Below are 112,753 nucleotides of genomic sequence, written 5' to 3' on the forward strand. Positions count from 1 at the left end.
CAGCGCCGCGCCACGCGGGCCGCCCGGGGTGTACTGCGGTTGCCGGTCCGGGCTGGTGGCTGCGTTCGGCCGGGGCCACGCGGTGGTATCGACGGCATACACCCGCGGCAGACCGGACCGAGCGGCGATCCGGCACGCCGCCCGCAACGCCCGGCCGGTATCGATCTCGCCGTCGCGTAACGCCCGGTACGCCGCGGCGTGCCCGGTGACCGTGCCCAGCGACAGATGCGCCGGGCAGCCACACCGTCCCTGGTCCGCGGCCAGCTCATCGACCAGCGAGAACAACGTCCTCGACCGCGACACGAGGACACCCTCGTACAACTCCCGCCGCCACGAATCCAACAAGATCCGGCCCAGCTCGCTGTCACCGGCACCGGTAGCCGCTACGCTCCTCATCGAGAACCCTGCCCATTGATGATCTTTGTGTGAGAACTCAGATCATGGACAGGGTTCTCCCTGTTCCGCTAGACCTCGACCACCACAAATCCCCACGATGGTCAAAACACGAGACCGCGCCGCCCGGCTCCGGCCGGGCGGCGCGTGCCGCCGGTCGGATCGGGTCACTCGCCGTGGCGGCCGGGGTCGGGTGACTCGCCGTGGCGGCCGGGGTCGGGTGACTCGCCGTGGCGGCCGGCGCCGGCGGCGAACCGGGCCGCGCCGGCCGGCGCGTCGGACGCGAGCGAGTCCATCCCGTAGGCGAGTTCGGTGGCGAGCGCCTCCGGCTCGGGCCGGTCGGCCCCGGCCAGCACCGACGCCCGGTCGTTGCGCAGGCAGATCTGCGGGTGCCGGGCGATCTCGGCGGCCAGCCGCTCGGCCGCCGCCCGCGCCTCACCCGGCGCGACCACCCGGTTGACCAACCCCATCGCGTACGCCTCGTCGGCGGGCACCGGACGCCCGGTGAGGATCAGGTCCATCGCCCGGCTCTGGCCGATCAGCCGGGGCAGCCGTACGGTGCCACCGTCGATCAGCGGCACCCCCCAGCGTCGGCAGAACACCCCGAGCACCGCGTCCGACTCGGCGACCCGCAGATCGCACCAGAGCGCCAACTCCAGGCCGCCCGCCACCGCGTACCCGGAGATCGCCGCGATGACCGGCTTGGACAGTGCCATCCGGGTCGGACCCATCGGGCCGTCGCCGTCGGGCTCGACCCGGTTGCCGCTGGGCGTGCCGATGGCCTTGAGGTCGGCACCCGAGCAGAACGTGCCGCCCGCACCCCAGAGCACCGCGACCCGGGCGTCCGGGTCGGCCTCGAAGGCGCGGAACGCGTCGGCGAGCGCCCGCGCGGTCGGCCCGTCGACGGCGTTGCGGGACGCCGCCCGGTCGAGGATCACCGTGGTCACCGCCCCGTCCCGGACAACATGCACCGCCATCCCCCCAGCATCCCGCACGCGCCGCGCCCGTGGGTCGTGGCGCTGGTGGGGCGATGGTGCGGTGTCCCGGGGCGCTGATGCCGCTGTCGGGACTCCGTTGAGTGGATCTTCGTGGCCGAAACGACGCATGCGCGACGCCGGTGGCGGGATGTTGCGGGGTCGATGGTGTCGCCTGGGCGCTGTCGGGTCGATCGGGGCGGGAACCCGGATTGGTGCCGGTCGCCCGGTTTGCGACCCGGTCAGGCGGGAAGTCGGACGGGGTGCGAGCGTTGATGACGAAACTCGAACAGGCCACCGCGCTGGACCGTACCGGCGACCGGTTGCAGCGTGCCGTCCAGGCGACCCTGCGCCCGCAGCGGGTACGCGACCTGCTGCACGGCGTCTTCCTGGGCCATCCGCTGCACCCGGCGATGGTGCAGGTGCCGGTGGGGGCCTGGATCAGCGCCGCGGTGGTCGACCTGCTCCCCGGGCAGCGTCGGGCGGCCACCACCCTGGTCGCGCTGGGCACCGTGAGCGCGGTTCCCGCCGCCGTGGCCGGGCTCAACGACTGGGCGGAACTCTCCCGGGACCAGCGTCGGGTGGGGCTGGTGCACGCCGCCGCCAACACCGTCGGCCTGACCCTCTACGCCGGCTCCCTCGTGGCCCGGTTGACCGGCCGGCACGGCGTCGGGCGGGCCCTGGCCTACCTGGGGCTGGGCGCGGCGAGCGCCGGGGCGTACCTCGGTGGGCACCTGGCGTACAAGCAGGGGGCGCAGGTCAGCCAGAGCGTCTCCGAGCTGCACCGGATGGGCGACGGGTGGCGGCCGGTGGCCGACCTGGCCGGGCTGCCGCAGCGCACGTTGGTGACCCGTGAGGTGGACGACGTCTCGGTGATCCTCTACCGGCACGGCGACGAGGTCACCGTCATGCTGGAGCGCTGCCCGCACCAGAGCGGCCCGCTCGGCGAGGGCGAGGTGCAGGAGATCGACGGGCACGCCTGTGTGGTCTGCCCCTGGCACGGCTCGGCGTTCCGGCTCAACGGCGGCGAGGTCGTCCACGGCCCGTCCGCCACCGACCAGCAGATCCTCCCCACCCGCGTGGTCGACGGCACCCTCCAAACCCGCCTCCCCTGATCCCCCAAACCCCACCCCGCTCCCGCCTCCACACTCCCGCTCTCGCTTTTGCAGGTCGATCAAGAGGTTTGCGTCAATGTCGATCTCCAACTTGACGCAAACCTCTTGATCACCGGGGCGACCCCGCTGGGGCGGGCTAGCCGGGGCGGGCGGACAGCGGCGGGGCGGAGCGGGTGGGGGGGTGGGCAGGGGTCAGTCGCGGCGGTGGCGGCCGGTCACCAGGTCCCGGGCGGCGGAGGCGCGGCTGCCCATCGAGCGGCCCGGGGTGCGACCGGTGGTGGACGTCCGGGCCGCGGCGATCCGGGCGGCCGAGGTACGGCCGGCGGTCACCCGGACGGGGCGGCGACGCAGGCCGAGCACCGCACCGATCTGCGCGCCGACGATGCTCGCCACGGCCAGTACCGCCGACACGGCCAGCGGCCTGTTGATCGGATCGTCCGGGGTGCCCCGGGACGCCCCGGCGGCCATCGCCGGTGGTACGCCGACCGGCCGCTCGGCGGGCGGTTGGGCGGTCTGCGGGGTGGCCGTCTGCGGGGTGGCCGGCCCGATCTTCCCCGGCTTCGGGGTGGCCGGACCGGTCGGCTTCGCGGCGGCGGGTCCGGTCGGCTTGCCCGGCGTGGAAGGCGCACCCTGGTGCTGCGGGTCGGCCTGGCCGCCGGGGGTGGTGGCGGGCGGGCGCGGCGACGGCTTGCGGGGCGTACCCGGGACGAGGTGGCCGCTGGCGTGCCGCCGGGCACCGGTGTCGTCGGCCTCGGCGGGGAGCCGGATGAGCTGGCCCGGCCTGATCCGGTCGGCGTCGCGCAGGTCGTTGAGCCGGGCCACCTCGGGGTAGCGGTCGAAGTCGTCCAGGTAGCGTTCGGCCACCTCGCCCAGGTAGTCGCCCCGGGCCACCCGGTAGACCGGCTTCGCGGCCGGCTTCTCGGCACCGGGGACGGGACCGAGACCGGTACCGGGGGCGGCACCGAGGGCGGCACCACCGATGCCGGCGCTGGGGGCGGCCCCCAGGCCGGTACGCGAGGCGTCCAGCGTCGTCGCCACCCCGGTGCCGGCGGCGGCCGGCATCGGCTGGGTCAGCGTCACCGCCGCGCTCGCCGCCGGACTGGCCGCGATGATCAGCGCGACCGAACCCAGCAGGGCCGCCGCCGCCCGCTGCTGCCGGCGCATACCGGGCAGCCGGGGTGTCTGCCGGCGGGTCACCTGGGCGCCGATCTCCACCAGCACCGAGAAGGCGAACGTCGCCCAGCCGAACCAGCCCACCAGCGCGAGCGCCCGGATGAAGAGCTGACCGTCGTCCCGGCTGGTCAGCACGGTGCCGACCTCGCTGAGGGTGGGCAGGTGGTCGGGCAGCGGGTTGCCGGCGAAGGCGAGCAGCGCCACCGGTGCGCCGACCAGCAACGCCACCAGGACCACCAGCGACCCGAAGCCGGTGAGCAACTGGCCGGTTCGTCGGGCGGTGGAACCACGCGGTGTGGTCATGCTGCCCTCCTTCCTACGGTCTGCCGGTGCCGGGGCACCGGGTGCGTGGGCCGACGGGTCCGTCGGGCCAGCGGGTTCATGGTCGGTCGGTGAGGGTGCGGGCGGTCGCCTCGCCGGCCACGGTGACGGTGCGGTCCATGCCGATCAGGCCGAGCAGGTGCCGGCGGTAGACGACGGTGACGCGTACCCGGATCTGCTTCTCGCCGGCCACCACCGGGAAGCTGACCTGCTGGCCGGTCACGTCGGAGTTGCCCCGCAGGTACTGCGTGACGGCAGCGCGGGCACCCGGCTCGTCGATCACCTTGGGTCGGCCCTCGATCGCGGCGGCCCGGTCGATCACCTGGCCGCCACTGCGGGCCGCCTCGGCGGCCAGGTCGTCGGCGCGTTGCAGGGTACGCAGCTGACCCGCGCCGTCGTACGCGACGCCGATGACCGCCAGCACGCCGATCATGGCGACGGCCAGGAACAGGCTGATCCGGCCCTCGTCACCGGTGGGGCGGGCGGTCACTGCCGGCTCCGGTAACGGTCCAGCGGGGAGCCGAACGTCGCCTCGACCCGCTTGTCGCCCATCGGCAGCCCGGGGAAGCGCATTCCGGCGAAGGAGACCGTGCAGCTCACCCGTACCCAGACGCTCGCCGGCTCGCCGAGCTGGGTGCGGAACGCCGCGCCCAGCGACGTGTGGTCGGAGTTGCGGGTGGAACCCCAGACCGTGACCTGGGGTGCGCTGGCGCAGTTGAGGCCCCGCCAGTCGAGCTGCCGCCGGGCGGCCGACCGCGCGGCGCTCTCCGCCGCGCCGGCGTCGCGGGCGATCGAGGCGGCCCGCGCGGCGTCGTGGGCCGCCGCCTCCACCGCCTCGTCGGCGACCGCGACCCGCCCGGCCACCCCGGCCAGCATCAGCAGCGCCAGGAACGCCGGGGCCAGCACCGCCACCTCCACCGACACCGACCCCCGGGTACGCCCCGCAGCACGGTCCACCGGCACGTCGCCCGGGGTGCGCCCGGTGTCCTGCACGACCGTCTCGGCGGGGCAGCCGGACCACGGGGCGTGGGCCACGGCCCGCTTCCCCCGGACGGGCCGGGTCAGCAGGTCACGCCAGGGTCGCCCGGTGCGCGGGGGCGGGTGGCCGGTCACGGGTTCGTCCACCGTTCGACGGTGCCGTGGGCGGTCTGCCGGACGTCGAACCGGACGGCCGGGATGACGCTCAGGGACTTCCCGGTGACCGTGCAGGTCACCTCGGTCGCGGTGGTGGCGCAGGTGGTCTTCGCGCCGACCAGCCAGTCCCCGGCGGCACCGAGGAAGTGCTTGGCGCGGGCCTCACCCGCCCCGGCCGGCGCCTCCAGGACCCGTTGCGCGTTCACCCCGCTCTGGGCGGCGTGCATCGCCGTCGACCGGGCCACGAACCAGGCGGCGATCTGGATGGAGCCGAAGAGCAGCACCAGCACCGCCGGCATCACCACGGCAAGTTCCACGGGGTTGGCCCCCCGGTCCGTACCCCCGGCGGTGAGCCGGCGACGGGCGGCCCGGCCGGCGGCACGGAGCCGGCCCGGCACGGCATGTCCGAGGTCGGGTGCGCGCAGGGGTGCGCACCAGGACCGGGCGGTGAGGGCCGTCCGATCCCGGCACGAGAGGGCCGGGGGGATGCGGGTCACTTGCTCGGGATGCCGTTGATCCAGTCCTCGGCCTTCGCCTTCACCAGAAGGGTGACGGCGATCCCGGCGGTGACCAGGCCGGCGATGATCACGGCGGTCGGGACGGGGCTGTCGCCCCGCTCCGCCTCGCGGCGTAGCTCGGCCAGGCGGGCCACGGTGGCCACGTAGAGGAAGGTGACGAGGTGCATGGCGGGACTCCTTGGGGAGGGTGTGTTCAGAGGCGGGCGATGAACGGATAGAGGACGAAGGCCAGCAACACGAAGACCAGCAGCGAGCCGGGAATGTCCAGCCGGCTGGTGACGCCCTCGGCGCGGGCCAGGTTGTCGGTGCGGATCTGGTCCCGGAGCGACTCGGCGCGGCTGCGCAGCGTCTCGTGCACCTGGGCGCCCTCGCTGCCGGAGGACCGCATGATCGCCCCGACGTCGCCCAGCTCCGGTATGCCGATCTTCTCGGCCAGCTCCTGCAACTCGTCCCAGGGCGAGTGCATCTGCATCTGGGCGATCCGCAGCGACTCCCGGATGCGGGCGAAGACCCAGCCGTCGCAGACCGCCGCCGCGCGTTCCAGCGACTGCACCGGGCCGTGCGCCGCCGACAACTGCAACGCCACCAGGTCCAGGTAGGTGCAGACCGCCGCGCGGAACTCCTCCCGGGCGGTGTCCGCCTTGGCCAGCACCGACCGGTGCGCGAGCAGCGCGCAGAACAGCGCCAACCCCAGACTGCCCAGCACCGGTACGACCACCGGCATGCTCACCCCGGCCAGGAAGAGCAGCGCCCCCGCCACCGTCGGGGTGGCCAACCCGACCAGGGCGGAGAGCAGGATCGACATCGTGTACTGCTCGGGGGTCTGGTCGAGCAGGGCGAGCTGGCGGTGCGGCGGGCGCAGCCAGCGGGCGAAGCCCCCCACCCAGTCCGGCCCGCGGCCGGCGGCGACGGCGGTGCCCGCCGGTTGGTGCAGCCGGCGTAGCGCTGGGCCGAGCGCCGGGGAGGCCGGCAACGCCTCCCGGACCAGCAGGAACAGGCCGAGCCCGATGGCCGCCCCGCCCAGCACCGCGATGGTGAGCTGCCAGTTGAGCGTCACGCGATCACCTCCGCCGGGTCGGGCCTGGGCAGGAACCGGGGCGGCGGCGGGGGTTGGCTCATCGCGCGTACCCAGGCCAGCAGGGCGATGAACGCCGTGGCGAGCACCGCCATCAGCACCTGGCCGAAGAACGTCCCGTATGGCCTGACGTACTCGGTGTTGACCAGCCCGTACGCCAGCACGGCCAGGGTCATCCCGGTGAGGAAGCGGACCGCGAACCGGGGCTGGGTGCGCTTGGCCTCCACCTCGCGCCGGGTGGCCACCTCGGCGGAGGCGGCCGACGCGATGGAGCCGAGCACGTCGCCGAGGCGTTCACCCCGGTCGGTCAGGTGCAGGATCAGCGCGGCGACCACCTGGTCGCAGACCGGGTCACCGATCTCGTCGGCGAACGCCAGCAGGGCGGACCGGGCCGTCCAGCCGGCCTGGAGGCGGGCGGCGAGCAGCCGTACCTCCTCCTGGATCTCCTCCGGGACGGTGGCGATGGTGGTGACGATCGCCTGCTGGAGGCCCTGCCCGGTGTTGGAGACGTCCTTGAGCCGACGGGTCCACTCGCCGACGGCCTCGATCCGGGTGATCGCCCGCTGTTCGGCCCGGCCCACCGCGAACAGCCAGGGCACCCCCGGCACCGCCACCGCCACGATCAGACCCACCACCGGCAACCCGGTCAGCAGGAACGCCAGCGCGCCCGCCACCGCCGCCGCGCCCAACGTCATCTGGTGCGCCCGCTGGTCCCGTCGGTTGGTGCCGGAGCCGAGCCAGAGCCGGCGCAGCCCGGTGGTCGAACTGCGCGCCGGCCGGGTCGGTTTGGTGGTGCCGAACAGCGCCACCACGGCCAGCACGATCCCGCCGACGCAGGCCGCGCCGGAAACCACCGCGAGCAGTTCGATGGTGCTCATCGGCGCACCGCCGGGGCGAGGTGGCTGTGCCGGGGACGACGCCACGCGCCCGCGCCGGCCTCGATGAAACGGGACAGCAGCCGGGCGTCGTAGCCGACCCGCAGCAGTTGACCACGGACCCGTTCCGGCAGGTGGCGGGGGATGGCCCTACCGTCGGGGCCGGGCCCGAAGACGGTGGTGGTGGTGATCCGGTTGGCGTCGCCTACCCCGATCACCTCCTCCACGTGCGAGACGAACCGGTGCTTGCGTCCGCCGATCGCGGTCTCGTCCTCGACGGTGACGTACACGATCAGGTCGAGGGCGTTGCCGGCCATCCGGCGGGCCTGGTCGACGGTCATCTCCCGGCCGTGCGCCAGGGCCAGCTCGATGATCCGCTCGCTCACCCCGGCGGGGGTACGGGCGTGGATGGTGCACATCGACCCGCGGCTGGTGGTCATCGCCTGGAGCATCGGCACGATCTCCCGGGACCGGACCTCGCCGACGATGATCCGCAGTACGCCCATCCGCAGCGACACCGGGATCAGGTCGGCGATGCTCACCTCACCGGCGGGTCGACCGTCCAGGCCGCGTTCGCCGTGCCCCTCCCGGGACTCGAAGCTCATCACCGCCCGGTGCTTGTCCCCGCGCCGGGCCGGCAGCAGCTCCCGGCTCTCCTCCAGCAGCACGTACGGCTCGTCGGGCGGGATCTCGTCCATCAACGCCCGGATGACCGTGGTCTTGCCCGCCCCGGCCAGCCCGGCGACCATGATGTTCAACCCGGCCCGCATGGACGCCCGGAGGAAGTCGCGCAGCAGCGGGTCGATCATCTCGTCCAGGTCGGGGCGGCTGCCGGCCAGGTCGTCGAGGCTGACGTCGAGCGTGTTGTGCTTACGGATCACCGCGTAGGGGCGGTGGCTGACCAGGAACACCGCCGCCAACCGGCTGCCGTCGGGCAGTTGCAGGTCCAGCGTCGGCTTCGAGGTGGACAGTGACCGCTCGGTGGCCCCGGCCCGCCGGGCCGCCGCCTGGAGGATCTCCACCAGTTCGTCGTCGCTGTCGGCGATCGGTTCACCCCAGTCGACGCCGCCGCCGTGCCGGGTGATGCGCACCTGGTCGCAGCCGAGGATGTGCACCTCCTCGATGGTGTCGTCGACCAGCAGGGTCTGTAGCCGGCCCAGCCCGACCAGCTCGGCGGTCACCTGGTCGAGCAGGGTCCGTTCCTCGTCGGCGCTGAGCGGGGTACCGGCCCGGCGTACCGCGTCGGCGTAGCCGGAGACCACGGCGACGGCGAGCCGGGCCCGCTCGACCTCCTCGGCGTCGGCGTCGAACTCCCGGCCGCGCTGCCACTGGGTGAGTCGTTCGCTCAGCTCCCGGCGCAGCTCGCGGACCACCGCGAAGTCCACCTTCGGCCGGGGTGGCGCGGTCGGCGTGGGCGTCGGTGGTGCGGCGGCCGGCGGCGTCGCCGGGACGGCGTAGTGCCGGCCGTTCACCGGGGCCAGCGGCGGCATCGTCGAGGTGACCCCCGGCGGCGGGGTGCGCGGGTCGTGGGAGACCGGTTCAAACCGCATCCGGCACCCCCTGCGCCGGGGCCGGCCAGGCCAACCGGGCCCGCCGTTGCTCCAGGATCTCCCGCACCGGGGCCTCCAACCCGGCCGCCGCGCGCATCAGCGGCCGTCCGGCGCGGACCGTGCCGCCGAAGCTGAGCGCCTGCGCGGTACGCGGGTCCTCCGGCAACCGGGCGATCACCGGCACCCCCAACGCCTTGCCGATCTCGGCCTTGCCGTGCCCGTCGCCGACCACCACCAGCCGCAGCGTGCCCGGGGGCACCCGGTGGTGGGTGAAGTCCCGTTCGATGGCCCGGATCATCGACCGGGTGCCGGAGAGCCCGGGGAGCTGCGCCCGGGTCACCAGCAGCACCACGTCGGCGGCGCGCAACAGCGGCCAGGGCGGCCCGAAGACCTGGAGGCGTCCACAGTCGACGATCGCGTCGTAGCCGGGACGGCCCTTCTCCAGGGTGCGGAAGAAGTCGGCGAACCGTTGCCACAGCGGGGCGACGCTGCCGGCCTGCGCCGGGTCCACCACGCCGGGCAGCAGCAGCCGCTCCCGCCTCGGCGCGTCCAGGTCGACAAGTTGCGACCAGAACGTCGACTCCAGGCTGCCGTCGCGCAGCTCGCCCACGGCCAGCTCGCCGATGCCGCGTGGCCCGTCGAGCTGGCCGCCCAGGTAACCGGCGAGCACCGAGCCGCCGGCCGGGTCGCACTCGGCGAGCACCAGCCGCCGGTGCCAGCTCAGGGTGCAGGCCAGCGCCGTGGTGGTGACGCCGGGTGATCCCTTCGCCGAGACCAGCGCGATGATGGCCATGGTCAGGCCGCCTCGGTCAGCACGACGGCGATCCGCTCCTGCGCGGCCAGCACCACCACCGCCGGGACGTCCCGGACGGCGAGCGCCAGGTAGATCACCACGTCGTCGTTCTCCGGGGTGAGGGTGTCGATCACCGTGGCGGTGAACCGGGTCGACGACGGCGAGTTGTCGGAGTCCTCGTCCGGGGTGCTGACCAGCAGCACCTTGTCACCGGGGTGCAGCTTGCGGGCCGGCACCCTGCTCGGCTCCAGGCCCAGCGCGATCTGCTGCTGCCCCTGGCCGAGCAGCGGGGCGTCGGTGAGCTGCGCCATGGTGAGCAGCGACCCGGGGACCAGCGACACGGCGGCCCGCTTGCCGACCACCTCGTCGCGCTTCTTCGCCGGCACCGGGGACAGCCCGGCGCCCCCGGAGACCTGCACGCTGACCAGGTCGTCGGCGGTCAGGATGCGCCCCACCTCGACCGGGCGGGCGATGGCCAGGTAGCTGCCGGTGGCCCGCACCGAGGTGACCGCGAAGGCCGCCCCGAGGCCACCCAACGCGATCAGCAGCACGGCGAGCCCGAGCAGGCCGGGCCGGGTACGGCGCTGCCGGACCACCCTGGGCGGGGCGATCGGCGCATCCACCGGAACTCCATCGCGGGTGGCCAGACTCACTGGTGCATCTCCGTTCGCGACTGCGGGTCTCGCAAGATCAGTTCGGCACGGGCGCTCATCGGGTCACCACCTGGAGTTCCTTGATCTGGATGTCGACGACGCCACTGGTGCGGGTCTGCGCGATGTCGCCGCTGCGGCCGCCGCCGACCCAGTGCACGTTCCAGAACGTGGTGGCGCTGACCCGGTAGTTGCCGACCCTGGGGTAGCCGTCGTAGCCGCAGGTCGGCGACTTCTTGCCGGCGTTCGGACCGGTCGCCTTGTAGGGCGTACCGGGACCCTTGCAGGTGATTTTCTTACCGTTGCCCATGTCCCACACGATCCGCTGGACCTGCGCGGTGATCCGTACGGTGAGACCCCGGTCGCTGGCCGAGGCGCGGAGCGGGCCGAAGTAGTTCCGGCCGCTGCTGGCCCACATCCAGACCGGCAGACCGACCAGGCCGGGGCCGAGGCTACGCCGGGGGGCGACCGACGCCCGGGGCGGCAGCAGGCTGATCGAGGCGAGCGCCCGGCGGGCCAGTTCCTCCGGGTCGGGCGGGGTGCCGAACCCGGGCGGCGGCCCGTCGAGCAGCACCATCGACTGCGCGCCCAGGTCACCGCCGTTGCAGGTCTGGACGTACCACACCTGGCCCTCGGGGGCCTCCTCCTGCGGCTCGGCGACCTTGTAGTAGCAGCCGCTGGAGTTGTCGAACCAGCCGAGGTTCGGGTTGTAGCAGGGCAGCGGCTTGCCGTTCCACTGGCACTTCGGGGCCGCGCCGGGGCTGTTCGGGCTGCCCGGCCCGGTGCCACCGCCCGGGTCGCCGGGGGTGCCCGGGTCGTCGTCCCAGACGCTGCAGTCGTTCTGGCCCGGCGGGCACTCCACCCCCGGGCCGGCGGCCTGCACCGGGGCGGGTGGCGCGGCCACGGCCACCAGCACGGCCAGCAGCAGACCGGCGAGCACCCGACGGGGCACGCCGCCGACGGATCGGAGCAGACGGGGGGCGGCGGGCTCGGGGCCGGCCGGGGGCAGGGTGGCGGAGTGGGTCGGCACGGGCGTTCCTTCCCGGGTCAACATGGCTGGTCCTCGTGGGCGGCACCGGAGTTGATCAGCCAGCGGCCGTCCGGGTAGCGGGTCGCGGTGGCGGTCGCCAGGTGCCGGGTGCCGGCCGAGCCGGGCACCACCCGGTTGTCCTTGCGGTAGACCAGCCGGTAACCCGTGGCGTCCAGGCAGTCCTGGATCTCCACGGTCGGGGGGTCGCCGTCGAGGCTGACCGAGGTGACGGAGGGCTGCGAGGTCAGGGTCCCGGTGCGGACCGCGCCGTGTCGGCGGGCGTCGTCGATCGCCACCCGGACCCGGGTGAGCAGCGGGTCGCCCAGGAACCGGGTCAGCTTCGGATGGCGGGGGTCGCTGTCGCGGCTCGCCTCCCGGGAGGCTTCCAGATATCCGGCGTACGCGGCCAGCGCGGCCCGCTCGGCGGCCTGCTCCGCTTCGGTGGGCGGGCGGTCGTCGCTGGCCGGTCGGGTGGCGGGGGCGGAGGTCGTCTCCGGGGGGTCGGCGCAGCCGGCGAGGGCAGCCACCACGACGACGACCAGGCAGCTGGTCCAGTGGCGGGATCGCCCTGTACGCATTGCCGTGCCCTCCTCGGTGGCGCCCGGTGGCGACGGTCGTGGCGGCCTCCGGGCATGCGGCGGTACTCCGGGATGATGTCGATCGGACAATTCCGGGTGCTGCGGCATTTACCTGTGTGGATCTTGTGCGAATGGGTGGTTGTGGCGTCCGACGCGGCTGCTCGGGGTTGCGTCGTACTCAAGGGGCGAGCATAGGCTGACGTGCGCCGATGCAACAGAGGCAATTCATCCGAGCACTCACCGTGATGGGCAGGAGTGACCGAAGGTGGGCGATGTCCAGGGTGTCCGACCGGTGTCACCGGTGCCCGCCGATCGCGGGCCGGTGCCCGCCGAAGGGATCGGCCCGATCGGCGAACCGCCTGCGTCGCCGGAGGATGGGGGGCGGGTCGAACGGGCTGCTCCGATCCGCTCCCCGAAGGCAGCCGTCGATGCCCCGGAAACGCCCGACGGGGTGGCAGGCGGTCAGGTCTCCACTGGGGACGCCGAGCTGATATCGGACCGTTACGTCGACCCCGCCCGGACGTCACGCTCCGTGTCTGTCGTTCGGCGGCTGGCCGGGATGCTGGCGGTCGTACCGGTGCTGCGGCTCGCGGTCGCCCGGTACGCCGTACCCCCGGGGGTGGCCGACCGGGCCGGGTGCGACGGCTGCGGCGCGCCGGTCGGGCTGGACCGGCCGCTGCCGGCGCTCGGGCCGACGGCCCGCTGTCCGGTCTGCGCGGGCCGGGTCGGTGCCGCGCCGTTCGCGGTCGAGGCGCTGCTGGTGGTGGCCGTGGCGGTGCTGGCGCTGGTCGACGGCGCGGTAGCCGAACGGGCCGCGTTGGCCTGGTGGCTCGGCTGCGCGGTCCCACTCGTGCTGGTGGACCTGGCGGTGCACCGGCTGCCGGACCGGCTCACCTGGCCCGCCGCCCTCGGCACCTGGGCGTTGCTCGGGGTGGCGGCGGCGACCGGGGCGGGTGCCGGGGCGTGGCTGCGGGCAGTGATCACCGGGGTGGCGCTCGGCCTGGCCTTCGCCACCACCACACTGCTGCTCGGCCGGCGGGGCTTCGGCCTCGGCGACGCCAAACTGGCGCTCGGGGTGGGGGCGTTGCTCGGCTGGCAGGGGTGGGGGGCGGTGGTGACCGGGCTGGTGCTGACCTTCCTGCTGTCGGCGCTGGTCGGGGTGGTGCTGCTGGCCAGCCGCCGGGTCGGGTGGTCGAGCCACCTGCCGTTCGGGCCGTTCCTGGTCGCCGGCACCTGCGCGACGCTCCTGCTGACCGGCTGAGCGGGCTCAGCCGACCCGCTGACCCTGGTCGACCTCCCGGGTGGCCGGGCCGGAGTGCCGGCGCAGCAGTTCGGCGAGGAACCGGGCCGCCGGGAGGCTCACCAGCAGGGTCACCGCCAGGCCGAGCAGCAGGCCGGCGAGGACGTCGTGCGGGTAGTGCACGCCCACGAAGACCCGGGAGAACGCGGCGAGCAGCGCCAGCGGGGCGGCCAGCAGACCCCACCGGGGGGACAGCAGCAGCACGGCGGTGGCCAGCGCCCCGGCGATCGTGGCGTGGTTGCTCGGGAAGGACCAGTCGCCGGTCGGCGGGCAGGGTGTGGCCAGGATGGTGACCGCGCCCCGGCAGGGCCGCTCCTCGTCGATCAGCGACTTGAGCAGCTCGCTGCACCCGTACGCCAGGACGACGGTGGCCGGCGCGACCAGGGCGAGGGCCCGGCCCCACGGGTCGGCACGACGCAGCCGGGGCACGGCGACGGCCACCACCATCAGGCCGAGCAGCAGGATCACCGCCTCGGTGAAGTGCACCGCGAACCACTGCACCGGGGCCGGGGCGGCATCGGCCACGTCGACGACGTCGCGGTACCACTCCTCGCTGATATCGGGAATGTCTGTGGTAATCATCTGGATCATTGCTCACCTCACCAAAGTGTCATACCTCTTTTAGGCCCATCGAGGTGCAGGAACCGGGTGGACCGGTCGCATGGTGCGCGATGTCGGGGCGGATCCCCACCCCCGTCACAGCGAGTTCACAGCGGTCCCCGCGATTGGCCGCCCACCACCACCGGGTACCTCCCCGCCGTGCAGACGGACGAGACCTGGCAGATCCGGCGGACCGCCACCGACCTGGACCGGCTCGGCGAGACCGAGTCGGTGTTCGCCCTGTCCAACGGCTGGGTGGGCTGGCGGGGAACCCTCGACGAGGGCCAGCCCTACGGCATGCCGGGCAGCTACCTCAACGGGTTCCACGAACGGCGGCGACAGAGCTACCCCGAGGACGGGTACGCCTTCCCGCAGGAGAGCGACACCGTGATCAGCGCGCCCAACGCCGCCCTGATCCGGCTCTGGGTGGCCGGCGAACCGCTGGACCTGCGCACCGGGACCGTCCGCGTACACGAGCGCACCCTCGACCTGCGGGCCGGCGTGGTACGCCGGTGCACCGAGTGGATCTCACCGGCCGGGCACGGGGTGCGGGTCCGCAGCACCCGGCTGGTCTCCCTGCCCCGGCACGCCGTCGCCGCCGTCCGATACGAGGTCGAACCGCTCGACGACCGGCCGGTCGAGATCCGGGTCTGCTCGGACGTGCTCGCCAACGAGCGGGTACCCGAACGCGCCGACGACCCCCGGGCCGCCTCGGTCGTGCACGACCCGCTCGACGCCGAACTGCACCGCCCCGACGGCCACCGGGGCGTGCTGGTGCACCGCACCGACCGCAGCGCCCAACGGGTCGCCGTCGCGGTGACCCACGCGACGGACCTGCCGGCGGGGTTCACCGACGGCGACGACCACACCCCGGACCGGCTGCGCACGACCCTCGAAGGGCGGCTCGCCCCCGGGCAGCGGCTCCGACTGACCAAGTACGCCGCGTACGAGTGCGCCCCGGTCGACGGCGGCACCCCCGACGAGCTGGCCGACCTGGTCACCGCCGAGGCCGACGCCGCCCACCGGTACGGGTTCGACGCGCTGCTGGCCGACCAGCGGGCCACCCTCGACGAGCGGTGGCGCACCGCCGACGTGGAGATCGACGGCGACCCGGAACTCCAGCAGGCCGTCCGGTTCTCGGTGTTCCACCTGCTCCAGGCGGGCCGGGTCGACGGCGACCGGACCATCGCGGCGAAGGGACTCACCGGCAACGGCTACGACGGGCACGTGCTGTGGGACACCGAGAGCTACGTGCTGCCGGTGCTGACGTACCTGCTGCCCGGGGTGGCCCGGGGCGCGCTGCGCTGGCGGCACGCCCACCTGCCGCAGGCCCGGGAGCGGGCCGCCGAGCTGCGGCTCACCGGGGCGACCTTCCCCTGGCGGACCATCGGCGGCCGGGAGTGCTCCGGCTACTGGCCGGCCGGCACCGCCGCCCTGCACGTCAACGCCGACATCGCCGACGCGGTGCTGCGCTACGTCACGGCCACCGGGGACCAGGAGTTCCTCGCCGACACCGGGCTGGAACTGCTGGTGGAGACGGCCCGGCTGTGGGCCGGCTACGGCCACTGGTCCGACGACGGCGCGTTCCACGTCACCGGGATCACCGGCCCCGACGAGTACGCCGCCCTGGTCGACGACAATGTCTTCACCAACCTGATGGTCCGGCGCAACCTGCGGGGCGCCGCCGACGTCGCCGAAGGGCACCCGGAGCGGGCCGCCGCGCTCGGCGTCGACCCGGCGGAGATCTCCGGCTGGCGGGCCGCCGCCGACGCGGTGCACCTGCCCTACGACCGCAAGCGCGGCGTGCACCAGCAGGCGGCCGGTTTCACCGAGCAACCCGAGTGGGACTTCGCGGCGATGACCGACGACGACTACCCGCTGCTGCTGCACTACCCCTACCTGGAGCTGTACCGGCGGCAGGTGGTTAAGCAGGCCGACCTGGTGCTGGCCATGCAACGCTGCCCGGGGGAGTTCACCGCCGAGGAAAAGGCCCGCAACTTCGCCTACTACCAGGCCCGCACCGTCCGCGACTCGTCGCTGTCCGCCGGCTCCCAGGCGGTGCTCGCCGCCGAACTGGGCCACCTCGACCTGGCGTACGACCTGTTCGCCGAGGCGGCGCTGCACGACCTCGCCGACCTCGGCGACAAGACCAGCGACGGGCTGCACCTGGCGGCCCTGGCCGGGGCGTGGACGGCGGCGGTGGAGGGCTTCGGCGGGCTGCGCGACGACACCGGGGTGCTCTCGTTCGACCCCCGGCTGCCGGCCCGGATCGACCGGCTCGCCTTCCACCTGCGCTGGCACGGGCAGCGGCTACGGGTCACGCTGACCCGCGACGGGGCCCGCTACGAGCTGCCCGACGCCGACCCGGAGACGACGGTCGACCTGCGGCACGCCGGGGAGCCGGTCACGGTCACCGGCGCGGCGGCGGTCACCCGGCCCCTGCCGCAGGTGCCCGACCCGGGGCCGGAACCGCCGTCACCGCACGGTCGGCGGCCCGCCCGCCGGGCCTGACCCGCCCCGCATCCGCTCCCGCACCACCGCCAGCTCCTCGAAGGCGTACGCCCAGTTGTGGCACTTGAAGCTGCGCAGGCCGGTGACCGGGGTGTGGCAGTCGAGGCAGTGCACCCCGACGATCGCGTCCGGGATCTCGGTGTTGACGTACCGGCGGTCGCCGAGGATCACGGTGGCGATCATCAGTGGGTCGTGCACCCCCTTGAGGGCCGAGGCGACTATGTCCAGCCAGGTGGCCCGGCGTCCGCACTTGGGGCAGTCCGGTTCGTCGCCGCTGACCCACAGGGGCGCGCCGATGCTGTGCGCCGGCATCCCGAGCAGCTTCTCCAGCCGGCGTACGTCGTGTTCCGGGGTGGTCCAGCGGTGCCGCCCCGGCAGCGAGGCGGGTGAGTCGTACACGGCCCGGAACAGGGCCGGGTCCACCTCCACGGTCTCCCGGGCAGTGTTCATCGGATGCCTCCTCGCCGACAGTCGGTGTCACCGTCATACCGGCAGGTGACGGTCGTGTGCTGCCGGCTCGCCGACACGGGGGGTCAACATGTCGTCGCCCCGGGTGCTAGACATCAGGGCGCGGGGTGCCCGCCGCCCGGCGGTGGGTCGTCCCGCAGCGACGACGCGAGTGGAGGGAGAGGGCCGGTGACCGCGCCGACCGACGCCGAGCTGGGACCGAACGTGGCCCGGATGTACGACTACTACCTCGGCGGGTGCCACAACTTCGCCGCCGACCGGGCCGCCGCCGAGCAGATCCTGCGGATCTTCCCGGACACCGGGATCGCCGCCCAGGCCAACCGGCACTTCCTGCGCCGGGCCGTCCGGCACGCCGCCGAGCTGGGCGTACGCCAGTTCCTCGACATCGGCGCCGGGCTGCCCACCCAGGGCAACGTGCACGAGATCGTCCGTCAGGTCGCCCCCGACTCGACGGTGGTCTACGTCGACTACGACGAGGTCGCCGTCACGCACGCCCGGCGTCTGCTGCCGGCCGACGGGCGGACCACAGTCGTCCACGGTGACCTGCGCCGGCCGGACGAGCTGCTGGCCCACCCCGACGTGCGGACGGCGATCGACCTCGACCGGCCAGTGGCCGTGCTGCTGGTGGCGGTGCTGCACTTCGTCACCGACGCCGAGCAGCCGTGGGCCGCCGTCGCCCGGCTGCGGGACGCGACCGTTCCCGGTAGCCCGCTGGTCGTGTCCCACCTCACCACCGACGGTGCCCCACCGCTGCCCACCCGGCAGGGGCAGGCGGTCTACCGACGCAGCAGCGCCCCGCTGGTCCCCCGCCCGCACGCCGACGTGCTGCGCTTCTTCGACGGGTACGACCTGGTCGATCCGGGGCTGGTCCGGGTGGCCGAGTGGCGGCCCGACGGGGAACCCCGGGAGCGGATCTCCCACGGCTACGCCGGGATGGGCCTGCGCCGCTGACCGCGCGGGCGGGCCGGCGTCGCCGACCGCTGTCCCGGCCGGGCCGCACGACGGCCCCGCCGACCCGGGCCGGCCGACCCGATCCGCCCGCCCGGCCGGTCCGGCGACGGTCAGGGTGGGGTGGGCAGCAGGAGGGTGCGTACCCCGTGCAGGCCGTCCTCGGCGCGGCGGTGCGCCTCGGCGGCGGCGGCCAGCGGGAGCGTTTCGACGGTGCGGGCCCGCAGCCGGCCGTCGGCCAGCAACGCGTTGATCGCCCGCGCCGCGTCGGCCAGTTCGGCGACGGTGGCGTGCGAGATCACGAAGCCCAGCACCGCGCCGTCACGCAGGTACAGCTCACCGGCGGGCAGCGTCGGGGTGGTGCCCAGGCCGGCCAGCACCAGCACCCGGCCCCGGGGGGCGAGCAGGCCGACGGTGCTGGTCAGGTCGTTGACCCCGGCGGCGTCGAGCACCACGTCCACCCCGGACGGGCAGGCCCGGCGGACCTGCGCGGCCCAGTCGGCGTCCCGGTAGTCGAACACCGGCTCCGCACCGAGGCCGGCGCAGTGGTCGGCGTCGCGGGGGTGCGCGGTGGCCACGACCCGGGCCCCGGCGGCGCGGGCCAGGGTGACCGCGGCGCTGCCCACGTTGCCGCCCGCGCCGATCACCAGCACCACCTCACCCGGCCGGACCCGGGCGTGGGTGACCAGGGCGAGGTAGGCGGTGGCCGCCGGATGCGCCACCGCCACCGCGGCCACCGGGTCCACCCCGGCCGGCACCGGGTAGAGCCGGTCGGCGGGCACCGCCACCCGCCCGGCGGCGGCACCGGGCCGGCCGGCGTGACCCATGCTGTTGCACCACACCCGGTCCCCCGGCGCGAAACCGGTGACGGCCGCACCGACCCGCAGCACCGTGCCGGCCAGGTCCCGTCCGATGACGAACGGGAAGGTCAGCGGGGTGCGGAACGCGCCGGACCGGACGAAGGTGTCCACCCGGTTCACCGGGCTCGCCTCGACCCTGACCAGCACCTCGGTCGGCATCGGTTCGGGCGCGGGCAGCGGGCCGACCCGGATCGTCTCGGCGGGCCCGGTGCGGTCCACGTACGCGGCGGTCGTGGTGTCCGTCGCGCCGGACCGGGGTGCCGGCGGGGCCGACCAACCCGCACCCGGCGTCGGTCGGGCGGCGGGGACCCGGCCGGTCACGACGTCACCGCCGGGGTACGCCCGGTGATCCGCTGTCCGAGGTGGAGCACCAGTAGGGCCAGCACCGCCCCGGCCGCGCCGAGGGCGTACATGGTGGGCACGCCGGAGGTGAGGGTCGCCCCGCCGACGGTGGTGCCGAGGCCGATGCCGAGGTAGATGGCCGACGAGTTCAGCGACACCACCAGTGGGGCCTGCTGCGGCGCGGCGGCGATCAGGCGGTGCTGCTGCGCCGGGGTCTGACACCAGCTCGCCGCACCCCACGCGCCGACGAGCAGTCCGACCAGGAGGACCGGCGCGGACCCGGCGGTGCTGAGCGCGCCGAGCACGCCCAGTGCGACGACCATCGCGGCGTACCCGACCACCAGCACCGGCACCGCGCCCCACCGGTCGGTGGCGTAGCCGGAGGCGACGTTGCCGGCGACCGCACCCGCCCCGTAGACCAGCAGCATCAGGTTGACCTGGTACGCGCCGACGCCGAGCGCGCCGAGGGTGGGCACCGCGAAGGCGTACACCGTGTAGGCGGCGGCCATGCCGATCACGGTGAGCGGCAGCACGGCGAGCACGCCCGGCCGGCGCAGCGCGGTCAACCGGTCGCGCAGCGGCACCGCCGCCGCGCCGGGCAGCGCGGGCATCACCAGCCGGACGGCCACCGCCACGGCCAGCGCGAGCAGGGCCACCGCGACGAGCGCCGCCCGCCAGCCGAGCCACTGGCCGGTCAGCCCACCCAGCGGGACGCCCAGCGCGGTGGCGACGGTGAGCCCGCCGATCACCACCGCGAGGGCCCGCCCGCGCAGCGCCGGTGACACCAGGGAGGCGCCGGCCGCACCCGCGTTCGGGGTGTACGCGGCGGCACCGGCGGCGGCGACGATCCGGCCGACGATCAGCACCGGCAGCGTGTCGGCGGCGGCCGAGACCAGGTTGCCGGCGGCGAGCACCAGCAACGCGGTGACGAGCAGGGTACGGCGCGGCAGCCGGGCGGTCAGCGTGGACAGCACCGGGGCCAGGACCGCGTACGAGATGGAGAAGACCGTCACCGACTGCCCGGCGGCGGCGGTGGAGACGCGCAGCGCGGCGGCCATGTCGGGGAGCAGCCCGGCGACCACGAACGCGTCGGTGCCGACGGCGAAGGTGCCGGCCGCGAGGATCAGGGTGAAGCGCAGGCCCCGACCGGGCCCGGCGGTGGTGGCCGGCTCCGGGCCGGTGCGGGTGTGCAGGTGGGACATGGGGTCTCCGGATGCGGGACGGCATGCGGCGGCGCGGCGGAGCGCGCCGGGCACGGGATTCGGGTGTGGACGACCACCGGGCCGGCGGCGGGGTCCGTCCGGCCCGGCGACCGGTGTTGCGGTCGCGGATGGCCCCGGCCGGTCGCGGGTGGACCGGTGGTCGGCGGGTGCGTGGGCCGACGGTCGGTCGGCGGTCGCGGCGGTGACGGGCGGGGCGTCAGCCGCGCAGCAGGGCGTAGCGGCTACGGGTGCGTTCGGCCGCCTCCGGCGGTGCCGAGGCGAGCAGGTCGGCCAGGGTGTGGCCGGCCAGCTCGCGTCGCCAGGCCAGGTCGGCGCGGTGCATGACGGTGCTGATGGCGCAGGGGGTGCGGAACTCCGGCGCGGAGGGGTCGACCCCCGCGCCGCGCTGGCGGATCTCGGTGCACCGGAACGGGTTGTCGGCCCCCTCGATCGCCACCGTCACGTCCATCACCGTCACGTCCGCCGGTTGGCGGGCGAGCCGGAACCCGCCGCGCGCGCCGGGCACCGACTGGAGGATGCCGGCCCTGGTCAGGGCTTGGAGGCACTTGGTGAGGTAGGCCGGAGGCAGCTCGAACCACTCGGCGAGCCGGACGGCGGGCATCGGGTGTTCGCCGCCGATCCAGGCGAGGGTGAGGCAGCAGTGCAACCCCCACTCGACCTGCTCGCTCATCCGCATAACCTGGATAATACACGTCCTGGTTAGCTTCGGGAGTCGACGCCGACGGCCGAGAGCACCCGCGCCGTGCCCGGCTGCGGCAGGACCCGCAGCAGTTCCCGCAGGATGCCCACCCCGTCCTCGGTCAGGATCGACTCCGGATGGAACTGCACCGACGCGAACCCGGCCGCCCGCAACGCGTACACGTCGCCGGTTGCCGGATCCCGGCTCACCTGGACCGTTCCGGGGTGCCGCCCCGGCGGCAGCAGCGAGGTGGGGCAGCGCCCGGTGAAGGTGTTGTAGAAGGCGACCCGGCGCGGCACGCCGAACAACCGGATCTCCTTCTGCACCCCCTGGTTGGGCACCGGCAGCCGGTGCAGCGGGACACCCAGCAGGTCGCACAGCACCTGATGGCTCAGGCACACGGCGAGGAACGGGCGGCGACCGGCCAGCAACGTGCCGATCGTCTCCCGCAGCAGCCGCACCCTCGGGTCGGCGTCGTCGCGCGGGTCACCCGGACCGGGCCCCAGCACCACCAGGTCGTACCCGTCGACGGTGAACGACTCGTCGTGCCGGCGTACCGTCACGTCCAGCCCCAGCGAGCGCAGTTGCTGGCCGAGCATGACGGCGAAGGTGTCCTCGGCGTCGACCACCAGCACCCGCCGGCCGTCGAGCACCGGATCGGCGTCACCGGCCCGGTGCGGGCCCCCGGTGCCGGGCTGGTCGGACGCCAACCAGAACCGGCCGACCCGCTCGTTGCGCTGCCCCAGCGCCCGCCGTACCCGCGGATGGCCGGCCAGCCCGCCGGCCGGCCGGGCGTGCAGGGCGGCCAACAGGCCGGCGGCCTTCGCCCGGGTCTCCGCCGCCTCCGCCACCGGGTCCGAGTCGCGCACCAGCGTCGCACCGACCGACAGACGCAGCCGCCCACCGGAGTCGATGTCGGCGGTACGGATCACGATCGTCGAGTCCAACGTCCGGCGGCCGTCCCGGTCGTGGCCGATCAGGGCCAGCGCGCCGCTGTAGTAGGCGCGGCCCGTCGGCTCGTACCGGCCGATCACCCGGGTGGCGTTCTGCAACGGGCTACCGACCACCGTCGGGGCGAACATCGTCTCCCGCAGCACGTCCCGCACGTCCGCGTCGGTGCCCCCCTCGACCAGGTACTCGGTGTGTGCGAGCCGGGCCATCTCCCGCAGGTACGGGCCCCGGACCCGGGCGCCGTCCGGGCAGATCCGGGCCATCATCTTCAGTTCCTCGTCGACGACCATGAACAACTCGGCCGTCTCCTTGGAGGTGGCGAGGAAGTCGAGCACGCCGGGCAGGGTCGGCCCGGACTCCGGGTACCGGTAGGTGCCGCTGATCGGGTTCATCACCGCCCGCCCGCCGGTCAGGCTGACGTGCCGTTCCGGGCTCGCCCCGACCAGCGTCCGGTCACCGGTGTGCACCAGGAACGTCCAGTACGCGCCGTTCTCCGCCGCGAGCAGCCGACGGAACAACCGCAGCGCGGCGGTCAACGGGTCCCCGCTCAGGTTGGCGATCCAGGTGCGCTTGAGGACGAAGTTGGCCCCCTGGCCGCTGCCGATCTCGGCGTCGAGCACCGCGCGCACCAGCCCGGCGTACGTGGCGTCGGACAGGTCGTAGTCGCCGGGGCCGACCGGGATCTCACCGTCGGGGATGCGCCGCAGCACCTCGGCCAGCGGCAGCACCTCCTGCTGCTCGACCCGCATCGCCAGCAGCGGGGTGCCGTCGTCGGGGGCGTCGAACCCCCGCTCGGCGAGCTGCCGGTAGGGGATCAGCACCAGCAGGTCCTCGCCGGCCGGGGAACCGGCGGGGTCGGGCAGGGGCAGGTCGGCCAGCCGGTCGACCGGGGCGACCGGCCCGGCGAGCACGTCGACCCAGCCGTAGTCGTGCGCGTACGGCCGGTGCAGCAGGGCGAACGGTCCATGGCACCCGGCCCGGTCGGCGGGTGGCAGCGGGACCGGGTCGGACGACGGTGGTCGGTGCTGCGTGGACATCGGCCGCCTCCTCTCGTGGTGGTGGGTGCCCGACCGGCCGGTACAGGTTCCGGCCGGTCGGGGATACGACGGTGGGCGCGGCCCGGCCCGTGCTCAGGCGTGGGCGGCGGTGGTGACGGACAGCGCGGCGAGCAGGGTGTCGGTGTCGGCGACCACGGCGCACCGGTTCGCCGCGTAGGTCAGGGCCATCCGGTGGTCCTCGGCGGTGAAGTCGGCCACCGCATCGGCGGCGACGAACGTCTCGATGTCGTGCGAGAACGCGTCGCAGGCGGTGGCCAGCACGCCGACGTGCGCGTACACGCCGCAGACGACGAGCTGGTCACGGCCGGCAGCGCGGATGCGGTCCAGCAGGTCGGTGCGGTGGAACGCGCTGTAGCGCCACTTGGTGAGCACCCAGTCCCCGACGGCGGGGGCCAGCGCCGGGTCGACCCGACGCTGCTGCGGCTCGGCGGTCATTCCCGGCCCCCAGAAGTCGGCGAGCAGGCCCCGTTGCAGCGGGGTCATCGAGCCCGGCTGCGCGGTGTACGCCACCGGCACCCCCAGCTCGGCGCAGCGGGCCCGCAGCCGGGCCGCGTTGTGCCGCAGGGCCCGGCCCGGCTGCGCGTCGGGCGGGAACGGACGCAGGAAGTAGCCCTGCATGTCGTGGACGAGCAGCACCGCGCGGGCCGGGTCGGGCACCCAGCCGACGGTGTTGCCGGGCAGGTCGGGAAGGTCGTACCGGATGGTGTCCGGGATGCCCACGGTTGCCTCCTCGGTCGGGCTCAGACGCCGAGCGTGGCGCCGCCGTCGACGGTCAGGTGCTGCATGGTGATGTGCCGGGCGTCGTCGGAGATGAGGAACAGCACGGCGGCGGCGATGTCGGCCGGGTCGGCGATCCGGCCGAGCGGAATGCCCACCCGGTACGCCTCCGGCACCCCGCCGATGGTGGAGCGCCGGGCGGCGTCGTCGGGCAGCAGCGCGGCCAGCATCGGGGTGTCGGTGGAGCCGGGGGCCACCACGTTGCACCGGATGCCGTACCTGGCGAGTTCCAGCCCGAGCGCCTTGGTGAACGCGGTGGCCGCCGCCTTGGACGCCCCGTACGCCGACATGCCGGCGCGGGCGGTGCCGGCGGCGTTGGAGGCGACGGTGACGATGGTGCCACGTCGTCGGGGCACCATCCGGTCGGCCACCGCCCGGCAGGTGTGGAACACCCCTGTCGCGTTGACCGCGAAGGTGTGCTGCCAGTCCTCCTCGGTCAGCGTGCGGGCCTCGCCCGAGCGCAGCACCCCGGCGGCGTTGACCAGCGCGTCGATCGGTCCGAGCGTCCGTTCGACGGTGTCCACCAGGTCGCGTACCGCCGCGCCCGAGCGGACGTCGGCCGGGTACGCGGTCAGCGGCAGCCCGGCGGAACGGGCCTCGTCCACGGTGGCCCGCAGCCGGTCGGCGTCGCTGTCGACGGCGGCGACCGGGGTGCCGCGCCGGGCCAGTGCCCGCGCCACCTCGGCGCCGATCCCGCCGGCCGCGCCGGTGACCAGGGCCGTGCCGTCGGTGCTCACCGACCGACACCTTCGGCGACGAGCGCCCGGGCCAGCTCCAGCCGCTTGATCTTGGTGGTGGCGGTGTGCGGCAGGTCGGCCAGCCGGCGGTGCACCGGGTCGGCCATCGGCGGCAACCCCTGGGCCGCCGCCTGCCAGGCGTCGAGGTCGAGGGGCTTGTCGTCGCGCGTGCACACCACCGGCACCGGCCGGCCCTCGGTGCCCACGATGATCACCTCGGTGAGGTCGCTCATCCGGGCCAGCAGGTGGTCCTCGGCGACCAGGGTGCTGCCGAAGCCGGGCACCACGTCGACCTCGCGGTCGAGCAGGTGCAGGCAGCCCCACCGGGTGCGGTAGCCGACGTCGCCCATCTTCCACCAGCCGCCGTCGACCTGGGCCGCGTAGCGTTCCGGCTCGCCGAGGAAGGTGACCGCCCGTCCGTCGCTGCGGGCCTCGATCCGACCCGGCGACTCCCGGGTCGGGGGTCGGCCGTCGATCGACACGACCCGGATGTCGGTCATGCCGGGGAACGGCACGCCGACGCAGCGCCCGTCGTGCTCCGGCTCCCACCGCCTGCTGTACGTCCGACCGACCACCGGGCCGGTCTCGCTCTGGCCGTAGAGCTGGGCGAACTTCGGGTTGCGGTGCTCGGAGGCGGCGAGCATCCGGCGGATGGTGCGCGGGTGGATCGCGTCGAACGTGCTGCTGAAGTAGCGGACGCTGGCCAGCGGCCGGCGCGGGTCCTCGGCCAGTTCCTCCCAGCGCAGGAACGAGTTGGGGTGCGCCTCGATCACGCCGGGCCGGAACCGGGTGAGCAGTTCGGCGGCGCGCGCCGGGTCGTCGTCGGCGAGCACGATCAGCGGTACGCCGCGCGACAGCGCCAGCGTCATCGCGCTGATCGCCCGGGAGTGCACGAACGACACGTGCAGCAGCAGCGGTTCCCGGCGGCGGACCAGCGCGGCGATGGTGGCCTGCGGCCGGTACCGGGCCTGGAGCGACCGGCCGGTGTGCACCGCCATCTTGGGGATGCCGGTGGTGCCGGAGGTGTGGGTGACCAGCGACGGATGGTCGGCGGGCATGGTCACCGGCGCGACCCGGGGTACGCCGGCCAGTTCGGCCAGCGCGGTACCCGCCGGGTGGGTGCCGGCGGCGAGCAGCACCCCGTCGGCCAGTTCGCCGATGCCCTCGGGCAGGGTGCCGGTCAGCTTCGTCCCGTCGGTGAGCAGGTACGCCGGGGCCGCCCGGCGCAACAGCTCGGCGACCGTCGCACCGTCCAGCTTGGGGGAGAGCAGCACCGGTACCGCGCCGATGCGGGCGACGGCGACGGCGAGCAGCGGGATGTCGAACCCGTCCGACTTGTAGACGACCACCCGGTCGCCGGGGCGGATGCGTGCCGCCCAGAGCCGGGAGGCGAGGTCGTCGACGAGGTCCGCGAGTTCGGCCATCGCGATCCGGCGGCCGAGCTCCGGGGCGACGTCCAGGTCGTGGTCGAGGATGAGCAGGTTGGCGGGGTGCCGGGCGAGTGCCCGGTCGAACACCGTGCCGAGTCGGATTCCCTGGTTGGCGACGCGTTGCAGCAGCATGGCTACCGTCCTCCGGAGGGCTGTTCGAGGTAGGTCTTCAGCCGCGCGAGGGTCAGCCCGATGTCGCCGCGCAGCTTCTCGGTCCACTGGGTGAAGAACCGCTCGGTGGCCTCGGCGTCGAGGTCGGCGGTGATGCCCCGGATGCCCTCGGTCGCCGCGCCCATCCGGAACCGGTGGATGAGCAGGCTGCCGCCCGGGGCGGCGTCGATCTCGTACGACCAGACGCTCTCCTGTCGTTCGCCGGCGCTGTTGCGCATCGCCCAGGCGAACACCCGGCCGGGTTCGGCGCGGACCACCTCGGCGGAGGTCTGCCACTCGCCGCGGACCACCGGGGCCCAGGGCACCACGTCGTCGCTGCGCACGTTGTCGCCCCGGAACACCGCACCGACCGTGCCGGGAGTGCCGGAGATCCATTTTCCGCCCCGGCATTCCGGGCTCCACCGACCGCTGCCCGCCAGGTCGCTGACCACCTCGTAGATGTGCTGACGGGTGGCGTTCACCTCGATTTCACCGTGCACCGCGAACAATTCGCGATGGCCTTTCGCACTCACCACGGAAACCTCCTCCCGAGGGCGTGCCGGGTCACCGCACAATGGCGGCGACGGCACGGGGACGGTCGACGACGACCGGATGTTCGTCGGCTGCGCGCGGTGCGGGGGACCCCCGTGACGCGGCGGCGCCGGTGACTATGAGTGCCGCACTGATCACTGTCGATCAGGCGTGCGGGTAGACCATAGGTCGGTTGCGGGGGCCGTGCAATGCATCTCTTCGCCCCGGGTCGACCCGTCACCGTGTGTGGCAGGCCATCGTGCCTTATCTATCCCCAGGCCATCGGTGGGACGTCGTCCGTGACCCGCAGTCATCAATTGACCTGTTCAAGTGTCCCGCGATGCGGGAAGGGTGATCGGTGGCGGCGGTTTCCCGGTTCGGTCGGGTGCCTCCGGGTGAGCCGAACACGTGTCGGATCGACGATCCGGGATCCCTGGGTGAGCGGCGGGGGAGCGATCGATGGCGGGAATGATCTGGGTCACTCCGCAGCGGGTGGTCGTCGGGTGTCGAGGGCCGCACAGTCGCCTATCTCCCATGATGTGGGATGTCGGGATAGATTGCTTCGATCACCCTGCGCCACTGCGGGTGGCGGCCTGCCCGGCGGGCGGTGCTGGTGGGGAGTGGCCCGCAGGTGGCGCGGGTGGGCCGTGCGCGGAGCACCGGTGGCGATTTGACTACCGTCCGTATCCACCGACGGCGACCCGCCGGAAGTCAACCGGGACATTGCTTGTCAGGGTTCTGGTCGCGTCCTAGACTCGGCCACCGACAGATGTGTGAGACACCCACTTACGGGGAGTTGCGGTGTTCAATGCAATGGCGGGCCTGCGCTAGCCAGATCATCTTTCTCTGACCATGGAACGGCTTTCGCCGAGCTTCCGCCCGGAGGCTGCGGCGGACCAGTCGTGCCCATTTTCCGTGACGATTATCCGCTAGCGAAGTGTCCTGGAGTTCGGCATGCGCCTCTCAACGGCCAACGCACCGGTCGCTGTCCTGTCCACCATTCCCTCCGACTCGCACACCTGGAACCTGGTCTACCTCCACCTGCTGCTGGAGGAGCACGGCTTCCGGGTGGTCAACCTCGGCGCCTGCACGCCGATCGACGACCTCGTCGCCGCCCACCTGCGGCACACGCCCGACCTGGTCGTGGTCAGCACCGTCAACGGCCACGGCGCGGTCGAGGGCGAGCAACTGGTCCGCCGGCTGCGCCGGCACGACCACACCACCCCCGTCGTGATCGGCGGCAACCTCGGGGTGGCCGGGTCCGCCGACGAACGGCACGTGCCCGCCCTGCTCGACGCCGGGTACACCGGCGTCTTCGTCGGCGACCGGGCCGTCGACGACTTCCGCGCCCACCTGCACACCCTGCACGCCCGCCCGCACCTGGCCGCGAGCCCGGTGTGACCCGGGGACGGTTCGCGTCGTACGTGGCCGACAACCAGGCCGCCGGTCGGTTGGTGGTGCAGCCCCGGATGGGCTTCGCCACCACCGAACAGATGCGCGGCGGCCTGCTCGCCGTCCGTGCCGCCCGGGCCACCACCGCCGGCACCCTCACCCTGGACAGCTTCACCCGGGTCGGCGACCACGCCAGCGCCGCCCGTGCCCTGGTGCACGGCCACGACCTCAACGGCTATCCACTGGTCGCGCACGGGGCGGTGATGACCCGGGCGATGCTGGAGGACATCGCCGCCGACGACTTCCCGGTCCAGGTACGACACGGCTCGGCGCTGCCGCTGGGCATCTTCCACGCCCTGCTCGACGCCGGCCTCGACGCCACCGAGGGCGGGCCCGTCTCGTACTGCCTGCCCTACAGCCGGGTGCCGTTGCGGGCGGCGATCGACGAGTGGGCGGCCTGCTGCGAACTGCTCGCCACCGTGGGCGACGGGCGGGGCGCCCACCTGGAGAGCTTCGCCGGCTGCATGCTCGGCCAGCTCTGCCCGCCGTCCCTGCTCGTCGCGCTGGGCATCCTGGAGGGCCTGTTCTTCCGGCGGCACGGGGTACGCAGCCTGTCGCTCAGCTTCGCCCAGCAGACCAACCCCGGGCAGGACCTGGACGCGCTGCTGGCCCTGCGACACCTGGCCGCCGAGTTCCTGCCCGACTGCGACGTGCACCTGGTGGTCTACACGTTCATGGGGCTGTTCCCCCGCACGCCGGCCGGTGCCGCCGAGATCCTGGCGGAGAGCGTCCGGCTCGCCGTGGCCGGTGGGGCCGCCCGGCTGATCGTCAAGACCTCGGCCGAGGCGTTCCGCATCCCCACCGTCGCGGAGAACGTCGCCGCCCTGGAGTTCGCCGCCACCCAGGCGGCCCGCTGCGCCGCACCGACCCGGCGGTCCTTCGACCCGGCCGCCTCCCCGGCGTACGCGGAGGCGCGGCTGCTCGTCGAGGCCGTGCTCGACCTGCACCCCGAGCCCGGTGCCGCCCTCGCCGCGGCGTTCGGCACCGGCCTGCTCGACGTGCCGTTCTGCCTGCACCCGGAGAACGCGAACCAGGCCCGCAGCCGGGTCGAACCCGACGGGACGCTGCGCTGGACCCGCACCGGGCGGATGCCGCTGCGGCCCGCCACCGGCCACGCCGCCGACCTCGGCTCGGCCGAACTGATCGACATGCTCGCCTTCAACCAGCGCCGCTTCGACGCCCCGACCACCGAGCCGACCACGCCGGCCCTGAGCCCGGCCCGTTGACAGGGAGACCCGATGACCTCGGTCCTGACCAGCACGACCGCCCGCCTCGACCGGGTCCGCCGCCACGGCGCGGTGCGCGCCGGGGTGAGCACCGGCATCCGTGGCCTGTCCGCCCCCGACACCGACGGCCGGTGGCAGGGCCTGGACGTGGACACGGCCCGTGCGGTGGCCGCCGCCGTGCTCGGTGACGCCAACGCGGTCGAGTTCGTGCCGCTGACCCCGGACCAGCGGATGCCCGCCCTCGCCGGCGACGACATCGACCTGCTCACCTGCAACGCCACCTGGACGGTGAGCCGGGAGGCCGGCTTCGGGGCCACCTTCGTCGCCACCACCTGCTATGACGGCGGGGCGTTCCTGGTGCCCCGGGCGGCCGGTGTCACCGCCGCCGCGCAGCTCGCCGGACGCCGGATCGGGGTGCTCGGCGGCACCAGCAGCGCCGCCAGCCTCGCCCGCTACTACACGCCGCTGGGCGCCGAGGTCGAGGTGGTGCCGTACCCGGACGCGGCGGACGCGCTCGTCGGCTACCGCGACGGCGCGGTCGACGCGTACGTCTGCGACGGGGTGGTGCTGGCGGCCGAGAAGACCCGGCTGCCGGACCCCGACGCCCACGTCGTCCTGCCCGAGCTGATCTCCCGCGAGCCGATGGGCCCGGCGGTCGCCGACGGTGACTCGCACTGGCTCAAGACGGTCCGGTGGATCATCTTCGCGCTGATCGCCGCCGAGGAGGAGGGCCTGACCTCGGCCACCGTCGGCCAGGGTGCCGCGTCGGCGCTGCTGGACGCGCAGGCCCGCCTCGGCGACACGCTCGGCCTGCCGCAGACCTGGATCGGCGACGCCGTCGGTCAGGTCGGCAACTACGGCGAGGTGTACGACCGCAGCTTCGGCGCGGCCAGCGGTCTCGACGTGCCCCGCGGCCTCAACGACCTGTGGACGCGCGGCGGCCTGATGTACGCCCCGCCGTTCGCCTGAGCACGGCCGCAGCCGAGGGGGCGGCGACCGCAACCGGAAGGGACACCATGGAGAACCACCGCAGCAGCAGGACACCGATGGTCCAGATCATCGTCGCGATGGCGGGCTGGGGCACGATCGGGGTGTTCGTCCTCGAATCCGGGCAGCCGGCGTTCAACGTGGTCTTCGCCAGGTGCGTGCTGGGCGCGGTCGCCCTCGCCGTGGCCTGCCTGGTCGGCGGCTACTTCCGCAACACCGGGCTGACCCGGCGCAACCTGCTGCTCGCCGCCGGTGGCGGGGTCTGCCTGGTGTTCAACTGGGTGTTCCTGTTCTCTTCGTTCGAGCAGACGTCGATCACCATCACCACAGTCGTCTACCACACCCAGCCGTTCTACGTGCTGTTCCTCGGCGCGCTGCTGTTCAAGGAACGGCTCACCCGGGCCAACGTCGGCTGGGTGGTGCTGGCCTTCGTCGGGCTGGTGCTGACCACCGAACTGTGGACGGCGCTGCGCGGCGGGGGACTGGACTCCCGGCAGCTCCTGGGCATCCTCAACGCGCTGGCCGCCGCCGTCCTCTACGCCCTGGCCACCATCGCCGCGAAGCAGCTCAAGGGGGTACGGCCGCAGATCACCGCACTGATCCAGGTGCTGATCGGCATTCCGCTGCTGCTGCCGTTCGTCCGCTTCGCGGCACTGCCGGCACCGGGTGCGAGCAGTTGGATCTGGCTGGCGGTGCTCGGGGTGTTCCACACCGGCGTGCTCTACCACCTGCTCTACTCCGCCGTCCCGCACCTGCCCAGCTCCACCATCGCCGTGGTGGCGTTCGTGAACCCGGCGGTGGCGATCGTCTGCGACGTCGTCGTCTACGCCCACCGGCCCACCCTCGCCGAGATCGTCGGCATCGTGCTGATCGTGCTGTCCAGTCTCGGGGTGACGTTGCGCTGGCAACCGCTGGCCGTCCGCCGCCCGAACCCCGCGCCCGGCGACGCGTCGACCGGGCCCGCGGTGCCCGTGCCGGCCGAGGTGCCGGTGGCGACCGGGGCACCCACTCCTCTGGTGACCGTCGACGAGGCCGGGTCACCCCACTCCGTCCTTCGAAAGCAGGGCTGACGTGACATCCTCCACCGACACCCCCGCTCTCCCCGCGACCGACCTGCGGGCCGCCACCGGCGTCGCGGTGCCGATCGCCGTCGTCGGGGCCACCGGCGCGGTGGGTCGTACCCTGATCGACCTGCTCGTCCAGCGGGGTTTCCCGGTCGGCGAGTGCGTGCCGGTGGCGTCGGCGCGCTCCGCCGGGCAGCGCATCGACGTGCCGGGCGGCACCGCCACCGTCCACGACCTCGACCGGTACGACTTCTCCGCCGTACGGCTGGCGTTCTTCTCCGCCGGCACCGGGGTCAGCGAACGGCACGCCCGTCGCGCCGCCGCCCAGGGTGCCCTGGTCATCGACAACACCAACGCGTTCCGGATGGCGGCGGACGTGCCGCTGGTGGTGCCGCAGGTCAACCCGGACGTGCTGCACCGGCGGCCGGACAGCGGCATCATCGCCAACCCGAACTGCTCCACCATTCCCCTGGTGCGCCTGCTCGCTCCGCTGCGTCAGCGGTACGGCCTGCGCCGGGTCACCGTCAGCACCTACCAGGCGGCCTCCGGCCGGGGTAACCGGGGAATGGCGGAACTGCGTGCCCAGGCCGCCGCCGCGACCGACGACCCGACCCGGACGGGCCCGGTCGAGGCGTTCGGGGTGCCGCTTGCCTACAACGTGATCCCGCTGATCGACACCCTGCTCGCCGACGGCTTCACGCTGGAGGAGCAGAAGATGCGGCAGGAGAGTCGCAAGATCCTCCGCGATCCGACGCTGGACGTGACCGCCACCTGCGTCCGGGTGCCGGTGCTCAACGGGCACAGCGAGACCGTGGTGGTGGACTGCGACGCGCCGGTCGACGCGGGTGAGCTGGCCGCGCTGCTGGCCGGCGAGCCCGAGGTCCGGGTGTGGACCGACCGGCCGCCGACCCCGCGCACCCTCGACGACGCCGACCTGGTGCACGTCGGGCGGATCCGGGTCGACCCGGAGCACCCGAACCGGGTGGCGTTCTGGCTGGTGGCGGACAACCTGCGGATCGGCGCCGCGCTGAACGCGGTGCAGATCGCCGAGGTGCTGGTGGCGAGGGGGGTCCGGTGAGCCGGGTACGGGTGGTCAAGTTCGGCGGTTCCAGCTTCGCCGGTCCGGAGCACTTCCACACCGTCGCCGCCCACCTCGCCGGGCGGGTCCGCGACGGCGAGAAACTGGTGGTCGTCACCAGCGGGATGCCCGGGGCCACCGAGGAACTGCGTCGCCTCGCCACCGAACTGCATCCCGAGGTCAGCAGCCCGGCCCTGCTCGGCCTGCTGCCGTTGGCCGACACGGTCGGCGCGGCCCTGCTGCGGATCGCGCTGGAACGCGCCGGTCTGCGCGCCGAACTGCTGCCGCCGCACCACATCGGTCTGGCCAGCAGCCCGGCGGGTGGGCAGGCCGCCGCGCTCACCGGTGTCGACCCGGTCTACCTGCACGGGCACCTCGCCGCCGCCGACGCGCTGGTGCTGCCCGGCGGTCAGGCGGCCGACGCCCACCAGCGCCCCACCTGGCTGGGCAAGAACAGCTCCGACCTGTCCGCCGTCGCGGTCGCCGCCGCGCTGCGGCTGCCGGGCTGCGACATCCACTCCGACGTCGAGGGCGTGTACGACGCCGACCCCCGGCAGGTCCCGGCGGCGCGACTGCTGCCGACCCTGGCGTACGCCGACGTGGTGACCATGGCGCGGGCCGGCGCGAAGGTGCTGCACTCCGGGGCCGTCGAGTTGGCCGCCCGGCACGGTGTGACGGTCACCTGCCGACTGAACACCGGTGACTTCCGGGTCGGTTCGGTGATCGGCCCGACCGGTGACCCGGCGTACGCGGTGGTGGCCGACGCCCGTTCGGTGGTGCTCACCGGCGACGACCCGGACGCCGTCGAGGCGGTGCTCGCCGCCGAGGGCCTGGCCACCCTGCGGGTGGCCGGCGCGGTGGTGGCGACCGGCTCGTTCGCGGACGTGCCGGCGCTGCTCGCGGCGCGGGGCAGGACCTGCACCGTGACCGGGCAGAAGCTGCTCACCGTGCTGCGCGCCGGGGTGCCCGAGTACGAGCTGGTGCCGGCCACCGAGCTTGCGGTGGTCGCCCGGTCGCGGCACGCGGCCCTCACCACGGTCGCGGCCGTGGCCTGACCCGCCTCCGGCGGTCGTCGTCCCCCCGGGCCCGCCTCGGGCCGTGGGGTGCCCGTATCCGCAGCGCATAATGGGTACGGCCTCCGCGTGGACCGGCGGAGGCGGGGAGCAGCGACGGCCGCCGGCGGGGCCGGGGCGACGAGCGGAGACGGCGGTACGGTGACCCAGGCGATGCCGAACGTGACCCGGAACACGCGTCAGCGCGGTGAGGTGCTGGCGCTGCTGCGCGAGGTCGACGGTTTCCACACCGCGCAGCAGCTGCACCAGATGCTGCTGGCCCGCAAGGCCCGGGTCGGGTTGACCACGGTCTACCGCACCCTGCAACTGCTCGTCGACGCCCAGGAGATCGACTCCACCCGGCTGCCCGGCGGCGAGCAGCTGTTCCGCCGGTGCAGCCAGAGCCGGCACCACCACCACCTGGTCTGCCGCCGGTGCGGCAGCACCGTCGAGGTGGCCGGGCCGGCGGTCGAGCGGTGGGCCGACCAGGTCGCCGCCCAGCACGGCTTCACCGAGGTCGGGCACACCTTCGAGATCTTCGGCACCTGCGCGGAGTGCGCCCGCTGACGATCCGGTGGCAGTTCTGGAAGGCCAGCTTCACCCCGAAGTGGCGTTCCAGGCTGGCCCGGATGGCGTCGCTGGCCATCGCGCTCAGCAATTGTCCCCGTTCCGCGTCACCGGGCGGCGGTACGACGTTGTCCGCCCGGGCCTGCTCACGCTCCGCCCGTGGTGGGTGCCCGAGGACCGGCCGCAGTCGACCGGGTGCCCCTCGGCCCGGTCGGCCCGAGCGCCGAGTGTGACGTACGCCCACGATGGACATCGGGCCGTGATTCCCCCATTCGGGCCCGAACGCTCTTCGCGTCACCCCACGGTGCGTCCGGCGGTCGGCACGGCGGGATGCGGCGCGTTCTTCCGGGCCGGAACGCTCACCGGGGCGTGCTCCGCTCTTCTTGCCGGCGGAACTCGCGGCGTCATCGACGGATCGCGACGTTTCTCGGGAAAGCAAGTGGTAGGGCGGGGATCCGGTCCGCTCCTACGGGTCTCGGCAAGTGGGTCGACTACGGGGGTGACGTCGATGATCCGTTGGCCATAATGGTGATGTTCGTCGTCTCCCCCGCGTGGGGGAGAACGAGACTGGCCTCTTTCCGGCCACCTTCGATGAGCGGGGACACGGCGACCACCCGCGCCTCACCCATGGCACCCCCGGTCGCCAGCACCAACTTTCCCGCGTCGTCGGATCTTCCGGAGGCGATGACCTGTCCATCGACATCCACCAGCGAGATCTCGGCTTCGGACAGCCCCAGCGCGAGGCAACTCGCCTTCCGGGTGTCACACGAATTGAGGCGGATCTCCACGTCGACCTCGGTGCGGGCAGGACCTCCGCAGGCGGACAGGGCCAAGGCTGACACAACGATCCAGGCTGCTGACCTCACGTGCGGGGAACCAGCCTTCACGGCGTCCTCCGGATCGGTGGATGTCACTTCTGACGTTACCGTGTCGCCGCACTGTCCGGCCGCATTCGCGCTGTTCCACGCCAGGTGTACTCGGTGAGGCGTGGTGAACGGTGGGTGGTCGAGGTCGACGTCCAGGATCCGCGCCGTGAATCCGTTCGCGTCGGCGACATACGAGCACCCGTGGAGCACCCGACGATCTGGTGTCGTCAGCCCTGGCCGGATCGAGCAGCGGCAGTTGGGCATCGGGTGCCGGAAGCCATGTTCGGGCAGGTCGTCGCCGGCCTCGGGGGACCCGGGCCAGTTGCGGTCCGGATCGCCCCTCACGCCTGGAGTTACTTGCGGTCCCCACCGTAGTAGCTCGGTGGCGCCAGCGGACAAGGTGCTGCGGGTGCGCGGGGTATTGGGGTGGTCGGAGCGAGGAACCCGCAACCAGTCGGCCAGCAGTTCCTCAATACAGGGCCTCGCGCCAGAATTCAAGGCTGTCGCGGACGAGTGGGATGTTCGGGTGGTCGGCTTTAAAGACCCGGAGGAGATCGGGGAGTAGATCCTCGAAGGCGGTGACGGCACCTGCCAGATCCCCGGTTTCACCACGCCAGGACGCGAGATTGCAGCGGGCGATGAGGGTATCCGGGTGGTCGCTTCCGAGGACCCGCAGAAGGTCTGGAAGCAGTGCCTCGTAGGCGGCGACGGCGCCTGCCGGGTCGTCGGCCTGACCGCGCCAGTGGGCGAGGTCGTTGCGGGTGGTCAGGACCGCTTGGTGATCGGCTCCGAGGATCCGTTTCCGAACGCCGAGCAGGTCTTCGTGGGCAGCGAGCGCGCCCGCCGGATCCCCGGCCTCACCACGCCAGGAGGCGAGGTCGAGGCGGACGGTCAGGGTATCCGGGTAATCGTGTCCGAGGACCCGGATGAAGTCGGGAAGCAGTGCTTCGCAGGCAACGACGGCACCCGCCGGGTCGCCGGCCTGACCACGCCAGTAGGCGAGGTTGCGGCGGGCGGTCAGGGTATGCAGATTGTCGGAACCGAGGACCCGGATGAAGTCGGGAAGCAGTGCTTCGCAGGCAACGACGGCACCCGCCGGGTCGCCGGCCTGACCACGCCAGTAGGCCAGGTCGAGGTGAGTGAGCAGGGTATGCGGGTGGTCGGCCTTGAGGACCCGTATCCGGTCGGAGAGTAGTTCCGCAAAACCGACTACGGCACCCGCCGGATCGCCAGCCCGACCGCGCCAGTAGGCGAGGGCGTGACGGGTGATCAGAGTGCCCGGGTCGTCGGGGCCGCGCACCCGTAGTCGATCGGCGAGAAGCTCCTGGCAGGTCGCAACGGCAGTGGCCGGATCTCCAGCCTCACCGCGCCAGGAGGCAAGGTCGTTACGGCTGGTCAGGGTAGTCGGGTGGTCAGGGCCGAGGTGTCCGCTGGCGGTGTTGTGCAGGGTGTGGAAGTACGCCGCCGCTGCGGCGGCTTGGCCGGTGACACCAAGGCTGCGGCCAAGGTCAAACAGGACCTGGTAAGCGCCGTGAGTCCACAGTAGGTGCCTCGTGTAGGTAACCAAGGCGGCGGTATTGGCGCGCAGGGTTTGAGAGTGCTCCCAGTCGCGTTCGATCTGCGGCCAGATCTCGTGTAGGGCGTTGGCTGCGGTCACAGCCAGAACGTCGATGTGATCGCCGCAGGCTTCCCGGACGACCCGTTGTAGAAGTCCATGAACCCGGACGGTGCCGGCACCCGGGGCGATCGTTGCAAGACTGAATTGGACAAGGTTTTCTAGTGCGTCGGTGACGTCACCGTCCTCGACCGGTTCACCGGTACGTATCTTCAGGTAGGTCCGGACGGCACGAGAAGTGAACACGGTGACGGGAATCCCGTTCTCGTCCAGCAGGGCGGCGAGTTCCAGTACCGGTCGCGCCAGGCCGGTTGGGGGCAAGGTATCGGCCCGATCGATGGATAGCGACCAGGTAGCGGCAACGGTGTGGGGATAGTCGTCCGGCAAAGCCCGGGGAGCCAGTTCGGCCATACATCGACGGCGGTCGACGAGACGTCGACGGTAGCCGGCGCAGGTCATGCTCGTGCGGTCCATGATATACGCGCCGGCCTGCGCCAACGCCAGGGGTAGATGCCCGAGGTCGTCGGCGAGGCCGACGGCCTCATCGAGCCTGAACGGATGACACCCGAGCTTCGCGGCCAGGTAGGCGGCGGACTCGTCGGAGGTGAAGACGTTCACGTCGATACGGCGTCGGCCGGCGATCAGGGCGCTGTCGGTGCTGCGAGTGGTCACCACGGTGCGTCCCGACCTGGTGTTCGGTGGCCATAGACCGCGCAGGTCGTTGGGGTCGGTGACGTCGTCTAGGACGATCAACCATCGGCGTTGGCTGGTGGCCAGCCAGGCCAGGAACCGACCGGCAGCATGGTCCGAGCTGGGGCCATCAACGCCGGTGGTGTCAGCGAAGGCCTGAGCGTAGCTGGTGACCACCGCCGAGCGCGATGTCGCGGACACCCACACCAGCAGGTCCAGGCTGCCGCTTCCGAACAGGCGATGGGCCAAGCCAGCGGCGAGCTGAGTCTTGCCGACCCCGCCGAGTCCAGCCACCACCTGACACACCACCGCACCGTGGCTGGCCACCGCCGTCTCGAGAATGCGGTCGGCCGCGCGTTCCTGCCTGCAGTGTGCCTCTGCCGGCACCACTCCAACCTGATGCGGCCACTTCACCGGGGCGCGGCCGTTGATTGTCACCGGCGCATGGAACACCCCGGCGGCACCAGAGTTGGCCGTGACCGCAACCCATGGGGCGTCGGCACCGGGAACGGAAGGCCCTACACCGTCCCCGGTGAGACTGGGGGGACCGACGCCCCCTGCTGAAACGTCACCGGTGCGTAGAACTGCCCCACCGCTCCGTAGTTCGCGGCCACGTTGTAGACGCCGGCTCGGGCTCCTGTGGGGTCCGCCTGTGCCAGCACCGCCCGCGCTGCTGTGAGAATCCGTTCATCGGTGTCTGCGCCGACAGCCTGTAGGTCCTCACCGAGGCGGGCCCGCCGCACCCCCGGGTCGGTGGCTCGCCCGTCCAGCCGCCGCACCGCCTGCTCACGACCGTGCAATCTCCTGGCCAGCAGGTCCTTCAGCCCACCGTAAGCGTCCTGCACCGCGCTGGTGGCACCCGCAGTCGCTGCAGCCGCCAAAGCTGCCAGGATCAACTCCACCCCGGTCATCGCACCCTCCATATGAGACTCTGATTGTCGCAGCACATTGCCAGCCGCAATACCCCGCTGCATATTCGCTATCGATGGGCGTTCTGGCGGTCGCGGTGGCGTCCCGGTAGTTTCGCGTCGAATGCGGTCTCTGTCTTCGATCGGAGAGTCGGCTTCGTACCGCATATCGAGAAAATCACCGGTCAGTCGCGGGCGCTCTCGGCGGATGTCGAGCGTGCGCCGGGTCTGGCGGCCGCTTGCCCGCGATCAGGCGCAGGAGGTGGCGGTGCGGGGCTGTGGGGGCGGGCTTCGTTGCGGTGACGGCGGGGCTGACGTGAGTCGGCAGTGCCATCGCGGAGATCCAGGGCGGCCTGGCCGGCGCCCCCGGTTGATCGGGGAGCGACGAAGGCCGCTACGGCCGTGCCACGCGGGGTCACATCGCAGGAGACGATCACCGGGCTGGCCGCCGTCCAGGTGGCTGTTGTTACCGACCGGACGGTGTACGCGGATCCCGCCGCAGGAGGACGAGGGCGTGCGGCGATCGCTGGAGTTGGAGAACGCGTGCACCGACACGGTCGCGGAGCGAGGCTACCGGGTTCACCAGAACCCGACGAAGCGGGAGATCGCCGAGGCGCGGCTGAACACCGGCGACGTCGAAAGGCCAGACAAGGACCCCGACTATCTGACCGAAGGCTACGTCTTCGACTGCTACGCGCCGAATCCGGCGAAGACCGTGCGCGGCATACACAAAATACGTGAATCAGACGACGTTTGAGTTGTGCCCTGGCCGTGCCCGACGATCTTCATCTGGCGCGTTCCCAGCTCAGAGGCGGTGAAGAGTGGGCCGCCAGGGACTCGAACCCTGAACCTAAGGATTAAAAGTCCTCAGCTCTGCCATTGAGCTAGCGGCCCGTTCGCCCACAGGTTACCCGACCACGCCCTCCCGGTCGGGTACGCCTGCGGGCGGCCCCGGAGACCGGGCCGCCGTCGCCCACCTCATCCGGCGGCCGGTTCCCGGGTGTCGGCCGGTACGACCATGGGCGCCCCGGTGACCGGGTCGGGGACCACCTGGTTCGGCATCCCGAACACCTCGGCGACGAGCCCCGCACCGACGGTCGACGCCGGGTGCCCCTCGGCCACGATCCGGCCGTTGCGCATCGCCACCAGGTGGGTGGCGTACCGGGCGGCGTGGTTGAGGTCGTGCAGCACGGCCACCACGGTGCGTCCCCGGGTGACCAGGCGGTGCAGCACGTTGAGCACGTCGATCTGGTGTGCCACGTCCAGGTAGGTGGTGGGCTCGTCGAGCAGGACGAGGGGCGTCTCCTGGGCGAGCACCATGGCGATCCAGGCCCGTTGGCGTTGCCCGCCGGAGAGTTCGTCGACCCGCCGGTCGGCCAGGTCGGTGGTGCCGGTGGAGTCGAGCGCCGACTCGACGGCCTCCTCGTCGGCGTGGGAGAAGCGGCGCAGCACCCGTTGGTGGGCGTAGCGGCCCCGGCCGACCAGCTCGCGGACGGTGATCCCCTCGGGCGCGGTCATGGTCTGCGGCAGCAGCGCGATCCGCCGGGCGCGTTCCTTCGCCGGCAGGGTGACCAGGTCCGCTCCGTCGAGCGTGACCCGACCCTCGGCGGGGCGGAGCAGCCCGGAGAGGGCGCGCAGGAGCGTCGACTTGCCGCACGCGTTGGGCCCGATGAGCACGGTGAACGAGCCGTCGGGCACGGCGAAGGACAGGTCGGCGCTGACGGTGCGCTGGTCGTACCGGAGGGTGACGTTCTCGGCCCGCAGCCGCGCGGTCAGCTGGTCGACCATCGGGTCCTCCTGATCTCGTGGACGAGCAGCCAGAGCAGGTACGCGCCGCCGAGGGTGACCGTGACCACCCCCACCGGCACGGTCAGCGGGATCACGTGCTGGGCGATCAGGTCGGCGCCGAGCAGCAGCAGCGCCCCGACCCCGGCGGTGGCGGCGAGCGGCAGGCCGGGGGCCCGGACGAGCCGGCGGGCGATCTGCGGGGCGGCCAGGGCGACGAAGGAGATCGGGCCGGCGACGGTGGTGACCGCGCTGACCAGGGCGACCGCGATGACCACGAGGACGGCGCGGTTGCGCTCGACCGCGACTCCGCTGGCGGCGGCGACGTCGTCGCCCAGTTCGAGCTGGGCCAGGGCCGCCGCCCACAGTGGGGTGACCGCCAGCAGCACCAGGATGATCGCGGCGGCCGGCCAGACCACGTCGGCGGTGGCCGCGTTGAGCGAACCGGCACCCCAGGCGGCGGCGAACAGCGCCGTCTCCAGGTCGGCGCGCAGCAGCAGCCAGGTGTTGGTGGCGGCGAGCATCGAGGAGACGCCCACCCCGACGACGATGAACCGGAACCCGGAGAGCCCGTCCCGGTAGGCGAGCAGGTAGATCGCCAGCGCCGCGAGCAGGCCGCCGGCGAGTGAGCCGAGCATCAGCAGGTGCCAGCCGCCGCCGAGCAGCAGCAGGGCGATCAGCATGCCGGTGAACGACCCGTTCGCCAGGCCGATGATGTCCGGGCTGGCCAGCGGGTTGCGGGTGATGGTCTGGAAGATCGCCCCGGCGACGCCGAGCGCCGCGCCGAAGGCGACGGCGGCGGCGATGCGGGGCAGCCGCCACTCCAGTACGACGGTGCGGGTCAGCCCGTCGATCCGGCCGCCGAGCACGCCGAGCACCTCGTCGAGGCGCAGCGGGAAGTCACCCAGCCAGAGGCCGAGCACCGCCAGCGCCGCGACGACGAGCGCGGCGGCGGCGCAGATGGCGGCTTCGCGTACGCCGACGGTCACGTGCCGGTGGTCGGTGCCGAGCAACAGCCGGCGACCCCCGGCGGTGCGGCGGACCGGCCGGCTCACAGCGCGGTCGCCCGTCGGCGTCGGGCGAGCGCGATCAGCATGGGCGCACCGACGAACGCGGTGACGATGCCGACGGGCATCTCGCTGGGCAGGACGGCGATCCGGCCGAGCACGTCGGCCAGCAGCACCAGCATCCCGCCGGCCAGCAGGGACCCGGCGAGGATCCTGCGCTGGTCGGTGCCGACACCCCAGCGCACCAGGTGCGGCACCACGAGCCCGACGAACGAGATGGGACCGGCGATGGCGCTCGCCCCACCGGCGAGCAGGGTAACCGCGCCGAGCACGAGCAGCCGGGTCCGGACCAGGCTGACGCCCTGGGCGGCGGCCAGGTCGGGGCCGAGCGCGAGCGCGTTGAGGCTGCGGGCCGCGACCAGCGCGGCGAGCAGCCCGGCCACGATCAGCGGCAGCACCGGCAGCACCACGGCGGTGTCGCGTTCGAGCAGGCTGCCGGCGTTCCAGCCGCGCATCCGGTCGAAGGTGTCGGGGTGGGTGAGGGTGATCCCGGTGGTCAGGCCGGCGAGCACGGCACCGGTCGCCACCCCGGTCACCAGCAGCCGGGTGGGGGTGGCCCGCAGGTCGGCGGCGCCGCCGACGGCGTACACGGCGACGGCGACCAGGAGCGCGCCGAGCAGGGCGAGCCACATGTAGCCGGCCGGCGAGGTGATCCCGAAGAAGGCGATGCCGGCGGCGACGAACGCGGCGGCACCGGCGTTGACGCCGAGGATGCCCGGTTCGGCGAGCGCGTTGCGGGTGAACGCCTGCATCAGCGCGCCCGCGACCCCGAGCCCGGCTCCGACGAGCAGCCCGGCGAGGGTGCGCGGGAGGCGCTGCCCCCAGACGACGTACTGCGCGGTGTCGCTGCCCGCGCCCCGCAGCGCCGCCCAGACGTCCGCCGGGGGCACCGGGTTCGCGCCCACGAAGACCGACAACACCAGCGATCCCACGAGTACGACGACCGCGCCGACCAGCCACCGCCTGGTGGTACGGCGACGCGCGGTACGGCCGGTGTCCGGCCGTACCGCGCGGGCGGGTGTGGTGGCGGTCAACTCGACGCGGTGAGGATGCGTTCGAGATCGTCGAGGACGACCTTCCCGCCGACCGTGCCGACGCCGGTGATCCAGAACGACTGGTCGACGAGGTGCAGGCGGGGGAAGGCGGCGGCGTTGGCGGTGACCGAGGCGGGGATGGTGCTGCGGTCGTTGACGTCGACGGTGGTGACGAAGACGTGGTCGGCCTTGGCCTCCAGCACCCGTTCCGGGGAGACGTCGACCGAGATGGAGTTCTCCCAGTCGCGCTCGGGGGTCGTGAAGCCGACGCACTCCAGTGCGCTGCCGGCGAACGAGGTGGGGCCGTAGAGGGTGAGGACGCCGTCGCGGGGGCGGATGAGCTGCGCGGTCTTCCCGGCGGTGCCGAACTTCTTGGCGATGTCCGCGCACCGCTGCTGGAAGCCGGCGAGGAGCTTGTCGGCGGAGTCCGCGCCGCCGAGCGTGGTCGCGGTGAACCTGACGTTGTCCTGCCACGGGTCGGCCTGGGAGGCCATGAACACGGTCGGGGCGACGTCGGTGAGCTGCTGGTAGAGGGCGGAGTGCCGGGACTCGGTGCCGATGATCAGGTCAGGCTTGAGGGCCGCGATCTTCTGCACGTTGGGTTCCTGGACGGTGCCGACGGTGGTGATGCCGGCGGCCTTGTCGCCGAGGTACTTGGGCACGCCGGCGGCCTCGTTGAGCACGGCCGCGCCGACCGGGGTGAGCTCCAGGGCGATGGCGGTGTCGAGCTGGACCGGTTCGAGGACGACGACCCGGGTCGGCTTGTTCGGCACGGCGGTCTTGCCGCGTGCGTGTTCGACGGTTCTGGTGTCGCCGACGCTGCCCGCCGGGTCGGAGTCGTCGGAGCCGCAGGCGGCCACGGCGAGCACGGCCGCCGAGGCGACGGTGAGGGCGAGGAGGCGTCGGCGGATTGTTCGAGGGGTCGGCGTGCGCATGGTGCAGGTTCCCGTCTGGCTACTGACAGTGATTACTCACGGCGATGTTTAGGTTAGCATTACCTAATCATCGATCTCTTCGCGGGCTGGCCGGTCGTGCCAGTAGCCCTGGGTGTGCACCTGCCGTAGATCAACGTGCGCCTCGGTGAAGAGCCGACGCACCAGGGCAATCTTGCTACTCTCCGTAGCTGCCCAGGCGTAGAAGTCCGTCCCCGCCGTCGCCGCTGCCCGGCCGTACCCGGCCAGCCAGTCGGCCACCAGCCCGGTCAGCGTCGTCCCGCCCCGGGCGTCGCCCCGCAGCCGGACCTCGACCCGGTGGCCGGCCGTCACGTCGTCGAGGGTGGCGGCGTCCGCCGCGTCGCCCGCCTCCAGCAGGACCGTCGCCCGTACCCCCGGGCCGAGGCCGGACAGGATGCCGCGCACCGCCGGGTACGCCGTCTCGTCCGCCGCGATCAGCACCCGCGTCGCCGGCCCCGGCTCCCACTGCACGCCGTACCCGGGTTGGTCGGCCGCCACGTGCGGGCCCGACAGGAGCAGCCGGTCACCAGGCCGGGCCGCCGCCGCCCAGCCGCTCGCCGGGCCGTGCGGCTGGTGCAGGTAGAAGTCCAGGTCCAGCTCGCCCGCCGGCGGCCGGGTGCGGTACGCGGTATAGCTGCGCAGCCTCGGGCGCACGTCGCCGGGAATGGCCCGCCACTCGCGTCGCCACGTCTGCTCGGGTAGCCCCGCCCGCAGCTCGGCCGGGTAGCCGCCGTCGACCGGAAGCATGATCTTGATGCGCTGGTCGAGCTGGTACGGGGCCATCTCCCGCAGCCGCTCGTCGCCGAGCGTCACCCGGACGAACCCGGGCGACAGCCGCCGGGTCGCCGTCACGGTCGTCGCGAACAGGACGTTGGGCGAGTTGCCGAATGCTGACATGCCGGCAGAGGCTAGCGTGCCCCGTCCGGGCAGCTCACCGCCCCGGGCCCGGCAGTGACCCGGGCCCACCCGGCGCACCCGGCCGACCCCGCGCCAATCGTCAACTCCATGTGACGTATCCTGTACGCCACTCTGGGTAATTGACCGAGGTGATTTGCCGGCCTCGCTCCCGTTATGTCATTGCAAGTTGTGATCAATCTTGACCTTGTCGTGAAATGCTTCCTAGGGTCTCTTTTGGTCGTCAGCCTGATCGGGAGAGAGAATTAATGGACGAGGTGTCCCTTTCCGATCGTCTGGGCGACCAGCTGAGGCGATTGTGCGAGGTCAGCGGAATCGCCGCGGCAGAGCCGGTGGGACTGCTGGAAAGCCTGCTCGGAACAGCCGGTTCACAGCCGTTGTCGGCCTCGCCACGCTGGCCGTCCGACATCGCCGACGACCACACCCCGGTGGAGTTCTCCATCGCCTTCAGCGCCACCGAACCGCCGACCGTGCGCATTCTCGGCGAGACCCTGGGCGCACCACCCGGCCGGTCGGCCAACATGGTCGCCACCCGACGGTTCCTCGACCGGCAGGCGCACCGTGCCGGCCTGTCCACCTCCCGGCTGGACTCGGTAAGCGACCTGTTCACCACCGACGACCCGCAGGGCGCCTTCGCGCTCTGGTGCTCACTGGTGTTCCGCAGCGGCCGGCGGCCCGAGTTCAAGGTCTACCTCAATCCGGAGTTGCGGGGGGTCGACCGGGCGCCGGGCCTGATCGCCGAGGCGCTGCACCGGCTCGGGCTCGGCAGGTCCCACCGGGCGATGCTCGACCACGGCATCCGGCCGGGCGAGCTGGGCCGTCGGGACCGGCTGACGTTCTTCGCCCTCGATCTGCACGACGACGCCCAGGCCCGGGTCAAGCTCTACCTGACCCACCATGACGCCGAGGTGCGCGACGTCGTCCGGGCGGCCGGGATCGTCCACGACGCGGACGCGACCCGGCTCGCCGAGTTCGTCGAGTTGGCCGGTGGCGGCCGGACCCGGTTCGCCGGTCTTCCCCTGGTGGGCAGCTACACCCTGGTCGAGGGGGTCGACCGGCCGGTCGGCTACAGCCTCTACGTGCCGATCCGCGGCTACGTCGACGACGACGAGGAGGCGTACGACCGGGTGGTGGCGGTGCTGGACCGCTACGGCTTCGGCCACACGCTGCTGGACCGGGCGCTCGCCGCGGTGGCCCGACGGCCGCTGCGCGACGGCGTCGGGTTGATCCCGCACCTGTCGTTGCGGCTGGGCGCACCCCGGCCGGGGGTGACCGTCTACCTGTCCGCCGAAGCGTACCGGGTGACCCCACCGGTACGCCGCCCGCTGACCGTCGACCGCACGGCGCTGGCCACCCCGACCGGCCGAGCCGGCGCGGGACACCCCTGACCGTCCATCGAGGAGCGAACAGTGCCCGTCGACGCCTACGCGATGCTGCCCCCGTACCGGATCAAGGTGGTCGAACCGATCCCCTTCCTCGACCCGCAGCAGCGGCGGGAGGCCCTCGCGGACGCCGGATACAACCCGTTCGAGCTGCGCGCCGACCAGATCACCATCGACCTGCTGTCGGACTCCGGCACCGGGGCCACCTCGGCCGCGCAGGAGGCCGCCGCCGCGCTCGGCGACGAGTCCTACGCGGGGGCGCGCTCCTGGTTCCGGTTCCGCGACGAGGCACGCGACCTCACCGGATATCCGCACCTGCTCCCCGTGCACCAGGGGCGGGCCGGCGAACGCGTGCTCTTCACCAGCCTGCTCGAACCCGGCCAGCTCTGCCTCAGCAACACCCACTTCGACACCACCCGGGCCAACGTCACGCTGGCCGGCGCGGAGGCCCGGGACCTGCCCTGCCCGGCCGCGTTCGACCTCGACAGCGCGGACCCGTTCAAGGGCGACATCGACCTCGACGCGTTGGCCGCCACGCTCACCGGACCGGAACGCGACCGGGTCGGGCTCGTCCTCATCACGATCACCAACAACGGCCTCGGCGGGCAACCGGTGTCGATGGCCAACCTCACCGCCGTCCGCGACCTGTGCCGCGCGCACGGCGTGCCGTTCTTCCTGGACGCGGCGCGGTTCGCCGAGAACGCCTGGCTGGTCGGGCAGCGCGAGCCCGGCTACCGGGACTGGACGCCCCGGCAGATCGCCACCCACGCCTTCGGGCTCGCCGACGGCTGCGTGGTGAGCCTCAAGAAGGACGGCCTGTCGGCCATCGGCGGGCTCATCGGGTTGCGCGACGACGACCTGTTCGCCAGGTGCGAGGCCAACCTGATCGCCACCGAAGGGTTCTCCACCTACGGCGGGCTCGCCGGCCACGACCTCGAACGGCTCGCCCAGGGGCTGCGCGAGGTGGTCGACCCCGCGTACCTGCGGGCACGGGCCGCCTCCACCGCCCGGCTGGCCCGGCTGATCAACGAGGCCGGGGTGGACACTGTGCAACCCGCCGGCATCCACGCCCTCTACCTCAACGCCGGCCGGTTGCTGCCCCACCTGTCCCCGGCGGAGTTCCCCGGGCACGCCCTCGGCTGCCAGCTCTACCTCGACGGGGGCATCCGCTGCGCCGAGTTGGGCTCGCTCTACCTCGGCGGGATGGACGACCGGCACCGGCTGGTCACCCCGGCCCCCTTCGAACTGGTGCGCCTGGCCATCCCGCGCCGCGTCTACACCGACACCCACTTCGAGTACGTGGCCGCCGTGCTCGCCGACATCGCCAAGGAACCCGGCCGGGTCCCCGGCTACCGGGTGATCTCGTCGCCACCCCTGCTCCGGCACTTCAAGGTGCGGTTGGCGCAGCTCCCGACGGGGGGCGGCGGCGCCGACTGAACCCGGTACGCCCGGCTCCGGTCAGCGCGGCCGGAGCCGGCCGACACCGGCGGGGCGGGACCTGCCGGGGCGCTCAGGCGGTGGCGGGCAGCCGGGACAGGGCGTGCCGCACCAGCTCGATCAGCGCCTGCTTGCTGGAGGCCCGGTCCCGGGCGTCGCACCACAGCAGCGGCACGGTCTCGTCCAGCTCCAGGGCGGCGCGGATCTCCTCCTCGGTGTAGGGGCACTCACCGAAGAACCGGTTGACGGCGGCGACGAACGGGATGCCCCGACGCTCGAAATAGTCGACGGCCGGGAAACTGGTGCCGAGCCGGCGGGTGTCGACGAGCACGATCGCCCCCACCGCGCCCTGGGCCAGCTCGTCCCAGATGAACCAGAACCGGTCCTGACCCGGGGTGCCGAACAGGTAGAGCACGACGTCGTTGCTGATGGTGATCCGCCCGAAGTCCAGGGCGACGGTCGTGCTGGACTTGTCCTCCACGCCGGTGAGGTCGTCCACCCCGATGCTGGCCTGGGTGAGGACCTCCTCGGTGACCAGTGGCGGGATCTCGCTGACCGAGCCGACCAGGGTGGTCTTGCCGGTGCCGAAGCCGCCCGCCACGACGACCTTCACCGATTTCCGATCCACGCGTATCAGTCCCTCTTCTATATCCGCTGCAGGCCGGCGAGAACCGTTTCCAGCAGCCACCGGTCGGCGATCTTCTCCTGCGCCGGTGAGCCGATGTCCAGAAACCCCTGCTCATGGAGCACGTCCACCATCACCTTGGTGATGGCGAGCGGCCGGTGCAGGTAGGCGCCGATCTCGGCGATGGAGATCCACCCCGTGCACTGGTGGAGGATCTCCCGGTACTCCAGCTCCAGCCGGCTCTGGTCGGCCGGCAGGGCGATGACCTGGGTGGCCAGGTCGAGGCTGGTGTTGCGGGGGCTCGTCCGCCCGTTGACGAGGATGTACAACGGCACCAGCCGGCCGGCCTCCGCCTCGTCGTCGCCGTCCCACACATCGTGACTCATGGTTTCGACCCGGGTCGGTCGGTGAGTAGAGGGCCGTCGAGGCGGGCCTCGGAGCCGAGATAGTCACCGATGCGGGTCACCAGGCGGCTCATCTCGTACGCGACGGTGCCCATGTCGACGGACTGTTCACAGAGCACCGCCAGCCGCGCGTTCTGGCCGGCGGCGGCGACGAACAGCGTCCGTCCCTCGTACTCGATGATGACCTGTTGGACGGGGCCGCTGTCGAACCGGCGGCCCATCCCCGCGGCGATGCTGTGCAGGGACGACGCGCCGGCGGCCAACAACTCCCCGGCGTCCTGCGGGAGCGACGTGGACTTCTGCACGATCAGCCCGTCGGTGGACAGGACGACCGCGTAGACCACGTCAGGGACCTCCACCAGATCGTCGAGGATCCAGGTCAGATCGTTCTGCGATGCCGAGTGGGTCATACGTTCCTGCCTTGGTCGTCTCTGCTGGCGGAGTCCCCGTTTTTCGCCGCCCGGCCGGCGGCCCAGGCCTTCTGGTATCTGCTGAACCGGTCCCGGGCCTCCTCGGGTGACCGGGCGGGAGCCGGCGCGGCGTCGGGCTTCGGCCCGGGCAGACCCTCGTCGCGCAACTCGGGGGCGAGGTGCTGCTGCGGTCGGCGGTGCGGCAGGGGCGGCCGGGCGGCGACCTGCGGGCCGGACGAACCGCCACGGGCCGGGCCACGCTGCGCCGGAACCTCGGTCATGATGCCCCCGCTGCGGTCGGAGTGTCGCTCCCCGGTGGGACCGGCCGGCGCCCGCCCGGACCCGCCCGGTGCGGTGGTCGCCACGGCGGTGGGTCGGGCCCCGGCGGCCGGGTGCAGCTCCCGCCGGCCGCCGCCGACCGGCAGCACCGCGCCGACACCGGGCCGCGACATCGCCGTGGCGACGCCGCCGAGCGGCAGGACGCCCGGGTCGGTACGGTCCAGTTCGGCGACGTACGACTCGGTGACGATCACCCGGTCGGGCAGCAGCACGATCGCCAGCAGGCCGCCGTACGCCGACGCCCGCAGGCTCACCTGGACGCCGTCCCGCTTGGCCAGCTCCGCCACCACGTGCAGGCCGACCTGCGCGCCGTCCTTCAGCGCCGTCACGTCCGGGGTCGGCGCGGTGGCGAGCAGGTCGTTCGCCCGTTCCAACGCGTCCGCCCGCATGCCCACGCCGGCGTCCTCGATCTCCACCGCGATGCCGCGCTTGACCTCGATGCAGGTCACCCAGACCGTGGTCTCGGGCGGCGAGAACGCCAGCGCGTTGTCCAGCAACTCGGCGATCAGGTGGACGGTGCCGGCCACCGCCGGCCCGGCGACCGCCACGTCCGGCGCGCTGCGCAGGGTGATGCGCTGGTACTGCTGGGCCTCCGCGAAGGCCGCCAGCAGCACCCGGCGCACCGGCACCGGGTTCTGGAAGCGGCGGCCGATCTGACCGCCGGCCAGGATGACGAGGTTCTCCAGGAACCGGCGGGTCTGGGTGAGCTGGTGGTTGATGTCGAACAGTTCGGCCAGCAGCTTCTCGTCGCCGATCCGGTTCTGGAGGTCCTCGATGACCTTCAGGCCGCGTTGCAGGGGGCGCTGCGGGCGGCGGGCCACACCCATCAGCATCGCGATACCGGCCGCCCGGGTCTTCGCCTCGTCGACCGCCGCACCCGCCGCCGCCTGCAACGACCGGTTGATCACCTCGGCCACCCGGCCGATCTCGTCGCTGCCGTAATCCGGTAGCGGCAGCTCGGAGGCGAGGTCGACCTTCTCCCGTCGGCGTAGCCGGTCCATCATCGCCGGCAGTTGCTTGTCGACCACCGCCTCGGCGTCCCGGCCGAGCTGGGCGAGGCGTACCGACAACGCCCGGTCCACCAGGATCTGCGACTGCCGGATCGCCCAGATGATCGCGGCGACGACGACGAGCAGCGCGACCAGACTGCCCAGGGAGGCGGTGAACAGCTGGGTGTTGCCGGTGCGCAGGGTCCGCGCCGAGACCGTGTCGGCCTGCACCACGGTCAGGTTGATCAGATCGTCGGACACCTGCCGGGTGAGGACTTCCCACCGGGCCCGGTTGAACGACAGGGCACGCGGTACGCCGGAACGCCACGGCCCATTGCTGACCAGGGCGTTTTCTGCCGCGACGAGTTCTTTCCAGGAGTCGCTCGTGGTGATCGCGGCAAAGCGTTCCCGGGCTTCCGGTTCGAGGTGCGGAGCCACGTTGTTGAGGCCGGCGTGATAGGCCCCGACCAGGTTGGTGAAGTCGAGATGGTCCTGCGGGCTGAGGGTACGGGCACCGAAAGCGCCGTCAATGGTCGAACCGGCCCGGGACATCAGGTCACTGGCGCGGAAAGCCTCGGTCGCCGCGATACCGCCCTGGGCTGCGGCGGCGTCGGGGACGATTCTCGCCTGGGTGTCGAAGAGGTCGGTCGCGGCGTCGAGCAGACGGTTGTAGAAATCGTAGACACCCGTCCCGTTGGCCGACCGGGAATCGATGGTGCTCCGCACGCTCGCCAATTCGTCGAGCAGGCCGGCGAGCGTCTCCCACCGGGTCACGATCGAGTCCGGGGCGTTGCCCAGCGCGGCGTTGGCGGCGGGACGCAGGGTGGCCACCCGCTGGTCGGTCTGTTGCCGCTGCTCGATGAGCCGGCTGAGATCCCGGGACGGCTGGGTGAGGTAGCTGACGCTCAGCCGCCGTTCCTGCTGGATCGAGGACAACGCGGAGACCGCCGGGATCGACACCTGCCGGACGCTGTTGGCGACCTGGCGGTTGTAGAAACCCTGGAAGATGAGATAGCCGGAGGCGACGAGCCAGACCACCAGGGCGACGACGCTGGGAATGAGCACCAGCCTGATCACGCGCCGTTTGATCGACTGCGGTCGACCGGCACGACGACCCGGTGTCGTCGGTGCGGCCTGGTCGTCTGAGGCACGGCGCGGTTCTTCGCGGTCGGCCTGTTTGTGCGCCAAAGTCGTCGTATCCAATCCTGGTCAAGCCACAGACAGCGGCGGTCCTACGCCACTGGTCGACGCCGATGTGTGACAACCCTACCGTCTATCCGGACCCGTACCCGCCCACGATTCGACGACAGTGGACGGTCGTGCTGTTCGTACTGGTCAGCCATTTGGTAGGGGTCACGGTCGATGGAAGAACGCGACATTGACGTGACCCGGGTCACTGTGGACGCCGCCGCCGGAGCCGGTCCCGGCACGGCCCGCCCGGCCGCCGGCCCCGGTGTGCGGTGGCGCAGATAGATTCGGGTTCTCCCGGGTACGGGGAAACCGCCGGGGGGTCACCGGCGTCCAGTTCGATGCTGTGGCGCGTCCATCGTCCGGGTGGAGCGCAGTGGACACCCCGCACCCGCGCGGGGTCGCCGGTGGAGGAGCAGGGGATGTCGAAGCTGAAGTGGGTCACCGGGGTCGCGGTGCTGGCGTGCTCCGGGGCGTTGGTGGCCTGCGGGGACGGCGGCACGCCGGCCGCCGACGGGTCGGCCACGGCCACGCCGTCGGGGTCGGCGACGCCCTCCACCGCGGTGACGCCCACCGCCACGACGGCACCCGACCCGACCGCGCCCCCGACGTCGGCGAGCCCGTCCCGACCCGCCGGGAAGCCGTCGGCCACGGCCGGTGCCGGCGGGGTGCTGTCCGGCAGGCGGGAGGTCACCATCGTCCGGGTGCAGGCGACCGAGTCCGGGGTGGCCCTCGACGGCGGCACGCTCGTCGAGGTCGACGACGACAGCGGACGCCAACTGTTCGTCCCGACGCCGGTCGGCGGCGGCAAGTACCTGATCAAGGCGTACGGCCGGCGCGACGGCCACCCCGCCAACGACGACCCGGCCTGCTGGCAGGTGGTCAACCCCGGCGACGGCACGCCGCTCACCGTCGAGGGGACGGCCTGCGACAAGCGGAAGCCGACGCAGCTGTTCAGCATCGTCAGCAAGGGCAAGGGCGCATACGCGATCAGCAACGACTCGGCGTTCCTCCAGTTCTCGCCCAGCCGGGGCCTGATCCTCGAAGAGTTGGGCGACGCGCCGCTGCGCAGCACGTTCAAGCTGGTCGACAACGGTCCGGCCCGTACCCCGGCCGGCGGCTGACCCACGATCCGCCCTGGCGGGGTTGGCGGACGGCCCAGCGGGTACCGCACCCGGCATGCGGATCGTGATCGTGGGGGCCACCGGCAACGTGGGCACGGCGGTGCTGCGCCGGCTGGGTCGGGAACCGGGGCTCGACCTGGTCGGTATCGCCCGCCGGCTGCCCGGCCCCGACGCCGGCGCGCCCTACGCCGGGGTGCGGTGGCACTCCTGCGACATCGGCGCGCCGGGCGCGGTCGACCAGCTCACCGCGATCGTCGCGGGGGCCGACGCGGTGGTGCACCTGGCCTGGCAGATCCAGCCCAGCCACGACCAGCGCACCCTGCACCGGACCAATGTCGGCGGCAGCCGCGCGGTGACCGAGGCCACCGTCCGGGCCGGAGTGCCCGCCCTGGTGTACGCCTCGTCGGTCGGCACCTACGCGCCCGGCCCGAAGGACCACCCGATCAGCGAACGGTGGCCGGCGACCGGGGTGCCCGGCTCCTCGTACAGCCGGGACAAAGCCGAGGTGGAGGCGATGCTGGACGCCGTCGAGGCCGCCCAGCCGGGGCTGCGGGTGGTCCGGCTGCGCCCCGGACTGATCTTCCAACGGGACGCCGGCACCGAGATCACCAGGTACTTCCTCGGGCCACTGGCCCCGGTGCGGCTGCTGCGGTACGGCCGGATCCCGCTCGTACCGGCCAACCGGCGGCTGCGGATGCAGGCGGTGCACGCCGACGACGTCGCCGACGCGTACGCCCGGGCGGTCCTCGGTGAGGCGCGCGGCGCGTTCAACGTCGCCGCGGACCCGGTGCTGACCCCGGAGCTGGTGGCCCGGCACTTCAAGGGCTGGACGGTGCCGGTGGCCGCCCCGGTGCTGCGCGCCGCCGCCGCGCTGACCTGGCGGTGCCGGCTGCAACCGGTGGACGCGGGCTGGGTCGAGCTGGGGCTCGCCGCGCCGCTGATGTCCAGCGCGCGGGCCGAGACCGAACTCGGCTGGCAGCCGCGGGTCGACGCGGTGACCGCGCTGCGGGAACTGTTCGCCGGGATGGCCGACGGCGCGCACACCGCCGGCCCGCCGATGTCCGGCGTCGCCGACCTGCCCGGTCGGGCCGCCGGCCTGCTCCGGGGCCGCGTCCCCGGCCAGGGCGACCCCTACTGACCGTCAACGGCGGCCGGTCCGTCAGGCGTGGGAGAGGGCGAACGCGGCCAGGAAGCCCAGGACGGTGATCAGGCCGACCAGCAGGTGGGCGTCCTCGAACGCCTCCGGGACCATGGTGTCGGTGATCATCGCGAGGATCGCCCCGGCGGCCAGCGCGGTGATGGTGGCCAGCAGCTCCGGCGGCGCACCACCCAGCAGGGTGTTGCCGAGCAGTGCGGCGAGCCCGCTGACCAGGGCGATCGCCGTCCAGAGCCCGAAGACGTACCGGCGGGAACGGCCGGCCCGGCGCATGCCGGCGGCGCTCGACAGACCCTCCGGCACGTTGCTGAGGAAGACCGCGGCCACCGTGACCAGGCTGACCGGGCCACCGGCCAGCAGGCTCGCGCCGATCACCACCGACTCGGGTACGCCGTCGAGCAGCGCGCCCACCGCGATCGCCGAGCCCGAACCGGGCTGCTCCCGCTCGGAGGGCTGTTCCCCGCCGGAGCGTTTCCGGTGCCGGGCACCCCGTCGGGCGAGGAGCAGGTTGGCCCCCGTGTACGCCAACGCCCCGCCCGCCGCCCCGATCGCGGTCGGTAGCAGTCCACCCTGCTCGTGCGCCTCGGCGATCAACTCGAACGAGACCGCGGAGAGCAGGACCCCCGCACCGAACGCCATGATCGACGCGACGACCTTGCGGGGCACCGGCAGGAAGAACCCGACGGCCGCCCCGACCAGGAGCGCGGAACCGGCCAACAGGCCCCACGCCCCGGCTTGCAACCACTGCGGCATTCCGGGGACCGTACCCGCCCCCGCACCGCGTCAACCAGACCCGGCGGCCCGGCGGGTGGCCGGCCGCTCAGAAGTCGGCGAACAGGTAGGGCAGGGCGCGGGGGAAGAGCCGGCGCAACTCGTCCGCCGCCTCCGGGCCGACGTCACCCAGCCCTCGGATGTGCACCTCGGCCGGGTCGAGCACCCCGTACGCCAGCGCGGACAACCCGGCGGCGGTGAGCGTCGCCGTCGGCACCGGTCCACCGCCGGTCACCGCCGACCGGCCGCCGGGGGCCAACACCAGCCGCCCGTCGACGCCGTCGAGCAGGTGGGTGCCGGCGAGCCACCGGTCGTCGACCAGGTCCACCCGTACCCGGCCCGGCCCGGCGGGCAGCCCGGCGAGGGCGTCCACGCTCAGCAGGCGGGCCATCGGTGCCGGCGACCCGGGCCGGGACACCCGGGCCTCGACGTGCACGGCCAGGTCGGTCAGCCACAGCTCGGGCAGCTCGTCGGCGGGCACCCGGAGACTGATCCGTTCCACCTGGTCGACGTGCCGGGCGAGGAACTGCAACAGCAGGGCGCGGGCGTACGGGTCGCTGGCGAGCAGGTCGTCGCCGACCAGTTCGCCACCGTGGTCGTCGATCCGGTAGGTGAGCGCGCCGACCACGCTGCCGTCGACGGTCGCGGTGATCAGCCACCTGTCGTCCCGGTCCCGCAGTCCCACGTCCCGGAAGTCGGGGAAGATCGCGAAACCGTGCCGCTCCCGCAGGCACCGCTCGGTGAACGAGCGGTAGTGCGGATAGCCGACGCCGATCCGTTCCCAGCCCACCGTGCCGGGCAGCTCGGCGCGCAGCAGCGGGCCCAGGTCGGCCGGGGCGAACCGGACGGTACGCGCCCGGGGCAGCCCCACGTAGCCGAACCGCTCGTAGAAGCTGGCCCGGAACGGGTACAGCGCGGTCACCGGGTGCCCGCCGTCGCGCATCTCGTCGAGGAGCTGGCAGAGCAGGGCGCGGACGTACCCCTGGCGGCGGGCCAGCGGGTGGGTGGCGATCCCGGCGACCCCGGCCATCGGCAGCACCGCGCCGCGCAGGTTCTGCCGCATCGGCACCGCGCTGGCGGTGGCCCGCGCCTCGCCGCCCTCCTCGACGACCAGGGTCCGGTTGCCCTTGTTGTACGGCAGGTAGCGGTGGAACGCGTCGACCCGCTCCCGGCTCAGCGGGGTCGCCTCGAAGGCGTACGCCTGGAGCGGGAAGCTGGTGGTCAGTCGTTCCTCGGCGGCCAGGCGACGGATGAGCATCCGTCCATCCCAACCCGGCCGGCGGTCGGCCGCAACCCGGTTGGCCGGGTTCAGCCCTCGGTCACGTCGGAGACCACCACGGTGACGTTGTCCGGTGCGCCGGCCTGGTGGGCCAGCTTCACCAGTTGCTCACCGCAGTGCCGGCGGTCCTGGTAGGTGACGAGCGCCCCGTGGATCGCCTCGTCGGCCACGTAGTCGGAGAGCCCGTCGCTGCACAGCAGCACCCGGTCCCCGGCGAAGACGGTCAGCACCCCGATCGCCGGGGGCGCGTCCGCCCCCTGCACCGCCCGGGTGACCAGGGAACGCTGCGGGTGGTGGCGGGCCTGGTCGGGGGAGAGCGCCCCCTGGTCGACGAGCGCCTGCACGAAGGTGTCGTCCCGGGTGAGCTGGGTGAGTTCCCCGTCGCGCAGCAGGTAGCACCGGGAGTCGCCGACCTGGGCGAGGACCAGGGTGTCCCCGGCGAGCAGGGCGGCGGTCAGCGTCGTACCCATGCCTTCGCGGGCCGGGTCGGCGGAGATCGCCGCCCGGATGCGCCGGTTGGCGGTGGAGACCACGGCCCGCAGCGCCTCGGCGGCCTCGTCGGTGCCGGTGGGGGGGACCAGCTCGTCCAGGATTCGGATGACGATCTCGCTGGCCACCTCGCCGGCGGGGAGCCCACCCATGCCGTCCGCCACCGCGACCAGGCGTTCACCGGCGAGGGCCGAGTCCTCGTTGTTGGTGCGGACCAGGCCGACGTCGTTGAGGATGGCCGAGCGGAGGATCAGCGTCATGGGACAAGCTTGCCGGATACACCCTCCCTCCGTCTCTACGCACTAGTACGTAGGGTGGGAGAAATGATCCCGGTGTCCATGGTGGGTCGCGTCGGAGAGCTCGCCGAGCTCGACCGGGCGTGGTCCACCGTGGCCGGTACGGGCCGGTCGGCCCCCGCCGTCACGGTCATCACCGGGGCCGCCGGGGTGGGCAAGAGCCGGCTGGTCGCGGCGGCCGTCGAGGGTCTCTCCCCCCGGCCGGCGGTGATCCTCACCGGGACGGCACGGGTGCACGATCCGGCTCCCTACGACTGGCTGGCGGCGGTGCTCAGCGTCCGTGACGTCGGCGCGCTCGACCTGCCGTCCGACGCGCTCGCCTGGTTGGCCCAGCATCCGGCCGCGCCGCGCGAGCGGTACGCCCCCGGCACGCTGCTCCGGCTCGCCGTGCGTACCGTCCGGTCGCTGGTGGGTGCCGGCCCGGCCGTGCTGGTGGTGGAGGACCTGCACGATCTCGACCCGGCCAGCCTCAACCTGGTCGTCGAGCTGGCCACCGCGCCGCAGTTGCCGGCGCTGCTGGTGGTGGCGAGCCGGCCGCCGGCCGACGCGGTCGCACCGGACCTCACCCGCCGCGTCCTGGCCCGCCTCTGCGGGGTACGCGGTGCGGTGCGTCAGCACCTCGGCCCGCTCGGCGTCGCCGAGGTGGCCGAGATCCTCACCCAGGTGTACGGCGACAGCCCGCCCCCGGCGCGGGTCTGTGCCGACGTCTGGCAACGCACCGGCGGCAACCCGTACGCGCTCACCGAGTTGCTGGCGGTGCACGCCGGCCGGGGGCTGGACGCGCTGGTCCGGGAACCGTTGCCGGAGCACCTGCGGATGCCGTCGCCCCGGACCGCCGCCCCGCCCGAGGCCGAGCTGACCGGCCGGGAGGTCGAGGTGCTGGGCTGCCTGGTCGCCGGGATGTCCAACAAGCAGGCCGCGCGGGCGCTGGGCATCTCGGTGCGGACGGTGACCGTGCACGTGTCGAACCTGCTACGCAAGACCGGCTCGGCGTCGCGTACCGAGGCGGCGCTGTGGGCGGTGCAGCACCGGGTGCCGGGCGCGGGTCAGGTGCGGGGGTAGCGCAGCAGCAGGCTGGCGGCGACCTCCTCGTCGCCGAGGGCGGCGTAGCCGTGCGGGACGTCCGAGGTCCAGCGCAGGTGGCCACCGGCGGCGGCGGTCAGCGGGGCGTCGAGCGGGCCGGCCCGGAGCACCCCGGCGAAGACCGTGACGTGTTCGGTGACCCCGGGCTGGTGGGCGGGGGAGACCTGTTCCCCGCCGGGGCGGACCCGCAGTCGGTACAGCTCGTAACTGGCGTCGGTGTCGGTGAACGACTCCAGCAGGGTGGCGACGACCGTGGTGCCCCGCACGGTCGGGGTGGCGGCGGGCCCGGCGAGCACGGCCGCCAGCGGTACGCCGAGCTGGGCGGTGATCGCGTAGAGCGTCTCCAGGGTGGGGTTGCGGGTGCCGTTCTCCAGCGCCGAGAGGGTGGCCTTCCCGACCCCGGCGGTACGGGCCAGCGTGGAGAGGGAGACCCCGCGTTCCATCCGCAGCGCGCGCAGCCGGTGGCCGACCGCCCCGGCGTCGGTGTCGGGCGCGGGCCGGCGGGCTGGGCGGGGCGGGGTCATCCGGCTATGGTGCTACACGCCGCTGTTCCGTAAACGGAACGATGGGTGGCCGGGCGTGAGGGGGAGTGTGGTGGGGGATCGGTTGCAACCGGTGCTGGCCGGCGTGGTGACCGCCGTGGTCGGCTTCGCCAGCTCGTTCACCGTCGTGCTCGCCGGGCTGGGGGCGGTCGGCGCCAGCGAGGCGCAGGCTGCCTCCGGGCTGCTCACGGTGAGCGTCGCCGCCGGGATCTGCGCGACCTGGCTCGGCCTACGGCACCGGATGCCGATCGCGATCGCCTGGTCCACGCCGGGCGCGGCGCTGCTGGTCGCCACCGGGCCGGTCCCCGGCGGCTGGCCCGCCGCCGTGGGCGCGTTCGCGCTGTGCGGGCTGCTCATCGTCACCGCCGGCCTCTTCCCCGCCCTGGGGCGGGCGGTGGCCGCCATCCCCGCCCCGGTGGCGGCCGCGATGCTGGCCGGGGTGCTGCTGCCGCTGTGCACCGCCCCGGTACGCGCGCTGGTCGAGGTGCCGGCCCTGGCCGCCCCGGTGATCGTCACCTGGCTGGTGCTGCACCGGTTCGCCCCCCGGTGGGCGGTCCCGGCCGCGCTGGTGGCGGCGGCGGTGGTGATCGCCCTGACCACGTCCGGCGTCGGGGTCACCCCCGGTGACCTGCGGCCGGTGGTGTCGCCGACCGTGCCGGTGTTCACCCTGCCCGCCGTGGTCGGCCTGGCGCTGCCCCTGTTCCTGGTCACCATGGCCGCGCAGAACGTGCCCGGCACGGCGGTGCTGCGCGGCTTCGGCTACCGGCCGCCGCTCGCCCCGGCGCTACGCGCCACCGGGCTGGCCAGTGCGCTCGGTGCCGCCACCGGCGGGCACGCGGTCAACCTCGCCGCGATCACCGCCGCCCTCGCCGCCGGCCCCGACGCCCACCCGGACCCGGACCGACGCTGGATCGCCTCGGTGACCGCCGGCATCGGCCTGGCGCTGCTCGGGCTCGGCGCGGGCGCGGCGACCACGCTGGTGCTGCTCTCCCCGCCCGTGCTCATCGAGGCGGTCGCCGGGCTCGCGCTGCTCGGCGCGTTGGCCGGCGCCCTCACCTCGGCCCTCTCCTCCACCCCGCCGTCGGTCGTTCCCGATCCCCGGAGCCGGGAGGCCGCCGTGGTCACCTTCGTGGTCACCGCCTCGGGGGTGAGCCTGCTCGGCGTGGGCGGGGCGTTCTGGGGACTGCTCGCCGGCTGCCTGATGCTGCTGCTCTTCCGGCGCCGGACGCCGGCTCCGGCCGTGGGGCTGCCGGGGCCGCAGGAACCGGAGGGGAACCCGGTGGTCGGGGGTCGGTCCGCGCAGGTCACGGGGCGCTGACGGTCACCTCGATGGTGCTGAATCTCCCCCGCTCAAGACGGTGGGTGGGATCGACCGGCGCACGCGAGGGGCGGGGGCGGGTCACTCCTCCGGCGGTAGATCGCCCACGGGGACGTGCAGGCGTACCTGGTCGTCGGTGACCGTGGCGATCTGGTCGGCCAGCACGTACACCGCGCCGGTGCGGGCCAGCTCGGTGGAGACCTTGAGGTAGCCGGTGCGCAGCAGGCGGGCGGCGAGGTCGGCCGGGACGTCCGGCTCCTCGACGGCCACCGACTCGATCAGCTCGTCCAGGCTGCCGCCCGGATCGGCGGTCGACGCCTGCACGGTCACCGCGTTGGGATCGCCCCGCTGGACCAGGTCGACGGTGCCGATCTCGACCCCGACCGTGTCGACCACCCGCATGCCGGTGGTGATCCGCGAGATGACCGCCTGCTCTGCCATGCCCTGCTGCTTCATCCCCGGGCGGTTCCCTGCCCCACCCACCGCTAAACCGCCGGGCCCCAGGCACCGGGCGGACGCGGGGACAGCTCCCGCCAGGCGTCCGTCCCCTCCAGCAGGGCCCGGACGGTCTCCTCGGCCTCGTCGACGCTGCCGTACTCGTAGAACTGGGAGACGCCCTCCGCGCCGCCGGCCCGCTGCTCGACGTGCCACCGGTCGGCGTCGACGCGGAGGAAGACGTCCCGCCGCGCCAGCCGTCCCCATTTGCCGTTCCACCAGTGCCTACGCTGCTCCATGGCCGGACTCTATCGAACATGTGTACGACGGGAAGCGGCCCCTGCGGGAATTCCGCAGGGGCCGATGTGCGCCGGTGGGGGTCAGCGCGGAGCGGGCGGCTCCGGGCGCCGGCCGAGCACGTCGTCCAGCGCACCGCGCTGCCCCGGGGTGGTGTGCCCGCCGGCGAGCAGCGCGTCGCGGATCTCGGTGAGCAGCTTGACCTCCTCGCTCGGCGCGGCGGGCGGCGGTTCCTCGCCCCGCTTACGCCGCTCGGCGAGCCGGTTCATCGGGTAGACCACCAGGAAGTACAACGCCGCCGCCGTCAGTGCGAAGGTGATCGCGGCGTTGACGAAGGCGATCCAGTCGAACGGGATGCCCCGGAATTCGGGGGTCGAGCCCTTGAGGCCGTCCTTCTGGCCGGTGATCAGCACGATGAAGACCCGGACCAGTGGTTCGAGGAACGACTTGGTCAGCTGGGTGACCACGCCCGTGAACGCGGCGCCGATGACGACACCGACCGCCAGGTCGACGACGTTGCCGCGCATGATGAAGTCTTTGAAGCCCTTGAGCATCCGTACTCCTGTGCCGTCCGATTCTCCGTCGGGGACAACCTATGCCCCGGACGGGGGCTCCAGAAAAGCACCGGCCTCGATCGCCGCCCGTCCGGGATCGCCGTCCCGGATCGCGGCCACCAGCCGGCTGTGGTCGACGTACCGCTGCGGTTGCAGGGAGTCACCCGTCACGTATGCGACGGTGCTGCGCAGGGCTGCGCCGACCGAGGCGTACAGCTCGGCCAGCATGCCGTTGTGCGCGGCGGCGACCACCGCCGTGTGCAGCGTGACGTCGGCCTCCACGAACTCGGCGACCCGGCCCGACCGCCAGGCGGCCTCCCGGGCGGCCAGCGCGCCGTCGAGCGCCACCAGGTCCTCCGGGGTACGCCGCAGCGCGGCCAGCCGGGCCGCCTCGACCTCGAACGCCCGGCGGACCTCGACCACCTCGGCCATCCGGTCGTCGGTGAGCCGGCGGGCCACCACCGGGGCCAGCTCGTCGGTCGACACCACGTACGTCCCGGAGCCCTGCCGGCACTCCAGCACCCCGGCGTGCACCAGCGCCCGGACGGCCTCGCGGACGGTGTTGCGCCCCACCCCGAGCGCCGTCACCAGCTGCGGCTCGGTGGGGATGCGCCCGCCCACCGGCCACTCGCCGCCGAGGATCCGCCCCCGGAGCTGCTCGATGGTCTGCTGCACCCGCTGACCGCGCGGGGGCACGGGTGGGGAATCGACCGACGGTGTCACCGGTTACACCAGCTGCCGAAATTCATCCCATGATTGTAGGTTCGAGGTCATGACCCCGCCAACCGCTCCCGCCGTCGAGGCACCCGAACCGCTCGCCCACCGGCCGGCCCACCGCACCCCGTCGCCGGCCACCGGCGGCGCGCTGGTGCTGGTGGGGATGCTGCTCGTCGCGCTCAACCTGCGGGCCGCGGTGACCAGCCTCGGCGCGCTGCTCGACGAGGTACGCACCGGACTCGGGCTCTCCGGCGCGATGGCCGGGTTCGTCACCACCCTGCCCACCATCGCGTTCGCCGGCCTCGGCGCGCTCACCCCGTGGCTGATCCGGCGCTGGCCGGCCGCCCGGGTGCTGGTGGTCGCGATGCTCGCGCTCACCGTCGGTCAGTTGCTCCGGGTGGTCACCGACTCGGCGACGGTCTTCGTGCTCACCAGCGCGCTCGCCCTGGCCGGCATCGCGGTGGCGAACATCCTGCTGCCGATGCTGGTCAAGCAGCACTTTCCGCACCGGACCGGGCTGGTCACCGGGGCGTACACGATGGCGCTGACCACGGGTACGACGGTGGCCGCCGCCTCCGCCGTGCCGGTGGCGCACGCCTTCGGCTCCTGGCGGGCCGGGCTCGGCGTGTGGGCGGCGTTGGCGGCGGTGGCCGTACTCCCGTGGGTGCCGCTGGCGCTGCGGGCCCGCGCCGCCCGGCGGGCCGCCACCCCGACGGCGGTCCCGGCCGCCCGCACCCGGGTCCGGCCGGCCCGCACCCGGCTCGGCTGGGCGATGGCTGTCTACTTCGGCGCGCAGTCACTCAGCGGGTACGCGGTGATGGGCTGGCTGGCCCAGCTCTTCCGGGACGCCGGCTTCCGGCCGGAGAGCGCCGGCCTGCTGCTCGCCGGGGTCACCGCGCTCGGGGTGCCGGTGGCCCTGCTGATGCCGACGCTGGCCGGCCGGCTCCGGACGCTGCGCCCGTTGGTGTTCGGGCTGACCGCCTTCTCCGCGGCGGCCTACCTGGGGCTGGCGTTCGCGCCACGGAGCGGGGCCCTGCTCTGGGTGCTGCTGCTCGCCTTCGGTCAGGGCGCGTTCCCGTTGATCCTGACCACCATCGGCCTGCGGGCCCGCACGGCCGACGGCACGGTGGCGCTGTCCGCCTTCGCGCAGAGCACCGGTTACGTGATCGCCGCGCTCGGCCCGCTGCTCGTCGGGGTGCTCTACGAGGCGACCGGCGGCTGGACCGCGCCGATGGGCTTCCTGCTCGCCGCGCTGGCGGTGCAGACGACCGCGGGCATGGTGATCGCTCGTCCCCGGTTCATCGAGGACGAGCGCTGAGGAAACCGGTCAGGACGACGCGGGGGTGGGGTCACCCGCGACGGCCTGCTCGACCGTCGGATAGGTGTGCAGCACCTCCACCAGGCCGCTGACCTCAAGGATGCGCAGCACCCCGCGCTGCGGGGCGGCCAACCGGACCACGCCGCCGGCCTCGTCGCAGCTGTTCTTGGCCCGGACGAAGACCGACAACCCGGTCGAGTCGCAGAACGACACCTCGGCCAGGTCGAACACCAGCCGGCTGCGACCCTTGTCGAGCAGGTCGGTGATCTGGTCCTGCAGCTGCGGTGCGGTCGCCATGTCGAGTTCGCCCGCGACCGACACGACGACCACGTCGCCGCGCTGTTCCGTGTGCACCGTCAGGGACATTCAGACCTCCTGTTATCGGTGGAACGGTATCCCACGAACGGGGGGACCCGCAGAACGGGAGCGGTTCCGGTGGGAGCGATCATTCCTTTGCCGCGCGGCAACTACCGGGTCTGCCTCCGGTGATAGAGTCCGGCCGGCCCAGCTCACAGGAGGTAACCATGGCGTTGACCGCAGACGGGGGCGACCGGCTCGTCGGGCTGCTGAGTGAGCACGGTGAACGGGTCGTGCAGCGGTGGACCGAACTCGTCGCCGCCTCGCTGCGCGGTCGGCTGAGCCAGGCCGAGCTGCGCCTCCAGGTGCAGGAACTGCACGCTAGCATGATCAACGCCGGTGGTGCGGGCCTGGCCGACCTCCAGAAGCCCGAGGCGGGCGAGCTGCGGGCGGTGCTCGCCGACCTGTCCCGCAGCCGGGCCCGGCAGAGCTTCACCGCCACCGAGACCGCGATCAGCATCTACGCCCTCAAGGACGTCCTGGTCGACCTGGCCGAGACCGACGGCGTCGAACTGTCGCTGCGGGACATCCTCGACGCCACCGGCCTGGTCGACCGGATGGGGCTGCTCACCTTCGAGACCTACGTGCAGACCCGCGAGGGGCTGATCGCCGACCAGGCCGAGCAGCTGCTCGAACTCTCCACCCCGGTGGTGAAGATCTGGGACGGCGTGGTCGCCGTGCCGCTGGTCGGCACCCTCGACTCGGCGCGTGCCCAGGTGGTGATGGAGCGGCTGCTCCAGACCCTGGTCGACACCGGCTCGCCGTACGCGATCATCGACATCACCGGCGTACCGGCGGTCGACACCCAGGTCGCCCAGCACATCCTCAAGACGGTGGTGGCCGCCCGGCTGATGGGGGCCGACTGCATCATCTCCGGCATCCGCCCGCAGATCGCGCAGACCATCGTCGCCCTCGGCATCGAGTTCGGCGACATCGCCACCAAGGCGAGCCTCGCCGACGCCCTGCGGCACGTGCTGCGCCTCACCGGGGTCGAGACCTCCCGCCGGCACCCGCGCCGGGAGGCGTGATGGAACGGGTGCCCATCCTGAAGATCGGCGACATCCTGCTGGTCTCCATCCAGATCGACATGTCCGACCAGACGGCGGTCACCCTCCAGGAGGACCTGGCCGAGCGGATCGTGGCGACCGGCTGCCACGGCGTCATCATCGACATCACCGCCCTGGACATCGTCGACTCGTTCGTCGGCCGGATGCTCTCCACCATCGCCTCGATCTCCAAGGTGCTCGACGCCGAGACGGTGGTCGTCGGGATGCGCCCCGCGGTCGCCATCACCCTCGTCGAGCTGGGCCTTTCGCTCAACGGCATCCGTACCGCGCTGAACGTGGAACGGGGCATGGAGCTGATCGCGGCGACCCGTGACGACGACCCCCGGTACGCCGACGACCCCGAGGACGTCGACTCCGGGACGGCGGCGACATCGCCATGACCGCGGGAGTCGACCTGGGCCCGAAGACCCAGGCGATCGGCAGTGACGAGGACGTCGTCCGGGTCCGCCAGTTGGTGCGTACCGTGGCGGTGGCGGCGAAGCTCTCCCTCGTCGACCAGACGAAGCTGGTCACCGCCGCTAGTGAGCTGGCCCGCAACACCCTCATCTACGGTGGCGGCGGCACCGCCGAGGTGAGCGTCGTCGAGGACGGCCGGCGACGCGGGGTAAGGATCGTCTTCGCCGACTCCGGACCGGGCATCGTCGACCTGGACCTTGCCCTCACCGACGGTTACACCACCGGTGGCGGTCTCGGCCTCGGTCTGAGCGGCTCCCGCCGGCTGGTCGACGACTTCGACATCCAGACCGCCCCCGGCGAGGGCACCCGGATCACCATCACCAAGTGGTCCCGATGACCCACGACGTGGTCCCGGACGCGGGTCACTGGTACCGGGTGGAGAGCGGCGGCGCCGCCAGCACCGTGCGCCGCGCGGCGGAACGCCTCGGCGGCCAGCTCGGCCTCGGCGGCAACCGGCTCGCCGAACTGGCCATCGTCGCCGCCGAGCTGACCAGCAACCTGGTCAAGCACGCCCAGGAGGGCGTCCTGCTGCTGCGGCCGGTGCGCACCGCCGACGCCGCCGGGGTGGAACTGGTGGCCGTCGACTCCGGCCCCGGCATGGCCGACCTGACCGTGTCCTCCCGCGACGGCCACTCCACCACCGGCACGCTGGGCATCGGGCTGGGCGCCATCACCCGGCAGGCCAGCTGGTACGACGCCTGGTCCCGGCCGGGACGTGGCACCGTGTTCGTGGTGCAGGTGTGGGCGAAGGAGGTCGGGGTCACCCCGGCCTGGGCGGCGGGGTTGACCCGACCGATCACCGGCGAGCAGGTCAGCGGGGACAGCCACGCGGTGCGTACCGGGGACGGCCGGCACCAGGTGCTCGTCTGCGACGGCCTGGGGCACGGGCCGCTGGCCAATGTCGCCGCCGAGGCGGCCGTGGCCGCCTTCCGGTCCGCGCCGGACGGTCCGCCCGCCGCAGTGGTGACGCACCTGCACCGGGCGATGTCACACACCCGGGGGGCCGCGTTGGCGGTGGCGGAGCTGGACCCGGCGGCGGGCCTGCTGCGTTACGCCGGCCTGGGCAACATCACCGGGACCGTACTGGCCCCCGACGGCACCCGGCGGGGGCTGGTCTCGCTGCCCGGCATCGCCGGTCACCAGCGCCCGACGGTACGCGGGTACGACTACCCGTTCCCGCCCGGCGCGACGCTGGTGATGCAGAGCGACGGGGTGGTGGACCGGTGGCGCGCCGAGGACTATCCGGGCCTGTTCGGGCGGGCGCCCGTCGTCGTCGCGGCGACCCTGCTGCGCGACGCCGGCGTACGCCGCGACGACGCCTGCGTGCTGGTCGCGAGAATCCCGTCGTGACCGCCCGTGAACCCCTGCTGCGGATGGCGTTGCGGGTGGAACAGGACATCTTCGGGGTACGCCAGCGGGGCCGGGAGGTCGCCGCCGCGGTCGGGCTGGAGCACCAGGACCAGGTCCGGTTCGCCACCGCGCTCAGTGAGGTGGCCCGGGACCTGCTGCGCGCGGTGGACGGAGCGGACGTCACCTTCTCCTGGGTGACTGAGCCGGACGGTCGGCGGCTGCTCAGCGTCGACCTCGCCCCGCTGCGCCCGTTGCCGGGCAACCGGTACGAGCCGCAGTCGGGCGCGGTGGCGCGGTTGGTGGACACCCTGGGACTGGCGGACGTGCAGGGAGATACCGTCGTGAGGATGTCCCGACGTGTCCCGACCGCAGCCGCGGCGCTGACTCCGCAGCGCCTGGCGGAGCTACGCGCCGAACTGGGCGTCAGCGCGCCGGCCAGCGCCCTGGACGAGTTGGCCACCCAGAACGGGCAGCTCATCGCCGCGCTCGACGAGGTACGCCGCCAGCGTGACGAGCTGGCCGTGCTGAACGCCGAGCTGGAGGAGACCAACCGGGGTGTGATGGCGCTCTACACCCAGCTCTCCGAGGAGCTGGAGGAGACCAACCGGGGCGTGGTGGCGCTCTACGCCGAGCTGGACGAGAAGTCGGCCCAGCTCCGCGCGGCGAGCGAGTCGAAGAGCCGGTTCCTGGCCAACGTCAGCCACGAGCTGCGGGCCCCGGTGACCGCGATCATCGGGCTGGGGCGGTTGCTGACCGACTCGGCGTCGGACCCGCTCACCGCCGAGCAGGCGCAGCAGGTGGAGCTGATCCGGTCCTCGGCCGCCGACCTGCTCTCCCTGGTCAACGACCTGCTCGACCTGGCCAAGGCGGAGGCGGGCCGGATCGAGCCGGAGTGGGCACAGGTCGACCTGCGGGCGGTCTTCGGGCAGCTGCGCGGGACACTGCGGGCGCTCACCCTGCGTTCCGAGGTGGAGCTGGTGGTGGAGGAGCCGCCCCCGGGCACGGTGCTCCGCTCGGACGAGGTGCTGCTGGCGCAGGTGTTGCGCAACCTGCTGCACAACGCCGTGAAGTTCACCGACCGGGGTGAGGTGCGGATGCGCGCCGAACGTGCCGGCGACCGGGTCCGCGTCTGCGTCTCGGACACGGGGCCGGGCATCCCCGCCGAGCTTCACGAACGGGTCTTCGAGGAGTTCTACCAGGTGCCCGGCACCAGCCGACGGAGCGGCACCGGCCTCGGCCTGCCGTACGCGCGGCGGTTGGTGACGTTGCTCGGCGGCACCCTGGAGTTGGCCAGCGAGCCGGGCCGGGGCAGCAGTTTCACGGTGGACCTGCCCGTGGCGGGAGTGTGAGGTGGCCGGCGCCCCGGCGACGATCCTGGTGGTCGACGACAGTCCCACCAAGCGCTACCTGCTGGTGAGTTGGCTGACCCGGGCGGGGTTCACCGTGCGGGAGGCGGAGAACGGCACGGAGGCGCTGGCCCGGGTCGGGGTGGATCCGGTCGACCTGGTGGTGCTCGACGTCCGGCTGCCGGATCTCAGCGGCTTCGAGGTCTGCGAACGGATCAAGGCGGACCATCCGGCCATTCCGGTGATCCACGTGTCCGCGCACGCCGTCGACGTGGTGGACCGTACCCAGGGGTTGACCCGGGGCGCGGACGCGTACCTGGCCGAGCCGATCGAGCCGGAGGAACTGGTCGCCACGGCGCATGCGGTGCTGCGCTACTACCAGGCGCGGCAGCGGGCGGAACTGCTCGCCGAGCGGCTCACCGGGCTGGCCGACACCACCGTGGCGGTGCACGCCGCGCCCACCTTCGCCCGCCTGTTGCTGGAGGCGGCGGCCGGTGCGGCGCAGATCTTCCGCAGCCCGGCGGCGGTGGTCGCGGAAACCTTCGACGGGGAGTGCCTGGCCGGGGTCGCCGCCGGTCCGGGTGCGGAGCCGGAGATCGTGCCGTGGGTGGTCGACGACAGCGGCGTACCGACCGGCGCGACCGTCCGGGTGGACGCCCCCGACGGCTGGGCGTTGGTGCGGTGGCCGGCCGACGACACGGTGACGGTGGCCGCCGCGAAGCTGCGGGAGGACCGCGCCCCGCTGTACGTGGTGGTGCCCACCGCCACCCAGACCGCCCGGACCCCGGTGCTGGTGCAGCTCGCGCAGGCGGTCGCGTCGGCGGTGGAGGCGCAGCGCTCCTACGACGAGGAGCACCGGATCGCGGTCACCCTCCAGCGCAGCCTGCTGCCCCGCCGGCTGCCCGACGTCGCCGGCCTCGACCTGGCGGTCCGCTACGAGCCGGCCAGTGCGCAGACCGAGGTGGGCGGGGACTTCTACGAGCTGGTGATGCTCGACGGGCACCTGCTGGTGGCGATCGGCGACGTCGCCGGCCACTCGCTGCACGCGGCGACGGTGATGGCCGAGCTGCGGCACGCGATGCGGGCGTACGCGGTGGAGGGGCACCAGCCGGGGGTGATCGTGGACCGGCTCAACGTGCTGATGCGTACGCTGCTGCGCAACGAGCTGGCGACCCTGTGCATCCTGCTGCTGCATCCGTCGACGGGCCGGATCAGGCTGGCCAGCGCCGGGCACCTGCCGGCGTTGGTGACGGTGGACGGCCGGGTGGAGTTCGTCCAGCAGTCGGCCCCGCTGCTCGGGGTACGCGCGGAGCGCCCCGAGGACCTGGAGTTCACCCTGCCGGCCGGGGCGACGCTGGTGCTCTACACCGACGGGCTGATCGAGCGGCGGGACACCACCATCGACGACGGCCTGGCCGCGTTGGCGGCCTGCGCGACGGTGGTCGACGACGACCTGGACGGCTTCTGCCAGCGGCTGCTGGTGGAGCTGGCCCCGCCGGAGATCCACGACGACGTCGCCGTGGTGGCGGTCCGCCGCCGCTGAGGGCTTCTCCGTACGCCAAGCCCACCCCCGCCTCGGCTGCCGGCCCTTTCCCCTGCTCCCGGCCCGTTGCCCCCGGCTTCTCTCCCCGGGCCCTGTGCGGTCGCCGGCGACCTCCACCGTGCCACCGAGCCCGGGCGACCCCGACTACTGCCGTGATTACGGATAGTGCTCAGGCCGGGCCCGCGCTCGATATTGCTCACCGTAACCGCACGCGGATCCCTACCAACTCCCTTCTTCGTCCTTTGCTCTGCTGCCCTATCCGCACCAGCGCTCTGAGCTGCAACGTCGAAAGCTGCCTGAAGCATGTCGCGACGTTCCATTGGGCACGGTGAGTAGCTGTCGCGTCGATGGCAGCAGAGCAAAGGATGCGGGTGGGACATGAGTAGGGGAAGCCATGGTTACTAAACGTTGCCTTCTCGGCTGGGTTGGCCGCTACGGGACCCGGCCGCCGTCAGGATCGGCCGGGGCGGCGTATGCGGTGCCGGTGCGCAGCGCATGCGCGCGATTGGGGAGAGTTCTTGCGGCCATGACGACGAGAACTCTCCGCAGAAGTTCGAGTGGCACCGGTGCGGACGCCCTTCGGCCCGGGCAGTGGGGTCATCGGCACCGCCACCCGGGCGGGCTGCGCGACCCGGCGCGCGGGCAGGCGTGGTGGGCAAACTCGACGGCGGCGCCGACCGCCGACCCTCAGCGCTCCCCGGGCCGACGCCGTCCGGGTGCGAGCCGCCGGCCCTGGGGGTGGGCGGGAGTTCAGCGCAGGGAGCGGGCGTAGCCGGTGGGGGTGCGGCCGGTGACGGCCGCGAAGTCGCGGGCCAGGTGGGCCTGGTCGCTGTAGCCGAGGTCGGCGGCGAGGGTGGCCCAGTCGGGCATCCCGGTTGCGGCCTGCTCGATCGCCTCCAGCAGGCGGTAGCGACGGATCACCCACTTGGGGCCGACGCCGACGTGGTCCAGGAAGAGCCGCTGCAACCGCCGTACGGACAGGTCGTGGCGGCGGGCGAGGTCGTCGACCCGCAGCACACTGCGGTCGGTGCGGATCGCCTCAGCGAGGGCGATCGCCTCGGCCGTCGCCGGGTCGGGCCGTGGTGCCCAGGCGAGGAGGAAGGCGTCCAGGGCGCGGCAGCGCTCGTCGTCCGTACCGTCGCAGCGGGGCGCGGCTTCGACGGACCGGGCGGCGCGGGCGGCGGTCGGGTCGGTGTCGAGCGGCACGTGCCGGTCGGTGAGACCGGAGACCTGGCGACGCCAGAACGGGCGGAAACCCCCGGGGCGGAACTGGATGCCGCTGACCGTTCCGGCGTCGGCCAGGGTGACGGTGAACAGGGTGCGGCCGACCCCGGCCACCTCGGCGGTCTCCGGGCCGGCGGCGTCGCGGCGGAACACCACGTTGACGGCCGGGTGCGGCACGACCTGCTGCGTGAACGGCGTGGTCAGCGCCCAGTCGACCAGCCAGTAGTGCTCCACCCAGGGGCGCAGCGCGGGGTCCGGCAGGTGCCGCCGGAACTGCAGCTCCCGGCGGAACCGGGCCGGATCGAGGATGCCCCGGTCGTCCCCGCGTGGCTGTCGCATTCGTTCAAGACCACCTTCATACGCTGGCAATATGGCAACGAAGACTAGTGAGCTGCTGGGTGCCGCCGTCCCGCGGACCGTGGCGTTGGTCCGGGCGATCGGCGACGACCAGCTCGACCTGCCCACCCCGTGCGCGGACTACACCGTCGGGGGCCTGATCAACCACGTGTACGACGTGGCGGTCAACTTCCAGCGGCTGGCCGCCGGGCAGGAGACGGACTGGTCGGTCAAGACCGACCACGTGGCCGAGCCGGGCTGGCGGGACCGGTTCGCCGTCGAGGCCGACCGGCTCGTCGCCGCCTGGGAGGACCCGGCCAGCGAGGAGGGCGTCGCGCCGGCGATGGGGCTGCCCCGGTCGACGGTCGGCCTGATGGGCGTGGTGGACCTGGTGGTGCACGGCTGGGACCTGGCGCGGGCCACCGGCCAGCCGTACGAGCCGACGCCGGAGAGCATCGCGGCGCTGCACGGCTTCATGGACGAGATGGGGCCGACGGGCCGGCGGATGGGCGCGTTCGGGCCGGAGGTGCCGGTCGACGCGGCCGGCCCGGAGCTGGACCGGCTGCTCGGTCGTACCGGCCGGGACCCGGCCTGGGTCGGCTGACCCCACCACCGGTCGGGCGTGGCGGGACCGCCGCGCCCGGCCCGGCCGGTCGCCCACCGTCGCATCGACCAGGCCGCTTGACATCGGCTATTCGCCGAATGAATAGTTAGTCAGGTGTCCACGTCGCACGTGCTGCTCGGGTTGCTGGCTGCCGGCAGCCGGCACGGCTACGAGCTGAAGCGGGCCCACGACACCCGGCTGCCCCGGGCCAAGCCGCTCGCCTTCGGGCAGGTCTACGCCACCCTGGGCCGCCTGCAACGCGACGGCCTGGTGGTCAGCACCGGCCAGGAACGCGAGGCCGGCCCCGACCGGACCGCCTACACCCTCACCGACCAGGGCCGGGCCGCGCTCACCGGCTGGCTGGCCGCCGTCGAGCCACCCATGCCGTACGTGACGAGCGCGCTCTTCACCAAGGTGGCGGTGGCGCTGCTGGTCGCCGACCTCAACGCGGCCCGGTCCTACCTGATCGCCCAGGCGCGGGCGCACACCGAGCGGCTGCGCGAACTCACCGCCGTCAAGACGGCGCCCGCGTCCACCCTCGCTGACGTCGTCGCCGTCGACTACGTCATCGCCCACCTCGACGCCGACCTGCGGTGGCTGCGCACCACCCTGACCCGCGTCGCCGACTGGCACCGGGAGGTGCATCCGTGAGCGGACTCCAGGCACGCGGCGTGGTCCGGTCGTACGGTCCGACCCCGGCCCTGCGCGGCGTCAGCCTCGACGTCGCCGAGGGGGAGATCGTCGCGGTGACCGGGCCCAGCGGCTGCGGCAAGTCCACCCTGCTGCACTGCCTCGCCGGGATCCTGCGCCCCGACGAGGGTGAGGTGCACTGGCGGGGGGAGCGGATCGACACCTGGCCCGAGGCGGCGCGGTCCCGGCTGCGCCGTAGCGAGTTCGGGGTGTTGTTCCAGTTCGGTCAGCTCGTCCCCGAGCTGACCGCGGCGGAGAACGTCGCCCTGCCCCTGCTCCTCGCCGGCACGGGGCGGCGAGGAGCAGGGCGGGTGGCGCGCGAATGGCTGGACCGGCTCGGCGTCGCCCACCTCGCCGACGTACGCCCCGGCGCGATGTCCGGCGGGCAGCAGCAGCGCTGCGCCACCGCCCGCGCCCTGGTCACCGGGCCCCGGGTGCTCTTCGCCGACGAGCCGACCGGCGCGCTCGACACGCTCGGCGGCGAGGAGGTCCTCACCCGGCTCGTCCAGCTCGCCCGGGAACAGGGCACCACCATCGTCCTGGTCACCCACGAACCCCGGATCGCCGCGTACGCCGACCGCGAGGTGATGCTCCGCGACGGCGTGGTCGACCCGAGCGGCCTCGGCCTGGACGAAACCCTCGCCCCGGTGGCCGGTCCCGGCGCGGTCGCCAGGTGACACCGGTCGTCGCGCTGCGGCTCGCCCTGGCCGGCAACCGCACCGACACCGCCCGGGTCGTCCTCACCGCGCTCAGCGCGGCCCTGGCCGCGCTCGCCGCGTTGGCGGCCCTCACCGTGCTGGCCATCCCCACCCCACCCGGCGGGCGGGGCGCGAACAACTCCGAGCAGTACGGCAACGCGCTGCTGCGCGAGCCCGGCCTGCGCGGCGGGACGGCGGTCGCGTTGCTGCTGCTCGCCGTCCCGGTGCTCGCCCTGGCCGGGCAGTGCGTCCGGCTCGGCGCGCCGGCCCGGGACCGGCGACTGGCCGCGTTCCGGCTGGCCGGGGCCACCCCCGGGCAGGTGACCGTGCTGGTCGCGGTGGAGACGGGGCTGGCCGGTCTGCTGGGCACCCTGGTCGGGCTGGGGACGTACCTGGTGGGCCGGGTGCTGCTGCACCGGCCCGACGCCCGGGGGCTGCTCCCCCTGCCCACCGACGTGCTGCCGTCGCCGCCGGCGATCGGGGCGGTGGTGCTCGGCCTGCCGGTGCTGGCCGGGCTGGTCGGCGTCGTCCTGCTGCGCCGGGTCACCGCGACCCCGCTCGGGGTGGTCCGGCGGATCCGCCGGGAACGTGCCCCGGGTCCGTGGGCCGGGCTGCTGATCGTGGCCGGGGTGGCCGCGTACGGTCTGCTCGTCCCGGTCGGCCGGTGGTACGCCGCCCGTGGTCAGGACCCGCCTGCGGTGCTGGAACCGTTGCTGATGCTCGGTGGTGCGCTGGCCGCGCTGGTCGGGGTGGTGGTCGGCACCGGCTGGCTGTCGCACACGGCCGGGCGGCTGCTGCACCGGTGGGGTCGCGGGCCGGCCACGCTGCTGGCCGCCCGAAGGTTGACCGCCGATCCGTGGGCCGGCAGCCGTACCCTGGCCGCCCTGCTGGCGGCGGTGATCGTGGGGGCGGGCGCGGCCGGGCTGCGGGCCTCCATGCTCGCCGACATGACGGCGAACCGGGCCATCGGCCAGAGCTTCGCCGCCAGTGACGACTTCTACCTGAACACGATGGACCTGGTCGACCGGGCGGTCCAGGTGGCCGTGGCGCTGGCCGCCGGTGGCCTGGTCGTCGCCCTGGTCGAGGGGATCGTCGCCCGCCGCCGGACGTACGCGGCGCTGGTGGCCTCCGGGGTGCCCCGCAGCGTCATCGGCCGCTCGGTGGCCTGGCAGGCGCTGGCCCCGGCGGTGCCGGCCACGGTGCTGGCGCTCGCCGTCGGCCTGCTGCTCACCTGGACCACCGGTGGACGCCCGCGCAGCTACGGGGGGCAGACCGTTCAGGTCTGCCCCGGCGATGCCGCCGGCTGCGCCGACCCCTCGGCCCTGCGCACCGTGTGGGTGCCCGAATCCGTGGTGACACCCGAGCTGCCGTGGGGTCAGCTCGCCGGGGTCGGCGCGACCGCGCTGGCCGCCGTACTGGTCACGGTCGGGGTCGGGCTGCTGTTCCTGCGGACGAGCACCGCCGTCGAGGAGATCCGCACCGGCTGACCGTGGCCAGCCGGTGCGCGACGACGGTGGTCAGGCGCGGCCCAGCCGGTCGAGGATCCAGGCGTTGATGAACGCCTCCTCGCGCCAGGCGTCGTACCGGCCGCTGGGGCCGCCGTGGCCGGCACCCATCTCGGTCTTGAGCAGGTAGTCGCCCTGCGGGGCCACCGCCCGCAGCCGGGCGATCCACTTGGCCGGCTCGTGGTAGAGCACCCGGGTGTCGTTGAGGCTGGTCACCGCCAGGATCGCCGGATAGTCCACGGGGGCGACGTTCTCGTACGGGGTGTACGACTTCATGTACGCGTACACCTCCGGGTCGGCGAGCGGGTTGCCCCACTCCTCCCACTCGGTGACCGTCAACGGCAGCGACGGGTCGAGGATCGAGGTGAGCGCGTCCACGAAGGGCACCTGCGCGACGATCCCGGTGAACGCGTCCGGGGCGAGGTTGGCCACCGCGCCCATCAGCAGGCCGCCGGCCGAGGCACCCCGGGCGACCAGCCGGTCGGCCGCCGTCCACCCGGACTTGACCAGGTGCCGGGCGCAGGCGACGAAGTCGGTGAAGGTGTTCTTCTTGGCCAGCAGCTTGCCCTCGTCGTACCACCGGCGGCCCAGTTCACCGCCGCCCCGGATGTGCGCGACGGCGAACACCACGCCCCGGTCGAGCAGGCTGAGCCGGGCGACCGAGAACCAGGGGTCCATGCTGGCCTCGTACGAGCCGTACCCGTAGATCACGGCGGGGGCGGAGCCGTCGCGCGGGGTGTCCCGGCGGCAGACCAGCGAGATCGGCACCCGGGTGCCGTCGTCGGCGAGCGCCCACTCGCGGTGCTGCTCGTAGTCGTCCGGGTCGTACGCGCGACCGTCCGGGCCGGGGAGCACCGGCTTGCTGCGGCGCAGCGTCAGCTCCCGGGTGACCAGGTCGTAGTCGTAGACCGAGTCGGGGGTGACCAGCGAGGTGTAGCGGAACCGGAGCTGCCGGGTGCGGTATTCCGGGTTGGCGTCCAGGCCGACACTGTGGATCGGCTCGGGGAACTCGATATCGTGGCCGTCGCCGCCGCCGACGGGGAGCACCCGCAGCCCGGTCAGGCCGTTGCTGCGCAGCGAGACGACCAGGTGGTCGGCGAACGCGTCGACCGACTCCAGCCGGGTGCCGGGGCTGTGCGGGATCAGCGGCACCCAGTCGCCTGGCGCGTCCGCCGAGGTGTACGCCAGCGCGAAGTCCTCCGCGTCGTCGTTGTGCAGGATCAGGAAGCGGTGCCCGTGGTGCTCGACGCTGTATTCGACGCCCTGCCGGCGCGGGGCGATCACCGCCGGCTCACCTGTCGGGTTGTCGGCCGGGATGACCCGGACCTCGCTGGTGACCTTGCTGGTGCTGTCGATCAGCACGAACCGCTCGGAGCGGGTCAGCTCGACACCCACCCAGAACCGCTCGTCCTCCTCGAGGTGCACCACCACGTCCTCGCCCGACGGGGTGCCGACGGTGTGTCGCCACACCCGGTCGGGCCGCCACGCCTCGTCGACGGTGATGTAGAACAGCACGCTGGCGTCGGCCGACCAGGCGGTGCCGTAGAAGGTGTCGGGCACCTCGTCGCCGAGTAGTTCACCGGTGCTCAGGTCCTTGATCCGCAGGGTGAAGCGCTCGTCGCCGGAGAAGTCCGTCGAGTAGGCCAGCCAGCGCCCGTCGGGGCTGACGTCGAACGCGCCGAGGGAGAAGAAGTCGTGCCCTTCGGCGAGCCGGTTGCCGTCGAGCAGCACCTCCTCGCCGTCGAGCGGGGCGCCGTCCACGCTGACCGGCGGGTCGGTCTCGCCGTCGCGGACGGGGCGGCGGCAGTGCACGCCGTACTGCTGGCCCTCGACGGTGCGGGTGTAGTACCAGTGGCCGCCCTTGCGGGTGGGCACCGACAGGTCGGTCTCCTGGGTGCGCTGCTTCGTCTCGGCGAACAGCGTGCCGCGTAACGCCTCCAGGTGCGCGGTGCGCTGCTCCGTGTAGGTGTTCTCGGCGGTGAGGTGGGCGATGGTCGCCGGGTCGTCCTTGGCGGCCAGCCAGGCGTACTCGTCGACGACGGTGTCGCCGTGGTGGGTGCGCTCCGCGCGGACCTGTCGGGCGACGGGCGGGGTGGTCTCGGTGGTCACGGCGTCACGTTACCGGCCCGTCGCGCTCCGCCGCGCGGTCGAACCACCACGCGCCGCTTTAGAACATGTGTACGATGACTGCCATGTCGACGGGAGCGGGTTCGATCGGTGCAACGGAGATCACCCAGCGGTTGGCCGCGATCTGCGGCCCCTCCTTCGCCCGGTTCGCGGGCGCGGCCGACGAGGTCGCCGGCCGGCTCGCCCGGTGGGTGGCCGTCCCCGGTGGGCCCCGGGCGGCGGCCGAGGTGCTGCGGCTCGCCGCCCGGCACGATCTGTCGGTGGTCCCCCGGGGCGCCGGCACGAAGATCGACTGGGGTGCGGCACCGGCCCGGGTCGACATCATGCTCGACACCGGCCGGCTCGCCGGGGTCGGCCACCGGCCGGCAGCATCCCCGGTCGTCGAGGTGGGTGCCGGCACCCCGCTGCGGGCCGTGCAGGCCACCCTGGAACGCACCGGTCGTCGGCTGGCCCTCGACCCGCCGTCGCCCGGGGCCACCCTCGGCGGGGTGCTCGCCGCCGACGAGTCCGGTCCGCTGCGGCACCGGCACGGCACCGCCTGCGAGCAGCTCGTCGGCCTGCGCTGGCTGGACGCCGACGGTGAGCTGGTCAGCGCCGGGCGCAGCGCGGCCGAGCTGGCCGGTGCGGCCCCACCGGTCGGCCTCGAACTGGGCCGGCTGCTCTGCGGTTCGCAGGGTGGGCTGGGCGTGCTCGTCTCGGCGACGCTGCGCGCACACACCCTGCCGCCGAGCCGGGTGTGGGTGACCCGGCCGGTGTGGAGCCCGTTGGAGGTGCACGACCTGGTCCGGGCGGTGCTCGCCGCCGACCTCGACCCGGCGGCCGTCGAGCTGGACCTGCCGGCCGCCGGGTCGCCGCCACGCCCGCCCGCCGCCCCGGCGGCGGGCGCGACGTCGGGGCCGGGCGGTCGCCCGATGTCGGCCGCCGAGGCGTCGGCCCGCGCCAACCATCCCGCGATGGCCGGCCGCCGGACCGCCCCGCCGCCTCCCCGGGGCAGTGCCGGTGAGCTGGCCGTCCTGCTGGAGGGCGGCCGGTCCGAGGTGGCCGAGCAGGCCGACCGCCTGCTCGCCCTGTTCGGCGGTACGGCAAGCCTCGCCCCGGACGCCCCGGCCTGGTGGCGGCGCTACCCGTTCGCCCCGGGCGACACCGCACTGCGGGTCGAGGCCCCGGCCGCCGACCTGCACGCCGCCGTCTACGCGCTGCGCGACGCCGCAGGCGCCCCGCTGTCGGTGCGCGGTTCCGCCGGGCTGGGCGTGGTGCACGCCGCGCTGCCCGGGTCGCTCCCGGTCGACCGGGTGGCCGGCATCCTCGCCGCCGTCCGCGGGGTGCTGTTCACCCGCCGGGGCCGGTGCGTGGTGGTCGCCGCGCCTCCGGCGGTGCGTCGTGAGATCGACGTGTGGGGTGAGGCTGCGGTGATCCCCCGGCTGCGCGAGGCGAAGGAACACCTCGACCCGCACCGCCGGCTCGCCCCCGGACGCCTCCCCGGCGGCCTCTGACCGGCCCCGCACCCGGGAGCGGGATGCGGTGATGGCTCGTTGTCAGCCCCGTTGCGGCATCCGGCGCGCTCGACACCGCTGGTGAGGCGAAACGGAGTGGATCAAGAGGTCGGGCGAGGGGGAGCGGGAGGGAGCGGGGAGGGATCGGGGAGGGATCGGGGCGGGGGCGTACTCAGAGGGCGTCGTTGCGCAGCACCAGGATGGCGATGTCGTCGCGGGGCGACTCGACCGAGAAGTTGATCGCGGTGGCCCGCAGGCGGGCCGCGACCACGTCGGCGGAGTAGCCGGCCAGCGGTGCGGCGGCCTCCCGGAGCCGTTCGGTGCCGAAGAGTTCCCGGCCGCGCCGCCGCTCGGTCACCCCGTCGGTGTAGAAGATCAGCGCATCGCCCGGCGCGAGCACGATCTCCGCCGCCGGGGAGGTGATCGCGTCGAGCAGACCGAGCGCCGTGCCGCCGATGCCGACGAAGTTGGCCCCACCGCCCCCGTGCAGCAGGACCGGCCGGTCGTGCCCGGCCAGGTGCAACGAGACGTCGAGCCGGTCGCCGTCGCCCGGCCCGACCGCCGCCAGGGCCAGCGTGCAGTACCGCCCCCCACCCCGCTCGACAAGCGTGTCGTTGAGCCGGGCCAGGGCCTCGGGCAGCGGCTTGCCGTCCCCGACCAGCACCCGGATCACGTCCCGGACCAGCCCGGTCACCGCCGCCGCCTGCACGCCCTTGCCGGACACGTCGCCGACCACCACCAGCCAGCGTCCGTCCGGCAGCGGCACCACGTCGTAGAAGTCGCCGCCGACCTCGGCCTCGTCACTGGTCGGAACGTACTCGGCGGCGAAGCCGATGCGCTCGTCGACCGGGAGGACGGGCGGCAGCAGCGACTGCTGGAGGGTCTGCGCCACCCGACGCCGTTCGGCGTGGATGCGGGCGTTCTCGATGGCGAGCCCGGCCCGCCGGGCGACGTCCTCCAGCACCGCGACCTCGTCCGGGTCGTGCCGGTGCCGCTGGTGCCGTCCCACGGCCAGGGTGCCGAGGCGTTGGCTGCGGGCGATCAGCGGCACGGCGAAACCCTCCATCGGCCCGCCGAGCGGCACCTGGGAGCCGGTCCGCGATGCCTCCCGCAGCCGGGCCTGGACCGAGTCCGGCCCGGACTCCTCCAGCACCTTGTGCAGCTGGGGCAGGACCGACTCGTCGGCGTGACTGGCAGCGGCGAGCCTGAGCCGACCCCACTCGTCGGTGGTGTGCACCGCGCACCACTGGCCGAGCCGGGGCACCACCAGCTGCGGGATCAGCGCCATGGTCAGGTCGACGTCGAGCGACTGGGCGAGCAGTTCGCTGGCCTCGGCGAGGAAGGTCAGCCAGGCCGAGCGGCGGACGTCGGCCCGGCGCAGCCGGTCGTTCTCCAGGTGCAGCGCGAGCCGTTCGGCGGCGAGGACGGCCAACGGCCTGGCGTACGCCGACGGTGCGGCGTCCAGTTCCAGCTCCCCGGCGTACGGCCGGTGCACGGCCAGCGGCACCCGGAGCAGCTCGTTGCCGGGGCGGGGTTGACGGCCGTAGCGGGCCAGCACCTGCGGGCCCTCCCCCTCGCCCCGGTCCAACCGGATCACCCCGCCGGCCGCGCCCACCATGTCGGCGACCCGGGTGAGCAGGTCGGTGGCGAACTCGGTGAGCGGTTCGTCGGCGTACGGGTCGGGGCGGGTCTGGGTGAGTTCGCTCATCGCGGCGGCGCTCGGCGCGCTGGTCGACGGTTCGCTGTCGGTCCGCCCGGGTGGGGGGTGCGGGGAGGGTGGCGCGTCGCCGTGGTCGCCGTGCCGGTCGAGCCGGAACCACACCCCCTTGCCGGTGGGCAGGTAGGTGGTGCCCCAGCGGCTGGCGAAGTGGTCGACCAGGAGCAGTCCCCGCCCCCGCGCGGAGACCTCGCCGATCTGGTCGGTGTCGTTGCGGATGCCGACGACCAGCTCGTCGACCGGCCCGGCGGCGAAGTCGGAGACCGTGACGGTCAGGCCGATCTGGTCGGCGACGACCTCGATGTCCAGTTCGGTACGGGCGTGTTCGACGGCGTTGGTGGAGAGTTCGGTGGTCAGCAGCAGCGCCTCGTTGAGCAGTTCGTCGAGGTCGGCTTCGGCGAGTACGGAGCGGACCACGGCGCGGGCGGCGGCCGGGGTGCGGTTGTCGGCGGGCAGCCGGACGCGCCGGACGTGCTCGTCCCGTCCCGCGTCTGTCCCGGCCCCCGGCTCCGTTGACACCCCCGTATCCTCTACCGCCACCGGCCGGGTGCCAAGCCGCACCACGTACCGTCACACCCGCCGCACCGGTCCGTCGGTGCCGATCACGCTCCGCCGGGGCCTGTCGGCGGGCGGCGTGATGGAACCCGCAGGTGCGCGGCGGGGCGGACGCCGCGTCGTCGCCGGGCACGTCGTATCCGGGGGCACGTCGTATCCGGGGGTCCGGCGGCGACCCGGGCACAATGAGGGGAAGTCGGCGTGTCGGCACGTCGGGAGCCCTCCGAGTCGAGCGAGGAATGATGACCGCGAAACAGTCGGTGACGGCGGACGGGTCCGCTTCCGAGCATGACGCGCTCCTCGGTGAGTTGTCGGAGGCGCTTCGACGGGTCGGCCGGGGCGACTTCAAGGTGCGGCTGCCCCGGCGGGCGGGCGCGGCCGGTGAGGTGGCGGACGCCTTCAACGAGGTGGTGTCGCTCCAGGAGCGGCAGCACCTGGACCTGCGCCGGATCAGCCGGGTGGTGGGTCGGGACGGGCGGCTGACCGAACGTCTGGACGAGGAGGGCCTGGACGGCTCCTGGGCGGAGGGACAGCGGGCGGTCAACTCGCTGATCGACGACCTGGGCCGGCCGACCACCGAGATCGCCCGGGTGATCATGGCGGTGGCCGACGGTGACCTCTCCCAGCACATGGAGTTGGAGATCGACGGTCGCCCGCTGCGCGGTGAGTACCTGCGGATCGGCCGGACGGTCAACACGATGGTCGGGCAGCTCTCGTCGTTCTCCAACGAGGTGACCCGGGTGGCCCGGGAGGTGGGCACCGAGGGCAAGTTGGGTGGCCAGGCGGACGTGCGGGGCGTCGCCGGCACCTGGAAGGACCTCACTGACTCGGTGAACACCATGGCGTCGAACCTGACCGGCCAGGTGCGGTCGATCTCCCAGGTGGCGACGGCGGTGGCCCGGGGCGACCTGTCGCAGAAGATCACGGTCGGGGCGCGGGGCGAGGTCGCCGAGCTGGCCGACACGATGAACTCGCTGACCGACACGCTGCGCCTGTTCGCCGAGCAGGTGACCCGGGTGGCGCGCGAGGTGGGCACCGAGGGCAAGCTCGGTGGGCAGGCCGACGTGCCGAACGTGGCGGGCACGTGGAAGGACCTCACCGACAGCGTCAACTCGATGGCGTCGAACCTGACCAGTCAGGTGCGCAACATCGCGCAGGTCTCCACGGCGGTGGCCCGGGGTGACCTGTCGCAGAAGATCACGGTGGCGGCGCAGGGCGAGATCCTGGAGCTGAAGGACACCGTGAACACGATGGTGGACCAGCTCTCCTCGTTCGCCGACGAGGTGACCCGGGTGGCCCGCGAGGTCGGCATCGAGGGCAAGCTCGGCGGGCAGGCCCAGGTACGCGGCGTCTCCGGCACCTGGCGGGACCTGACGGAGAACGTCAACCAGCTCGCCGGCAACCTGACCAGTCAGGTCCGCAACATCTCCCAGGTCTCCACGGCGGTGGCCAAGGGTGACCTGTCGCAGAAGATCACGGTCGACGCGCAGGGCGAGATCCTGGAGCTGAAGAACACGGTCAACACGATGGTGGACCAGCTCTCGTCGTTCGCCGACGAGGTGACCCGGGTGGCCCGTGAGGTGGGCACGGAGGGCAAGTTGGGCGGGCAGGCGCAGGTGAAGGGCGTCTCCGGCACCTGGCGGGACCTGACCGACAACGTGAACTCGATGGCGTCGAACCTGACGTCCCAGGTGCGCAACATCGCGTCGGTGACCACGGCGGTGGCCAAGGGCGATCTCAGCCAGAAGATCACCGTCGACGCCCGGGGCGAGATCCTGGAGCTGAAGTCGACCGTCAACACGATGGTGGACCAGTTGTCGTCGTTCGCCGACGAGGTGACCCGGGTGGCCCGTGAGGTGGGCACCGAGGGCAAGCTCGGCGGGCAGGCCCAGGTACGCGGGGTCGCCGGCACCTGGCGGGACCTGACGGACAACGTGAACTCGATGGCGTCGAACCTGACCAGTCAGGTGCGTAACATCGCGCAGGTCTCCACGGCGGTGGCCAAGGGTGACCTGTCGCAGAAGATCACCGTGGACGCGCAGGGCGAGATCCTGGAGCTGAAGAACACGGTCAACACGATGGTGGACCAGCTCTCGTCGTTCGCCGACGAGGTGACCCGGGTGGCCCGTGAGGTGGGCACCGAGGGCAAGCTGGGCGGTCAGGCGCAGGTCAAGGGCGTGAGTGGCACCTGGCGGGACCTGACCGACAACGTGAACTCGATGGCGTCGAACCTGACGTCCCAGGTGCGCAACATCGCGTCGGTGACCACGGCGGTGGCCAAGGGCGACCTCGGCCAGAAGATCACCGTCGACGCGCAGGGCGAGATCCTGGAGCTGAAGAACACCGTGAACACGATGGTCGACCAGCTCTCGTCGTTCGCCGACGAGGTGACCCGGGTGGGTCGCGAGGTCGGCATCGAGGGCAAGCTCGGCGGTCAGGCGCAGGTCAAGGGCGTGAGCGGCACCTGGCGGGACCTCACCGAGAACGTGAACCAGCTCGCCTCGACCCTGACCACCCAGCTCCGGGCGATCTCCCAGGTGTCCACGTCGGTGACCCGGGGCGACCTGACCCAGCGGATCGCGGTCAAGGCGCAGGGCGAGGTCGCCGAGCTGAAGGACAACATCAACCAGATGATCGTCACCCTGCGGGAGACGACCAAGAAGAACGCCGAGCAGGGCTGGCTCGACTCCAACCTGGCCCGCATCGGTGGCCTGCTCCAGGGCCAGCGGGACCTGGGCGAGGTCTGTCGCATGATCATGATGGAGGTGACCCCGCTGGTCGACGCGCAGCTCGGCGCGTTCTTCCTGGCGGACACCGCCGAGGGGGTGATGCGGCTGCGGTTGACCGCGTCGTACGGGTATGTGGCGCGGGGGCACGACGTGACCTTCGGGCCCGGTGAGGGGCTGGTCGGTCAGGCCGCGCTCTCCCGCCGGACGATCCGGCTCAACGCGCTTCCCGACGGCCGGATCACCCTGCGCTCGGGGCTGGCCGACACGCTTCCGTCCGACCTGGTGGTGCTGCCGATCCTGTTCGAGGGCGAACTGCTCGGGGTGATCGAGTTCGCCAGCGTGGCCCGCTTCTCGGAGCTGCACCTGGGGTTCCTGGAGCGGCTGGTGCTCACCATCGGCATCGCGGTCAACACCATCCAGGCCAACCGGCGTACGGAGGAACTGCTGGCCCAGTCGCAGCGGCTGGCGCTGGAGTTGCAGGACCAGTCGGCGGAGTTGCAGCGCACCAACGCCGAGCTGGAGGACAAGGCGAAGCTGCTCAGCGAGCAGAAGGGCAACATCGAGACCAAGAACCGGGAGATCGAGCTGGCCCGGCTGGGGCTGGAGGAGAAGGCCCAGCAGCTCACCCGGGCGTCGGCGTACAAGTCGGAGTTCCTGGCGAACATGAGCCACGAGCTGCGTACGCCGCTGAACTCGCTGCTGCTGCTGGCCCGGCTGCTGGTGGAGAACTCGGAACGCAACCTCACCCCGAAGCAGATCGAGTTCGCCCGGACGATCCACGGCTCCGGCTCGGACCTGCTGCGCCTGATCGACGACATCCTGGACCTGTCCAAGATCGAAGCCGGTCGGATGGACGTCGAGCCGACGGAGATCCGGTTCGCCGAGATCCGCAACTACGTGGAGCAGGCGTTCGCCCCGCAGGCGGAGGACAAGAACCTCGACTTCCAGGTACGGGTGGCCAAGGAGCTGCCGCCGGCCCTGGTGACCGACGCCCAACGGTTGCAGCAGATCCTGCGCAACATGCTCTCCAACGCGGTGAAGTTCACCGACAACGGCGCGGTCACCCTGCGGATCGCCCCGGCGGCGGAGAACGCGGTCTTCGACGTGCCGGCGCTGACCAACGCCCGGCAGGTGATCGCCTTCACCGTGATCGACACCGGCATCGGCATCTCCGACGACAAGCTGAGCATCATCTTCGAGGCGTTCCAGCAGGCCGACGGCACCACCAGCCGGCGGTACGGCGGCACCGGGCTGGGCCTGTCGATCAGCCGGGACCTGGCGCGGCTGATCGGCGGCACGATCACGGTGACCTCCGCGCCGGGGCAGGGTTCGACGTTCACCCTCTTCGTACCGGACGTGCTGGCACCGGACGCGGTGGTGGCCCCGCAGTCGCCGTCGCCGGAGCGGGCGGGGCTGCCGTCGTCGCTGCTGATGCCGCCGGTGGAGTTGCTGGCCGCGCCGGAGGCCCCGGCCACCAGGCAGTTGGACGGCGCCACCGTACTCATCGTCGACGACGACGTACGCAACGTGTTCGCGTTGACCAGCGCGTTGGAACTGCACGGGATGACCGTGCTGTACTCGGACAACGGCGCGGACGGGGTTCGCGTGCTGGCCGAGCATCCGGAGGTGGACATCGTGCTGATGGACGCCATGATGCCCGACCAGGACGGTTACGAGACGACCCGGCAGATCCGCCGCAACCACCGCTTCGCCGACCTGCCGATCGTCTTCCTCACCGCGAAGGCGATGCCCGGTGACCGGGAGTCGGCGCTGGCGGCCGGGGGTAGCGACTACATCACCAAGCCGGTGGACCTGGACGGGCTGATCGAGCGGATGGCGTCCTGGATCAGCGGTCGCCGAGATAGGGAGAATTCGTGACGCAGACGGCCAAGGCGCTGCTGGTCGACGACCGTCGGGAGAACCTGATGGCCCTGGAGGCGATCCTCCAGGGGCTCCCGGTCCAGTCGGTGGCCGTGGAGAGCGGTGAGGCGGCGCTGAAGCAACTGCTGGTGGACGACTTCGCGGTCATCCTGCTGGACGCCCAGATGCCCGACATGGACGGTTTCGAGACGGCCAGTCACATCAAGCGCCGGGAACGGACCCGGCACGTGCCGATCATCTTCCTGACCGCCGCCGACCGGGACGCCCAGTTGGCGTTGCGCGGCTACGCGGTCGGGGCGGTCGACTACCTCACCAAGCCGTTCGACCCGTGGGTGCTGCGGGCGAAGGTGTCGGTCTTCGTGGAGCTGTGGGTGAAGACCCGGCAGTTGGCGGCGCAGTCCGACGTGGTGCGGGAGCGCGACGCCCAGTGGCGGGTGCTCACCGACGCGGTCGACGAGGCGAGCGCCCTGCTGCGGGGCGAGGACGACCCGGAGGCCCGGCAACGCGCCCTGGACGTCCTGGAGCAGGCCCGCTGGGGCAGCAACACCCCCTGACGGTCAGGCGGTGGGTGGCTCGGCGTGGCCGGTGGCGGCCCGGCGGGCCCGCCAGCGTTCGCCGAGCGAGTCCAGTTCCTCCTGGATGAAATAGAAGAAGTCCCGCATCTCGGCCACCCGTTCGCCGCCCGGGGTGGCGGTGCCGCCCAGTGCCTTGACGCCCGCGTCGGCGATGTCGATGAAGTTCTTGTAGAGGCCGGTCTTGGTGATGGTGCCCTCGTACCAGGGGTTGTCGGGCAGCCGGTAGTGGTCCCGGCGCGAGCGCGGGACCGGTTCGCGGACCAGCATGCTGACCTGGGTCAGGTGGCGTACCGCGCCGGAGACGGCTGCCGCGCTGACGCCGAGCCGTTCGCCGATCTGGGCGGCGGTCAGCGGGCCGTCGGCGCTCATCACGGCGAACAGGACCCGGGCGGACATCCGGGGGAAGCCGACGTCCGCGAAGGCCATCGCCATCCGTTCGACGAAGAGGTGGACCTCGTCGTCGTGGCCGGGTCGACGGTCGTCAGGCATCGGACGCTGCTCCTCGGGCTCGGGACGGTTCAGGCGATGGTGCCGCACCGAACAGAGTCTTCACAACTTTGTGAAACGAGTGTAGCTTCCGAATTGTGGAAACTCCGATAGCGGTGACCGGCCTGGTGAAGACCTTCGGCCGCACCCGGGCCCTCGACGGGCTCGACCTGACCGTGCGGGCCGGCGAGGTGCACGGCTTCCTCGGCCCGAACGGCGCCGGCAAGTCGACAGCCATCCGGGTCCTGCTCGGACTGCTGCGGGCCGACGCGGGGGCCGTCCGACTGCTCGGTGGTGACCCGTGGCGCGACGCCGTCACGCTGCACCGCCGCCTGGCGTACGTGCCGGGTGACGTCACCCTCTGGCCGCAGCTCTCCGGCGGCGAGGTGATCGACCTGCTCGGGCGGATGCGCGGTGGGCTCGACCCGAAGCGCCGCGCCGAGCTGCTGGAGTCGTTCGAGCTGGACCCCCGCAAGAAGGGGCGCACCTACTCCAAGGGCAACCGGCAGAAGGTCGGCCTGGTCGCCGCGCTCGCCTCCGACGTCGAACTGCTCATCCTCGACGAGCCCACCTCCGGGCTGGACCCGCTGATGGAGGAGGTGTTCCAGCACTGGATCGACCGGGCCCGGCACGACGGCCGCACGGTGCTGCTGTCCAGCCACATCCTCGCCGAGGTGGAGGCGCTCTGCGACCGGGTGACGATCATCCGCAACGGCCGTGACGTCGAGACCGGCACCCTTACGGAGCTGCGCCACCTGCACCGCACCGCGATCGACGCCGAACTGGCCGGCCCGGTCGATGACCTGGCCGACCTGCCCGGCGTGCACGACCTGCGGGTCGACGGCGGGCGGGTCCGGTTCGCCGTCGACACCGTCGCGCTGGACACCGCGCTGCGCCGGCTCACCGAGATCGGCGTACGCAGCCTGGTCAGCCAGCCGCCGACGCTGGAGGAGTTGTTCCTGCGTCACTACGAGACGCCGGCCGCCGGCACCCCGGCCGGCGACCAGCCGACGGGGGTGGGGCGATGAGCACCCTCACCGGCACCGGTCACCTGACCCGGCTGATCCTGCGCCGGGACCGGATCGTCCTGCCGCTCTGGGTGCTGCCGCTGGCCGCCCTCCCGGTGTCGTACGCGGGCAGCTTCATCGCGCTGTTCCCGACCTCCGCCGAGCGGGCCGCGTACGCCGACGGCACCGCCCGCAGCCCGTCGGTGGTGGCCCTGCTCGGCCCGGTCTACGGCGACAGCATCGGCGCGTTGACCGCCCAGCGGGGCGGCTTCCTCCAGGTGATCGTCGGACTGGCCGCCCTGCTCACCGTCATCCGGCACACCCGCACCGAGGAGGAGGCCGGCCGGCGGGAACTGCTCGACGCGACAGTCCTCGGCCGGCACGCCGGGCTCACCGCCGCGCTGCTGGTGACGTACGCGGCCAGCCTGGTGCTCGGCCTGCTCACCGCCGCCGGGCTGGCCGCCGCCGGGCTGCCGCTGGCCGGCTCGCTGGCGTACGGGCTGTCGGTGGCGCTGGTGGGGGTGGTCTTCGCCTCGGTGGGCGGGTTGGCCGCCCAGCTCACCCAGACCGCCGCCGGGGCACGCGGGATCGCCGTCGGGGTGCTCGGGGTGACGTTCGCGCTGCGGCTGGTCGGGGACACCTCCGACCAGGGGTGGCCGAGCTGGCTCTCCCCGCTGGGCTGGGCCCCGCGCATCCGTGCGTACGAGGGGGAGCGCTGGTGGGTGCTGGCGTTGCCGGCCGCGCTGACCGTGCTGCTGGCCGTGGTGACGTACCCGGTGTCGGTGCGGCGGGATCTCGGTGCCGGCCTGTTGCCGTCGCGGCCGGGCCCGGCGCGGGCCGGGCGGGCGCTGTCCGGGCCGTTCGGGCTGGCCTGGCGGCTGCACCGGGGGCAACTGCTGGGCTGGTCGGTGGGCTTCGGCCTGCTCGGGCTGGTCGTCGGCGGTGCTGCCGAGTCCGCCGGCCGGTCGGTCGCCGGCAACGCCGCGCTGGAGCAGGTGATGGCCCGGCTGGGTGGCGCGTCGGGGCTGGCCGAGGCGTACCTGGGGGCGTCGCTGGGGGTGGCCGGGCTGGCTGCCGCCGGCTACGGCGTCCAGGCGGCGTTGCGGATGCGGTCGGAGGAGGCCGCCGGGCGGGTCGAGCCGGTGCTGGCCACCGGGGTGCACCGGTCGGCCTGGCTCGCCTCGCACCTGGTGTTCGCCCTGCTGGGGCCGGTGGTGGCGCTGGCGCTGACCGGTCTCGCTGCCGGCCTGACCTACGGGCTGGGAGTGGGTGACGTGCCGGGTGAGCTGCCCCGGATGCTCGGTGCCGCCCTGGCGCAGGTGCCGGCGGCCTGGGTGCTGGCCGGCCTGGCGGTGCTGCTGCACGGGCTGCTGCCCCGGTTCACCGCGGCGGCCTGGGCGGTGCTCGCGCTGGCGGTGCTGCTCGGTCAGCTCGGCGCGGTGCTGGAGCTGAGCCAGTGGCTGCTGGACCTGTCGCCGTTCACGCACACCCCGCAGGTGTTGCGGGCGGGCTGGAGTGTCACCCCGCTGCTGGCGCTGACCGCGCTCGCCGGGGTGCTCTGCGCGGCCGGTTTCGTGTCCTTCCGCCGCCGCGACACCCCGGTCGGCTGACCGGTCAGCCGGAGGGGGTCTCGTTACGGATCATCAGGGCGGAACGGAGGCCGGTGATGTCGAGGACGCGCAGCAGGAAGTCGCCCACGTTGCTCAGGATCAACAGGCACTGGGAGTGGCTGGCCTTGCGACTGAGCACCACCAGCGTGCCCAGCCCCTGCGAGTCGCAGAAGGTCACCCCGGCCAGGTCGAGCACGATGCGCGGCGGAGGATCGGCGAGCACCTCGTTCACGACGGTCGACAGCTGGGCGGCGGTGAGCATGTCGATCTCACCGGCCAGGCGCAGCACCACTTCGTCGCCCGTCCGGTGTACCGTGATGGACAGCTCGGCACGATCCACGCCGTCAGCCTAGCGCGATCCCGCCAACCCGGCCCGGTGAGACGATCCGCCGTGCCGATCACCGCGCGGGCGGCGGCTCCGCCCACCGGCGTCGGGTGAGGTGAGCCGGGTAACCCGGCCCCGGGGTGGCTGCGGATTCCCCGGCCGGCGCTGACACAATGGGCCGCATCGTGACCGATACCTTTTCCGCCGGCACCGGCCGTTACCCCGCCGACGCGCCGGCCTCCGAGGCCCTGTTCGACCGCGCCCGGGCCATCGTGCCGGGCGGGGTCAACTCCCCTGTGCGCGCGTTCCGTGCCGTCGGCGGCACCCCGCGCTTCATGGTCCGGGGGGAGGGTCCCTGGCTGTACGACGCCGACGGGCGACGCTACGTCGACCTGGTCTGCTCGTGGGGGCCGCTGATCCTGGGCCACGCCCACCCCGAGGTGGTCGAGGCGGTCCGGGAGGCCGCCACCCTCGGCACCAGCTTCGGCACCCCCACCCCGGGTGAGGTGGAGTTGGCCGCCGAGATCGTCGAGCGCACTCCGGTCGAGCAGGTCCGGCTGGTCAACTCGGGTACCGAGGCGACCATGTCGGCGATCCGGCTGGCCCGGGGGTTCACCGGCCGCTCCAAGATCATCAAGTTCGCCGGCTGCTACCACGGCCACTCCGACGGGCTGCTCGCCGCCGCCGGCTCCGGCGTCGCCACCCTCGGCCTGCCCGACTCGCCCGGGGTCACCGGCGCGGCGGCCGGCGACACCATCGTGCTGCCCTACAACGACCTCACCGCCGTCGAGGCGGCGTTCGCCGCGCAGGGGCCGCACATCGCCGCGGTCATCACCGAGGCCGCCGCCGGCAACATGGGCGTGGTCGCCCCCCGCGACGGCTTCAACTCCCGGCTCGCCGCGATCGCCCACGCCCACGGCGCGCTGCTCATCGTCGACGAGGTGATGACCGGGTTCCGGGTCTCCCGCGCCGGCTGGCACGGCCTCGACCCGTCCGACGCCGACCTGTGGACGTACGGGAAGGTGATGGGGGGCGGGCTGCCCGCCGCGGCCTTCGGCGGGCGCACGGAGATCATGTCCCGGCTCGCCCCGGCCGGCCCGGTCTACCAGGCCGGCACCCTCTCCGGTAACCCGCTGGCCTGCGCCGCCGGCCTGGCCACCCTGCGGCTCGCCGACGACGCCCTCTACCGCCGGCTCGACGACACGGCCGCCGTGGTGGGCAAGCTCGCCGCCGACGCGCTGGCCGCCGCCGGGGTCCCGCACCGCCTGTCGTACGCGGGCAGCATGTTCTCGATCTTCTTCACCGACGCCGACGTGGTCGACTACGACAGCGCCCGCACCCAGCAGGTGCCCGCGTTCAAGGCGTTCTTCCACGCGATGCTCGCCGCCGGCGTCTACCTGCCGCCGAGCGCGTTCGAGTCGTGGTTCGTGTCGGCGGCGCTCGACGACGCCGCCCTGGAGCACATCGCCGCCGCCCTGCCCGGCGCGGCGACAGCAGCGGCAGCGGCAGGCAGCGGGGGGTAAACACCAATGAGCAAGACCGTCGTCCACGTGCTGCGGCACGGCGAGGTGCACAACCCGGACCAGATCCTCTACGGCCGGCTGCCCGGCTTCCGGCTGTCGGAGCTGGGCGTGCAGATGGCCAAGGCCGCCGCCCAGGCGGTCGCCGAGCGGGAGATCGTGCACGTGGTGGCCAGCCCGCTGGAACGCGCCCAGCAGACCGCCGAGCCGATCGCCGGCCAGTTCGGGCTCCCGGTCGGGGTGGACGAGCGGCTGATCGAGAGCGCCAACTGGTTCGAGGGCAAGAAGGTCTCGCCCGGCGACGGCTCGTTCCGCGACCCGCGCAACTGGTGGGTGCTGCGTGACCCGGTGACCCCGAGCTGGGGCGAGGCCTACCGGGCCATCGCCGAGCGGATGTTCGCCGGGCTGCACGCCGCCCGGGTGGCCGCCGAGGGACGCGAGGCGGTCATCGTCTCCCACCAGCTCCCCATCTGGACGCTGCGCCGCTACGTCGAACGCAAGCGGCTCTGGCACGACCCGCGCCGGCGGCAGTGCGGACTGGCCAGCCTCACCTCCTTCCACTTCGACGGGGCGAAGGTGGTAGGCATCGGCTACTCCGAACCGGCCGCCCACCTGATCGCCATGTCCGCGACAGCCCGGACGGCCAAGGGGGCCTGAGATGCGTTCCCGGAGGCCGCTGGCCGTCCTGCTCGCCGCCGTCACCGCCGGGGCGGCGCTGGTCGGCTGCTCCTCCGGCACCGAGGAGAGCCGCTGCGCCAACAACGGCGGCATCGTCGAGTGCGCCACCGACCAACGCTCCGCCGCCCCGACGATCGCCGGTGACCTGCTCACCGGCGGCCGGTACGACACCTCCCAGGCCCGGGGCCAGGTGGTGGTGGTCAACTTCTGGGGTTCCTGGTGCGCGCCCTGCCGCGCCGAGGCCGACGACCTGGAGGCCACCTACCAGGCCACCAGGGCATCCGGGGTGACCTTCCTCGGCATCAACGTGCAGGACAGCCGGGACAAGGCGATCGCCTTCGAGGAGGGCCGGGTCACCTACCCGAGCCTGTTCGACCCGGCCAGCCGGCTGGCGCTGGCCCTGGACATCCCGCCGAACACGATCCCGGCCACCGTCGTGCTCGACCGGCAGGGCCGGATCGCCACCGTGATCCGGGCCGCCGTCACCACCGACGGGCTGCGGCCGATCGTCGAGCGGATCGCCGCCGAAGAGCCGGCGTCGACCGGTTCCCGCTGATGGGCGAGACGTTCCGCGAACTCGCCCAGTCCGGCCCGTTGCTGCTGGCCATCGGCGCGGCGGCGCTCGCCGGGCTGGTCAGCTTCCTGTCCCCGTGCGTGCTGCCGCTGATGCCCGGCTACCTGTCGTACGTGACCGGCCTGGCCGGCACCGACCTGGAGGGCCGCGCCCGGCCGACCACCCCGGCCGGCGGCGGACCCGACCCGGACGACGGCGGGTCGGCACCGGCGGACGGCCCGGTGGCGACGGCGACCCGGACGGCGGCCCGGCCGGTGAGGGCGGTCAAGGGGCGGGTGCTGGCCGGGACGCTGCTGTTCATCGCCGGCTTCACCGTCGTGTTCACCGCCACCGCGATCCTCTTCGCCGGGTTCGGCCGGATCTTCTTCGACTACGAGCGCACCTTCCAGGTCGTCATCGGCGCGCTGATCGTCCTGCTCGGCCTGAGCTACCTGGGGGTGCTCCCGGGGATGCAGCGGGAGCTGCGCATCCGGCGGCTGCCCGCCGCCGGCCTGCTCGGTGCGCCGGTGCTCGGCGCGGTGTTCGCGCTGAGCTGGATGCCGTGCACCGGCCCGACGCTGGGCGCGGTGCTCGGGATGGCCGCCACCGGCGGGCAGACCGACCGGGCCGTGGTGCTGGCGGTGGCGTACTGCCTGGGGTTGGGGTTGCCGTTCGTGGTCTTCGGGTTGGGCTTCCACCGGCTGCTCGGGGTGTTCCGCGCGGTCCGGCGCAACAGCCGGTGGGTGACCCGGATCGGCGGGGTGCTGCTGATCCTGATCGGGCTGGCGCTGGTCACCGGCGGCTGGCAGAACTTCGTGATCTGGTTGCAGACGACAGTGGGCCCCGGCGAGGTGAGCATCTGATGACGACCGTCGAGGACCGTCCGGCCAGCCCACCCGCCGAGGCCCCCCGCCGCCGGCCGAACCCGCTGCTGGCCCTGCTGCGCAACTCGTGGCGGCAGCTCACCAGCATGCGTACCGCGTTGATCCTGCTGTTCCTGCTCGCGGTCGCGGCGATTCCCGGGTCGGTGCTGCCGCAGCGCGGGGTCAACCCGGAGAACGTCGACAGGTACTTCGTCGAGCACCCCGAGCTGGCCCCGCAGCTCGACCGGATCGGCGCGTTCGAGGTGTTCGGCTCGGTCTGGTTCTCCGCCATCTACCTGCTGCTGTTCACCTCGCTGGTGGGCTGCATCCTGCCCCGGATGCGCGACCACGTGCGCGCGTTGCGGGCCCGGCCGCCGGCCGCGCCCAAGCGGATGGACCGGCTGCCGCAGCACACCGTGCTGGAGTCGCCGGGGGCCGCCGACCCGCAGGCCATCGCCGCGGTGCTGCGTCGCCGCCGGTGGCGGGTGCAGGTGCGCGGCAACGAGGTCTCCGCCGAGAAGGGCTACCTCAAGGAGACCGGCAACCTGCTGTTCCACACCTCACTGGTCGCCGTGCTGATCGGCGTCGCGCTCGGCTCGTGGTACGGCTGGCACGGCAACCGCCTGCTGGTCGCCGACGAGGCCTTCTGCAACACCCGCCAGCAGTACGCCGAGGCGAAGCTCGGCCCGCGCGTCGACAGCGCCGACCTGCCGCCGTTCTGCCTGACCCTGGACAACTTCGACGCCCGGTTCCTGGCGTCCGGGCAGCCGGAGAGCTACCGCGCGACGGTGACCGTGGACCGCCCGGACGGCTCGGACCGGCGGACCGCCGACTTCTCGGTCAACTCGCCGCTGCGGCTCGGCTCGGCGAACGTCTACCTGCTGGGCCACGGCTACGCCCCGATCCTGAAATACACCGACCGGTACGGCCGCAGCCAGACCAGCACGGTGCCGTTCCTGACCAGTGGCGACGCCAACCTCACCAGCGAGGGGGTGGCCGCCTTCCCCGACGCCAACGTCGACCCGAAGACCGGCCGCCGGGACGCGAACCAGCAGGTCGCCTTCGAGGGGCTGTACCTACCGACCGCCCCGGACACCGCGCCGTTCGTCTCGTCGCGGTTCCCCGAGGAGCGCAACCCGGCCGTGGTGCTGGCCGCCTACCGGGGCAACCTGGGGTTGGACGCCGGCATCCCCGGCTCGGTCTACCAGCTCGACCAGCGGCAGGTGACCAACGGCAAGCTCAAGCAGGTCGGTGACAAGAAGCTCGCCCCGGGTGAGACGTGGACCCTGGACGACGGCAGCAAGCTGGAGTTCCTCGGCACCAAGCGGTACGTCACCCTGTCCGTCCGGCACGACCCGGGCGAGAAGCTGATGCTGGGCGCCTGCGTGGTGCTGCTGGTCGGGCTGATGGGTTCGCTGTTCGGCCGCCGTCGGCGGGTCTGGTTCCGGGTGACGCCCCCCGACAGTGGATCTCCGACGGGCGGTAGTAGTTTGGTGTCGGCCGGTGGGCTGCCGCGCACCGAGCATCCAGGGTTCGCCGAGGAGTTCGCGTCTCTCGTCGCTGCGGTTCGCGACGACGGGCGGCCCGACCGGCGGGCGCGAGAGGGAGTCGAGTGATGTCCGCAGTCTCCGACCAGTTGGTGACGTTCGCGATCCTGGTGTACCTGGTCGCGATGATCAGCCACGCCGTCGAGTACGCGCTGGGCAACGTCCGCGCGGTGTCGGCCCGGGTCGCCCCGGCCCGGGAGCTGGTCGGCGCGGGTGTCGGCGGCGCGGGTGTCACCAAGGTCGACGGTCCGGTGCCGGACGACACCGTCACCGGTACGCCGCCGTCGACCCGGCCGAGCCGTTCGGCGGGACGGGCCCGGCTCGCCGGGCGGATCGCCGCCGCGCTGACCGTGCTCGCCGCCGCGCTGCACCTCGGCGCGCTGGTCACCCGGGGGATCGCGGCCGACCGGATGCCCTGGGGCAACATGTACGAGTTCGTGCTGACGGTCACTTGGATCGGGACCGCCGCCTGGCTCGTGGTGCTCTGGAAGCGGCCGTCACTGCGCCGGCTCGGGCTGTTCCTCACCCTGGTCATGGTGCTGCTGCTGGCGTTCGCCGAGCTGAAGCTCTATGTCCCGGTGGTGCCGCTGATGCCGGCGCTCCAGTCGTACTGGTTCATCATCCACGTGTCGACGATCGTCTTCTCCTCCGGCATCTTCCTGCTGGGCGTGGTGCCGGCGGTGTCGTTCCTGCTGCGCAACGGCTACGAGCAGGGGCGGCGCAGCTTCCCGTACACGTTGGCCCGGCGGCTGCCCGGGGCGGCCGACCTGGAGCGGTTGACCTTCGCGCTGCACGCCTTCTCGTTCCCGATCTTCACGTTCGCGGTGATCGCGGGCGCGATCTGGGCCGAGGCGGCCTGGGGTCGGGCGTGGGGTTGGGATCCGAAGGAGACCTGGGCGTTCATCTCCTGGGTGGTCTACGCCGGTTACCTGCACGCCCGCGCCACGCCCAGCGTCCGGCGCAACGTGGCGACCTGGATCGCGGTGCTGGGCTTCCTGACGGTGCTGATGAACCTGTTCGGGGTGAACTTCTTCTTCACCGGCCTGCACTCGTACGCCGGGGTGGAGTGAGCCGGCCGGTGAGCACCCGGTCGACACCCAGGGTCACCTGGTAGGCGACCTCGGGCACGTCGGCCAGTTCGAGGTGCTCGGCCCGCAGGGCGAGCTGGGCGTGCAGCTCCCGGGCCACCGCGTCGCGGATCTCCCGCTGTAGCGGGGAGAGGCCGTCCGGATCGCCCACCGTGTACGCGTCGTCCATGCGCCCATCCTCCGCCGGAGAAGCGGGCTGTGTCGACGCCCCCCCGTCTGCAAAATGTATAACTACACTTCTAAGAAGTGTAGTTATAAGAAGTGCGGAGGCCGTGATGCGTGAGCTTGCCAAGCCTGCCGGGATCTTCGACCGGGACATCGAGTGGACGGAGCTTGCCCGCTTCGCGGCGGACGAGCGCCCCGGCGCGACGCTCGGCGTGGTGAGCGGACGCCGCCGTCAGGGCAAGACGTTGCTCCTCTACGAACTCGCCCGAAGCAGCGGCGGCTTCTACTTCGGTGCCACGGAGGCGACGTCGACCGAGTCGCTCCGGCGGCTCGGGGAGGCGCTCGGCGCGTTCGTGGGTGCCCCCGGCCCGGTGCAGCTTCCGGACTGGGCGGCGGCGGTGGACGCGCTGCTCGCCCTCGGCCGGGACCGCCCGGTGCCGGTGGTGATCGACGAGTTTCCCTACCTGGTGCGGGCGGCACGGGATCTGCCGTCGATCATCCAACACGCACTGACTCCGGGGCGGCCGGAGCGCAGCGAATCCCGCGCCCGCCTGTTGCTGTGTGGCTCGGCCCTGTCGTTCATGGGTGGCCTGCTCGCCGGGTCGGCACCGCTGCGCGGCCGGGCCGGGCTGGAGCTGCCGGTCCGGCCCCTGGACTACCGGGCGGCGGCAGCCTTCTGGGGGCTCGACGATCCGCTGCTGGCGGTGCGGGTCTTCGCCATCGTCGGTGGTACTCCCGCCTACCGGCGCGAATACGTGCAGGATGACGCGCCCTCCGGTCCGGCGGACTTCGACCCGTGGGTGGTCCGTGCGGTGCTGAATCCGGCGCGACCTCTGTTCCGGGAGGCGCGGTATCTGCTCGCGGAGGACCCCGACCTGCGGGACGCGGCGTTGTACCACTCCGTGCTCGCCGCCGTGGCGGAGGGGAATGCCAGCCGGGGCGGGATCGCGGGCTACATCGGACGCAAGGCCACCGACCTGCAACACCCACTCACCGTCCTTGAGGACGCCGGCCTGTTGCTCCGGGAGCCGGATCTGTTGCGCACCGGCCGCAGCAACTACCGGATCACCGAGCCGTTGATCTCCTTCTACCAGGCGGTGATGCGGCCGGCATGGACCGCCCTGGAGCAACGGCGTGGACTGGAGGTCTGGCGACGGTCGCAACGCCGGTACGCGAGCGCCGTCCTGGGCCCGAGGTTCGAGGAGATCGTCCGGCAGTGGGCGGTGGGGTTCGCCGATCCGGAAGTGCTGGGTGGGCCGGTGGCCGAGGTCGGTACGGCCACCCTCACCGACGCGGCGAGCCGGACCAGTCACGAACTCGACCTGGTGGCGCTCGGCGAGCCGCCGATGGGGGACGGTCCGCGTCCGTTGCTGGCGATCGGTGAAGTGAAGTGGGGGCGTCGACTGGGTCTTCCCGACCTGGAACGACTGGCACGCCTACGCGACATTCTCCGGGGGCGGCCCGGGGTGGAAGCGACCGACGTACGCCTGCTCCTCGCCAGCGCCGAGGGCTTCACCGACGAACTCGTCCGGGTCGCCGCCGGCCGACCGGACGTCGTGCTTGTCGATCCCGAGGTGCTCTACGGGCGCTGACGAATCAGGACGGTGCAGGTCCCGACGTCACATCCGGGTGCGGCGCTGGAGCGGGGTCGGGAAATGCTGGCGGGACTGTGGAGCGGCGGGGTCTGACAGGGAGCTTCCTGATGACTACTCTGCGACACGTGATCGCGTCCGCTGCCGGGTGGACGGTCGCCGTCCCGATAGGAGTGCCGGATGAGCGAGCAGGTGTCGACGGCGGAGCTGATCCGGGCCCAGTTGCGCCGGTCGCGGGCGACCGCCGGCCTGACCCAGGAGGAGTTCGGCCGCCGGGTGCACTACTCCCCGTCGACGGTGTCGGCGGTGGAGCTGGGGCAGGTCGTGCCGAACCACGCCTACCTGAAGCGCGCCGACGACGTGTTCGACAGCGGCGGCCTCTTCGTCGCCCTGCGGGAGTTGGGGCGGCGCGACGGCGAGCCGGTGTGGTTCCGCCCGTGGCTGGAGGCCGAGCGGACGGCGACCCAGCTACGCTGCTTCGGCGCGACCATGGTGCCGGGCCTGTTGCAGACCGCCGACTACGCGCGGGCAGGCTTCCGACTCGATCTCAGCTACACCGCGGAGCGGATCGAGGAGTTGGTGGCAGCCCGACTCGTCCGGCAGGAGATCCTCGACCGGGAGCAAGCGCCGCAGCTCACCGCCGTGATCGAGGAGACCGCGCTCCGCCGGTTCGCCGAGGGCTGCGCCGAGGTGATGGCCGGTCAGCTCCGGCACCTGATCGAGTGCGCCCGCCGGCCACACGTCAACGTGCACGTCCTGCCGGCTACGGTCGGATTGCATGCGGGCCTTTTCGGGCCGTTCATCCTCGGCTGCTCGGCCGAGGGCGACTGGGTGGGCTTTCTCGACACGCAGACCGGTGGCACGGTAGTGGACGACATCGACGGGGTGGCGACCCTGCTGGGAAGATGGGAAACTCTGCGCAGTGAGGCGCTGCCCCGACAGCAGTCGATCGACCTGCTTGAGGAGATCGTGAGGCCATGGATCTGACCGACGCCCGGTGGCGCAAGGCCACCCGCAGCGGCAACGACTCCGGCGCCTGCGTCGAGGTCGCCGACAACCTGCCCGGTCGGGTGCACGTCCGGGACTCCAAGGACCGCGACGGTGGGGTGCTGACCTTCGCCCCGGCCGCCTGGCGGGCCTTCGTCGCGCAGACCCGCCGCCACTGACCGTCCGCCGACCGGCGGGCACTCCCGTCGCACAGGCCGGGCCACCGGTGACTCCGGGCGCGTTCCTGACGTCCGCGTCGGTCGCCGGGCAGGTGTGCCCGGAGGGCGTTTCAGCTGCCGAACCAGCCGGGGACGTCGAGTCGGAAGGAATCCGGCGGGGTGACCGCCCGCAGGTCGTCCTCCAGGGCGGCCACCCGCTCCGCGCCGAGCCGGCCCACCCACTGCTCCCGTAGCGCGTCGAAGACCGTCGCCGAGCGGCGCAGCCCGTCGACGCCTTTTTCGGTCATCCGGATCAGCTTGCGGCGGGCGTCGGCCGGGTCGTCGGCGCGTTCCAGGTAGCCGAGGGTTACCAGCCGGTCGACGGTCTTGCCGGCGGCCTGCTTCGAGACGCCGAGGCGGTGGCCCAGGTCGGACGCCGTGGTGCCGGCGACGCCGACGGCTTGGAGCACGAAGCCGTGTGCCGGTCGCAGCTCGGGGTGCCCCTGTCGGGCCAACTCGGCGTGCAGCTCGTCAACGAGGCTGCGGAACCCGGCGAGCAGCAGCAGCGGCAGCACGAAACCGGGGCGCTCAGGGTTACCAGTCGACATGTTCGACAACCTGGTTTACTGTTTCGACAACCACGTTGACTATCGTACGTGAGGGGTACACCGCCATGTCCCGACCCGGCTTCACCACGCACACCCTCGACACCGCGCCCGACGCCGCCCGGCCGACCATGGCCGGCGTGCAGCGGAAACTCGGCCACCTGCCCGGCGCGGTCGGGCTGATGGCCGAATCCCCCGAACTACTCAAGGGGTTCCTGACCGCCTCCGCGACCTTCGAGACCACCGACCTCGCACCCGTCGAACGGGAGGTGGTGGTGCTGACCGTCGCCACCCGCAACCGGTGCCACCTCTGCGTGGCGATGCACACCGCCACCCTGCACCGGCTGGGTGCCGCTGCTGATCTGATCGCCGCACTGCGCGACGGCACCGAGCTGCCCGAACCCCGGCTGGCGGCGCTGCGCCGGTTCACCCTCGCCGTCCTCGACCACGCCGGTGACGTGCCGGACGACGAGCTGACCGCCTTCCTCGACGCCGGCTACCGGGCCCGGCACGCCCTGGACGTGGTGCTCGGGGTCGGGACGTACACCATCTCGACCCTGGCCAACCGCCTCACCCGGGCCCCGCTCGACCCGCCCCTCGCCGCGTACGCCTGGGAGCCGGTGGCCTGACCGCGGTGATCCTGAGCGGGTGTATTACGACGTGTTACGCTTGAGGGGTGTCGGATCGCGAGTATGTCTGGACCGACGAAGGTCTGGACAACGCCAGCCGCAACGGTGTCGGCGTGGACGAGACGACCCAGGCGCTGTACGCCCCGTCGGGCCTCCGCCACGAGCGTGCTCTCGGGGATCTGCTGCTCATCATCATGGGGATGGCCGACAGCGGTCGAGTGATCGCCGCGCTGTGTGACCGCATCGGTGGGACGAGCACTTACAAGATCATCGGAGCGCGGGCCCTGCGCGGCGCGGACCTCGACGAATGGAGGAGGCGGGTTCTATGACCGAGCCGGACTTTGAGCGGATGACCAAAGACGAGGTCGTGGCATGGTTCCAGCACACCGACAGCCTGGCGCCGGTCATCAGGTCCATGACAGCGACGCCAGCCTCCGGCACCGCACCTGAGACACCGATGGCGCTGGTCAGCACCCGGCTGCCGGTGGCGCTGGTGAAGCAGCTTGACCGCCTCGCCGAGCAGACCGCAGTCCGTCGCTCCGACATCATCCGCGACGCTCTGACCAGGTACGTCACCACCCGCACCGAGCCGGTGAGCCACGCAGAAGCCGAACACGCCCTCGACGTGCTGCGCCGTGTCGTCACCGCCCGCACCGCCGAAGGCCGGGCGGACGCGGCGTAATCCTTCGACGAACGCCTTCGCCCCACCGCCGACATCTCCGGGTCGACCTGATCTCGCCAGACCGAGGGCTGTCAGCCGTGCAGGAAGGGGAGTAGGAGGGCGGTCAGCTCGGCGGGACGCTCCTCGAACAGCCAGTGGCCGCTGTCGGTGACCACCCGGCCGTCGACCGTGCGGGCGTAGCGGCGTACCTGCTCGGCGACCTGGCCGCCGAGGCTGGCCGCCGCGCCGACGGCCAGCACCGGCATCGGCAACGGGCTCTTCCGGTACGCGGTGTTGTCCTTGACGTCCTGGGCGAAGGCCCGGAAATAGTCGAAGCTGGCCCGCAGGTGGGCCGGGTCGCTCAGGTGCCGGGCGTACTCCTCGATGTCGTCCGCACCGATGCTGCCCTTGTTCACCATGATCGAGTCGGTGAAGCGGTCCACCCAGCGTGCCTCCCGGCCGGCGACCAACTCCTCCGGCAGGCCGTTGGTGAGGCTGAAGAAGCCGAAGTTCCACACCGCCGGCCCGGCCTCGGTCAACGCGGGAAACGTGTAGATGCTCTCGTCCGGGATCGGTGCCTCGGTCAGCACCAGCCGGGACACCGTGTCGGGGTGCGCGGCGGCATAGGCGTACGCGACCATGGTGCCCACGTCGTGGCCGACCAGCCGGATGTCGTCGGCCAGGCCCAGCCCGGTCAGCAGCCCGTGCAGGTCGGCGGCGACGGTCTTCTTGTCGTACCCGTCGGGTGGGGCGTCGCTGCCGCCGAAACCGCGCAGGTCGGGGGCGACCACCTGGTACGTCGCGGCCAACTCCGGCAGCAGCGCCCGCCACATCCGCCAGCACTGCGGATAGCCGTGCAGCAGCACCAGGGTGGGCCCCCGACCGCCCCGGACATAGTTGATCGACACGTCACCGACCTGCGCCCGCTGCTCGGTGAACCCCGCCGGAACCCGTCCGTCGCCCATCCCGCCCCCGTCCCGACGTCGCGGCCCGACCGGCCGTCACCCGTGCAACGACCAGCCGCCGGCCGGAGAGACGCACCCGCCGGCGCGGTGAGGCGTACCGGTCCGGGTGGGGAGGCGCACACCGCTGGGGCGTACCCGGCGTGGGCGCTGCCGGCCGGGGTGCGGGAGACTGGCCGTATGGCGGCTCGTGGCTTCCCGTACACCGATCTCAAGGACTTCCTCGCGGCGCTGGAGCGCGCGGGCGAGCTGCGGCGGGTGACCGTCCCGGTGGACCCCACGCTGGAGATCAGCGAGGTGGTCACCCGGACGGTCCGGGCCGGCGGGCCGGCGCTGCTGTTCGAACGGCCCACCCGGGGCGAGATGCCGGTGGCGATCAACCTGTTCGGCACCGAGAAGCGGATGGCGATGGCGCTCGGCGTCGGATCGCTCGACGAGATCGGCGACCGGATCGGCGCGTTGATCAAGCCGGAGCTGCCGGTCGGCTGGTCCGGCATCCGTGAGGGCCTGGGCAAGGTCATGCAGCTCAAGTCGGTGCCGCCGCGCAAGGTGAAGACCGCCCCCTGCCAGGAGGTGGTCTACTCGGGCGACGACGTCGACCTCGACCGGCTGCCCGGCCTCCAGGTCTGGCCCGACGACGGCGGGATCTTCCACAACTACGGGCTGACCCATACCAAGCACCCCGAGACCGGCAAGCGCAACCTCGGTCTCTACCGCCTCCAGCAGCACTCCCGCAACACGCTCGGCATGCACTGGCAGATCCACAAGGACTCCACCGCCCACCACGCGGTCGCCGAGCGGCTCGGGCAGCGGCTGCCGGTCGCCATCGCCATCGGCTGCGACCCGGTGGTCAGCTACGCCGCCTCCGCGCCGCTCCCCGGTGACATCGACGAATACCTGTTCGCCGGGTTCCTGCGCGGCGAACGGGTCGAGATGGTCGACTGCCTGACCGTGCCGTTGCAGGTGCCCGCGCACGCGCAGATCGTGCTGGAGGGCTACCTGGAGCCCGGCGAGCGGCTGCCCGAGGGACCGTTCGGCGACCACACCGGTTTCTACACCCCGGTCGAGCCGTTCCCGGTGCTGCACGTCGAGACGATGACCATGCAGCGCAACCCGGTCTACCACTCGATCGTCACGTCCAAGCCGCCGCAGGAGGACCACGGCCTCGGCAAGGCCACCGAGCGGATCTTCCAACCGCTGCTCAAGCTGCTGATCCCGGACATCGTCGACTACGACCTGCCGGCCGCCGGGGTGTTCCACAACTGCGCGATCGTGTCGATCAACAAGCGCTACCCCAAGCACGCGCAGAAGGTGATGAACGCGATCTGGGGCGCGCACCTGATGTCGCTGACCAAGCTGATCGTGATCGTCGACTCCGACTGCGACGTGCACGACTACAACGAGGTCGCCTTCCGGGCCTTCGGCAACGTCGACTACGCCCGCGACCTGCTGCTCACCGAGGGCCCCGTGGACCACCTCGACCACGCCTCCTACCAGCAGTTCTGGGGCGGCAAGGTCGGCGTCGACGCCACCCGCAAGCTGCCCGCCGAGGGCTACACCCGGGGCTGGCCGGAGGAGATGACCATGTCGCCGGAGGTCACCTCCCTGGTCGACAAGCGCTGGAAGGAGTACGGCATCTGATGGCCACCGCCGTCGCCCCGGCCGCCCGCCCCGGCCGGGTCAAGTCCTTCCTCAAGCTCGTCGCGATCGAGCACTCCGTCTTCGCGCTGCCGTTCGCGTACCTGTCGGCGCTGACCGCGATGCAGGTCAACGGCGGTCGGGTGCGCTGGGGAGACCTGCTGCTGATCACCGTGGCGATGGTCGGGGCACGGACGTTCGCCATGGCCGCCAACCGCATCCTCGACCGGCGGATCGACGCGCGTAACCCGCGTACCGCCGGGCGGGAACTGGTCACCGGGGCGGTGAGCGTGCGGACGGCCTGGACCGGCGCGGCCGTCGCCCTGGTGGTCTTCCTCGCCGCCGCCGCCCTGCTCAACCCGCTCTGCCTGGTGCTCGCCCCGCTCGCCGTCATCCCGCTGGTCGTCTACCCCTACGGCAAGCGGTTCACCGACTGGCCGCACGCCATCCTGGCGATCGCCCAGGCCGTCGGCCCGGTCGGCGCCTGGCTCGCCGTCACCGGCACCTTCGCCGGCTCCGGGCCGGCCTGGCTGCTCGGCGCGGCCGTCGGCCTGTGGATCGGCGGCTTCGACCTGATCTACGCCTGCCAGGACGACGAGGTCGACCGCCGGATCGGGGTACGCAGCGTCCCCGCCCGCTACGGCCGGCGCTTCGCCCTGCACGCCTCCACCGTGGCGCACGTGGTGACGTTCGCGCTGTTCATCTGGTTCGGTGCGCTGGTCGGCTTCGGCTGGCCGTGGTGGATCGGGCTGGCGCTCACCGCGGTCGCCTTCGGCTACCAGCACGTGGTGGTCACCCCGACCGACCTGAGCCGGGTCAACCGGGCCTTCTTCACCGCCAACGGTTTCGTCGGCATCGCCCTGTTCGTCTTCGCCCTGCTCGACCTGGTGATCCGCCTCGACCTCGGCGCCTGACTCCGCTCCTGGCTCATCTCGGTTCCCGCGCGCCCTGCCCCCGCGCCCGGTTCTTGCCCTGCGCCCCGCACTGTCCTGCACCCCGCGGCCGGCCCTTGTCCTGCTCTGCGCCCCGCTCCACCCCTGCCCCGCCGGCTGCCCTCGGTGATCAAGAGGTTTGCGTCAGGTGATCAAGAGGTTCGCGTCAAGTTTGATCTTCAAGTTGACGCGAACCTCTTGATCACCAGGGCGGGGCGGGCGGGGAGGGCGGGGCGGGGCGTCGGGTGTCAGGGGTGGGGGTGGACGGGGTAGCGGGCGCTTTCCAGGGTCCAGTCGATGGTGCCCCGGACGGCGTTCGCGATGCCGTCGAGGTGGGCGGCGACGGAGTCGTCAAGCGCCGGGCCGAACGACGGGACGGCTGCACACTGCATCTGGAACCGGGTCATCGTGTCCCGCCAGCGGTCGGCGACCAGCTCGGCGGCCCGCTCCACCGGCACGTCCCGCTCGTCGGCGAGCGCCAACACCAGGTTGTGCCCGCCCGAGGTGGTCCGGTCCCGTTCCATCGAGGCGAGGTCGTTGTACCAGGAGAGCAGGTCGTTGCCGAGTTCACCGATCCGGCGCAGCAGCGGATGATGGTAGACCGCGTCCGGCAGCGCCCTGCCCCCGACGAACTCGATCAGCGGATACGACACGTACGCCGCCGAGGTGGCCCGGCGCAACGCCACGTACTCGGCCACGCCGGGTGTCCGGCCGCTCTCCTTCGCCACCGCCTCCCGCCAGTTGCCGTCCAGGTGGTCACCGACCGCGTCGACGAACCGCAGCCGCCAGCGGGCCGGCATCCGGCGGCGGGGCATCCGCCACGCCTCGACCAGCAGCCGGCGCAGCGGACCCCCGAATCCCGGGTGCCGCCGTCGGGGGCCGTCGTGCAGCAGGGTCAGCGTCCCGCGACGCAGCGCCCGGATCTGCTCCGACGGCAGCCGGTCCGGCCCGTCGCAGGCGTCGTCGACCAGGAAGAACCAGGTGAACAGGGCCGACACGGTACGCAGGTCCGGCTCGCTGGCGTCGGGGTAGAGGCGGCCCGCGTACCGGGCGAAGCCGGCCCGGTCGAGCCGGTGCAACGCCTCGGCACCCAACGGCAGACCCAGCCGGGGCAGCAGCTCCAGCAGCCACTCCTGCACCCCGTCGGCGTACGGGGAGAGCCGGGGTGGGATCGGGCACGCCGACCGTAACGACCAGAGGATCTCGTCGACCATTACCGATGTCTCCCCCGTACCGTGTGGATCATCCGTGCGCAGCATCGCAGGTCCAGCGTCGACGTGCCGTCCGGGCCTGCTGCGGGAGGCCCGGACCACCGGTACGGCGACGGTGGGTCGACCGGCCGGTCCCGCACCGTGCCGACGGGGGCGATTGTGGGGGTGGGCGTCGGTGGTCGGCGTACACCAGGCAGGCTGGGCGTATGCGCGAACCATGGGTGGTGGGGGTTTCCGGGGCGTCCGGCACCCCCTACGCGGCGGCCGTCGTCCGGGGCCTGCTCGACGCCGGGCATCCGGTGGACCTGATCGTGTCCCGGGCCGCCCGGCTGACCGTCCTCGACGAGACCGGCCGGCCGTTCCGGGACGGCCACTGGGCCGAGGACCTCGCCGGCTGGCTGGGCCGGGACCTCACCGGCGACGACGTGCGGCACTGGCCGGCCGGCGACATCGCCGCCGGCCCGAGCAGCGGCTCCTACCGGGTACGCGGCATGGCGGTCGTGCCGGCCAGCACGGCGGCCTGCGCCGGCATCGCCATCGGCCTGTCGAAGGACCTGCTGCAACGCGCCGCCGAGGTCAACCTCAAGGAACGACGCCCGGTGGTGCTGGTGCCCCGGGAGACCCCGGTGACCCGCAGCCACCTGGAACACCTGATCGCGCTGCACGACGCCGGCGCGGTGGTGCTGCCGGCCAGTCCCGGCTTCTACGGCGCGGGCGCGTCCGCCACCGCGCAGCAACTTGTCGACTTCGTCGCCGGCAAGGTGCTGGACGCCCTGGGCGTGCCGCACACCCTGTTCCGCCGCTGGTCGGGCGAGTTGGCCGCCGAGCGCTGACCACCACGGCCACCGCCGTCGATCCGGACGTGTGTGCCCGACCGCCGTCGCCAATCGGGGCGGGTACCCGGCCAGGCCACAACAGTCAGCAAGCCACAGCGGTCAACCGGGCCACAACGGTCAGCCGGGCCGCAACGATCAGCCGGGCCGCAACGATCGGTACCGGCGGGTCCGCCGCCCGTTCAGTCGGCGGCGGGCCGGACCTTTCGGCCGGCCCGCGCGTCCGTCTCGCACCATTCAGTACATCCCGGCATTGGCCGGACCCGGCCCGGTCGAGGCGGCCGGGCCCACGTTACGTGGCTTGCCTATGTCTTCCGCCTCGTCCAACATGCCCTCCCCTTCCAGCAGGGCCCGCACCTCGGATTCCCGAAACCGGCGATGCCCGCCTGGAGTCCGGATGCTGCCTATCCGGCCGGCCGCCGCCCACCGCGTCACAGTCTTCGGGTCCACCCGAAACAGTGCGGCGACCTCACCCGGTGTCAGCAGGCGATCTCCAGTGTCCACAGCCCCCTCCTCGCGTCGACGAAGCCCTCGGCTGAACACACTGCCCCCGGCCGGTGCGAGCCCAGAGCCGTCATGAGGGACGTATGGCAATTACAGCACCAGCGAACTGGCCTGTCCGCCAAACGCGAAAAACGCACGGAGTGGGAAGTTAGTAAATGGTACCGGCGCGGGACTCCCTTGACCGTCGGTCTGCGAACTGTCACCTGCTGTCAGATCCAACGGATGCCGGTCGCCGGACGTTACGCCCCAACGGATAGGCTCACCCTCCGTGGACGCGATCGACCGGAGCCTCGTCGAACTACTGCGCGGTAACGCCCGCCTGTCGTACGCCGAGCTGGCCCGGCAGGTCGGCCTCTCCGCGCCGGCCGTGCACGAACGGGTCGGCAAGCTGGAGTCCAGCGGCGTCATCCGGGCCTACCGGGCCGAGGTCGAGCCGGAGGCGATCGGCCTCGGCGTCACCGCGCTCATCGGCATCGTCGAGGACTCCGGCGGGGACACCGACGACGTGCTGGAGACGTTCCGACAGATGCCCGAGATCGAGTCCTGCTACTTCATGGCCGGCGTCGAATCCTTCCTGCTCAAGGCTCGGGTCGGCACCATCGCCGAGCTGGAACAGCTGATCGTGCGGCTGAGCCGTACCCCCGGGGTGGCCTCCACCCGCACCGGCATCGCGCTGTCGACCAAGTGGGAGAACCGGCCCCAGCCGATCGAGCCGCCGGCCCCCTGACCGGCCGACCGGGGCTGGTGCGACCGGGGCTGGTGCGACCGGGGCTGGTGCGGGCGGGGCGACGGCGATACCTTGCGCCGATGACGCCCACCACCGCCGTGGTGACCGGGGCGGCGGGTGGGCTCGGCCGGGCCGTCGCCGCCGCGTTGCACGCCGACGGCTGGACCGTACTTTTGACCGACCTGGATCCCGACGCGGTCGCGCTCGCCGCCGCGCCGCTCGGCGGATGGTCCCGGGTGCTGGACGTCCGCGACCCGGCCGCCTGCGCCGCCGTGGCCGCCGAGGCGGCCGGTCGGGGCGGGCTCGGGCTGTGGGTGAACAACGCCGGCATCCTGGTCACCGGAGCGTCCTGGACGCAGGACCCGGCCACCCGACGGCAGGTGGTCGAGGTCAACGCGCTCGGCGCGATGACCGGCACCCTCGCCGCCCTCGACGTGATGCGCGCCCAGCGGCACGGGCACGTGCTCAACGTGGTCTCCCTGGCCGGGCTGGTCGCCGCCCCGGGTGAAACCGTCTACGCGGCCAGCAAGCACGCGCTGCTCGCGTTCAGCATCGGCACCCTCGCCGACCTGCGGACGGCCGGGCTGCGTGACGTACACGTCTCCTGTCTCTGCCCGGACGGCATCTGGACGCCGATGCTGCACGACCGGCTGGACGACGACGGCGCGGTGGCCTCCTTCACCGGCACCCTGCTGCGCCCGGAACGGGTCGCGGCCCGGGTCGTCCGGCTCGCCCGCCGCCCCCGGCCGGTGGTCAGCCTGCCCCGCTGGCGGGGTGCCCAGGTACGCCTGCTGGACGCCTACCCCCGGCTGGCGCTGGCGCTGCTCCCGGTGATCCGGGCGGCGGGCCGGGCCGGTCAGCGCCGGCAACGACGCCGGGCCGGCCCGAACCCGAGCTGACCTCGCTTGTACCGTTGCCGACGTGACTCATCTCGACCGGTGCGACGAGGCCAGCCGGGTGTGGGTGACCGAGGCGATCGCCGCCGTGGAGGCCGACGCCAACCGGTCCGCCGACACCCACCTGCTGCCGTTCCCGCTGCCCCGGCAGTGGGGGATCGACCTCTACCTCAAGGACGAGTCGGTGCACCCCACCGGCTCGCTCAAGCACCGGCTGGCCCGCTCACTGTTCCTCTACGGGCTCTGCAACGGCTGGATCGGGCCGGCGACCACGGTGATCGAGGCGTCCTCCGGCTCGACGGCGGTCTCCGAGGCGTACTTCGCCCGGATGCTCGGGCTGCCGTTCGTCGCCGTGATGCCAGCCTCCACCTCACCCGAGAAGATCGCCCAGATCGAGTTCCACGGCGGGCGCTGCCACCTGGTCGACGACCCGGCCAAGGTGGTGGTCGAGGCGCGCTGGCTCGCCGAGGACAGCGGTGGGCACTTCATGGACCAGTTCACCTACGCCGAACGGGCCACCGACTGGCGGGGCAACAACAACATCGCCGAGTCGATCTACGCGCAGCTCTCCCTGGAACGGCACCCCGTGCCCGCCTGGATCGTGGTCGGCGCCGGCACCGGCGGCACCAGCGCCACCATCGGCCGGTATGCCCGCTACCAGCGGCTGCCCACCAAACTCTGCGTGGTCGACCCGGAGAACTCGGCGTTCTACCCGGCGTGGCAGGCCGCCGACTGGTCGGTACGCACCGGCCGGGGCTCCCGGATCGAGGGGATCGGCCGACCCACCGTCGAGGCGTCCTTCCTCCCCTCGGTGGTCGACCGGATGACCCAGGTGCCCGACGCCGCCTCGCTGGCCGCCATGCGGGCCGGCTCGGCGGTGCTCGGCCGGCGGGTCGGCGGCTCCACCGGCACCAACCTGTGGGGGGCGTTCGGGCTGATCGCCGAACTGCTCGCGCAGGGGCGGCCCGGCTCGGTGGTGACGCTGATCTGCGACGCCGGGGACCGGTACGCCGACACCTACTACGACGACGCCTGGGTGGCCGCGCAGGGCCTCGACCTCGCCCCGCACCTGGCCACCATCGACCGGTTCCTCAGCACCGGGAGCTGGCCCGGCTGACCCCCGGCGGGAACCGGGGAGCCGGCCGGGCCGACACCCGGCGCGGCCGTGCCCGCCCTGGTTCCCCCCGGTCAGCCCAGGTCGGCCCGGTCGGCCAGCCCGGGGTAGTGCCGGACCAGCCCCTCGCCGTCCACCTCCAGTTCGGTGCGGAAGGTGTCGCTGGTGAACCCCACCCGCCCCGGCCCGAGCGCGGTGTAGACCTGCTCGCCGGCCACCACCTCCAGGCTGGGCACCAGCACCCACGCCACGGTGATCCGGTGCTCGGTGCTGGCTGCGGCCCCCGCCAGCCCCAGCCGACGGATCGGCAGGCTGTTGAACAGGGCCGAGCCGCCCAGGTCGACGTCGAGCGCCGCGTGCAGCCGGTCGGTGTCCTCCATGCCGGGCAGGCCGGCCGGCGGCTGCCCGGCCGCCCGCAACGCCGCGTCCAGGTCACCCTGCTCGCCGGTGCGCACCCGCCATCCGTCCGCGCCGCGTTCCAGCCGTACGCTCCGCGACCAGCCGGCCCCCTCCACCTCCACGGCGAGCGAGGTGGTGGCCCCGTCCGCGCCGGTCTCCAACCGGTAGCGGCAGGTGTAGGGGATCGGGTCGACGGCCAGTTGGGTCCCGTGTGCGGCGAATCCGGCCCCGTCGTCGAGGACGGCGTGCTCGGCCCCGGCGGTGTCGGTCCGGCTCCAGAAAAGTGACCTCGGCATGGTTCGGACGTTACGCCAGCAGGGCGTCGACGGCAGCGCATGCGCGAACGCCGCCCCGGAGCAGGTGCTCCGGGGCGGCGTCGGAAAACCGCGGGGGACCGTGGCCGGGGCGGCCCGCTCCCGATTCGATCAGTGGGTACGCGCCGGCGGCCGGCCGCCGAAGCCCCGCCGGTCGTCACGCGGCCGGTCGTCCCGGACCCGGCCCTCGGTGCGGAACCCGCCCCGACGGTCGGTGCCACGCGGGTCGCCGCCGCCGAACCGACGCTCGCCGGACCGCTGCTCGCCCCGGGCGTCCCGGTCGCCGAAGCGCGGCTCACTGCGCTCGCCGAAGCGCCGGTCGCCGTAACCCCGGTCGCCGTAGCTCCGGTCGGTCCGGGGACGCTCGGCGTAGCCGCGCTCGCCGCTCGGCCGCTCGCGGTAACCCCCGCCGGTCCGCTCGCCGAAGCCCTGCCCGCCGCCGGTCCGCTCGCCGTAGCCGGCCCCGCCGGTGGGGCGGTCACGGTAGCCGTGCTCGCCGCTCCCGGTCCGGTCGCCGTAACCCCGGTCGCCGGTGGGACGGTCGTCCCGGGCGGCGCGGTCACCGTAGGGCCGGTCGCCGTAGCGGCGGTCCCCGGTCGGCCGGTCGCCGTAGCTCCGCTCCCGGGCCGGGCGCTCCCCGCCGTAGCCGCCGCGGCCGTCCCGGCTGCCGCCGTGGCCCCGGTCGCCGCCGTAGCCCCGGGCGTCCCGGTCGCCGAAGCGGCGCGGGCGGTCGCCGTGCCGGCGCGGCTCGGGCTCCTCGCGGACCGGGACACCGCTGGGCTCGCGGGCACCGGTCAGCTCGGCGAGCACCGCGTCGCCGGCCCGCACCCGGGTCTCGGCCGGCTCCACGCCCGCCTTCTCCAGCATCGCCAGCGTGGTCCGCCGCTGCTTGGGCAGCACCAGCGTGGCCACCGCGCCGGACTCGCCGGCCCGCGCGGTACGCCCCGCCCGGTGCAGGTAGTCCTTCGGGTCCTTCGGCGGGTCGATGTGCAGCACCAGGGACACCCCGTCGACGTGGATGCCCCGGGCCGCCACGTCGGTGGCGACCAGCACGTCCATCCGTCCCTCGCGGAACTCGGCGAGGGTCTTGGTACGCATCCGCTGGGTCTTGCCGCCGTGCAGCCCACCGGCCCGTACGCCCACCGCGCCGAGCTGTTCCACCAGCCGGTCGACACCGAGCTGGGTACGGGCGAAGAGCATCGTCCGGCCGGACCGGGCCGCGATCGACGCCGCCACGGCGAACTTGTCGTGCGGCGGGATCAGCAGCAGATGGTGGTCCATCGTGGACACCGAGGCGGTCGACGGCGCGGTGGAGTGCGTCACCGGGTCGGTCATGAACCGCTTGACCAGGGCGTCGACGTCACCGTCCAACGTGGCCGAGAACAGCAGCCGCTGGGCGCCCGCCGGGGTCTTGGTGAGCAGCTCGGTGACCTCGGGAAGGAAGCCCATGTCGGCCATCTGGTCGGCCTCGTCGAGGACGGTCACCTCGACGTCGTCCAGGACGCAGACGCCCCGGTTGATCAGGTCACCGAGCCGGCCCGGAGTGGCCACGACGATCTCGACGCCCCGGCGCAGCGCGTCGATCTGCCGGTCGTACGGCACGCCGCCGACGGCGGTCTTGAGGAAGATCCCGACGGCCTTGCCCAGCGGCAGCAGCGCGTCGTTGACCTGCATCGCCAGCTCACGGGTGGGGACGAGGACCAGGGCGCGCGGGTGCAGCGGCCGGGCCCGGTTGAGCTCGGCCAGCCGGGCGACGATCGGCAGGCCGAAGGCGAGGGTCTTGCCGGAGCCGGTCTGGCCCCGGCCGAGGACGTCCCGGCCGGCGAGGGCGTCGGGCACGGTGGCCCGCTGGATCTCGAACGGGGTGGTGATGCCCTGCCGGGCGAGGGCGTCGACGAGCTGCCGGGGCAGACCCAGGTCGGCGAAGCCGACGGGGGTGGCCGGGGTGACGTCGTCGGTCGGGAGGTCGTGGACGGACGGACTGGTGCCGGGGTCAACGGAGGTGGTCAAGAAATGCCTTTCGAGCGGGGCGCATCTTCGCGATGGCCCGCCGCAGCATGGGTACGCCGCCGAATCGCCCGCAAGATCGCCCAGGGGCACGCCACGCGTGCCGGGTCAGTGATCCCGACAAGTGTACGGCGCTCCGGCGACGTCGCCAGTGTGCCCCGAGCCGGTAGTGGGCGGACTCACCCGTTCCGGGCATCCCCCACCTGCCTGACCGGTCCCCTTCACCGGCGTCGCCAGCGGCCGGCCTCACTGGGACAGCATGCCGCCGACCAGCCCGTCCATCACGTCGTTGGCGAGCAGGACGACGAGCACGCTGATCGCCACCAACAGCCCCAGCGAGGCGGCGAGCACGATCACCACCCGGGTGGTCCTGGACCTCGGGGCCGGCGTGTCGGACCAGCCCTGGGCCAGGATGTGCCCGGTCAGCGAGCCGGAGTTCTCCACCGGGTTGCCGGCCGGGAAGGCGATCGTGGCGTGCGCAGGGCCGTCGGTGCCGCCGTAGCCGACGCTGGCCAGGTCCGGGCCGCCCTGGTAGGGCGTACCGGAGGAGGGGCGGGTCGTGCCGCCGGCCGTGCGACGTGGTGCGGGCCCGGATGCCGGCCGGTTGGGCAGTGCAGGGGCCGGTACCACCGGCAGCGCCGAGGTCGCGCCGTCACCCACCGGGTCGGGCACGACCGGGGCCCGGAACGTCGGCATCGCCGAACCGGCTGCTCCCGCGCTGCCGGCTCCCGCGCTGCCGGCTCCCGCGCTGCCGGCCCCCGCGCTGCCGGCATCCGTTCGGCCGGTACCCGCCGGGGCGGGAGGCGCGGAGGTGGGCGGGGCGAAGGCGGAAGGTGCCGGGGATGCAGCGGTCGGCGGGGCGAACGCGGAGGGCGACCCGAAGGCCGGCGGGGTGAAGCTGGCGGGTGCCGGGGGTGCGGAGGCCGGCGGGATGAGGCTGGCCGGTGCGGAGGGCGTCGCGGCCGGGGGTGCGGAGGTGGGCGGCCGGAAGACCGGGGAGGTCGCGGCAGGGGGCGCGGAAGCCGGGGGTGCCGAGGCCGGGATGCTGCCGGCCGGGGGTGCCGAGGCGGGTGGGGCGACGGTGCCGCCGGTCGTGGGCACGGTGGCGGAGGCGCTGGCCCGGAAGGTCGTCGGGGTGGCGGGCACGGCCGGGGGCGGGGGGAACGGGGGCGCCGGCATCGGGCCGGGCGGTGGTGGGGGCGGGGGCACCGCCGGACCCGGGGGCGGCAGCGGCGGCCCCGGTACGGGTGGGACCGGACCGGGTGGGACCGGACCGGGTGGGACCGGAACGGGACCCGGCGGTGGACCGGGCAGCGGCGGGACCGGCGCGGGGAACGGGCCGGGGGCCGGCGGCTCGGGAGTGACCGGGCCCGGGGCCGGCTCGGGGGTGGGGGCCGGCAACGGTTCGGGGGCGGGCTCCGGCTCCGGCGTCGGCGGGGTGGGGGGCTGGACCGGCTCCGGGGGCTGCGCGGGCTCGGGTGGCTCCGGGTTGACAGGCGTCGACCGGTACACCCCGGGGGCGGCGTCCCCCGGGCGGATGCCCGCGTCGGCCGCCGCGCCCTCCGCCTCGGCGGCGGAGACCCGGCTGAGCCCGGGGACGGAGACGCTGGCCCGTGCCGGGCGGCCGTCCGAGCTGTCGCGCTGCCCGGGAACGGCCGCCGGTCCGCACGGGGCGGGGCTGCCGTCGGCGGGGTCGTCCGGGGCGGATGCCCGGGAGGTCGGGGCGGTGACCGGGCTGCCCTGGGTCGGGCCGCCCGGGGTCGGGTCTCCGCTGGCGGAGCCGTCCGGCTCGGGTGTTCGGGAGGCCGGAACGGCCGGCTCGCCGGCCCGGTAGGTGGTCGCGGTCGCCGGCCCCGCCGTCAGGTCGCCACCCTCGGGTGGGGCGGTCACGGTACGTACGCTGGCCGTGGCGCGGGCAGTGCCGTCGACGGGCGGGCCGGGCCGGACCGGGGTGCTGGTGACCCGGTCGGGGCGGGGCGGGGCGGCGACGGGTTCCGGGGTGGCCCGCCCGGCGTCGTCGGTACGGGCGGCGGGTTCGGCCGGGTCGGGCACCGGTCCCTGGTCGACGTGCCCCACCGGAACCTCTTGCTCGCCCATGCTCGCCCTCCGCGCACCCTCGCACCCGCGTCCCGCGAACGGTGACCGGATGTGCCTCGTGTCACCGTGCCACATCTCGTCCCGTCGGCACAGCCGGAGTGCCGACGGGACGGTCGGGACGGTGCCGGCCGGTCAGCTCCCGGTGCTCGCCGAGGCACCCGCCGATGCCGGGGCGGACGCTGATCGGCTGCTCTCCACCGCGCCGCTGTCCTCCGGGCTCGGGGTGCCGGAACCGG

109 protein-coding genes, 1 tRNA gene and 3 pseudogenes (1 of these 113 cut by a window edge) are annotated in these 112,753 nt (G+C 73.2%); 52 read left to right on the forward strand and 61 right to left on the reverse strand.

Translation table 11 applies throughout. The features are described 5' to 3' along the window. Positions 1–285: pseudogene (locus JQX11_RS15355) on the reverse strand (hypothetical protein); the annotation flags it as partial. Between the two features lie 275 nt (positions 286–560). Continuing rightward, on the reverse strand, positions 561–1,370 hold the full coding sequence (locus tag JQX11_RS15360) for a crotonase/enoyl-CoA hydratase family protein (RefSeq protein ID WP_204925657.1): 810 nt from the start codon (positions 1,368–1,370) through the stop codon (positions 561–563). 272 nt (positions 1,371–1,642) lie between these two features. Here JQX11_RS15360 and JQX11_RS15365 point away from each other — a divergent pair, with 272 nt between their 5' ends. Then, positions 1,643–2,482, forward strand: coding sequence for a Rieske (2Fe-2S) protein (locus JQX11_RS15365; RefSeq protein ID WP_232377956.1), 840 nt, complete (start codon positions 1,643–1,645; stop codon positions 2,480–2,482). A 192-nt stretch (positions 2,483–2,674) separates the two neighbouring features. Here JQX11_RS15365 and JQX11_RS33075 read toward each other — a convergent pair whose 3' ends face one another. The 12 genes from JQX11_RS33075 to JQX11_RS15425 form a co-directional block, all read right to left on the reverse strand. Beyond that, positions 2,675–3,958 carry a LysM peptidoglycan-binding domain-containing protein gene (locus tag JQX11_RS33075; protein ID WP_204925659.1) on the reverse strand — a complete coding sequence of 428 codons (1,284 nt, stop codon included), beginning with the start codon at positions 3,956–3,958 and terminating at the stop codon, positions 2,675–2,677. Positions 3,959–4,034: 76 nt separating this feature from the next. Next, on the reverse strand, positions 4,035–4,409 hold the full coding sequence (locus JQX11_RS15375; protein WP_088642087.1) for a hypothetical protein: 375 nt from the start codon (positions 4,407–4,409) through the stop codon (positions 4,035–4,037). Positions 4,410–4,462: 53 nt separating this feature from the next. Further along, positions 4,463–4,933, reverse strand: coding sequence for a TadE/TadG family type IV pilus assembly protein (locus tag JQX11_RS15380; protein WP_204925956.1), 471 nt, complete (start codon positions 4,931–4,933; stop codon positions 4,463–4,465). A 152-nt stretch (positions 4,934–5,085) separates the two neighbouring features. Continuing rightward, positions 5,086–5,508 carry a TadE family protein gene (locus JQX11_RS15385; RefSeq protein WP_307826198.1) on the reverse strand — a complete coding sequence of 141 codons (423 nt, stop codon included), beginning with the start codon at positions 5,506–5,508 and terminating at the stop codon, positions 5,086–5,088. A 95-nt stretch (positions 5,509–5,603) separates the two neighbouring features. Further along, positions 5,604–5,795 carry a hypothetical protein gene (locus JQX11_RS15390; protein ID WP_204925660.1) on the reverse strand — a complete coding sequence of 64 codons (192 nt, stop codon included), beginning with the start codon at positions 5,793–5,795 and terminating at the stop codon, positions 5,604–5,606. A 26-nt stretch (positions 5,796–5,821) separates the two neighbouring features. Then, positions 5,822–6,685 (reverse strand): type II secretion system F family protein, encoded by an 864-nt coding sequence (locus JQX11_RS15395; RefSeq protein WP_204925661.1) that lies wholly within the window; start codon positions 6,683–6,685, stop codon positions 5,822–5,824. Then, the gene (locus tag JQX11_RS15400) at positions 6,682–7,581 is read right to left on the reverse strand and encodes a type II secretion system F family protein (protein WP_204925662.1); all 900 of its coding nucleotides are present in this window, start codon (positions 7,579–7,581) and stop codon (positions 6,682–6,684) included. Before JQX11_RS15400 ends, JQX11_RS15395 begins: the two co-directional genes overlap by 4 nt. Next, positions 7,578–9,128 (reverse strand): TadA family conjugal transfer-associated ATPase, encoded by a 1,551-nt coding sequence (locus JQX11_RS15405; protein ID WP_204925663.1) that lies wholly within the window; start codon positions 9,126–9,128, stop codon positions 7,578–7,580. The genes JQX11_RS15400 and JQX11_RS15405 overlap by 4 nt, the downstream gene beginning before the upstream one ends. After that, a complete protein-coding gene (locus tag JQX11_RS15410; RefSeq protein WP_204925664.1) occupies positions 9,118–9,921 on the reverse strand; it encodes a CpaE/TadZ family protein in 804 nt (267 codons plus the stop codon). The genes JQX11_RS15405 and JQX11_RS15410 overlap by 11 nt, the downstream gene beginning before the upstream one ends. A gap of 2 nt (positions 9,922–9,923) precedes the next feature. Continuing rightward, a complete protein-coding gene (locus tag JQX11_RS15415; protein ID WP_204925665.1) occupies positions 9,924–10,574 on the reverse strand; it encodes an SAF domain-containing protein in 651 nt (216 codons plus the stop codon). Positions 10,575–10,629: 55 nt separating this feature from the next. Beyond that, positions 10,630–11,601 (reverse strand): hypothetical protein, encoded by a 972-nt coding sequence (locus JQX11_RS15420; protein WP_443673942.1) that lies wholly within the window; start codon positions 11,599–11,601, stop codon positions 10,630–10,632. A 17-nt stretch (positions 11,602–11,618) separates the two neighbouring features. Then, positions 11,619–12,179 (reverse strand): hypothetical protein, encoded by a 561-nt coding sequence (locus tag JQX11_RS15425; RefSeq protein ID WP_204925666.1) that lies wholly within the window; start codon positions 12,177–12,179, stop codon positions 11,619–11,621. Between the two features lie 559 nt (positions 12,180–12,738). Between JQX11_RS15425 and JQX11_RS15430 the strand changes: the two genes are divergently transcribed. Continuing rightward, positions 12,739–13,440, forward strand: a complete 702-nt coding sequence (locus JQX11_RS15430) for a prepilin peptidase (RefSeq protein WP_204925959.1) — start codon at positions 12,739–12,741, stop codon at positions 13,438–13,440. Between the two features lie 6 nt (positions 13,441–13,446). Here JQX11_RS15430 and JQX11_RS33080 read toward each other — a convergent pair whose 3' ends face one another. Then, positions 13,447–14,061 (reverse strand): phosphatase PAP2 family protein, encoded by a 615-nt coding sequence (locus tag JQX11_RS33080; protein WP_269756881.1) that lies wholly within the window; start codon positions 14,059–14,061, stop codon positions 13,447–13,449. A 177-nt stretch (positions 14,062–14,238) separates the two neighbouring features. On the opposite strand from JQX11_RS33080, the gene JQX11_RS15440 reads away from it, so the two are divergent. Beyond that, positions 14,239–16,590 (forward strand): glycoside hydrolase family 65 protein, encoded by a 2,352-nt coding sequence (locus tag JQX11_RS15440; protein ID WP_204925668.1) that lies wholly within the window; start codon positions 14,239–14,241, stop codon positions 16,588–16,590. Here the strand turns inward: JQX11_RS15440 and JQX11_RS15445 are convergent. Then, positions 16,555–17,040 (reverse strand): DUF8243 domain-containing protein, encoded by a 486-nt coding sequence (locus JQX11_RS15445; RefSeq protein ID WP_204925669.1) that lies wholly within the window; start codon positions 17,038–17,040, stop codon positions 16,555–16,557. The two genes, JQX11_RS15440 and JQX11_RS15445, sit on opposite strands and share 36 nt — an antisense overlap. Positions 17,041–17,226: 186 nt before the next feature. Here JQX11_RS15445 and JQX11_RS15450 point away from each other — a divergent pair, with 186 nt between their 5' ends. After that, on the forward strand, positions 17,227–18,009 hold the full coding sequence (locus JQX11_RS15450; RefSeq protein ID WP_307826199.1) for an SAM-dependent methyltransferase: 783 nt from the start codon (positions 17,227–17,229) through the stop codon (positions 18,007–18,009). A gap of 110 nt (positions 18,010–18,119) precedes the next feature. On the opposite strand, the gene JQX11_RS15455 is transcribed toward JQX11_RS15450, so the two are convergent. The 8 genes from JQX11_RS15455 to JQX11_RS15490 all read right to left on the reverse strand — a co-directional run bounded on the left by JQX11_RS15455 (position 18,120) and on the right by JQX11_RS15490 (position 26,803). After that, positions 18,120–19,187 carry an NADPH:quinone reductase gene (locus JQX11_RS15455; protein ID WP_307826200.1) on the reverse strand — a complete coding sequence of 356 codons (1,068 nt, stop codon included), beginning with the start codon at positions 19,185–19,187 and terminating at the stop codon, positions 18,120–18,122. Beyond that, complete coding sequence (locus JQX11_RS15460) at positions 19,184–20,410, reverse strand: MFS transporter (protein WP_204925670.1); 1,227 nt, start codon at positions 20,408–20,410, stop codon at positions 19,184–19,186. Before JQX11_RS15460 ends, JQX11_RS15455 begins: the two co-directional genes overlap by 4 nt. Before the next feature lie 217 nt (positions 20,411–20,627). Further along, on the reverse strand, positions 20,628–21,101 hold the full coding sequence (locus tag JQX11_RS15465) for an RrF2 family transcriptional regulator (protein WP_204925671.1): 474 nt from the start codon (positions 21,099–21,101) through the stop codon (positions 20,628–20,630). 29 nt (positions 21,102–21,130) lie between these two features. Next, positions 21,131–23,098, reverse strand: coding sequence for an anthranilate synthase family protein (locus JQX11_RS15470; RefSeq protein WP_204925672.1), 1,968 nt, complete (start codon positions 23,096–23,098; stop codon positions 21,131–21,133). Positions 23,099–23,191: 93 nt separating this feature from the next. Then, positions 23,192–23,839, reverse strand: a complete 648-nt coding sequence (locus JQX11_RS15475) for an isochorismatase family protein (protein WP_307826201.1) — start codon at positions 23,837–23,839, stop codon at positions 23,192–23,194. A 20-nt stretch (positions 23,840–23,859) separates the two neighbouring features. After that, positions 23,860–24,633 carry a 2,3-dihydro-2,3-dihydroxybenzoate dehydrogenase gene (locus tag JQX11_RS15480; RefSeq protein WP_204925673.1) on the reverse strand — a complete coding sequence of 258 codons (774 nt, stop codon included), beginning with the start codon at positions 24,631–24,633 and terminating at the stop codon, positions 23,860–23,862. Continuing rightward, the gene (locus JQX11_RS15485; RefSeq protein ID WP_204925674.1) at positions 24,630–26,195 is read right to left on the reverse strand and encodes a class I adenylate-forming enzyme family protein; all 1,566 of its coding nucleotides are present in this window, start codon (positions 26,193–26,195) and stop codon (positions 24,630–24,632) included. The genes JQX11_RS15480 and JQX11_RS15485 overlap by 4 nt, the downstream gene beginning before the upstream one ends. 2 nt (positions 26,196–26,197) lie before the next feature. After that, positions 26,198–26,803 (reverse strand): SRPBCC family protein, encoded by a 606-nt coding sequence (locus tag JQX11_RS15490; RefSeq protein ID WP_307826202.1) that lies wholly within the window; start codon positions 26,801–26,803, stop codon positions 26,198–26,200. 895 nt (positions 26,804–27,698) lie between these two features. Here JQX11_RS15490 and JQX11_RS15495 point away from each other — a divergent pair. From JQX11_RS15495 to JQX11_RS15525, 7 genes are all read left to right on the forward strand, one after another. Continuing rightward, a complete protein-coding gene (locus JQX11_RS15495) occupies positions 27,699–28,145 on the forward strand; it encodes a cobalamin B12-binding domain-containing protein (protein ID WP_204925676.1) in 447 nt (148 codons plus the stop codon). Beyond that, positions 28,142–29,422: a methylaspartate mutase gene (locus JQX11_RS15500; RefSeq protein ID WP_204925677.1), complete on the forward strand. Its 1,281-nt coding sequence runs from the start codon at positions 28,142–28,144 to the stop codon at positions 29,420–29,422. The genes JQX11_RS15495 and JQX11_RS15500 overlap by 4 nt, the downstream gene beginning before the upstream one ends. A gap of 12 nt (positions 29,423–29,434) precedes the next feature. Beyond that, the gene (locus tag JQX11_RS15505) at positions 29,435–30,391 is read left to right on the forward strand and encodes an amino acid ABC transporter substrate-binding protein (protein ID WP_204925678.1); all 957 of its coding nucleotides are present in this window, start codon (positions 29,435–29,437) and stop codon (positions 30,389–30,391) included. A gap of 77 nt (positions 30,392–30,468) precedes the next feature. Beyond that, positions 30,469–31,479, forward strand: a complete 1,011-nt coding sequence (locus tag JQX11_RS15510) for a DMT family transporter (RefSeq protein ID WP_204925679.1) — start codon at positions 30,469–30,471, stop codon at positions 31,477–31,479. Between the two features lies 1 nt (position 31,480). Next, positions 31,481–32,551, forward strand: coding sequence for an aspartate-semialdehyde dehydrogenase (locus JQX11_RS15515; RefSeq protein ID WP_307826203.1), 1,071 nt, complete (start codon positions 31,481–31,483; stop codon positions 32,549–32,551). Beyond that, positions 32,548–33,606 carry an amino acid kinase family protein gene (locus JQX11_RS15520; RefSeq protein ID WP_204925680.1) on the forward strand — a complete coding sequence of 353 codons (1,059 nt, stop codon included), beginning with the start codon at positions 32,548–32,550 and terminating at the stop codon, positions 33,604–33,606. The genes JQX11_RS15515 and JQX11_RS15520 overlap by 4 nt, the downstream gene beginning before the upstream one ends. A gap of 171 nt (positions 33,607–33,777) precedes the next feature. Then, the gene (locus JQX11_RS15525) at positions 33,778–34,170 is read left to right on the forward strand and encodes a Fur family transcriptional regulator (protein WP_145917370.1); all 393 of its coding nucleotides are present in this window, start codon (positions 33,778–33,780) and stop codon (positions 34,168–34,170) included. On the opposite strand, the pseudogene JQX11_RS33600 reads toward JQX11_RS15525, so the two are convergent. From JQX11_RS33600 to JQX11_RS15545, 4 genes and pseudogenes are all read right to left on the reverse strand, one after another. Beyond that, a pseudogene (locus tag JQX11_RS33600) lies at positions 34,160–34,423 on the reverse strand (SCO5389 family protein); the annotation flags it as partial. The gene JQX11_RS15525 and the pseudogene JQX11_RS33600 overlap by 11 nt on opposite strands. A 238-nt stretch (positions 34,424–34,661) precedes the next feature. Then, on the reverse strand, positions 34,662–35,381 hold the full coding sequence (locus JQX11_RS15535) for a hypothetical protein (protein WP_204925681.1): 720 nt from the start codon (positions 35,379–35,381) through the stop codon (positions 34,662–34,664). Positions 35,382–35,505: 124 nt separating this feature from the next. Next, entirely contained in the window at positions 35,506–37,779 is a 2,274-nt protein-coding gene (locus JQX11_RS15540) for a tetratricopeptide repeat protein (RefSeq protein ID WP_204925682.1), read from the reverse strand. A gap of 80 nt (positions 37,780–37,859) precedes the next feature. Continuing rightward, positions 37,860–38,252, reverse strand: coding sequence for a Het-E N-terminal domain-containing protein (locus tag JQX11_RS15545; protein WP_204925683.1), 393 nt, complete (start codon positions 38,250–38,252; stop codon positions 37,860–37,862). 511 nt (positions 38,253–38,763) lie between these two features. Here JQX11_RS15545 and JQX11_RS15550 point away from each other — a divergent pair. Next, a pseudogene (locus JQX11_RS15550) lies at positions 38,764–38,976 on the forward strand (CdiA C-terminal domain-containing protein); the annotation flags it as partial. Positions 38,977–39,071: 95 nt separating this feature from the next. Here JQX11_RS15550 and JQX11_RS15555 read toward each other — a convergent pair. From JQX11_RS15555 to JQX11_RS15580, 6 genes are all read right to left on the reverse strand, one after another. Further along, positions 39,072–39,143 (reverse strand) — tRNA-Lys (locus tag JQX11_RS15555). 84 nt (positions 39,144–39,227) lie between these two features. Then, complete coding sequence (locus JQX11_RS15560; RefSeq protein ID WP_204925964.1) at positions 39,228–40,025, reverse strand: ABC transporter ATP-binding protein; 798 nt, start codon at positions 40,023–40,025, stop codon at positions 39,228–39,230. Beyond that, positions 40,022–41,089 (reverse strand): FecCD family ABC transporter permease, encoded by a 1,068-nt coding sequence (locus JQX11_RS15565; protein WP_204925684.1) that lies wholly within the window; start codon positions 41,087–41,089, stop codon positions 40,022–40,024. The genes JQX11_RS15560 and JQX11_RS15565 overlap by 4 nt, the downstream gene beginning before the upstream one ends. Continuing rightward, positions 41,086–42,135: a FecCD family ABC transporter permease gene (locus tag JQX11_RS15570; protein ID WP_232377957.1), complete on the reverse strand. Its 1,050-nt coding sequence runs from the start codon at positions 42,133–42,135 to the stop codon at positions 41,086–41,088. The genes JQX11_RS15565 and JQX11_RS15570 overlap by 4 nt, the downstream gene beginning before the upstream one ends. Continuing rightward, on the reverse strand, positions 42,132–43,070 hold the full coding sequence (locus JQX11_RS15575) for an ABC transporter substrate-binding protein (RefSeq protein ID WP_204925685.1): 939 nt from the start codon (positions 43,068–43,070) through the stop codon (positions 42,132–42,134). The genes JQX11_RS15570 and JQX11_RS15575 overlap by 4 nt, the downstream gene beginning before the upstream one ends. A 63-nt stretch (positions 43,071–43,133) precedes the next feature. Continuing rightward, entirely contained in the window at positions 43,134–43,985 is an 852-nt protein-coding gene (locus tag JQX11_RS15580) for a siderophore-interacting protein (RefSeq protein WP_204925686.1), read from the reverse strand. A gap of 350 nt (positions 43,986–44,335) precedes the next feature. Between JQX11_RS15580 and JQX11_RS15585 the strand changes: the two genes are divergently transcribed. Then, positions 44,336–45,391, forward strand: a complete 1,056-nt coding sequence (locus tag JQX11_RS15585; protein ID WP_307826204.1) for a tryptophan dimethylallyltransferase family protein — start codon at positions 44,336–44,338, stop codon at positions 45,389–45,391. A 21-nt stretch (positions 45,392–45,412) separates the two neighbouring features. After that, on the forward strand, positions 45,413–46,822 hold the full coding sequence (locus JQX11_RS15590) for a tryptophanase (RefSeq protein ID WP_307826205.1): 1,410 nt from the start codon (positions 45,413–45,415) through the stop codon (positions 46,820–46,822). A gap of 73 nt (positions 46,823–46,895) precedes the next feature. On the opposite strand, the gene JQX11_RS15595 is transcribed toward JQX11_RS15590, so the two are convergent. The 4 genes from JQX11_RS15595 to JQX11_RS15610 are packed head-to-tail and all read right to left on the reverse strand — an operon-like array spanning position 46,896 to position 50,666. Continuing rightward, positions 46,896–47,456 (reverse strand): GTP-binding protein, encoded by a 561-nt coding sequence (locus JQX11_RS15595; RefSeq protein WP_169733023.1) that lies wholly within the window; start codon positions 47,454–47,456, stop codon positions 46,896–46,898. Between the two features lie 11 nt (positions 47,457–47,467). After that, on the reverse strand, positions 47,468–47,833 hold the full coding sequence (locus JQX11_RS15600) for a DUF742 domain-containing protein (protein WP_204925688.1): 366 nt from the start codon (positions 47,831–47,833) through the stop codon (positions 47,468–47,470). Further along, entirely contained in the window at positions 47,830–48,261 is a 432-nt protein-coding gene (locus tag JQX11_RS15605) for a roadblock/LC7 domain-containing protein (protein ID WP_204925689.1), read from the reverse strand. Before JQX11_RS15605 ends, JQX11_RS15600 begins: the two co-directional genes overlap by 4 nt. Then, positions 48,258–50,666 carry a sensor histidine kinase gene (locus tag JQX11_RS15610; protein ID WP_307826206.1) on the reverse strand — a complete coding sequence of 803 codons (2,409 nt, stop codon included), beginning with the start codon at positions 50,664–50,666 and terminating at the stop codon, positions 48,258–48,260. The genes JQX11_RS15605 and JQX11_RS15610 overlap by 4 nt, the downstream gene beginning before the upstream one ends. 533 nt (positions 50,667–51,199) lie before the next feature. Between JQX11_RS15610 and JQX11_RS15615 the strand changes: the two genes are divergently transcribed. Both JQX11_RS15615 and JQX11_RS15620 read left to right on the forward strand, forming a co-directional pair. Further along, positions 51,200–51,901 carry a RodZ family helix-turn-helix domain-containing protein gene (locus JQX11_RS15615; RefSeq protein ID WP_204925690.1) on the forward strand — a complete coding sequence of 234 codons (702 nt, stop codon included), beginning with the start codon at positions 51,200–51,202 and terminating at the stop codon, positions 51,899–51,901. A 55-nt stretch (positions 51,902–51,956) separates the two neighbouring features. Further along, positions 51,957–53,039 (forward strand): NAD-dependent epimerase/dehydratase family protein, encoded by a 1,083-nt coding sequence (locus JQX11_RS15620; RefSeq protein ID WP_204925691.1) that lies wholly within the window; start codon positions 51,957–51,959, stop codon positions 53,037–53,039. Positions 53,040–53,060: 21 nt separating this feature from the next. Here JQX11_RS15620 and JQX11_RS15625 read toward each other — a convergent pair whose 3' ends face one another. The 3 genes from JQX11_RS15625 to JQX11_RS15635 all read right to left on the reverse strand — a co-directional run bounded on the left by JQX11_RS15625 (position 53,061) and on the right by JQX11_RS15635 (position 55,856). Beyond that, entirely contained in the window at positions 53,061–53,810 is a 750-nt protein-coding gene (locus JQX11_RS15625; protein ID WP_204925692.1) for a ZIP family metal transporter, read from the reverse strand. Between the two features lie 67 nt (positions 53,811–53,877). After that, the gene (locus tag JQX11_RS15630) at positions 53,878–55,086 is read right to left on the reverse strand and encodes a GNAT family N-acetyltransferase (RefSeq protein ID WP_204925693.1); all 1,209 of its coding nucleotides are present in this window, start codon (positions 55,084–55,086) and stop codon (positions 53,878–53,880) included. Positions 55,087–55,136: 50 nt separating this feature from the next. Continuing rightward, entirely contained in the window at positions 55,137–55,856 is a 720-nt protein-coding gene (locus JQX11_RS15635; RefSeq protein WP_088642022.1) for a PP2C family protein-serine/threonine phosphatase, read from the reverse strand. 63 nt (positions 55,857–55,919) lie between these two features. Between JQX11_RS15635 and JQX11_RS15640 the strand changes: the two genes are divergently transcribed. Then, entirely contained in the window at positions 55,920–56,954 is a 1,035-nt protein-coding gene (locus tag JQX11_RS15640; protein WP_204925694.1) for a helix-turn-helix domain-containing protein, read from the forward strand. Here JQX11_RS15640 and JQX11_RS15645 read toward each other — a convergent pair. Beyond that, positions 56,939–57,499, reverse strand: coding sequence for a helix-turn-helix domain-containing protein (locus JQX11_RS15645; protein ID WP_204925695.1), 561 nt, complete (start codon positions 57,497–57,499; stop codon positions 56,939–56,941). The two genes, JQX11_RS15640 and JQX11_RS15645, sit on opposite strands and share 16 nt — an antisense overlap. A gap of 70 nt (positions 57,500–57,569) precedes the next feature. Between JQX11_RS15645 and JQX11_RS15650 the strand changes: the two genes are divergently transcribed. Further along, entirely contained in the window at positions 57,570–58,835 is a 1,266-nt protein-coding gene (locus tag JQX11_RS15650) for a benzoate/H(+) symporter BenE family transporter (RefSeq protein ID WP_204925696.1), read from the forward strand. A gap of 81 nt (positions 58,836–58,916) precedes the next feature. On the opposite strand, the gene JQX11_RS15655 is transcribed toward JQX11_RS15650, so the two are convergent. The 4 genes from JQX11_RS15655 to JQX11_RS33090 form a co-directional block, all read right to left on the reverse strand. After that, positions 58,917–59,276 carry a hypothetical protein gene (locus JQX11_RS15655; RefSeq protein WP_145917392.1) on the reverse strand — a complete coding sequence of 120 codons (360 nt, stop codon included), beginning with the start codon at positions 59,274–59,276 and terminating at the stop codon, positions 58,917–58,919. Positions 59,277–59,320: 44 nt separating this feature from the next. Further along, the gene (locus JQX11_RS15660; RefSeq protein ID WP_088642027.1) at positions 59,321–59,569 is read right to left on the reverse strand and encodes a hypothetical protein; all 249 of its coding nucleotides are present in this window, start codon (positions 59,567–59,569) and stop codon (positions 59,321–59,323) included. A gap of 81 nt (positions 59,570–59,650) precedes the next feature. Beyond that, positions 59,651–60,121 (reverse strand): large conductance mechanosensitive channel protein MscL, encoded by a 471-nt coding sequence (gene mscL, locus JQX11_RS15665; RefSeq protein WP_204925697.1) that lies wholly within the window; start codon positions 60,119–60,121, stop codon positions 59,651–59,653. A 39-nt stretch (positions 60,122–60,160) separates the two neighbouring features. Next, entirely contained in the window at positions 60,161–60,844 is a 684-nt protein-coding gene (locus tag JQX11_RS33090) for a FadR/GntR family transcriptional regulator (protein WP_204925698.1), read from the reverse strand. Positions 60,845–61,001: 157 nt separating this feature from the next. Here JQX11_RS33090 and JQX11_RS15675 point away from each other — a divergent pair, with 157 nt between their 5' ends. Then, a complete protein-coding gene (locus JQX11_RS15675; protein WP_232377989.1) occupies positions 61,002–62,156 on the forward strand; it encodes an MFS transporter in 1,155 nt (384 codons plus the stop codon). Positions 62,157–62,165: 9 nt separating this feature from the next. On the opposite strand, the gene JQX11_RS15680 is transcribed toward JQX11_RS15675, so the two are convergent. Then, a complete protein-coding gene (locus tag JQX11_RS15680) occupies positions 62,166–62,522 on the reverse strand; it encodes an STAS domain-containing protein (protein WP_088642031.1) in 357 nt (118 codons plus the stop codon). A gap of 158 nt (positions 62,523–62,680) precedes the next feature. Here JQX11_RS15680 and JQX11_RS15685 point away from each other — a divergent pair, with 158 nt between their 5' ends. The 6 genes from JQX11_RS15685 to JQX11_RS15710 are packed head-to-tail and all read left to right on the forward strand — an operon-like array spanning position 62,681 to position 68,275. Continuing rightward, a complete protein-coding gene (locus JQX11_RS15685; RefSeq protein ID WP_204925700.1) occupies positions 62,681–63,541 on the forward strand; it encodes an STAS domain-containing protein in 861 nt (286 codons plus the stop codon). After that, positions 63,541–63,960 carry an STAS domain-containing protein gene (locus JQX11_RS15690; RefSeq protein WP_204925701.1) on the forward strand — a complete coding sequence of 140 codons (420 nt, stop codon included), beginning with the start codon at positions 63,541–63,543 and terminating at the stop codon, positions 63,958–63,960. Before JQX11_RS15685 ends, JQX11_RS15690 begins: the two co-directional genes overlap by 1 nt. Then, a complete protein-coding gene (locus JQX11_RS15695) occupies positions 63,957–64,373 on the forward strand; it encodes an anti-sigma regulatory factor (protein WP_204925702.1) in 417 nt (138 codons plus the stop codon). Before JQX11_RS15690 ends, JQX11_RS15695 begins: the two co-directional genes overlap by 4 nt. Further along, positions 64,370–65,386, forward strand: coding sequence for a SpoIIE family protein phosphatase (locus JQX11_RS15700; RefSeq protein ID WP_204925703.1), 1,017 nt, complete (start codon positions 64,370–64,372; stop codon positions 65,384–65,386). Before JQX11_RS15695 ends, JQX11_RS15700 begins: the two co-directional genes overlap by 4 nt. 23 nt (positions 65,387–65,409) lie before the next feature. Beyond that, positions 65,410–66,735 (forward strand): ATP-binding protein, encoded by a 1,326-nt coding sequence (locus tag JQX11_RS15705; RefSeq protein WP_204925968.1) that lies wholly within the window; start codon positions 65,410–65,412, stop codon positions 66,733–66,735. 1 nt (position 66,736) lies between these two features. Beyond that, on the forward strand, positions 66,737–68,275 hold the full coding sequence (locus JQX11_RS15710) for a SpoIIE family protein phosphatase (RefSeq protein WP_204925704.1): 1,539 nt from the start codon (positions 66,737–66,739) through the stop codon (positions 68,273–68,275). 750 nt (positions 68,276–69,025) lie between these two features. Here the strand turns inward: JQX11_RS15710 and JQX11_RS15715 are convergent. After that, positions 69,026–69,838 (reverse strand): helix-turn-helix domain-containing protein, encoded by an 813-nt coding sequence (locus JQX11_RS15715; protein WP_204925705.1) that lies wholly within the window; start codon positions 69,836–69,838, stop codon positions 69,026–69,028. A gap of 31 nt (positions 69,839–69,869) precedes the next feature. Here JQX11_RS15715 and JQX11_RS15720 point away from each other — a divergent pair, with 31 nt between their 5' ends. The 4 genes from JQX11_RS15720 (at position 69,870) to JQX11_RS15735 (ending at position 73,314) form a co-directional block, all read left to right on the forward strand. Beyond that, positions 69,870–70,439 (forward strand): TIGR03086 family metal-binding protein, encoded by a 570-nt coding sequence (locus JQX11_RS15720; RefSeq protein ID WP_204925706.1) that lies wholly within the window; start codon positions 69,870–69,872, stop codon positions 70,437–70,439. A gap of 114 nt (positions 70,440–70,553) precedes the next feature. Then, complete coding sequence (locus JQX11_RS15725) at positions 70,554–71,090, forward strand: PadR family transcriptional regulator (RefSeq protein WP_204925707.1); 537 nt, start codon at positions 70,554–70,556, stop codon at positions 71,088–71,090. Further along, positions 71,087–71,806 carry an ABC transporter ATP-binding protein gene (locus JQX11_RS15730; protein WP_204925708.1) on the forward strand — a complete coding sequence of 240 codons (720 nt, stop codon included), beginning with the start codon at positions 71,087–71,089 and terminating at the stop codon, positions 71,804–71,806. Before JQX11_RS15725 ends, JQX11_RS15730 begins: the two co-directional genes overlap by 4 nt. After that, a complete protein-coding gene (locus JQX11_RS15735; RefSeq protein ID WP_204925709.1) occupies positions 71,803–73,314 on the forward strand; it encodes an FtsX-like permease family protein in 1,512 nt (503 codons plus the stop codon). The genes JQX11_RS15730 and JQX11_RS15735 overlap by 4 nt, the downstream gene beginning before the upstream one ends. A gap of 30 nt (positions 73,315–73,344) precedes the next feature. Here JQX11_RS15735 and JQX11_RS15740 read toward each other — a convergent pair whose 3' ends face one another. Next, on the reverse strand, positions 73,345–75,441 hold the full coding sequence (locus JQX11_RS15740) for a S9 family peptidase (RefSeq protein ID WP_204925710.1): 2,097 nt from the start codon (positions 75,439–75,441) through the stop codon (positions 73,345–73,347). A gap of 74 nt (positions 75,442–75,515) precedes the next feature. On the opposite strand from JQX11_RS15740, the gene JQX11_RS15745 reads away from it, so the two are divergent. Then, positions 75,516–76,952, forward strand: coding sequence for an FAD-binding oxidoreductase (locus JQX11_RS15745; RefSeq protein WP_372444597.1), 1,437 nt, complete (start codon positions 75,516–75,518; stop codon positions 76,950–76,952). A gap of 172 nt (positions 76,953–77,124) precedes the next feature. Here the strand turns inward: JQX11_RS15745 and JQX11_RS15750 are convergent, their stop codons facing one another. Further along, positions 77,125–79,188, reverse strand: coding sequence for a SpoIIE family protein phosphatase (locus JQX11_RS15750; RefSeq protein ID WP_204925712.1), 2,064 nt, complete (start codon positions 79,186–79,188; stop codon positions 77,125–77,127). A 275-nt stretch (positions 79,189–79,463) separates the two neighbouring features. On the opposite strand from JQX11_RS15750, the gene JQX11_RS15755 reads away from it, so the two are divergent. Both JQX11_RS15755 and JQX11_RS15760 read left to right on the forward strand, forming a co-directional pair. Beyond that, complete coding sequence (locus tag JQX11_RS15755; RefSeq protein WP_204925713.1) at positions 79,464–83,831, forward strand: HAMP domain-containing protein; 4,368 nt, start codon at positions 79,464–79,466, stop codon at positions 83,829–83,831. Continuing rightward, positions 83,828–84,388: a response regulator gene (locus JQX11_RS15760; protein WP_204925714.1), complete on the forward strand. Its 561-nt coding sequence runs from the start codon at positions 83,828–83,830 to the stop codon at positions 84,386–84,388. Before JQX11_RS15755 ends, JQX11_RS15760 begins: the two co-directional genes overlap by 4 nt. 3 nt (positions 84,389–84,391) lie before the next feature. On the opposite strand, the gene JQX11_RS15765 is transcribed toward JQX11_RS15760, so the two are convergent. Then, a complete protein-coding gene (locus JQX11_RS15765; RefSeq protein ID WP_204925715.1) occupies positions 84,392–84,898 on the reverse strand; it encodes a GbsR/MarR family transcriptional regulator in 507 nt (168 codons plus the stop codon). Positions 84,899–84,993: 95 nt separating this feature from the next. Between JQX11_RS15765 and JQX11_RS15770 the strand changes: the two genes are divergently transcribed. Together JQX11_RS15770 and JQX11_RS15775 are read left to right on the forward strand one after the other, a co-directional pair. After that, a complete protein-coding gene (locus tag JQX11_RS15770) occupies positions 84,994–85,923 on the forward strand; it encodes an ABC transporter ATP-binding protein (protein WP_204925716.1) in 930 nt (309 codons plus the stop codon). Next, positions 85,920–87,512, forward strand: coding sequence for an ABC transporter permease (locus JQX11_RS15775; protein ID WP_204925717.1), 1,593 nt, complete (start codon positions 85,920–85,922; stop codon positions 87,510–87,512). Before JQX11_RS15770 ends, JQX11_RS15775 begins: the two co-directional genes overlap by 4 nt. A 4-nt stretch (positions 87,513–87,516) precedes the next feature. On the opposite strand, the gene JQX11_RS15780 is transcribed toward JQX11_RS15775, so the two are convergent. Beyond that, positions 87,517–87,852: an STAS domain-containing protein gene (locus tag JQX11_RS15780; RefSeq protein WP_145917415.1), complete on the reverse strand. Its 336-nt coding sequence runs from the start codon at positions 87,850–87,852 to the stop codon at positions 87,517–87,519. A gap of 170 nt (positions 87,853–88,022) precedes the next feature. On the opposite strand from JQX11_RS15780, the gene hemL reads away from it, so the two are divergent. The 6 genes from hemL to ccsB are packed head-to-tail and all read left to right on the forward strand — an operon-like array spanning position 88,023 to position 94,068. Then, positions 88,023–89,360 carry a glutamate-1-semialdehyde 2,1-aminomutase gene (gene hemL, locus JQX11_RS15785; protein WP_204925718.1) on the forward strand — a complete coding sequence of 446 codons (1,338 nt, stop codon included), beginning with the start codon at positions 88,023–88,025 and terminating at the stop codon, positions 89,358–89,360. A 6-nt stretch (positions 89,361–89,366) separates the two neighbouring features. Then, positions 89,367–90,014: a histidine phosphatase family protein gene (locus JQX11_RS15790; RefSeq protein ID WP_088642050.1), complete on the forward strand. Its 648-nt coding sequence runs from the start codon at positions 89,367–89,369 to the stop codon at positions 90,012–90,014. 1 nt (position 90,015) lies between these two features. Beyond that, a complete protein-coding gene (locus tag JQX11_RS15795) occupies positions 90,016–90,591 on the forward strand; it encodes a TlpA family protein disulfide reductase (RefSeq protein WP_204925719.1) in 576 nt (191 codons plus the stop codon). Next, entirely contained in the window at positions 90,591–91,451 is an 861-nt protein-coding gene (locus tag JQX11_RS15800; RefSeq protein ID WP_204925720.1) for a cytochrome c biogenesis CcdA family protein, read from the forward strand. Before JQX11_RS15795 ends, JQX11_RS15800 begins: the two co-directional genes overlap by 1 nt. Continuing rightward, the gene (gene resB / locus JQX11_RS15805; RefSeq protein ID WP_204925721.1) at positions 91,451–93,067 is read left to right on the forward strand and encodes a cytochrome c biogenesis protein ResB; all 1,617 of its coding nucleotides are present in this window, start codon (positions 91,451–91,453) and stop codon (positions 93,065–93,067) included. Before JQX11_RS15800 ends, resB begins: the two co-directional genes overlap by 1 nt. After that, the gene (gene ccsB, locus JQX11_RS15810) at positions 93,067–94,068 is read left to right on the forward strand and encodes a c-type cytochrome biogenesis protein CcsB (protein WP_204925722.1); all 1,002 of its coding nucleotides are present in this window, start codon (positions 93,067–93,069) and stop codon (positions 94,066–94,068) included. Before resB ends, ccsB begins: the two co-directional genes overlap by 1 nt. Here the strand turns inward: ccsB and JQX11_RS15815 are convergent. Continuing rightward, entirely contained in the window at positions 94,034–94,255 is a 222-nt protein-coding gene (locus JQX11_RS15815) for a hypothetical protein (RefSeq protein ID WP_204925723.1), read from the reverse strand. The genes ccsB and JQX11_RS15815 overlap by 35 nt on opposite strands. Before the next feature lie 106 nt (positions 94,256–94,361). Here JQX11_RS15815 and JQX11_RS15820 point away from each other — a divergent pair, with 106 nt between their 5' ends. The 3 genes from JQX11_RS15820 to JQX11_RS15830 all read left to right on the forward strand — a co-directional run bounded on the left by JQX11_RS15820 (position 94,362) and on the right by JQX11_RS15830 (position 97,009). After that, on the forward strand, positions 94,362–95,843 hold the full coding sequence (locus JQX11_RS15820; RefSeq protein WP_204925724.1) for an ATP-binding protein: 1,482 nt from the start codon (positions 94,362–94,364) through the stop codon (positions 95,841–95,843). A gap of 180 nt (positions 95,844–96,023) precedes the next feature. Next, positions 96,024–96,830, forward strand: coding sequence for a helix-turn-helix domain-containing protein (locus JQX11_RS15825; RefSeq protein WP_204925725.1), 807 nt, complete (start codon positions 96,024–96,026; stop codon positions 96,828–96,830). Continuing rightward, complete coding sequence (locus JQX11_RS15830) at positions 96,821–97,009, forward strand: DUF397 domain-containing protein (protein ID WP_088642057.1); 189 nt, start codon at positions 96,821–96,823, stop codon at positions 97,007–97,009. The genes JQX11_RS15825 and JQX11_RS15830 overlap by 10 nt, the downstream gene beginning before the upstream one ends. A 110-nt stretch (positions 97,010–97,119) precedes the next feature. Here the strand turns inward: JQX11_RS15830 and JQX11_RS15835 are convergent, their stop codons facing one another. Further along, positions 97,120–97,596 (reverse strand): MarR family winged helix-turn-helix transcriptional regulator, encoded by a 477-nt coding sequence (locus tag JQX11_RS15835; protein WP_204925726.1) that lies wholly within the window; start codon positions 97,594–97,596, stop codon positions 97,120–97,122. A 35-nt stretch (positions 97,597–97,631) separates the two neighbouring features. Between JQX11_RS15835 and JQX11_RS33095 the strand changes: the two genes are divergently transcribed. The 3 genes from JQX11_RS33095 to JQX11_RS15850 are packed head-to-tail and all read left to right on the forward strand — an operon-like array spanning position 97,632 to position 98,904. Beyond that, positions 97,632–98,222 (forward strand): carboxymuconolactone decarboxylase family protein, encoded by a 591-nt coding sequence (locus JQX11_RS33095; RefSeq protein ID WP_269756882.1) that lies wholly within the window; start codon positions 97,632–97,634, stop codon positions 98,220–98,222. 47 nt (positions 98,223–98,269) lie between these two features. Beyond that, positions 98,270–98,551: a hypothetical protein gene (locus tag JQX11_RS15845; RefSeq protein ID WP_204925727.1), complete on the forward strand. Its 282-nt coding sequence runs from the start codon at positions 98,270–98,272 to the stop codon at positions 98,549–98,551. Next, positions 98,548–98,904 (forward strand): ribbon-helix-helix protein, CopG family, encoded by a 357-nt coding sequence (locus tag JQX11_RS15850; RefSeq protein ID WP_204925728.1) that lies wholly within the window; start codon positions 98,548–98,550, stop codon positions 98,902–98,904. Before JQX11_RS15845 ends, JQX11_RS15850 begins: the two co-directional genes overlap by 4 nt. 71 nt (positions 98,905–98,975) lie before the next feature. Here JQX11_RS15850 and JQX11_RS15855 read toward each other — a convergent pair whose 3' ends face one another. After that, the gene (locus tag JQX11_RS15855; protein WP_204925729.1) at positions 98,976–99,848 is read right to left on the reverse strand and encodes an alpha/beta fold hydrolase; all 873 of its coding nucleotides are present in this window, start codon (positions 99,846–99,848) and stop codon (positions 98,976–98,978) included. A gap of 177 nt (positions 99,849–100,025) precedes the next feature. Between JQX11_RS15855 and JQX11_RS15860 the strand changes: the two genes are divergently transcribed. Both JQX11_RS15860 and mqnP read left to right on the forward strand, forming a co-directional pair. Continuing rightward, entirely contained in the window at positions 100,026–101,486 is a 1,461-nt protein-coding gene (locus JQX11_RS15860; RefSeq protein WP_204925730.1) for a menaquinone biosynthesis decarboxylase, read from the forward strand. Next, complete coding sequence (gene mqnP, locus JQX11_RS15865; RefSeq protein WP_204925731.1) at positions 101,486–102,397, forward strand: menaquinone biosynthesis prenyltransferase MqnP; 912 nt, start codon at positions 101,486–101,488, stop codon at positions 102,395–102,397. Before JQX11_RS15860 ends, mqnP begins: the two co-directional genes overlap by 1 nt. A gap of 266 nt (positions 102,398–102,663) precedes the next feature. On the opposite strand, the gene JQX11_RS15870 is transcribed toward mqnP, so the two are convergent. Then, positions 102,664–103,629 (reverse strand): terpene synthase family protein, encoded by a 966-nt coding sequence (locus tag JQX11_RS15870; RefSeq protein ID WP_204925732.1) that lies wholly within the window; start codon positions 103,627–103,629, stop codon positions 102,664–102,666. A gap of 203 nt (positions 103,630–103,832) precedes the next feature. On the opposite strand from JQX11_RS15870, the gene JQX11_RS15875 reads away from it, so the two are divergent. After that, entirely contained in the window at positions 103,833–104,459 is a 627-nt protein-coding gene (locus tag JQX11_RS15875; protein WP_204925733.1) for a UbiX family flavin prenyltransferase, read from the forward strand. Positions 104,460–104,696: 237 nt separating this feature from the next. Here JQX11_RS15875 and JQX11_RS15880 read toward each other — a convergent pair whose 3' ends face one another. Next, positions 104,697–104,963, reverse strand: coding sequence for a BldC family transcriptional regulator (locus JQX11_RS15880; protein ID WP_204925734.1), 267 nt, complete (start codon positions 104,961–104,963; stop codon positions 104,697–104,699). 268 nt (positions 104,964–105,231) lie between these two features. Between JQX11_RS15880 and JQX11_RS15885 the strand changes: the two genes are divergently transcribed. From JQX11_RS15885 to cds1, 3 genes are all read left to right on the forward strand, one after another. Next, entirely contained in the window at positions 105,232–105,690 is a 459-nt protein-coding gene (locus JQX11_RS15885; protein ID WP_204925735.1) for an Lrp/AsnC family transcriptional regulator, read from the forward strand. Between the two features lie 80 nt (positions 105,691–105,770). Further along, complete coding sequence (locus tag JQX11_RS15890; protein WP_204925736.1) at positions 105,771–106,589, forward strand: SDR family NAD(P)-dependent oxidoreductase; 819 nt, start codon at positions 105,771–105,773, stop codon at positions 106,587–106,589. Between the two features lie 22 nt (positions 106,590–106,611). Continuing rightward, entirely contained in the window at positions 106,612–107,703 is a 1,092-nt protein-coding gene (gene cds1, locus JQX11_RS15895) for an L-cysteine desulfhydrase Cds1 (RefSeq protein ID WP_204925737.1), read from the forward strand. A gap of 71 nt (positions 107,704–107,774) precedes the next feature. Here the strand turns inward: cds1 and JQX11_RS15900 are convergent, their stop codons facing one another. From JQX11_RS15900 to JQX11_RS15915, 4 genes are all read right to left on the reverse strand, one after another. After that, a complete protein-coding gene (locus JQX11_RS15900; RefSeq protein WP_204925738.1) occupies positions 107,775–108,395 on the reverse strand; it encodes a putative glycolipid-binding domain-containing protein in 621 nt (206 codons plus the stop codon). Between the two features lie 129 nt (positions 108,396–108,524). After that, positions 108,525–110,423 (reverse strand): DEAD/DEAH box helicase, encoded by a 1,899-nt coding sequence (locus JQX11_RS15905; RefSeq protein ID WP_204925739.1) that lies wholly within the window; start codon positions 110,421–110,423, stop codon positions 108,525–108,527. Positions 110,424–110,666: 243 nt separating this feature from the next. After that, positions 110,667–112,517, reverse strand: coding sequence for a hypothetical protein (locus JQX11_RS15910; protein WP_204925740.1), 1,851 nt, complete (start codon positions 112,515–112,517; stop codon positions 110,667–110,669). 132 nt (positions 112,518–112,649) lie between these two features. Beyond that, on the reverse strand, positions 112,650–112,753 hold the final stretch of the coding sequence (locus JQX11_RS15915; protein WP_204925741.1) for a C40 family peptidase. It continues 1,465 nt past the right edge of the window; the window shows 104 of its 1,569 coding nt (coding positions 1,466–1,569); its start codon lies beyond the right edge, outside the window; its stop codon occupies positions 112,650–112,652.

The organism is Micromonospora humida, from assembly GCF_016901255.1.
In the GTDB taxonomy this organism is placed as follows: Bacteria; Actinomycetota; Actinomycetes; order Mycobacteriales; family Micromonosporaceae; genus Micromonospora; species Micromonospora wenchangensis.

Bases quoted from the DNA above. Each gene is read 5' to 3' on its own strand.
- JQX11_RS15360 (WP_204925657.1), bottom strand. From the start codon at position 1,370: ATGGCGGTGCATGTTGTCCGGGACGGGGCGGTGACCACGGTGATCCTC.
- JQX11_RS15365 (WP_232377956.1), top strand. From the start codon at position 1,643: ATGACGAAACTCGAACAGGCCACCGCGCTGGACCGTACCGGCGACCGG.
- JQX11_RS33075 (WP_204925659.1), bottom strand. From the start codon at position 3,958: ATGACCACACCGCGTGGTTCCACCGCCCGACGAACCGGCCAGTTGCTC.
- JQX11_RS15375 (WP_088642087.1), bottom strand. From the start codon at position 4,409: ATGATCGGCGTGCTGGCGGTCATCGGCGTCGCGTACGACGGCGCGGGT.
- JQX11_RS15390 (WP_204925660.1), bottom strand. From the start codon at position 5,795: ATGCACCTCGTCACCTTCCTCTACGTGGCCACCGTGGCCCGCCTGGCC.
- JQX11_RS15400 (WP_204925662.1), bottom strand. From the start codon at position 7,581: ATGAGCACCATCGAACTGCTCGCGGTGGTTTCCGGCGCGGCCTGCGTC.
- JQX11_RS15405 (WP_204925663.1), bottom strand. From the start codon at position 9,128: ATGCGGTTTGAACCGGTCTCCCACGACCCGCGCACCCCGCCGCCGGGG.
- JQX11_RS15410 (WP_204925664.1), bottom strand. From the start codon at position 9,921: ATGGCCATCATCGCGCTGGTCTCGGCGAAGGGATCACCCGGCGTCACC.
- JQX11_RS15425 (WP_204925666.1), bottom strand. From the start codon at position 12,179: ATGCGTACAGGGCGATCCCGCCACTGGACCAGCTGCCTGGTCGTCGTC.
- JQX11_RS15430 (WP_204925959.1), top strand. From the start codon at position 12,739: ATGCTGGCGGTCGTACCGGTGCTGCGGCTCGCGGTCGCCCGGTACGCC.
- JQX11_RS33080 (WP_269756881.1), bottom strand. From the start codon at position 14,061: ATGATTACCACAGACATTCCCGATATCAGCGAGGAGTGGTACCGCGAC.
- JQX11_RS15445 (WP_204925669.1), bottom strand. From the start codon at position 17,040: ATGAACACTGCCCGGGAGACCGTGGAGGTGGACCCGGCCCTGTTCCGG.
- JQX11_RS15460 (WP_204925670.1), bottom strand. From the start codon at position 20,410: ATGTCCCACCTGCACACCCGCACCGGCCCGGAGCCGGCCACCACCGCC.
- JQX11_RS15465 (WP_204925671.1), bottom strand. From the start codon at position 21,101: ATGAGCGAGCAGGTCGAGTGGGGGTTGCACTGCTGCCTCACCCTCGCC.
- JQX11_RS15470 (WP_204925672.1), bottom strand. From the start codon at position 23,098: ATGTCCACGCAGCACCGACCACCGTCGTCCGACCCGGTCCCGCTGCCA.
- JQX11_RS15485 (WP_204925674.1), bottom strand. From the start codon at position 26,195: ATGCTGCTGCAACGCGTCGCCAACCAGGGAATCCGACTCGGCACGGTG.
- JQX11_RS15495 (WP_204925676.1), top strand. From the start codon at position 27,699: ATGCGCCTCTCAACGGCCAACGCACCGGTCGCTGTCCTGTCCACCATT.
- JQX11_RS15505 (WP_204925678.1), top strand. From the start codon at position 29,435: ATGACCTCGGTCCTGACCAGCACGACCGCCCGCCTCGACCGGGTCCGC.
- JQX11_RS15510 (WP_204925679.1), top strand. From the start codon at position 30,469: ATGGTCCAGATCATCGTCGCGATGGCGGGCTGGGGCACGATCGGGGTG.
- JQX11_RS15525 (WP_145917370.1), top strand. From the start codon at position 33,778: ATGCCGAACGTGACCCGGAACACGCGTCAGCGCGGTGAGGTGCTGGCG.
- JQX11_RS15545 (WP_204925683.1), bottom strand. From the start codon at position 38,252: ATGACCGGGGTGGAGTTGATCCTGGCAGCTTTGGCGGCTGCAGCGACT.
- JQX11_RS15575 (WP_204925685.1), bottom strand. From the start codon at position 43,070: ATGCGCACGCCGACCCCTCGAACAATCCGCCGACGCCTCCTCGCCCTC.
- JQX11_RS15580 (WP_204925686.1), bottom strand. From the start codon at position 43,985: ATGTCAGCATTCGGCAACTCGCCCAACGTCCTGTTCGCGACGACCGTG.
- JQX11_RS15600 (WP_204925688.1), bottom strand. From the start codon at position 47,833: ATGAGTCACGATGTGTGGGACGGCGACGACGAGGCGGAGGCCGGCCGG.
- JQX11_RS15605 (WP_204925689.1), bottom strand. From the start codon at position 48,261: ATGACCCACTCGGCATCGCAGAACGATCTGACCTGGATCCTCGACGAT.
- JQX11_RS15615 (WP_204925690.1), top strand. From the start codon at position 51,200: ATGTCGAAGCTGAAGTGGGTCACCGGGGTCGCGGTGCTGGCGTGCTCC.
- JQX11_RS15620 (WP_204925691.1), top strand. From the start codon at position 51,957: ATGCGGATCGTGATCGTGGGGGCCACCGGCAACGTGGGCACGGCGGTG.
- JQX11_RS15625 (WP_204925692.1), bottom strand. From the start codon at position 53,810: ATGCCGCAGTGGTTGCAAGCCGGGGCGTGGGGCCTGTTGGCCGGTTCC.
- JQX11_RS15630 (WP_204925693.1), bottom strand. From the start codon at position 55,086: ATGCTCATCCGTCGCCTGGCCGCCGAGGAACGACTGACCACCAGCTTC.
- JQX11_RS15635 (WP_088642022.1), bottom strand. From the start codon at position 55,856: ATGACGCTGATCCTCCGCTCGGCCATCCTCAACGACGTCGGCCTGGTC.
- JQX11_RS15640 (WP_204925694.1), top strand. From the start codon at position 55,920: ATGATCCCGGTGTCCATGGTGGGTCGCGTCGGAGAGCTCGCCGAGCTC.
- JQX11_RS15645 (WP_204925695.1), bottom strand. From the start codon at position 57,499: ATGACCCCGCCCCGCCCAGCCCGCCGGCCCGCGCCCGACACCGACGCC.
- JQX11_RS15655 (WP_145917392.1), bottom strand. From the start codon at position 59,276: ATGGCAGAGCAGGCGGTCATCTCGCGGATCACCACCGGCATGCGGGTG.
- JQX11_RS15660 (WP_088642027.1), bottom strand. From the start codon at position 59,569: ATGGAGCAGCGTAGGCACTGGTGGAACGGCAAATGGGGACGGCTGGCG.
- mscL (WP_204925697.1), bottom strand. From the start codon at position 60,121: ATGCTCAAGGGCTTCAAAGACTTCATCATGCGCGGCAACGTCGTCGAC.
- JQX11_RS15675 (WP_232377989.1), top strand. From the start codon at position 61,002: ATGCTGCTCGTCGCGCTCAACCTGCGGGCCGCGGTGACCAGCCTCGGC.
- JQX11_RS15680 (WP_088642031.1), bottom strand. From the start codon at position 62,522: ATGTCCCTGACGGTGCACACGGAACAGCGCGGCGACGTGGTCGTCGTG.
- JQX11_RS15685 (WP_204925700.1), top strand. From the start codon at position 62,681: ATGGCGTTGACCGCAGACGGGGGCGACCGGCTCGTCGGGCTGCTGAGT.
- JQX11_RS15690 (WP_204925701.1), top strand. From the start codon at position 63,541: ATGGAACGGGTGCCCATCCTGAAGATCGGCGACATCCTGCTGGTCTCC.
- JQX11_RS15695 (WP_204925702.1), top strand. From the start codon at position 63,957: ATGACCGCGGGAGTCGACCTGGGCCCGAAGACCCAGGCGATCGGCAGT.
- JQX11_RS15700 (WP_204925703.1), top strand. From the start codon at position 64,370: ATGACCCACGACGTGGTCCCGGACGCGGGTCACTGGTACCGGGTGGAG.
- JQX11_RS15705 (WP_204925968.1), top strand. From the start codon at position 65,410: ATGGCGTTGCGGGTGGAACAGGACATCTTCGGGGTACGCCAGCGGGGC.
- JQX11_RS15715 (WP_204925705.1), bottom strand. From the start codon at position 69,838: ATGCGACAGCCACGCGGGGACGACCGGGGCATCCTCGATCCGGCCCGG.
- JQX11_RS15720 (WP_204925706.1), top strand. From the start codon at position 69,870: ATGGCAACGAAGACTAGTGAGCTGCTGGGTGCCGCCGTCCCGCGGACC.
- JQX11_RS15745 (WP_372444597.1), top strand. From the start codon at position 75,516: ATGACTGCCATGTCGACGGGAGCGGGTTCGATCGGTGCAACGGAGATC.
- JQX11_RS15755 (WP_204925713.1), top strand. From the start codon at position 79,464: ATGATGACCGCGAAACAGTCGGTGACGGCGGACGGGTCCGCTTCCGAG.
- JQX11_RS15765 (WP_204925715.1), bottom strand. From the start codon at position 84,898: ATGCCTGACGACCGTCGACCCGGCCACGACGACGAGGTCCACCTCTTC.
- JQX11_RS15775 (WP_204925717.1), top strand. From the start codon at position 85,920: ATGAGCACCCTCACCGGCACCGGTCACCTGACCCGGCTGATCCTGCGC.
- JQX11_RS15790 (WP_088642050.1), top strand. From the start codon at position 89,367: ATGAGCAAGACCGTCGTCCACGTGCTGCGGCACGGCGAGGTGCACAAC.
- JQX11_RS15795 (WP_204925719.1), top strand. From the start codon at position 90,016: ATGCGTTCCCGGAGGCCGCTGGCCGTCCTGCTCGCCGCCGTCACCGCC.
- JQX11_RS15800 (WP_204925720.1), top strand. From the start codon at position 90,591: ATGGGCGAGACGTTCCGCGAACTCGCCCAGTCCGGCCCGTTGCTGCTG.
- resB (WP_204925721.1), top strand. From the start codon at position 91,451: ATGACGACCGTCGAGGACCGTCCGGCCAGCCCACCCGCCGAGGCCCCC.
- ccsB (WP_204925722.1), top strand. From the start codon at position 93,067: ATGTCCGCAGTCTCCGACCAGTTGGTGACGTTCGCGATCCTGGTGTAC.
- JQX11_RS15815 (WP_204925723.1), bottom strand. From the start codon at position 94,255: ATGGACGACGCGTACACGGTGGGCGATCCGGACGGCCTCTCCCCGCTA.
- JQX11_RS15820 (WP_204925724.1), top strand. From the start codon at position 94,362: ATGCGTGAGCTTGCCAAGCCTGCCGGGATCTTCGACCGGGACATCGAG.
- JQX11_RS15825 (WP_204925725.1), top strand. From the start codon at position 96,024: ATGAGCGAGCAGGTGTCGACGGCGGAGCTGATCCGGGCCCAGTTGCGC.
- JQX11_RS15830 (WP_088642057.1), top strand. From the start codon at position 96,821: ATGGATCTGACCGACGCCCGGTGGCGCAAGGCCACCCGCAGCGGCAAC.
- JQX11_RS15835 (WP_204925726.1), bottom strand. From the start codon at position 97,596: ATGTCGACTGGTAACCCTGAGCGCCCCGGTTTCGTGCTGCCGCTGCTG.
- JQX11_RS15850 (WP_204925728.1), top strand. From the start codon at position 98,548: ATGACCGAGCCGGACTTTGAGCGGATGACCAAAGACGAGGTCGTGGCA.
- JQX11_RS15855 (WP_204925729.1), bottom strand. From the start codon at position 99,848: ATGGGCGACGGACGGGTTCCGGCGGGGTTCACCGAGCAGCGGGCGCAG.
- JQX11_RS15860 (WP_204925730.1), top strand. From the start codon at position 100,026: ATGGCGGCTCGTGGCTTCCCGTACACCGATCTCAAGGACTTCCTCGCG.
- mqnP (WP_204925731.1), top strand. From the start codon at position 101,486: ATGGCCACCGCCGTCGCCCCGGCCGCCCGCCCCGGCCGGGTCAAGTCC.
- JQX11_RS15870 (WP_204925732.1), bottom strand. From the start codon at position 103,629: ATGGTCGACGAGATCCTCTGGTCGTTACGGTCGGCGTGCCCGATCCCA.
- JQX11_RS15875 (WP_204925733.1), top strand. From the start codon at position 103,833: ATGCGCGAACCATGGGTGGTGGGGGTTTCCGGGGCGTCCGGCACCCCC.
- JQX11_RS15890 (WP_204925736.1), top strand. From the start codon at position 105,771: ATGACGCCCACCACCGCCGTGGTGACCGGGGCGGCGGGTGGGCTCGGC.
- JQX11_RS15900 (WP_204925738.1), bottom strand. From the start codon at position 108,395: ATGCCGAGGTCACTTTTCTGGAGCCGGACCGACACCGCCGGGGCCGAG.
- JQX11_RS15910 (WP_204925740.1), bottom strand. From the start codon at position 112,517: ATGGGCGAGCAAGAGGTTCCGGTGGGGCACGTCGACCAGGGACCGGTG.